Below are 85080 nucleotides of genomic sequence, written 5' to 3' on the forward strand. Positions count from 1 at the left end.
AATCCACTTGAACTCATTGCTCGTATTAAATCACAACTTCGGAGATATATAAAAATGAGCGGGGCAAGTGTAAAAGATGAAAATGTGTTTGAAGTTGGAGATATAAAGATAAATATAGCAACGCGGCAGGTCATTATTTCAAATGAAGAGGTGAAATTGACACCGAGAGAGTTTGAGGTATTAGAATTGCTTGTACGAAATCAAGGAATGGTATTAAATGCAGAGCAAATTTATGAAAGAGTATGGAAAGAGCAAGCTTTCCAATCCGATAATACTGTGATGGTACATATTCGGAAAATACGTGAAAAGATAGAGGCAATTCCAAGGAAGCCTCGTTACATTAAAACAGTATGGGGAGTTGGCTACAAGATTGAGAAAGATATTTGAACCGATAATATGGATGAATCAAGTTTTTAAAAAAATGATAGGTAAAACCGTGAGTTATTTGCAAAAGAGCATACGGGTACAGCTAATTACTACATTTACTTTCTGTACATTACTTGGTGTATTAGTAGGCTGGTCTTCATCTTCCTTTTTCGAGGATGCAAATAAAATGTCTATCATTGATTATGCATCAGGTATGGAAGCCATTGATGGACAGACACAAAGGCTTGTTGAAAGTATGACAGAAGAGGGTAAGGAAATTAATATACAAGAACTGCTTGATCAATTAAATCATCAAAATCAATTAAAGGTTTTAATAATAGATGAGAATGGGAAAGTCGTTTATAAAACAAAGGGAGCGCCGGAAGAACAGATTAATATTCATGAGACGATGCGTAATGTAATGGATTTTAAAATGGATCAAGTACGCTATGTAGAAGCACAAAATTTAATTCAAGATAGAGCTGAACAAACGCGTAAGGAGTTTACAACCTTTTATCCAGTTACTGTTAATACGAAAAATATGTATGTCATTGCAAGTGGTATACCACAAGGAAATGTAAAGTATGTAGTGAACGGTAGTAGTCCATTTCCATCTTTACTAGGTTTTATTACTTTTCTACTTTCGTTCGTTTATATAACGAAAAGAAAGATGAATCAGATTGAAGCAATGGCAGAAGGAGTAAGAGAATTTTCGAAAGGGAACTTACAATATAAAATCAAACAGGCAGGTCAAGATGAAATAGGTGTATTAACTTCAAATATTAATCAAATGGCAGAAAAGCTTTTGGCTAATATAGAAAAAGAAAAACAAATAGAGAAACAAAAAAGTGAATTGATTACAAATGTATCACATGATTTAAGAACACCACTTACTTCTATTATGGGGTATTTACGCTTACTAGGTGATGCGAAATATGAAAATAAAGAACAGCATGATGAGTATATAAAAATTGCTTTTTCAAAATCAGAGCAGTTGAAGATGTTAATAGAGGATTTGTTTGAGTATACAAAACTAACAGATGAAAATATGGTGTTAGATTCGCAAGAAGTGTGTATGAATGAACTACTTGATCAGTTAATAGAAGAGCTAGTACCACAAGCGGAGGAACATAATCTTTCATTTATGAAAAAATTTGAGGAAGATCGTATATATGCGGTTGTGGACTCGGAAAAAATGGTGCGTGTGTTTGAAAATCTCTTAATAAATGCAATCAAATATAGTATAGATAAAGCAGAAATTCAAGTTTCACTTCAAAGAGAAGAACAGCATATCAAAATTTCTATAGCGAATCATAGTGAAGAATTTACAAAAAAAGAGTTGGAGAACTTGTTTGAGCGTTTTTATAAAAAAGATCAATCTAGAAGTAGAGCTGTAGAAGGTTCAGGCTTGGGGCTTGCAATTGCAAAAAGCATTGTTGAATTGCACAAAGGAGAAATTCGAGCGGAATATGAAAATGGGGTTATTCAATTTATTATCTTATTGCCAATTTAATTAGAAGGGCATTAGAAATGTCGGTTACCTTCTAATTAGGGAAGAATGAGTGATAGTGTTGCTATTGATTTAGAGGGAGTCTTATTCCATCATTCAGGGGGACATTGACTAATAAAACAGAGAAGTGGAGAATCGAAAGTTATATGAAAAAATTAAGTGTGTTTATGATATTGATTATAGTTGGAGTTACATTACTTGTAGTGAAAGGTGGACCGATTGTAGATCAACTCAATCCGTTTATTAAAGAAGATATTTATTATACTGTTGTCGACAATGATGGGGAATATGAAGCAAAAAGTAATGGTTTTGGTAGATGGAATTATAAATTTAAAGGATATGATGAATCTGGTAAAGAACAAAAAATTGTGATGACTTCTTCAAAACATTTACGAATAGGGGCATATTTAAAGATTAAATCTAAAGGGACCTATGGTATGAAATGGGAAGAAATACAAGATGACGAAATACCCGCTAAAGCAAAAGAAAAAGTAACAATAAAACATAAGTAGTTATAGAAATTATAACTTGCATTCAATAGATAAAGTAAAGAGCAAGCTTCGAATATAGTGGCAGTATGTGATAATTTCTAAATTTTTTATAAAGAAGATAAAGATTATCTGAACTTTAGCTAAACTGCATTTCTTCTGTATACAACTACTAGTATTCTATATTGTATAGATAAAAAATGGTAAGGAGTAACAGGATAATTATGCAGGCTTCTAAGAGGAAAATATTATTATTTTTTTCAATTATTCTTTTTGTTTTATTGATGGTATATGTATGTACGAATAATAGGCATGTACAAAATATTATTCACAATGTAGAAGACATTTATAAAGTATATAAAGAGAATCAAGTATTGAAAGAAAAAATCGAGCACCAAGAGTCGTTAAAGAGTAAAGTGCAAATGTTAAGTGAGGAGAAAGAAAACCTTACTAAGCTTATCAACAAGACGAGAGAATTAAAGGAACAAGGAAAATATAATTTAATTCAAGCTACAGTAGTAAGGCGTTTAGCAGAAGATTGGTATGGGAAAATCGCTCTTAATAGAGGGGTACAACATGGTGTAAAGGTTGATATGGCTGTTATTACAGTGGATGGCTTTATTGGAAGGATAGAGAGTGTAAATCAATTTACATCTATTGTGAAATTAATTACGAAAGATGAACGAACGAATCGTTTAGCAATCACCTTCCAAAATAATTCATCCATTTTAGGATTTGTTACAGGATATGATAAGGAAAAACAAGCCCTTCGAATTGAAAATATTCCATCAGATAAAGCGAAAGAAATAAAAATAGGTGATAGCATTATTACTTCTGAATTGAGCCAGAAAATACCGCCTGGTCTTGAAGTAGCAGAGGTAATAGAACAAGAGCCAGATAAATATGGTCTTGCACATATTATTTATGCAAAACCAAAGGCGAATTTATATGATTTAGAAGATGTCATTTTAGTAGAACCTAAAGGTTAGTAAAGTATAGATGAATATCATTTCTTTTTTTAGGTAGAGTAAGATTGAGAGGAGAAATAAAGTCTATATTTCTTACTCAAAAATAGAATGTGAAAAAGTCCCAAGCTATTAGCCTTGGGGCTTTTTCATATTCTTAAAGAAATGTTAAGAATATCCGCTGCTATTTATTAAGAAATGCTATCTATACTTAGAAATGGGTTAAGAAATGCTCGGAAAATATGTAAGGAAAATAAAAATAGGAAAAAGAAATATAGGAGGATATAAATGACAGCATCAGTTGTAGAAGTAAAGAATGTACAAAAGGTATACGGTAAAAAAGGTGAGAGCCAATCGAATGCATTAAAGAATATATCGTTCTCGATTCAAGAGGGTGAATTCGTTGGGATTATGGGACCATCTGGTTCGGGAAAAACAACATTATTGAATGTAATTTCTACATTAGATAAAGCGACAGGTGGAATTGTTGAAATTGCTGGAACAGATATTACGAAAATGAAGCAAGGGGAATTATCTGATTTTCGCTCAGAGAAATTAGGGTTTATCTTTCAAGATTTTAACTTACTTGAAAATTTATCAATCTATGAAAACATTGCATTACCGCTTTCTCTACAAGGTACTCAATCGAAAAGAATTGGATCAAAGGTGAAAAAGGTAGCAGAAATGTTAGGGATTTCAGAGATTCTTCAAAAATATCCGTCCGAAGTATCTGGTGGACAAAAACAACGTTCGGCAGCGGCCCGTGCACTTGTACATGAGCCAGCAATAATTTTAGGAGATGAGCCAACAGGGGCGCTTGATTCTAAAAATGCGAAAAGTTTATTAGAGGCGATGACCAACTTAAATGAAGAACAGGATGTTTCAATTATGATGGTTACACATGATCCGTTAAGCGCAAGTTATTGCCGACGAATTTTATTCATCCAAGATGGAGAATTGTATAAAGAAATTCATCGCAGAGGTACTCGTGAAGAGTTTTATAAAGAAATTTTAGATGTGCTTGCAGATTTAGGCACACAAAAAGCATAAGAAAGAAGGTTCAACATGTTATTCAAACTTTCAATGTCAGGACTAAAAAGTAAACGAAAAGACTATATGGTCTTATTAGTTGGGCTTATTATGTCTATTTCAATTTTTTATATGTTTCAAACGTTAGCGTTAAATAAAACATTTATTGAAGGGAATTCTATGGATGGGATTTTTTCCGTCTTCCAAACGGGCTCATTTTTATTAGGGTTTATTACATTGTTTTATATTTTATACGCCAATTCATTTTTATTATCACTTCGGCAAAAAGAATTTGGTATGTATATGGTATTAGGGGCAAAAAAGCATAAAATTACATTGCTCATGTTTATTGAAACAATCGTATTAGGAATAGTATCTCTTATAGTAGGTGTGATAGTCGGTATAATCTTGGCGCAAGGTGTTGGCCATTTGCTAATGAAGGAACTAGAATTTACTGGTGGTGGTTATCATGCATTTTATGTACCATCAATCATTGTTACTTTCATCTTTTTCATCGCATTATTTATGTTGTCCGCAATTATGAATGGTATGAAACTAGCGCGTAATTCGTTATTACAACTCGTTCACTCCAATGGTCACAAAGAGCGTACGCCGACTAAAGGAAAACTAACGAATATAGTAGCACTTTTATCAATTATTTTATTAGCAGTTGGTTATGCTTCGATGATTTATATGAAAGAGTTAAAGGAATCAGGATTTATCATTGCTACAATTACAGTAACATTAGGAACTTACATGCTATTTGCATCATTCCTTCCCATTATTATTAACAAACTAAAAGCGAATAAAAATCGTAGTGAAAAAGGAATCAATGCGTTTACGTTTGCACAGTTAAGTTTTTCTATTAATAGTTTAACGAAAGTATTAGCGACAGTTGCGATGTTAGTGGCTCTCGGTGCGGGTGCAATCTCCAGTGGTATGGCGTTAAAAAATAATGTCACAAATATGGTGGAGAGTGCAGCATACTATGATGTCGAAATTAAAAATCCCACAGCAGAAGAAAAGAAAATATTAGATAGTATTACATTTAAAGAAAAGAATGAATATCGATACAAAGTAGATGAGCAGTTTATTTATCAATTGAAAGAAGATTTAGAAAGAAACCGTCCGCTAACACCTACTGGAAAAGCCGAGAATAGTAGCCGATTCGTTCCTGTTTCGGGGGAGCTAATTGTCGGAGCCGTTTTAAGCCATAGGCAAGAAAGAAATGTGGATAATACCAATGTAATTCCAGAAGAGTGGGGAAATGTTTTAAGGTCTCTTCAAAAGACATATATGAATGCTAGTCAAAAGATAAAAATTGTAGATCAAAAGATGTATGACGGGATACAAGGTAAAGAAGAAATTATAATACTGGGGAAAGCGGACAATTTTATAACGTATAAAGAAGAATGGAAAAAAATTGATGAATTAGAGCTAGCTAAATATAAAGATATGAAGGACGTACATCTTTTGAGTAAATATATGCTATACGAAGGATATTACAGTACTTACAGTGGAACAGTATTTATGGGGTTTTTCTTAGGTATAGCTTTCTTAGCGATGCTGGCAAGTTGTTTAATGTTTAAAATTCTTTCTGGTGCTTCCAAAGATATTATTCGCTATCAAATGCTTCGTAAAATTGGTGTGCGTTATGAGCTATTAACGAAATCAATTTATAAAGAGTTACTTTTAGTTTTCTTGTTCCCAGCAATCGTAGGTATAATGCACGTATTAGTCGGAATGAACATGTTCTCGTTCTTAATAGATAATCCGTATTTCCGTATTTGGCTGCCGATTATTATTTTCTTATTCATTTACGTGGTTTATTATTTCATTACAGTTCAACTGTATAAAAAAATTGTTCTTCCGAAAGAAATGTAGCACGTAGTGAGTAAGGGGGACGATGAATAGAAACAAATTTTTGGGAATATCATATGGAATTTATAGCGATGAAGAAGTTATAAATTCAAAGAAGCAGCTATTCTACGTAATAGCTGCTTCTTTCGTTATTTATAATCAGGAAGCAACTTGTACTGTAGATAAGGAGAAACAAAATCCTCTATTTTTTCAGTATATAAAAGATAAAGAGGGAAAGGTATTATAACTTCTGTAGTAATCGTTCGCCGCTTTTCATGTCACCTTTACACAATGGGCATTGCGGTTTATCTTCTAAAGAAAAATTTTTACGCATCCATCCAAGGCAGTCGTCTGCTTCGCATTCCCACACAGCAATTGCTTCGGGTTCTTCTACAGGTTTATCATTTTTTCTCCAATACATGTGATCGCTCCTTTAAATTGAAAAGTTTTTTAGAACAAATAAAAAAGGTTGTTAACGTTTTTTGTTAACAACCTTTTATTTATTCATCATACTATATTTTTTTGAAAAATGCGAAGTTTAGTAATTATTTAAGTTATATCGAAATAGTTATTATACAAGAGTAGGATTATAAATCATCGTAAAGTGCCCTGGCAACAATTCAATATGACAAGGTGTATGAAGCGAGCTCTCTCCATCTGTATCTACTTCTTTTTCTTCTTCTGTTTCAATATGAATGGATTTCGCCTTTACGTGGAAAATATCATTTTCATTTGAGTCTTCAAATAGTTTCTTTCCGATATAATCTTTAAACGCTTGAATGCCTGTTGATTTGACTACGAAAATATCAAGTGTTCCGTCATCGCACTTTACGTTTGGGATAAAGGACGGGATACCGCCAAGATATTCACCATTTCCAACCATAACAAGGACAGCTTCGTCTTCATATACTTGTCCGTCGTACGTAATTTTTACTGGGAATGTTTCAGCGTTTTTGACAGTTCGAATAGTACTTAAGTAATAACCGATTTTTCCAAGCTTTGCTTTTTCTTCTGCATCAATATTGTTTGATACTTCAGAGACAAGTCCAATGCCCCAGAAGTTTAAGAAATGCTGTCCGTTTGCTTTTGCGACGTCAACTGGTTTTACGTGTTCCTTTGTGATAAGTTTTGCTGCTTCTGCAATGTTTTGCGGAACACCAAGTGTGCGAGAGAAGTCGTTGCAAGTTCCCCCTGGAATGATTGCAAGTGTAGGTCTAGTTTCAAGAGGTGCTAAGCCGTTTGTGCATTCAAATACTGTTCCATCACCACCAAAGACGATAATTAAATCTACTTTACTAGCAAACTCTTGGCAATATTTTGTTGCATCACCTTGCTTTTTCGTATGAAGGATATGTAAGTCAGGAAAAGCTGCCGCAAGAGGTGGTACGATTTTCGTTAAGTTCGTATGTAAATCGCCTTGCCCTGCTTGTGGATTTACGATGAGGAGTACTTTTTCAAATTTTGTCTTTGTCATTTTTTTCTCTCCCTTTGTCTTTTACGAATCGTGATAGAAAATAAACTTCCACCAGTAATTGATGAAAGTTTATTCTATTATATTATTCCGTTACAACTGAAGCGATAAATGGTAAGTTACGATATTTTTCTGCGCAGTCGATACCGTAGCCAACGATAAATTCGTCTGGAATTTGGAAGCCAACGTATTCAGCTTTTAAGTCCACTTTACGACGCTCTGGTTTATCAAGTAACGTACAGAATTTGAGTGCCTTCGGTTTATGCATAAAGAAGTGATCTTTTAGGAAGTGAAGTGTTAAACCAGAATCGATAATGTCTTCTACAACAATTACGTTTTTTCCAGTAATGTTTACATCGATATCTTTTAATAGTTTTACTTTCCCAGTTGTTTCTGTTTGATTGCCGTAGCTAGATGCAGAAATAAAGTCGATTGTTACATCGTTTTTAATGTGACGAATTAAATCAGCAGCGAATACGAAAGATCCTTTTAATACAGCGATTACTACGATTTCTTCTCCTTCAAAGTCACGTTCGATTTGAAGTGCTAGTTCTTTTACTTTTTCTTGTAATTGTTCTTCAGAAATTAAAGTGTCTTTTATTTCAATATTCATTGGAGTCCTCCTACAGTGTAAAACTTGTGAACATTTCGACTGTAAAGGATAGGAAGGAAAAAGTCAAAGAAGATATAAGTTTTTTTACAGAAATCCCCACAAAATCATCTGATGATATGATATACTAATCATATTAAGAAAACGCTTCCATAAAGGGTGATGATAATGAAGAAGAAACAGTACACAAGTGCAACATTTATAAAAGCATTACTTTTAACAATTGTTCTTGGTAGTTTGGCTTACATAATTGATGTACCAGCGATTCGGATTTCACTAATTGGAATGACTTTAGTATTAGGCGCAATTTCCCATGGTATGATGTCGCAGCTGCAAGAAGCAGGAGTGAATCATATGAAAGATCATATAGATGAGAAATAAGAAACCTTCACGTATATTGAGTGAAGGTTTTTTCGTTTCTTACAAAAATGTAAGGTAGCTGTAAGGCAAATCGATAGTTGCATAAAAGTATTTTGGATACACTATGGGTGTAAGGTAAAAGGCAAGCATATTTTAGGTAAATTAAGTTTTAGGCACTCTATATGTGAAAAAGGAGTAGGAGGGCATGGAGAAACGTTGGACAACCTTTTCTTTTTTAGCAACTAGCAACACCGTAATGCTAGCTGGCGAAATGGATTTTTTGCACTTGTTTGATCGAGAAGACGATCATTCTTCTTCTAAATTTACAATGAAATGGAAGAAATGGAGCGAAAGTTGTAGGTTTGAAGAAGAGACCCCTAACGAAGAGCAAAAGATTATTTTGACAAACCCTATTAAAGCGTGGGTTGTTCAACGTCGTAAGTGTAACGTCAAAAATCACTTAAAGAAAACTGAGCCGAGACAATTAGTTATCGCTCCGGCCCGTTCTACTTCTAAATCACGCGAAAGTAACATGTAAATATTGAGACACACACCCGAAAAAACATCGTATATATTGCGATGTTTTTTTATTTTTTTACAATGAAATCTTTAAATGAAATATATTTCATCTGCATCTTATATTTATATCTCTTGTTTATTCTAGTGATACATCCGATGCGAAGTGATGTAAAACGTATAAAAGGAGAGATATAAAATGAAAAAGAAACTATTACCAATCTGTGCAATGGCACTTTTAACAGTAGGATATTCTTCAGTAGCAAGCGCGGATACTGGAACAGTAACAAAGGAAGAATCAGCGCAACTGCAACAAGATAAAGCGAAAAAAGAAGCAGCGATTAAGGAACAGCAAAAAAGTGAAGAAGAGAAAAAGCAAGCGGCGCAAGTACAAGAAAAAAGTGATATGGCTAAAAAAGAAGCAGCGATAAAAGAGCAACAAAAGAATGAAGTAAGGAAAAAAGAAGAAGCACAAGTACAACCAAAAAATGATGCGGCAAAAAAAGAAGTAGCGAAGCCAGTTGTACAAGGGGAAAAATTACCAAATACAGCATCAAATAATGTAGCAATGATGGGATTAAGCGCATGTCTTGTAGCAATAGGTACATTATTTGGTTTGAATCGTCGTAATAAAATTAAGGCGTAAATAAAATATTGTCCTATAAAGAGTGGGATAATTTCATATATTAAAAATGGTAGGTTATTCCTACCATTTTTGTCATGGAGGGATGAAATGTGAAATTACTTAATTATATCGGAATCATATTGATGGCCGTCGGGCTATTCATGGGATCATATTACGCTATGGAATGGTATAAAGGAAAAAGCTCTGCTCAACAATTAACGAAAGAAGAAATAAAGAGCCTTACCAATATACAACATAATCAACTTTCACATGAGACCCCCGTAACTTCTCAAGTGCCTTCTTCTCAAACAGAGCATAAAGAAGGAGAAAAGATAGCAATGTTAAATATACCGAAAATAAAAAAGAAGTTTTCTATATATTGGGGAGCAAATGATGCAACGCTGAAAAAGGGAGTTGGTATGTTCGTTAGTGATTTAACGACAACGCCATCTGGAGGGGGGCATACTGTACTAAGTGGGCACCGGGATACTGTATTTACAGATTTAGGAGAGTTAAATGAAAAAGATACTCTTGTTTTAGAGTATGATAATAAAACTTACACATATGAAATTCAAAAGATATGGATTACCCATGCGGATGATCGGACTGTTATTATAAAAAAAGAAGAACCAATATTAACACTGACGACTTGCTATCCATTTGATTATATAGGGGATGCACCGGATAGATATATTATCGAGGCGAAGTTAACTGCTAGTTATTCAAAATGAAGTGATAGTTTTTGAAAGTAGGAGGGGATATATAAGTTATGGCAATAAATATTTTAATTGTGGAAGATGAAGATATATTACGTGAAATATTAAAAGATTATTTTTTAAGTGAGCAATATATAGTGTTTGAAGCGAGAGACGGGAAAGAAGCTTTAGTTGTATTTGAGGAAGAAGAGGTTGATTTAGTTATTTTAGATATTATGTTGCCGGAACTTGATGGGTGGTCCGTTTGCCGAAGAATCCGTAAAACATCTGAGGTTCCTATTATTATGCTGACGGCACGTGTAGATGAAGATGATACGTTACTTGGATTTGAACTTGGAGCGGATGACTATGTGACAAAGCCATACAGTCCTCCAATTTTATTAGCAAGAGCGAAAAGATTGTTAGAAAGTAGAAAAGTGACAAAGCAACTTTTAGAGAATGAAGATGATACATTATCAATCCACGGTATTCACGTTCATTTTCCGTCGCGTACTGTTACGGTAGATAGAACAGACATTAATTTAACACATACAGAATTTGAAATATTAGCGTATTTTATGAAAAATCAAGGGATTGTTTTAACACGAGAGCAACTCATCTCAAGAATTTGGGGATATGAATTTGCTGGTGACGATCGAACGGTTAATAGTCATATTCGTAATTTAAGAAATAAATTAGGAGAGAAAGCAAAGTACATTACAACTGTAGTACGAACAGGTTATAAATTTGAGGGAAATGTATGAGAAAAGGGATTGTACTAAAACTATTTACCCTCACAACAGCATTATGTATGTTAATTTTAGCGACGATATTTATTGGACAAACGATATTTTTTAAACAATATTATGCGAATCGAAAAGTGGAAGATATTAAAGTGAATTTAAATTCCTTCGAAAAGAATTATTTGAACTATGCGGGAAGTGCAGAAGGAATTCAGAAGCTGGAGCAAGACTTTTTAAGAGAAAATAATACGTGGATTACGACATTGGATCAGAATGGGAATTTAAAGCATGCAGATGATTTTTATTTTGAGGTAACGATAAATCGTTGGCAACAAAAGAGCTTTGGACAACAACTATTCAAAATCCCCCTATACAATCTCGTCAATATAGAGGAGATTGATAATAAACCATCAGAGCAGTTTTTAGGACAAGAAATTTATTTTTCTGGAGTGAGAAAAGAAGATAGTTTTATTCCGTTCTCATTTTCTTTAGCTAAGCAGAATTTAAGCGGATCTAATAAACCGTTAGAAAAAGCATTTAAGGAGAAAATGAAATTAGATGAGGAGAAAAAGAGAGCGGCTGGGGAGCAAGTTGGTAAGGAAAAGAGGCCGGCCGTCCAGGGAGAATCTGCTCAAGAATTAGATGCTTACATAAGTGGGCGTGTTACGAAAGTTCAGTTTCCTGATGTAACAGGTCCTATAAATCCAATTTATAAAAATAGCATCTTCTTAGATAACATAAAAGAATTTCAAACTAATTTATTATTAAAAGAGAGCAAGCACATACAATATGCAATACAAACAATGGACTATGAAAAAAATGATATTAAATATAAATTATTAATCAAGCCAACAAAAGAAAAAGATGGATCAGTAACTTATATATATGCGATGGCTTCTTTACAGCCTGTAGATGAAGCTGTACAAATGGTGCAAGATTACTACATTTACATCATTGCATTTGTAGTCGTTCTTATTTTTTTAGCTTCGTTTTATTATTCAAAACAAATTGCAAAACCGTTATTAAAAATAAACGATACAACGAAGAAAATAGCGCATTTAGATTTTACAGAACAAATACCGATTACTTCAAAAGATGAAATTGGTGATTTATCGAAAAATATTAATGTATTATCCAATAAACTCCATTCGCATATTGGGCAGCTAGAACAAGATATTGAGAAGGAAAGAAAATTAGAAAATACGCGGAAAGAATTCATTTCTGGTGTTTCACATGAATTAAAAACACCGTTAAGTATTATGAAAAGCTGCATTTCTATTTTAAAAGACGGGGTAGCTGAGCATAAAAAAGATTATTATTTTCAAGCGATGGAACGAGAAGTAGATAAAATGGATACGTTAATTTTAGATATGCTTGAGTTAGCTAAATTTGAGTCAGGCACATATAAAATGAAAATGGATGCATTTTATATTGATACAGTAATTGAAGATATATGTGAACACCTTTCTTTGGAAATAGAGAAAAAAGAACTTCGTGTTCATAAAAATATAGGTTCATTTGAAGTGGTCGCAAATCAAGGCCGGATTGAACAAGTCATTGTGAACTTCATTACGAATGCGATACGTTATACACCAAATAAAGAGGATATTATTATTTCTACAATAGATGAAAAAGATCGTATAAAAGTATGTATTGAAAATAAAGGTACTCACATTGAAGAAGAGCAATTAGATAAAATTTGGGATCGTTTTTATCGCGTGGATGCAGCTCGTCATCGTTCACAAGGTGGAACAGGACTTGGACTTGCGATTTCTAAAAATATTTTAGAACTGCACGATGCTGAATATGGGGTAAAGAATACGGAAGATGGTGTGTTATTTTACTTCTATTTACCGAAAAAAGCGTAGATGATATGTGCTGCGCTTTTTTTAAGTTATTTTCATATTATCTTTACCTAATCTTTATTTTTAAGCGATATAATTTGTTTAGAAAATGAGGTTATGTAAGGAGTAGATTAGCCGTGAATAGCAATTTACTAGGTATGATGGTATTTATTTTTCTTTGTGCATTTATTGTATTTATTATTGATATTACTCATTGAGAATTTTGATATAAAAAAAGGGCGCTAGTTAAGCACCCTTTTTTTGTGAATTCATTTGATATGCATTCACGCTTTTGAATAAACGTGGTGAAGTGATAAATAAAAATATAAGTAAAACGGTACATAGAATATAGGAACCAATCATTGTGCTACCGTTAAATATTAAAGAATATAGAACTGCTGATTGACCTTTCGGTGCATATTGTCCCCAGAAAATAATACCGGCGATAAAGTGACAGAAATAGCGAGCAAAGCTACCAATAAATGTAGCAACAATAATGTAACCAATAACTTTTTTTCCTTTGTTTTGCTTTGATGAAGGTTTGTCTTTACGGCTACTTAAACTGGATTGTTCTTCGCTATTTTCATTGGGTGCTAAAAGTGCTTTTTGAATTGGGCGATAGAATAAACCGGCAAATCCAATGAATGCGAAAGCAACGAAGTATTCAATGAGTACTTGAATTGGTGTGACGATAATGGCATCGCCTACGACAATTTGTAGTAATCCCCAAATTAAGCCTCCTAAGAAAGCCATTTTGAAGCCCCAGCGGTATGCGATAATAAAAATAGGAATCATAGCAAATGAAATGGAACCGCCTGTTGAAAGTTTGATTGATAATAATGGAAAAATGTCGATGACCAGGGCGAAGGCTGCAAGAATAGCAGATTCGATCATCGCTTGTAAATTGGTGTTACGCATGTTGTTTCCCCCTAAATCCAAGTTGTACAAAAAAGAACATTATCATAGGAGGATACGAAATACGTAAATAAAAAAGAGGTATGTATTTCGGACGTTTGCACAATCCCTGCGTTAGCATTAACTAACAGGTTCGAAGGGTCGGAACGAAGTGTTCCCTCTCAGCGGCATGGCTCCCCCTGTGATAACGAGATTCTTTATTTGCTATTGTTTATTGTAAGCGAAATGGATGAGAATGGCAAACGAATCTGTTATGACAATTATTGAAATATAATTGTATTGAAATGTTAATAAATATGAAGCAAAAAGATATAGTCCAAGTGAAATAGAGTGTGATATAATTTTTCTGAAAATAATTATCATTCTCTTCTGAGGGGGAAGGTTATGAGTTTAGTAGATATTAAAATAGGTGAGAAAGTGTTAGTGAAAAGTATTCAGTCTTTAGATCATTTACTAAAGAGAAGATTGGCTGCTTTTGGTCTTTCTGAAGGAAGCGAACTTCGTATGAAGCAGAAAGCGATGTTCAAAGGTCCTTGTACATTGGAGTGTCGTGGACAGTTAATTAGTATTCGTCATTGTGACGCGAAAATGATAAAGGTGGAATTAGCGTGAATAAGGTTGCTTTGCTAGGGAATCCAAATACAGGGAAGACATCATTATTTAATGCACTTACTGGTTCTTATGAGTATGTAGGAAACTGGAGCGGTGTAACAGTAGAAAAGAAGGTTGGTAAATTAAAAGATAAGCAAGGAACATTAATTGATTTACCAGGCGTTTATGATTTAAATCCAGTTTCACGTGATGAAGGTGTCGTTACGAATTTTCTACTAACAGACGAATTTCATCATATGTTAAATATAGTGGATTCTTCGCAATTCGAGCGGAATATGCATTTAACATTACAATTGCTTGAATTTGGTAAACCAGTTTCAGTTGGTTTAAATATGGTTGATGTGGCGAAGCAAAGAGGAATTGTAATTGATGTAAAACGGTTATCAGAATTATTAGGTGTAACAGTTGTTCCTGTCGTTGCAAGAAGCGGAAAAGGCTGTGAAGAACTGCTTGCGACTCTTAAAGAAAATGACAAAAAAGAGAAAAAACCATTCATTATTTCATATGGTGTACAAATGGATGAAGGAATTGGAGAGGTTATAGCTCTTTTAGAGACAGCGAATTATAGGCATCCAAGATGGTTAGCCCTTCAATTTTTAAGCAATAACGAAGTAGTAGAAAAAGAAATGAAAGCACTACCAATTTATAAGGAACTCATAGCCATTCGATCTCGCTTAGAAGGAAAACTTGATTGTACGTTAGAGGAGCACATTTACAAAACTCGTGAAGCGTATATTGAAAAGTTAAAAACAAATGTTATGAAGCATGAGAAAGAAGGAAAAATTCCTTTTTCGGAAAAAATTGATAGACTAATTACGCATAAAATTTTAGGACTTCCAATCTTTTTAGCAGTTATGTTTTTTATTTTTCAGGTTACGTTTACGTGGATTGGTACACCTTTATCGGATATGCTAGATGGCTTTTTTGGTGGACAGCTTACGGATTGGGTAACGGCTGGACTTACAAGTGTTGGTGCTTCTGATTTTATTCAAGCACTCGTTACAGAAGGGATTATTGCTGGTGTTGGTGCTGTATTAGTATTCGTGCCACAAATCTTTGCACTATTCTTTTTCATTTCATTACTAGAAGACTCAGGATATATGGCGCGAATTGCAGTTGTTATGGATCGAATTATGGAGTTCTTCGGTTTAAACGGAAAAGCATTCATTCCGATGATTATCGGTTTTGGATGTAATGTTCCAGGTATTATGGCAGCGAGAACGATTGAACAAGAAAAAGAACGTTTACTTACAGTTCTTGTAACACCGTTTATGTCTTGTTCGGCACGTTTACCGGTATATGCACTGTTTGCGGGAGTATTCTTCCCTAATAGTCAGGCAACTGTTGTATTTTCTTTATATGTTGCAGGTATTGTTCTTGCGTTACTTGTTACAAAAATTATGTCTCTTACAATTTTAAAAGCAGAAAAATCTATTTTCGTTATTGAACTACCTCCTTACCGCGTGCCACAAGTGAAAACGTTATGGCTAAGCACGTGGGAGAAAGGGAAAGGGTTTGTTCGTAAAGCAGGTACATTTATCTTCGGTGGTTCTGTTGTCATTTGGCTATTAAATTATGCAGGTCCATCAGGATTTGGTGTTGATATGGGAGACAGCTTCTTAGCGATGATTGGTGGATTTATCGCACCACTATTTGCACCGCTCGGCTTTGGAACGTGGCAAGCTGGGGCATCCCTGTTAACAGGATTTTTAGCGAAAGAAGTTGTCGTTTCTACAATGGCAATTATTTATGCGGTGAAAGAAGATGTGCTAGGAAATGTAATGGGAGCACATTATACGGCGCTATCAGCGTACGCATTTATGTTCTTTGTTTTATTATATGTTCCGTGTTTAGCGACAGTAGCCGTTATTAAACGTGAAACAGGTTCAGCGAAGTGGACGATTTTCTCTGTCGTGTATCCACTTGTTGTTGCTTATGTATTAACGCTCATTATATACCAAGTTGGATCCCTACTCGGATTCTAGAAGGAGATGTATTGTGATGATGGTCAATATTATAATTGGAGCTATCATTTTTGGTTATGCAGCATACACGTTAGTTAATTTTGTAAAGAGAAGTAAAAAGGGAAAATGCGCAGCATGTTCTTTAAATAAGTCATGTCAATCGCAAACTTGTAGTCCTGATATGGAGCAAGTTGCTCATAAATAGAAAAAAGCTTTGCGAATTTCGCAAAGCTTTTTTTGTTTTACTTTTTAATTTTTACAAGTTGAGAAGCTTCTACGCCGTTGTAACCAGGGAATTCTTTACTAGGATCTTTATCAAATTTTAATACCCCAACAGATTTCTCTTCACCTTTTACATTTCCGTAAGTTGCATCATCAACAATCGCGAACATGTCGGCATATGCACGGCCACTTCCGATAATTGTGTTGCCTTCGTATTTTAATTTAGCCCCATCAAGTGTAGCATTTTCTACTTTTTCTTTTGCAAATAATATACCTTGTTCTGTTGTCACAGTTGGTAATTTATCAAGTGGTTTTGTGTCGTCTTTTTTAGAAACTTTGCTCAGTAACTCTTTCTTCACCAGTTCTTCACCAGTTTTCTTATCCATGACAAGAATTTTTTTACCATCTAATGTTGTCATTTTCATTTTATAGAAGTCTTTTTCTTTCACTTCTTTTTTGTTTTTATCTGTAATTTGCTGAACTTGCTCTTCTGAGCCATACAGTACAAAGCCGTTCGCTTTCTCTCCTAATAAAGAACAACCTGATAACGCTCCAAGTGAAATTGCTGCTGCTAATCCGATTCCTACTAATTTTTTCATGATGATTTCTCCTTCTATATGTTTTATAGTAAATACATTTTTTGTATTAGTTTTGAAATGATGAGAAGCTTGTTTGTTGCTTCTGGTATTAGTGTATAAGAAATATGGAAACGTAACTATCGAGTTAACTTACAGTAACATTACAATAATGTAATTTAGTGAAAGTGCATAAAAATAAGTCAATTCTAAAGAGAATGAATGAGAATATATTAGGAATACAATGTTTTATATGGAATGTCATATTATATTGGCTGTATTTTGGAAATAACATGTAAGGATATCTTAGTTTTGTTATAATAAACACATAGGTTGTAAAAATGAATATTCTTTACTGTAAAGGAAGATTTTTCAGTTTTCCAAGTAGTGAATTTGAAATATGAGGTATATCATAGGAGGAATTTGAATGTCTGTATTTAAACGATTAAGAGATTTAACAATGTCGAATGTGTATTCATTAATTGAGAAAGCGGAAGATCCAGTTAAGATGACGGATCAATATTTACGCGATATGCAAGCAGATGTACAAGAAGCTGAGAAAAGTGTAGCAGCTCAAATCGCGCTTGAGAAGAAATTCAAAATATTATTTGAAGAGCAAGAAGCACTTGTGAAAAAACGTGAAGAGCAAGCTCATATGGCTGTTCAAGCAAGCAATCTTGACCTTGCGCGTCGTGCTCTTGAAGAAAAACAAAATGCAGAGCAAAAGATGAATGAGTATAAAGCAAGCTATGAGCAAAACAAAGCTGCTGCTGATAATCTTCGTCTGAAGTTAGAAGAAATGCGTAAGCAATTAACAGAGCTGAAAAATAAACGTGAAACACTTGTAGCACGTGTAAATGCGGCGAAAGCACAAAAGAATATTAATCAGGCGATGTCTGGATTTGATTCAAACTCAGCAAAAGCTGGTTTAAGCCGTATGGAAGAGAAAGCTCTTCAATTAGAGGCTGAAGCAGAAGCAAGCGGCGAAGTGTATAAAAAAGAAAAGTCATTAGATGATGAATTCGCAAGCTTAAACAAAAATTCTGTTGTTGACGATGAATTAGCTCGTATTATGAAGCAGTATGAGAAATAATATAGAATAGACAAAGAAACCGACATGTCTGAAGAGAATTCATGTCGGTTTTCTATTATTTTTTAGAGGAGGTTTTGCAATGACATGGACAAATGTGTTAGCCATGCTTGTATGGACTGGAGCGAGTGCAGTACTTTTATTTGCAATTATGTGGATTGATTCAATTTTTACTAAATACAATGATTTAAAAGAAATAAAGAATGGGAATACAGCTGTAACAACTCGTTTCGTCATGAAATTATTCGCGCAAGGGTACATTTTATCTCAGTCGATTACGAAAGCAAATGATTTATGGCAAGCGCTACTTGCATCAGCAGTTTCTTTCGTTATTTTGTTAGTAGTAGAAATGTTTATCGAATTCGTGTTAAAGAAAATGGCTGGTTTAGATTTAGAAGAAGGTACGAAAGAAGGCAGTGTTGCACACGCGATGTTGGCCGGATCATTACATATCGTTGGTGCACTTATTTTAGGTGCTTGTTTATAAAGAGAGAAGGAGGGGTAAATCATGAGTTTATTTAAACGAATTAAAAATATAATGAAGAGCCCAGAGCCGCCGAAACCAGAGAAAAGTTTGTTAACGTTAGCTCCTGGCGATATGATTGAGGTTTCATTAGTCATGTACGAATTAACTGGGAAAACGAGTATGCATTCTCGTAAAGAAATTGTTTTAACGCTACAGGATGGGAAAGATATTCGTTATTTAAAAATTGAAGACCGTGAAAATACGTATTACAAATTATATACACCGATTGATGGTCGTTTAGATTCAATTGATGAAATTCCGACGACAATTGAAATGGATGATGCAGAGTACCATATGGAAGAGCAATATAACGGACGTGTTGTTGTCATGGGGAAAACACCATTCGCTGCTTCAGAAGAACAGCACGTATGGGAATTCCAATCTGATAACCGAAAATTATTACGTATTGAATGGCAGAATGGTCGCACAATGATGTATGAGGGAGAAACAATTATTCCTGCTGATGTACAAATTATAAGAGCAACATAAGGGGGGCGTAATCATGTCAAACCGATTGTTTACCATGATTAAATCGTTCGTAATCCCTATACTTGCTATCGTTACATTACTTGTTATTGCTGGTTATGCTTTATCAGGCTGTCAAAGTGGTCAAGCGAAGTCAATTCAAGACCGTTATCCGCTTGAGTCTGTCGCAAAAGAAGGTAAACAAGAATCTTACGTGTATAGGGCCGCCAATCGGTCAGTTCCTGAAGTCGCAAAGGAGCTTATAGCCGAAAGGAAACCGAAGCAAGCATCTAAAGAAGACGAAAATCAAATGTTCCTCGTTTATTCTGATAAAATGTATAATCTTCAAAAGGATAAAGAGAAACCATCTGATACGTTAATTGAAATAAGTAATGAAGAATTCGTCCGTCAAAATTACCAACCATCCTTCCTGCAAGGATATATTATGGGGAGTATATTAAACGATATATTCGGTTCACGGAAATCATCATCCGGTGATTATCGCGGATATAATGATAGACAAAATCATAAACCGGTTATCCCGGAAAGACCACCTACGAAAGAAGAAAAGAAAACCCCGCCTCCAATTACGAAGGAAGGGAAAGGATCTATCATTAAGCGAGGAGATAATGTAGATCCGAAATCATCAGTAGGTGATAAGGGAAGTATTACGGAAAAAGGAAGTAATACGACGCCTCCACCTTCTACCGGAAGCAAAGGGAAAATTACGAAAACACCAGGTGGCTCGAGCGGCTCAGATGTGAAGCCGAAATCATCTATTAAAACGCCGCCAAAGAATACATCTCCCCCAAAAACGAGGGTTGGTGGTTCAGGAAAGATTACGAAAAGAAGGTAGTGATAGAGACCGAAAAGTAGAATTTGCTTTTCGGTCTTTTTTTTATTATGGAAATTAATTCCTTGTAGCTGGTACAATTGAGTTATAAGGAGGAGATTATTATGACTATATATAAAAGGTTTAGTTTAATTATGTTCCTCGTCTTATTTCTCAGTTTATTTATTAGCGCAACGATGAAATTTCATTTTGTAGTAGGTATTCTATGGATACTATGTACATGTACTCTCTTTCTATATATTCCGCTTCGTTTTCAACATGAAGTGCCCGCCTTTCAAAAATACGTAGAGTGGATTAAAAGAGGAGGAAGATGGGGGAAGTGAAATTATATCGGCGATTACTGAAATATATCGATTTACCGACAGAAACTGACAACGACCGCAACGTAATAATAAAAAGAGGGTGTGCCAAATTGTTGGCGCACCCTCTTTTTTTATAATGATTAATGAATATCACGTTTCTTAAAGTTACCGCCTTTTACTTCTGCTACATCATAAACTGTAATAAAGGCATTTGGATCGATTTCATTAATAAGTTCTTTCATTTTACTTTCTTCTAAACGATTAATTACACAAGAAATTTCTTTAAATTTCTCTCTTGAATAACCACCGTATACTTCGTTATATGTTGCACTTCGGCCTAAACGATCGCGAATTGTTTCTACCATTAATTCAGGCTCTTTTGTAATGATTTTAAATGCTTTCGAACCACTTAAACCAACTTCAACGATATGAATCACTTTCGAAGCAATAAAGTAAGCAATTGCCGAAAGGATAGCTCCTTGAAGGCCGAATACTGTTGATACGAAAATAAATACGAACATGTTTAAGAATAAAATAAGGTCACTCGTTCCAAATGGTAACTTACGAGAAAGCAATACAGCTAGCATATCGATTCCATCTAATGCCCCACCGTTACGTAATGCTAGTCCCATACCAAACCCGATAATAATACCACCAACAACTGTAACTAATAATGTATCGCCTTCAATAATAGCTGGTATTCCGTGCATGACAACGGTACCTATTGCTAATGAAGCAATCCCGATAATGGAATAAATCGCAAAGCTTTTACCGATTTGCTTATATCCTAACCAAACGAAAGGAATGTTAATAACTGCGATTAGAGCTCCTAATGGCAATCCAAATAATCTTGAACTAACGATACTTAAACCAGTCACACCACCGTCTGATACGTTATTTGGAATTAATACTGCTTCTAATCCGTACGCTGTGATAAATGCCCCAATAATAATCATCAAAGCTTTTGAAGCAATTTTTAGCTTATTGGGCTTGTTTTTGATAATTTTCTCCATGTAATTTCCTCGTTTCAAACTAGTTTCTTATTTGTTACGTAATTCACACCTAACTTCCATTTTAACATTTAATCTGAAAAAATTCTCCTTTAATGGATGTATGCAGGGAATATTATCACCATATTATCTTTAAAATATTTTTGAAATGAGTATAAGAAATCCCATCCTTATGGAAGGATGGGAGAATGTTAAGAAAGAATAAAACTAAGGACTGTTAGGAATACAGCAAAGCCTAAAATAGTTCCACATATTTTCATATGGCGCTTACGTCCCATAACGACAATTGCGACATATTCACGAATCATTGCGTTAGGCCAGTAATAAAATGCTGTTTTTGATCCAATTCCTTGGCTATTAAGACCAGCTTGTCTTGCATATATACCAGCGCGGAAAAGATGGAAGTTGTTCGTTGTAAAGATGCTTCTATACTTACCTTCTGGTTTTAAAGAATTCATAATTTCTTTAGAGAACGACATATTTTGATATGTGTTTACAGAGCGATTTTCTTGCACTGTGTGTTCAAGAGGAATTCCTTTTTCAACCGCATAACTTTGCATCGCTTCTGCTTCAGGAAGGCCCTCATCTGGACCTTGTCCACCAGAGAAAATAATTGTCGGCGGTGTAGTAACAGCTGCTTGTTTCCAATAAAAGTCGATTGCTTTATTAATACGACTTGCAAGTAAAGGCGGTACTTTATCATTAATTAAGCCGCTACCAAGAACGATGATGAAATCTTGGTTACGCCTTGGTCTGTTGAATTGATATAAAAAATAAGCACTTAAGAAGTTAGATAAATGTATAAAGAAATACATAGTTATAAGAGAAATGGCAGCAAAAATAAATTGAAAATGTGTAGAGAATAAACTTGCTGGATTTATGATAAGGATTAGCATACAGAATAAAATTCCTAAAGCAGCAAGTAAAGTTAAAGAGTTTGTAAAGCGTCTTCCTTCACGCCTCATCAAGATTCTCGCATTAAGAAATAGTCCAAACATTAAAGCGACTATAGCAAAAGGTATCATTAAAATTAGTGCTATCATAGGAATAATAACGATAAAATGTAAGGCGTTATTACCAGATGCAAATGAGACGATTGCACAAAATAATAGAAATGAACAGAAAAAGGCATTAAATAAAAAGCCATTTATTATTTTTCGTGGATCTTTTAAGTAAGAGATAAGAAAAATAATAAACAATATAAGAGGAATGATTCCGAAATACATAAATGTTGTACACCTCAATTTTTATAATGTTTTATTGCATCCTTAATATTACATGATTTTGAAGATGTTGATAAAAAAATAACGATTTTGAATTTTCTCAACAACTGATATAGTTAAATATGGTAAAATATATTCAAAGCGATATATTAAAAGTAAAATGGTTGAAGAGGCACTCTATGGAGTGTCTTTTCTTTTTTGTATGTAATTATGCATATTATATTTATTTTCAAGTGGAGAGGATTAAAATATAAGTGGCAGGCAGACTATATAAAGCAGAATTTCTTACAAACATTTCCCTCTACTTTTTGTATCTAACAATCGTATAACAATAAATAATTCTGTTTTATAGCGTCTGTTTATGAGAGGTACCTTCTTTGAAGGCGCCTTTTTGTTGTTTCATGTAGATACTTTTCACTGTTGATATAGTGGAAAGTATCTATACTAAACATTAGCAATCTTCCGTATAAATATTATCAATTTACTATATATTCCAGTGGTGTTAACCTACATATGAAAGGCTTTCTTTTTCAAAATATTACCCCTAATAAATTTTTGAAGAAGTCAACTGTCTCCAAAATTGCCATTCATGCTTAGCAAAAAAGAATCCTGCTGGATTCTTTTTTGTGTTCGACATGATATGACAAATTATATTCTTATAATTTGTTATTATGTTAAATGGTTATTATGAATAGAAAAGGGGACCTTAGAATGAATTTAAAGAAAATATTTTTAACAGGTGCGATTGTCGTAACAACTGCATTTACATCTATTGGAACGGCACAAGCAAGTATTATCTTCAAAGATGTTCCAACAGGGCATTGGTCTTATAAAGCAATTTTAGATTTAACAAGTAAGAATATTGTTAGTGGGTACGGAAACGGAATTTTTGGGTTTGGTGATGATGTGACTCGTGAGCAAGTTGCTAGACTTATGTATCTTCAGCTAAAGCCGGAATCGAAAGAGAATTACAATAATCCGTATAATGATATTAATGATCATTCAACAAATTTTAAAAAGGAAATTTTAGCATTAACAGAAATGGGGATTTTTGCAGGGGATGAAAAAGGAAACTTTAGACCAAAAGCTTCTTTGACTCGTGAAGAAATGGCTCAAGTATTAACAAATGCATATAAATTAGTGGCAAAATCAGAGCATACATTTGTAGATGTAGATAGAAAATCATGGTCGAATAAAGCGATTAGCGCTGTACAATCTAATAAAATTGCTGCTGGAACAGGCAATAATATGTTTTCACCTAAGATGAATGTAACTCGTGAACAATATGTACAGTTCTTATATAATGCGACATTACCATATGAGGAAAGACCAGGCGCAAATCAAGAGCCAAAGCGCTTTGCTAATTGTAAAGAAGCAAACGATGCTGGATTTTATGATATTACAAGAGATAGTCCGTACTACGGAAAGCATTTAGATCGTGATGGCGATGGGATTGCTTGTGAGAGAGAGAAGAGCGGTAAATAAGAAAAAGCACTCAATCTGAGTGCTTTTTCTTATTGAAACATGCTATTTTTTTAGGCGCTTTTCATAAAATGAAAGTAAGGAGATGAAAGTAGGTGACAAAATGCCGTCAGTTGTGGAAGGGGTTATTATTGAAAACTGTAATGGAACGATTAATTTAGGGGATAAATATAACGTGCAGCCGATTGAAAAAACGAAAGCTTATAATGGATCGGGATCATCGAATACAGGATTTAATGTGAGGACGTTTAGTGGTATTAGTACAGCGGATGTAAGGGATAACGATGTGTATGATCAAGTAATCCAATCTACGTTATAATTTTATATGCAAAGTTGCATAAAGTAACGTGTTTGTCTTGTGATACAATTTAACTGTGAGCTGTTAATGATTCTTCTGTATTATAGTTGTTAGATTGGAAATATAACATCTTATCGAAAATCATACGTACAAAAAAGACACTTCAAACGAAGTGTCTTTTTGTATTTTAGTGATATCCTTTAGCAGAGTCTTTATGAATTTTATTTTTAAAGATACTGTAGCTCCAAAGTTGATATCCAATAACAATTGGTACCATAACCATTGCAACGAAGAACATAATTTTTAAGTTTAATTGACTACCAGCTGCGTTGTATAACGTTGTACTATATGCGTCGTTAATACGAGATGGTAACATTCTTGGGAACATACCTGCAAAGCCAGTTGTCATAAACATTGCGATTGTTAAGCAAACGAATGTAAATGCAAGGCCGATTTTGTGTTTATACACCATAATAAGTGCGAGTACACTCATTAACATTGCGAGTACTGGAAGGATGAATAGTACCGGATATTCCGTAAAGTTTTGGAATAAGTTTGTACGATTTGCAGTTGCTACGTAGAAGATAGCTAAAATGATAGCAGCTGCCATTGAAAATGGTCTTGCGATTTTATAAGCTCGATCAGATACTTCACCAGTCGTTTTAATCATAACCCAAAGGGCACCAGATACGACGAATATAGCAGTGAAGAACAGACCTCCCAAAATACCGTAATGGTTTAGTAAGCTAAGTAAATTTCCTTCATAGCCATTTTTTCCGATTTGTAGTCCGTAATAAAGGTTAGCGAACGTAACCCCGAATAAGAAGGCGATTAGGAAACTACCAATTGTAAATGCCCATTTACAAGTTTTTTGCCAAATTGGTGAATCGTCTTTATGCATAAATTCAAGTCCAGCAGCACGAGCAAACAGTGCAAGTAATACTAAAAATAGTGGTGTGTATAGGTAACTAAACATATTTGCATATGTGATTGGGAAGGCAGCAAATGTTGCGCCACCAGCTGTAATTAACCATACTTCATTACCACCCCAGAACGGGCCAATTGCTTCTTGTAATTGATTTCGTTCTTGTCGGTCTTTCGCAACGAAAGGAAAAATCATTCCGTTACCAAGTGCATACCCATCAAGAATGAAGTAAACTGTCCAAATTACGCCCCATAAACCAAACCAGATGATTGCAAGCGTATCATGAGACATGAGCTGCATCCCCCTTAGTAGCAGGCTCTTCTAATGCTGCTGGTCCCTTTTTCGCGAACTTCAGCATTAAGTATACGTCTGCGATTAAAAGTAAAGTGTAGAACAAGATTAAACTAATTAATGAGAACCAAATTTGTGGAACAGATATAGGTGATACAGATTCTGCTGTACGCATTAATTTATAAACTGTCCATGGTTGACGACCTACTTCGGCAACGATCCAACCAGCGTTAATTGCGATATATGGTAGTAAAACAGACCACATTGTAATTTTTAAATAACGTTTTGAGTTTTCTAGTTTTCCTTTTCGGTTTAAATAGAAGCCATACCAAGTTAAAGCCATAAAGAACATACCAAGTGCAACCATTAAGCGGAAGCTATAGTACACGAGGTTAACGTTTGGACGATCTTCTTTCGGAATATCTTTTAAACCAACAATTTCTCCATCAAATGAATTTGTGTAGAAGAAACTTCCTAGTTTCGGAATTGTAAGGAATTCAAAGTTCTTTTCGTTTTTCACATCAGGAATTTGAACAATTGAGAAGCCTTGTCCTTTTCCAGTTTCCCAAACTGCTTCCATCGCAGCACCTTTAGCTGGTTGATATTTAGCTGCTGATACGCCAGATTGATGTCCCATAAACGGCGTAACAGTTGCGGCGAATAAGCCTAACATTAAACCAAACTTAAATGATTTTTTGAAGAATTCCACTTCATTTTTGCGTAATAAATGATAGGCACTAATTGCCATAACGAAGAAAGCACCAACGATATAACAACCAATTACAGTATGGAAGAACATGTTCCAAGCGTATGGATTTGTAACAAGTGCCCAGAAATCATTTAATTCAGCGCGGCCGTTACGTACGACGTAGCCAACTGGGTTTTGCATAAAACCGTTTGCTGTAATAATCCAAAGGGCGGAAATATTTGTTCCAAGTGCAACCATCCACATACAGAAGGCACGGAATTTTGGTGAAATTTTGTCTTTACCGAATAACCATATTCCCATGAAAGTAGATTCTAAGAAGAATGCAACGAGTGCTTCGATTGCGAGAGGTGATCCGAAAATATCTCCCATATATTTGGAGTACTCAGACCAGTTTGTTCCAAATTGGAATTCCATCGTAATCCCGGTTATAATCCCCATTACGAAGTTAATTGTAAATAATTTACCCCAGAAATCTGCCATTTTGCGGTATGTTGGATTCAATGTGCGGGCGTATTGAGTTTCCATACATGCTACCAAAATAACAAGTCCGATTGTCAAAGGTACAAATAAAAAGTGATAAAAAATAGTAATTGCAAATTGAAAACGACTCAGTAACAGAACGTCGGACATAATAAATACTCACTCCTTTTTTACATTATCTACAATTAGTTTATAGTGAAAATAGGAGTGGAGTATGTGATACATGTTACAAAGCTGTGTGTATATTTTGAAAGAATTATGTCGGTTATCTGAAAATATATTGCTTTTATAATAATACAATATACTTTTTGTGTTTTTCATATTTTGGTACACTATATAAGTAATGTAAATGAGAGAAAAGAGGGTCCTTTACTATGAAGTCATTAGAAGAGATTTTACAATACAATGAAAAATTCGTTGAAGAAAAAAAATACGAAGAGTACGAAACGGGAAAATTCCCAAATAAAAAAATGGTAATAATCTCTTGTATGGATACTCGCCTTGTTGAATTATTACCGAAAGCGATGAATATGCGCAACGGTGATGTGAAAATTATTAAAGTAGCAGGCGCTGTTATTTCACATCCGTTTGGAAGTATTATGCGTAGTATTTTAGTTGCTGTATACGAGCTTGGTGCTGATGAAGTTTGTGTAGTTGGTCACCACGATTGTGGTATGGCAAAAATTCAAGCGAGCAGTACGATTGAGAAGATGAAAGAGCGCGGTATCACAGAAGAGAAATTAGATACACTTCGTTATTCTGGAATCGATTTAGAAAGATTCTTACAAGGGTTCTCTAGTGTAGAAGAAAGTGTAGAACATAGCGTATCAATACTTCGCAACCATCCGTTACTTCCTGAAGAAGTACCTGTTCACGGTCTTGTTATAGATCCTGACACAGGAAAATTAGATTTAGTTGTGAATGGTTACGACAATTAAGAATTTACTTTGTCATCCTTTTTATCTGGGACAGGATCAAATCCTCCCGGGTGGAAAGGGTGACATTTTAATATACGCTTACAAGTTAGCCAAAATCCTTTCAAGGCACCATGCTTTTGAAATGCTTCTAATCCATAATGAGAGCAAGTTGGGTAAAAGCGGCACGTTGGTGGTGTCATTGGTGAAATGAATTTTTGATAAAAGCGTATAATCCCAATAAAAATCTGTTTCATAATGGTCTCCTTTTCAGCATAGTCTTAAAGTATTATAGCACGACTGTACATAATACTTTACTAATGTCGATTTCCGTTATATCATATTGGATATAACGGAATTAAATTAAAAGCGGGAGAGATGTTGTATGCCATCAGTAGAAAGCTTTGAATTAGATCATACGATTGTAAAGGCGCCTTATGTAAGACATTGCGGAGTTCACAACGTAGGTAGTGACGGTATTGTAAATAAATTTGATATTCGTTTTTGCCAACCAAATAAACAAGCAATGAAACCAGATGTTATTCATACGTTAGAACATTTATTAGCATTTAATTTACGTAAATATATTGATCGTTATCCGCATTTTGATATTATCGATATTTCACCAATGGGCTGCCAAACAGGATATTATCTTGTAGTAAGCGGAACACCAACAGTTCGAGAAATCATTGATTTATTAGAACTAACATTAAAAGATGCAGTTCAAATTACAGAAATTCCAGCTGCAAATGAAACACAATGTGGCCAAGCGAAGCTTCACGACTTAGAAGGAGCACAACGCTTAATGAACTTCTGGTTAAGCCAAGATAAAGATGAACTTGAGAAAGTGTTTGGATAAAAAGAAAAACTGCCTGTGAAAGGGCAGTTTTTTTATTGTATTAAGAGCAACCATGCTCTTCTTTTTTATGAAAATATACTAGACACCCCAACATATAAAACAAAGACAGAACCGAGAAAATAAACAAATGCTTTTTCCTGTTTCTTTATTTCATCAATTCCAAAAAGGATGAATACGAATGACAAAAGTATAGAGATATTTGCAAAGAGGCAAAATATAGCGAGGATGAGGGCAATCGTTGCGAGTATAACTCGTATGTTTTTAAACATATAATCCTTTTTTAAAAGAACATTATAAATGGAATAACAAAAACAATTATAAAAAAACTTAAACCGATGCTAATGACTCTAATTTGCTTTTGCTGTTTTTGAATCGTCTCACTTCCTACTAAAATGCCATATAAACTAAAGAGGAACAAAATGATAGGTGAAAAGATTTGAAAGTTCATTGTAAATGTGCTGTATAAACATAAAATCAAAGTAATAAAAACGATGATGAGTTGTATTTGTCTAATATGCATTTTAGCCTTACTTAGTAGAAAGAAAATAATTATAAATGCTAAATTGATTGGAATTTCATTCTACATGTAGCGAAAGTAGTTAGATATGAGAAAGAAGAATATAAGACTAGAAACGAAAAAAAACGGAATACTCATTGATTTTCGTCCGGATTGCAATTCGTTAATTCCTAGAAGAATAAAGGAACAACTGAGAGAAAATTGTATGTATGGGGTAAATATGAAATTATCAGTAAGAAGAGAATAAGTGCAAAGCGATATAGTGAGAAGTGTGAGAAGTCCTAAAAAAATCCGTAATCCAATTAACATTGTATGACCTCCTTTAAATAGATGATTTACCGGAGTAGTTCTGACAAACTAAGAAATAAAGCACCAGCTCCAGCCAGAAAAGCAAATGTGCCGCTAGATTTTCGGTCTTTTTTTATTTCTTCTAGTCCTATAGTGAAAGCCATCAATCCTAAGAAAATGAACATGTAAGGCATAAGTTCTCTGTTGTTGCTGATAAAACTATAGGCTGCTATAGATAAAGCAATAAGTGATAAAATAATCCGCAGTCCTTTTAGCATGCATGTCCCCCCTTTTATTTTATATAGCTACTGATGAGAACAATCCAACTGAAAGCTCCAGCAGCAATACAAATAAATCCTGTTCCTGAATCTTTTTTCTTTATTTGTTCAATTGCAATGAGAAACATTAAAGCTCCTAATAGAAATTGTGAAAGTGGTAGAAAGTTATTTTGACCTGTATAGAGCCCAATTGCCGACATAATTATCACAGTGAGTGCGATTGCGATGCGAAGTATACGAAGCATACTATGCGTCCTCCTTATTATTTTTTGTATAAGGGTTATCTTCTGGCTTATCAACAGAATGTTTATAAGCGTATCCTTTATTAATCGTCATGACGGAGAGTACTAGTATGACTAGGACGATGATAATACCGATAATTAATATTTTGAACATGGAATCCCTCCTTTTCTTTATTTTACATAATTTTGTAATTGATGAAAACAATAGAAATTAAAAGGATGAAAGAAGGGTGTTACATGGAGCAGAAAAAAACATATTATATATCAATAGGAAACGGTCAAATTTCACAAGTGAAGACGGCAGATACGTATAATTTTGAGATTTCCGCAAGTGATGAGGAAATTACGGAGTTAAGAGAGTACTTTGATCAAGCATATGTAGAGGATTTAGGTTCATTTGTACGTTCTCACGTTCCATTTGTTGAGTATCATCACGATTCAAATAATGACCGATATGATGAACAACTACAAAAAGCATATAAAATGATTTACGATTTAGGAAATCATGAGACGAAAGAATTAGTCGCGCAAATGGGAATAATCAATGGATTGTAATTGGATAATATTATGCAGAAAAGCGAGAATATGCTACAATTTGTGGTAGGAAAAACTTGTAACCATCAATAGGGGAGTAATGGCATGTACAAATTTAAAGATTATTACCACAACACTGTACAATTATCGTTTGAACGTTATCCATTTTCTCCTGAGCCAAAGCATGTTTGGGTTGTATGCCGGTACGGGGATCAATGGTTATTAACGCATCATTTACGTCGCGGTCTTGAATTTCCAGGTGGTAAGGTGGAACTCGGGGAAACACCGGAAGAAGCGGCGGTTCGAGAAGTTCATGAAGAAACCGGCGGCATTGTTTCTGATTTAACTTACTTAGGACAATATAAAGTATCTGGAAAAGACAAAATAATCATTAAAAACATTTATTTTGCAACGATTAGTGCGGTAGAAGCACATACGCATTACGAAGAAACGAAGGGATCTGTGTTATTAACAGACATTCCTGACAACATTAAAACGGATAGAAAATTTAGCTTTATAATGCGCGACGATGTATTAGCGCGTACGATGAAACATATAGAAGAAATCGGCTGTTTTACGAAGTAAAGTAGCCGGTTTCTTTTTTTTGTGTGTAATAATAATGTAAATATATCTTTAAATTTATTTGGGTATATTATACAATTTTGTAAAGATATATTTACATTTTAGGAGGGGGAAGATGGATAAAAGTAAAGAAACGACTGTTACTGTTTCGATGGTTAAGTTAAATATCTATTCATTACTTATAATATTTGCGTTGGCGTTTGGAATCGGTTATTTGCATATATTTCTTTCAGGCGGGGTTCAATTTGACTTTACATTGCCCGTTATGTTTCTTTTGATTATTGGAATGATTGTTCTCATATGTATTCATGAAGCGATACATTTAATAGGATTTCGTTACATCGGAGGCGTTCCATGGAGTGAGCTGAAATGGGGCGTTAATTGGAAATTAGGTGTTGCATATGCTCATTCTAAACAGGCGATTACAGTAAAACAAATGAAGAAAGTATTAATGTTACCGTTTTTACCAACTGGAATTTTTCCAATTGTATTAGGATTAGCTATGAATCTGGAGCCACTCTCATTTTTAGGAATTCTACTAACAGCAGGTTGTATCGGTGACATTGCCTTATATCGAAAAGTTTCAAAGTTTCCAGATGATGCGATAGTGAAAGATCATCCGAGTAAACCGCAGTTTACGGTATATGAATAAGTAAGAAAGAGGAGGTGTTTTGAACAATGCCTCCTTTTTTTCATTGTCACTTTTTGTCGGTAAGTCGATATATTGTAAAAATCGCTGATATAATTTATTAACTATTATTTTGTTTTCATCTCTACCTCTAAAAACGAAAGCACCTCCAACAAATCGTTCACCGTGCGTGAATGTTCAAAGTCACCCCAAAACGAATCTCTCTTCCAAACACCAAGAATTCCTACTCGTTCAGAACCAAGCACATCGTTTTCTGGATGATCTCCAACGTAAAGACACTCTGCGGCCTTAACGTCTAGCTTTTGCAAAGCTCGTTCGAAAATTTCAGGATGTGGTTTTTTTATTCCTTCCGCTTCGGAAACGAGAATTGTATTTGTATACGTATGTATGTTTAGTGCGCGGAGATTGCTCATTTGAAAGTCAGTAAAGCCATTTGTAATAATACCAATTTTAATATTTTGTTGTGTTAAACGTTGAAGTAATTCATGCGTGTTTTGGAAAGGGATACAATGATGTTGAAAATTTGTAATGTAGTCGTGCAGCAGTTGCTCTGGCGTTAAATTGGTAATATTGTATTCGCAAAGGAGAGTAGCATATACTTTATCTTTCCACGTATAGCCATTATTATCGAGTTCAAGAAACCGAGAACAATACTCTGTTTTTTCTATGCTCATTAAGTGAGAGGAAAAACGATTATATTGATCATGAATAAATTGTTCTAGAGATTGGTGCCGATCTAACAATGTTCCATCTAAGTCGAATAAGACTGCTCGAATCATGTGAAACCTCCTTACAGTTTATATAATTAATTATCGCATATTCGTTAAAAAGAGATTATTATATTTTTGTAGAATGGAATAATGGAGGATTGTATGAAGAGACTGTATGACAAGTTAGTAGGGGGTATCGTTGCAATCGGCTTACTAGCAGGATGCGATAGTTCTATGAAGAGTGTGAAAGAAAAAGAAATTTGTAAAACAGAAGAAGAATGCGTGGAAATAGGAGATAAGAAACTACAAAAAGTATATGAAAAAATAGATGGATTATCTGAGCTTGAAGCAGTAGAAGATTATGATATAGAAGAGCATGAAAGTGCGAATATGAAAGAGGCAGAGCAGAAGAAAGACGATGATGAAAGTTATTTCTTTTTAGCTTCTTATTATATTGATGGTGATGAAATTGTAGATCCTTATTTTGAAAAAATAGAACGGAAACGTTTAAATAGAGTATTTGCTGAAGATAAAGAAGCGAAAGAAGAGGTGCTACAACAGCGTCAAGATAGAGGTTATCATGAAGACTTATGGGATATGTATCGTACGCTCATTCCGGCTAAATATCGCGAGAATATAACAGAATTTGATCTAATAACGGATGGTTATGACGGTGTCGTTGCCCACGTTATGCCTAGTATGGAGAATCCGAAAGATTGGGTTCTTAGCTTAGATACGCTTGATTCTGCGGTAAATATCGATGAAGTGATGAAAACATTAATTCATGAGACGGCTCACGTGTTGACGCTCGGGCATAAGCAAATACCAGTAGATGAAAACTATGTAAAGGATTTTGAAGAAGATAAAGATACTACAACGTACCGAAATAAATGTGAAACGCTTTTCTTACAAGAGGGATGTGCGAGGGGAAAATCTTATATCAATCAATTTTATAACTCTTTCTGGAAGCCTATTGAGCAGGAGTGGACAGAAAAGAAAGTGGAAGAAAGTGAAGAAACTCAAATTGAATTTTTTAAAGAAAGGCATGATGAGTTTGTATCACAGTATGGAACGACAAATGTAGCGGAAGATATTGCAGATACGTTTACAGCGTTTATTTTACAAGATTCCAAAAAGGTGAAAGAAGGATCGGAGTTAAAGTATAAAAAAATTGCGTTCTTCTATCAGTTCCCTGAGCTTGTAAAAATGAGGGCGGAAGTGTTGACGGGATTATATGATGTTTCGAAAACGATAGAACAACAAAGTGGACACTAATGCAAGTTATATATATTAGCCAAGAAAACGTAAAGAATTTTAGTTCTTTGCGTTTTTTTTGTTGATAAAATTGAAAATTCTGTCTTTTTATAAAAAGAAGAAGGAACTGAGGCTTTAAAAGAGAATTAGTATAAAAATGTCACAAATTAGACACAATTATAAAGCGCATATTGTAGGGACTATAAGTTTACTCTCAAGGAGGTAATGAAACGTATGAAAACGATTCTTGCGGTTGCTGGTCTCATTTGGGTAATGTCTCACGGTTTTCCGATTTTTGAAGGAGAGCAAATTCGTAGTGCATTAAATAAAAAGTATGATGATTATCATGTAATAGATCGAAAAGAAAATGTCGTTACAGTACGTGTGAAAGATTGTTTCCATACAGTTACGGTTGCGAATGGTAACGTGACAAATGAAACAAAGCTGTGTGATAAAAAGTAAAGAAAGAAGCTGACTATAGTCTATCGCCCTAAGTCAGCTTCTTTTTCGTTTTCCAATTAGCAGTTTTTCGAATGCCTCAACAAACACATACATAAGTGTTGCGAGGACACAGGTGAGTAGTACGCTCAGTAAGACGAGCGTGAAATTAAATACTTGGAATCCGTAGCTAATTAAGTAACCAAGACCTTGCTTAGAGACGAGAAGTTCACCGAATATAACACCGACCCATGATAAACCAACGTTCACTTTTAACGTTGAAATAATTGCTGGGAAGGATGCAGGGAGAACTACTTGCTTATAGCATTGCCATTTATTTGCGCCAAATGTGTCCATTACTTTTATATAGTTAGAATCGACTTCTTGAAATGCGCTGTAAATAACGAGAATGGTAATGATGATGGAAATGATTACCCCCATTGCAATCGACGAAGAAATATTTGGACCGAAAATTACAATGATAATAGGTCCAAGTGCCACTTTTGGCATGGCGTTTAGGACGACGAGATAGGGGTCGAGCACGCGAGCGAGAAGTGGCATCCACCAAAGAAAAGTAGCGATAATAGCGCCGAGCACTGTTCCAAGAATGAAGCCTACTCCTGTTTCAAGTAATGTCGTCCATATGTGAACCAAAAGCGAACCGTCAATCCATTTACTAAGGAAGAGATCCCAAATGCTTGAAGGAGAGCTAAAGAGTAAAGGATCAATCCACTCTTTTTTGCTAGCTATTTCCCATAGTGAAAAGAAAAGAATGAGCAGTAAAAGCTGCAGTGAGCGTGCTAACCATGCACGCTTGCGTTCTTTTTTCTGAAACTGTTCATGTAGTTGCTTTATATTATCCAAGTCGCTCCAGCTCCTTCCATATATCTTGGAAGAGGGATGGGAAGTCATGGTGGTGGCGTGATTCTAACGGTGATAAGGAACGGATGCTTTCTGGGACGATAAATGTTTTTGCAATTTTTCCAGGATTCGCTTGTAGTAAATAAATACGATCACTCATCGCAATGGCTTCTTCAATATCATGTGTCACGAGTAGTGAAGTTTTCTTATATTTGCGTAGTAAGCTGAAAACGAGATCTTCTAGTTTCAACTTCGTTTGATAATCGAGCGCAGAGAAAGGTTCATCTAGCAACAAAATTTTCGGATCGGTCGCTAACGTTCGAACGAGAGCGGCACGTTGACGCATACCGCCTGACAGTTCACGAGGGTATTGCTCTTCTACATCATGTAGACCGACTTGTTTTAAAAGTTGTAAAGTATGTTCTTTCGTCTGTTCATTGTAAATTTTTCGGGTGTGAAGTCCAAGCATAATATTCTCTTCAATTGTTTTCCAAGGGAACAAGTAATCTTGCTGCAACATGTACCCCATAGATGAAGTTTTCGTTGTAATGGGCTCACCATCTAAAAAGACGATGCCTTCAATTGGATCAAGCAGCCCAGCAATAATGGAGAGGAGTGTTGTTTTGCCGCAACCACTTGGACCGAGTATAGAAATAAATTCGCCTTCTTCCACTTGTAAACTCATGTCTTCGAGAATCAATTTAGCCTTCTCTTTTGCGAAAAAGCAGTGAGAAACGTTACGTATTTGTAAAAAGCTCATACACTTCGCCTCTATTTCTTAATAACGCTTTCGGCAATTTTTGTATTGACGAGCGCTTCATGTGGAACTTCTTTTTGTAATTCGCCAGCTTCTTTCATAATCGTTTGGAGCTGTTTCCATTCTTCAGCATCTAATAGCGGATTTGTCGCATAAGAATGTTGCTTTTTATAACGTTCAATTACTTTTACTGTAATGTCCTTTGAAGTGTCTTTAAATAACGGAGAAACGGCATCAGCAATCTCTTCTGGACTATGTGTATCAACCCATTGTTGTGCTTTATAGAGTGCACGTGTGAATTTTTCAGCAGCATCTTTATCTTTCTTTAAGAAGCTTTCTTTTGCCATGAACGTTGTATACGGAACAGTTCCAGATTCATTTCCGAACGAAGCGACGATAAACCCTTTTCCTTCTTTTTCGAATATACTTGCAGTCGGTTCAAAGAGCTGTACAAATTCCCCAGTACCAGATGCAAAGGCACTTGCAATGTTAGCAAATTCGATGTTTTGAATTAAGTTTGTATCTTTGTGAGGGTCAATGCCATTTTTCTTTAAAACGTATTCTCCAACCATTTGCGGCATGCCGCCTTTACGCTGTCCTAAAAACGTAACACCTTTTACGTCATTCCAATTAAAAGAGTCTAATTTTTTACGTGAAATTAAAAATGTTCCGTCTGTTTGTGTAAGTTGTGCGAAGTTAATGACAGGGTCTTTGGCACCTTGTTGATGAACATAAATAGACGTTTCAGAACCAACGAGAGCAATATCAATTCCGCCAGATAATAGGGCGGTCATCGTTTTATCTCCGCCAGCTGTTGTTTGGAGGTCAATATTTAATCCTTCATCTTTAAAAAATCCTTTTTCAATCCCGACATATAACGGGGCGTAGAAGAGAGAATGGGTAACTTCGCCGATGCGAATGTTTTGCGTTTGTTCTTTCGTACCTTCCTTTTTACTACTGCAAGCAGCAAATGTGAAAACAGCTAGTAACATGATGCAAAAAACAGCTATAAATTTTTTCACTATATGACACCTCCTAGAAGTCACTCTACAAGCATGATATGTAGGTAAGTGCCCATATGTGAGTGTAGATAGCAGGAATTTTTTGGGTGATAAAGAAGTACAAATATAAGGGGTGATAAAATGGATTACGAATATGATGATAGCGTACATTTACATCTTGATTATTTCGGAACAGAATGTGATATGGAATCGATTGCTTATAAGCGGAAGAATGAAGACGTGTGGGATGTGTATTTTAATTTTCGAGCATATGGTCTTCAGAAAGATGAGATCGAGACAGGTAGATTTATGGATGAATATGCTGGTTATTACGTTTTTTCTGTACATGCTCGTGATCTTAGCTGGGAATTTGGAAGTGCTCAATTTGAAGAGTGGGTTTTGAGAAATCAAATAGTAGAAAAATCGCTGCAAAAATAGGGAGGAATTTTGTGGTCGATTTTCTCATTTTCTTGTTCATTTTCGTAGTTGGATTTTTTATTATGCAAGTACTCGTTTATCGATTTGCAAAGAAAAACATTCAAAAATATACAAAAATAAAATGGGTTCATATGTGGTTAGAGATGAATATGAAAAAGGGCCCGAGATTAGATCTTTTTGATTTTGTAGTTATCGTACTTGTATGTATTATATGGAAAGTATGGATGTATTCTCTTATATAATACATATGCTCATGTCTGTTAAAATGAAGGAGAACCTGTCAGTGTTGGTAGGTTCTTTTCTTATGGTAATAATTTTGTGAAGTATAGTTCATTTATGCTGTTAGAATATAGAGCGAAGAAGGTTTATCCCGTTCAATCTTAAATGGCACGGATTCATTAAAGTTTCATTGTATTTTTAAGGGGAAATTAAGGATACATGTGTATATTAAAAGCACATAGGGAGACTAGCTGCATACAAATATGGTATTTTGTATAGGACAATATGTTTGTGGATGCGAGACGAAGGGGTAAAGGAAAGAGGGAATAAATTGCGTTTTGATTTTTTAACACAACAACGAAGAAGAGATGAATTTTATCTTAGTTTTTCTCCTCAGGAGTCGAGGAAGAACCTATTAATTTCTATCATTCTTAGTGGAATGTGGGCGATTTGTTTAGAAACGCTGTTTTTTGTTATGTTAAGATCTTTCGAATTCGAGAGAACTAAAGAGTTTTTTAATGGGAAAATACAGCTAAGTATACTCATTATCGTTTTGTGGAGTGTACTACTATACATCATTCATTTAAATAAAGGCATCAGTCATAAGCTTAGGCCGGCCATTCAAGCTTACGTCTTATTATTTTTAATTGCTCATACAATGAATTGGATGTATATCATGATACAGGAGAATATGAGCCTTGTATTAGTTAATAACTGGGTTTACCAGCGATACGGACAGTATATATTAAGCTTATTATTTATTTATATGATATATGTTTTTGTGTACAGTTTGCTCGGGCGAATTTTTTTGAGTGTCACGATAACAAGTTTGGTGCTAACTATCTTTGGGATTGTGAACCATTTTAAACTTATTTTTAGAGGAGATCCATTCTATCCGTCTGATTTCACACAGATTACTCAAATGCAGTCCGTTATACCAATGGTTATGGACTATTTTAGTTGGTGGACTATATTTTTGGGGATATTCGGGATTACTCTGCTTGTATATTTAGTTATGTATATACGAAAGCATATTCCAGTTATAAAGCCTAATATAATTACGAGAATTATTTTAATATGTGGCTCTACGTTTATGGTGTATGCATATAGTAATTATCCTAATACATTTATGAGTAATGTATTGCAAAAATATGGGGTAACCTTCGTGGCTTGGAATCAAAATGTAAACTATAGTGATAATGGTTTTGTTTTGGGATTTGTCAGTAACTTGGACACAACTGTTATTGAGAAGCCAGAAAAATATTCAAAAGAAACTATGCTACAAATTTCAAATGATATAAAGAAACAATATGGAAACGATGTAGGAAAAAAAGAGAAGAGCGAGAAGCCAAATATTATATTTTTCATGAGTGAAGCTTTTTGGGATCCAACAAAGCTAATGAATCTTTCATTTAGCGAAGATCCGGTGCCGAATTTACATCACTATATTGAGAATTTTCCGGGTGGACAAACAGTATCTCCTGTATTCGGGGGAAACACAGCGAATACAGAATTTGAAGCGTTAACGAGCTATTCAATGAGCTTTTTAAAGCAAGGTTCTATACCATATCAACAAGCGGTGACAGGACAGAGAGAAATTCCGTCTATCGCAAGTGAATTGAAAAAACATGGATATTATACGAATGCAATTCATGCTTATGGAAGATCATTTTATAAGCGGGATGATGTATATAATGTTTTAGGCATTGATAATTTTAACGCAGAAGATACAATGAAAAACATAGAGGTAGATGGAGATTATATTAGCGATGTATCTATTAGTAAAGAGATAATAGAGGAATTGAATAAGAGACAGCAACCTACGTTTATTCATGCAGTTACGATGCAAAATCATTTTCCATTCAATCCAGGACGATTTGAAGAGAAGCAAATAGAAATTAGCGGATTAACAGAAGAGGGATCGAAAGCAGAATTAGAAACATATACTGAGGGTGTACGTCGTTCTGATGAGGCTCTAAAATATTTAGTAGAACAAATTCAAGAGCTAGAAAGGCCTACTATATTGGTTTTCTTTGGAGATCACTTACCAATATTAGGGGTAAATAAAGCTATCTATGAAGAAGCTGGATATATAGAGAATGAAGAAACTCTAAATGAAAGATTAGCTATGTCAGAAACGCCATTGTTAATGTATGCAAATTTCGATTTGCCAAATGACAATTTAGGTTTAGTAAGTCCAATTTATTTTTCTAATCTTGTCTTGGATTATGCAGGGATAAATAAATCACCGTTTTATCAATTTTTATCGGAAATGCATAAAGAAATACCAGTCCTTAAAGATGAGTTAAAGGTTAATAAAGATGGAGAAGAGATAACAGATTTAACAAAGAAACAAAAAGAAATGTTAGAGCAATATAAAATGATCCAATATGATTTACTTGCTGGAAAGCAGTATAGTAAAGATATACTTTTTAAATAGAAAAACAAAAAGAACTTGTATAACGATACAAGTTCTTTTTTTATAGTATTTAACGGGGTAACCAGACAAGCTGGGTTTAGGGAGTATTACCTGTACATGTAGTATAAATGAAAATGTAATCGTTTTATTAATTGATTTGTGAGAAATATGTGAATTTTAATCATTTTAAAATTGCGTTCCTATCGAAATGGTTTGGCATAGATTTTTATGAATGCAAAAACTTTATAAGTTCTGCATTTAATTCATCCGCTTGATCGATTGGAGAGCCGTGACCGCTATTGGTAAGAGGATGTAACTGAGAATTTTTAATCCGCTTTTGCGTGAGTTCAGCACTTTTGTAAGGGATCAGTTGATCGTGAACACCGTGGAATATTTTTGTTGGGACGTTAATTTTACTTAAATCTTTCGTTACATCTTCATTTGCGGCAGCTTGCAATATTTTGATGAGAGCGTAGGAAGCAGACTGCATACCGAGATAAGAAAACCATTCTAACGTAGCAGATCCTAAGTTTCTATTAAAAAATGATAAAGATACATCATTTAAAAATTTTGGCATATTGGCATACATTTGATTAATGAGGGTATCTGCTTGTTCTTTTGGGACACCGTAGGGAGATTCTTGATTTTTGACGAAAGAGGGGGAAACAGCATCGACTAATACAAGTTTAGAAATGCGCTGACCATTGTAGCGAGACATGTAACGAATAGAAAGAGCGCCACCTACTGAAAAACCGACTAATGTAGCATTTTCTACTTGAAGTGCTTCTAGGACAATGGCGATATCGTCTGCTAAACGATCGTATGTGTAACCAGTCCATGGTTTATCAGATTGTCCGTTTCCGCGTATATCCATAGCGATACAGCGGAAACCGTGCTGTGGTAACACATTGAGTTGATATTGGTACATTTGATGATTTAAAGGCCAGCCATGGACGAAGAACACGGTTTTACTACCGGGTCCGGGGTTAACGTCTTGCACAAAAATATGCACATCTTTCTCGACAGTAACAAACATAAATTATCCCCCTAACTTATTCATATGCTCTATCCCAAAAGCGTTGTTTCGTCATAGCTTTAATAAATTCATTCGCCAGGAGCGTAGGGCTCTGTTCTACTAAGACACCAGGTTTTCCTTGAATATTTAAAGATTGAATAACAGTAGATCCATTTTGGAAGGCACCAATTGGCTTAAAGTGATTATATGATTCTACGACAAATGAACTCGCTTTATTAAGAAACTGTTCATCAAGATTTCCTCCAATAAGAAGTAGACCGTCATAAAGAAGTGGAGATCCTGTTAAAAAAGTATCATTCACGTCCCAACGTACATTTTGCGTTCCTTGCACAATACCTAATCGTTCGGAAACAATGACCGGCTGCAGCCCAACTTGTTTGAATTGATTTATTATATATTGCGCGTTTTGTCCGTCATATCCATTTGCAACAATGATACCTACTCGTAATGTATTAGGACTAAATGTCGTATTGGCCATACTGAGTGCTGGCGATGATTCCGTAACGCTGGATTCTTGAATATTTGGGACTTTTGCTCCGACCGCTTCAGCGACTAACGTAGCTAATTCAGTACTAATATGTGCAATCATATTTACGACTTGTTGGCGTACCGATTTACTGTTTACTTTTCCTAATTCAAAGGAGAAGGCTTGCATAATATGAACCTTTTCGACGTTACTCATACTATTCCAAAATAAACGTGCTTGAGAAAAATGGTCTTTGAAACTGGCAGCTGTCTCTCTCGTTTTATGACCTGATACAGTAGAAGGATATGTAACAAACCCACCCTTTGTACCGGGGACAGTGTAAGGAGTGTTATTTGCTAAGGAATTATTATGGTAAGCAATTTTTCCTTTATCGATTATATATTTAGATGCACCATCTCTTTGATTGTTATGAAATGGGCATATCGGACGGTTAATCGGTAATTCTTGATAATTTGTACCGACGCGTGCCAATTGAGTGTCTGTATAAGAAAAGAGCCTACCTTGTAAGAGCGGATCATTTGTAAAATCAATACCACGGACGATACTTCCAGGATGAAGTGCGACTTGTTCCGTTTCCGCGAATACATTATCGACATTGCGATTTAATGTCATTTTTCCGATGATTTTAACGGGAAAATCTTCTTCAGGCCAAATTTTCGTCGCATCTAATATATCGAAATCGTATTTGAATTCATCTTCTTCTTCTAAAATTTGAATGCCAAGTTCGTACTCAGGATAGTTTCCAGCATTAATATTTTCCCATAAATCACGGCGATGGTAATCTGGATCGGCGCCGCCTAATTTTTGAGCTTCATCCCAAATTAATGAGTGAATGCCGAGCTTCGGCTTCCAGTGAAATTTTACGAATCGTGACTTTCCGTTCTTATTCACTAAGCGGAATGTATGAACGCCAAATCCTTGCATCATTCGAAAACTTCTTGGAATGGCACGATCAGACATAATCCACATCATCATCGCTGCTGATTCTTGGTTATTGGCGATGAAGTCCCAAAATGTATCATGTGCTGTTTGTCCCTGCGGAATCTCATTATGCGGCTCAGGTTTAAGGGCGTGAATAAGATCAGGGAATTTAATGCCATCTTGAATGAAAAAAATAGGAATATTGTTTCCTACTAAATCAAAATTTCCTTCTTCTGTATAAAATTTAACGGCGAATCCTCGTACATCTCGATTTGTTTCATTCGCCCCTTTTGATCCAGCTACTTCAGAGAAGCGAACGAAAAGGGGTGTTTTTTTTGAAGGGTCTTGTAAAAAGTGGGCCATTGTTAGCTCTTCTAAAGATTCATATAGCTCGAACGTACCATGTGCACCGTATCCACGTGCGTGAACGACTCTTTCAGGAATTCGTTCACGGTCAAAATGAGCAAGCTTTTCTCGCATCAGGAAATCTTCTAGAAGGGTAGGACCACGATCACCAGCGGTTAAAGTATTTTCATCATTTGAAATTGTAACACCTGTATTTGTCGTCATTCTCTTTCCTTCATTCTCACGGGTGAAGGATTCCAGTTGTTCTGTTTTTTTATTTTTTTTACCGTCCATATAAAACACCTCCCATAATATACGTATTATTGTTTATAGCTTTTATGCTTATATATAGTCTGAAGATGCTTCGCTTTATTGGGATGATTTTCCTCAAATGTTCGATTTATCTTTGTTTGTCTATGAAAATCATTTATTATAATAAATGGTATTCTTCGAGATATTATTTTGAAGGGGTGTTGAAGTGAAAGAAAGTTTTCTATCATATAAAGAAGAAGAAAGGAACGCAAAAATTTTTTTATGGGTGCTGTATGTCATTGTTGTTTCATACCAAATTTTCTATGCAATCGTATTGGAGAATAAATCACTAACGGATAAGGGAAATAGTATACTATGGCAAGTTATTTTCGGAATAGCAATACTAGGTGTGAATGTATATTTAATAAAAAAAGAGAAAGTGCCCCTTGTTAAATATGCATGTGTATTTGCATATATGGGAATAGAAATTATTAATATACTATCGTATATGCTTTATAATGAGGCGGCATTTGATGGGGTAAATATAATAGAAATTATTCTCATCTTCTTTGTACCTATATTTTTAAATAAAAAATATTTTGCGTTTGTACTTTCGACTATTGTAGGAAAATATGTGATTTATTTATTTGTATTACAGGAAGTAAAGGGGTTTATGTTCCTCATTATGTATACACTTGTATTAATAGCGGCATACATCATTTTAAATCGATTTATACAATACCTTTCAGCGGTAAAGGAAAGTATTAAGATTGCTAGTGAATCACAAAAATTAGCAGTAATCGGAAAAATGGCAGCGACAGTAGGACATGAAATTAAAAATCCACTTGCTTCATTAAAAGGGTTTACGCAATTACAACGAGAGAAGCATGGGGAGGACCCTATTTACAAACAGATGATCTTTGAAATAGAAAATATGAATAATATGATAAGTGAGTTGATGGAAGTTGCTACATGTAAACCTTCTATTTATAAAAAACATAATATAGGAGGAATTGCATTACAAGCAATAACAATTCTTCGCGAAAAAATGAATGAATCTAGCGTCCAGCTTATTTCTAATGTGGAAGAAAAGATGATAGAAGTTGAATGTGATGAGCGGAAAATAAGAGGAGTCTTGCTATATGTCATAAAAAATGCTCTGGAGGCAATGGAGCAAGGTGGCACATTAGAGTTACGGTTAGAAAATAAAGGACAAGATTATGTAATACTAAGTGTAATCGATAATGGTTACGGTATTAAGAAAGAAAATTTGGCTCGTGTTACAGAGGCCTTTTATACAACGAAACAAGATAAAATTGGTTTGGGACTTACGGTAGCGAATCGGCTTGTTACCGAGCAGCATCTTGGTGAATTACATATTTCAAGTGAAAGAGATATTGGAACTAGAATAGATATCATGCTCCCGAAGCAGCATGGAAATAATGAAATCCAAGTGGGAGAAAAGCTAGGAGTTACCATATGAATAAAAACGATATATTTAAAAATGAAGAAATGAAGGCGCTGAAAATATTTTTAAGTCTATTTTTTACTATATTTTTTGTATACGATCTGGCCTACGAATTTATTGTACCTTTAATAGGAGGAGAGCAAGAAGGAGTAGGAGAATTTGAAGATGGTTTAGGCTTATGGCTTTATTTTCTGATGGTGATTTTGTTTTGTATTGGAGTATACTTCATGAAATGGAATAATCCATTTGCAGTAAAGTATATTATTCTAATTGGATATAACTTATTAGATTTTATCCATAATTTTATGATTTACTATGGTAGTGATGCTGAGTTTGATGGTGGGAATATAGTAGAAGGATTTTTTATTTTATTTGCCCCACTCTTTGTGAACAAAAGATATTTTTGGTTAGTTACCGGCATACTTGTTGGAAAGTATGCTCTTATAGGAATCATGATTCAATCGTCACTCGTTTTAATCCCAATGGCATTATATAGCGTATTTACTATCATATGTTGGATTATGTTTTTGAGATTTCAGTCTTATGTTCGCACGCTTGAGATGATGGATAAAGAAATAGAACAAACAGAAAAACTAGCAACTGTTGGGAAAATGGCAACAGTTATTGGCTACAAAATTAGAGGGCCTCTAGCGAATTTAGATAAATTTGTGAATAAGCAAGCGAATAAATATCCTGAGGATAAAATATATAGTGATATTATGAAACAAGAAGTAGAACGAATTCATACAATCGCTACAGAACTTAGTGGATTTGAAAAATCTAAATCACTAGAATCAGAAATTCATAATATAGAAGAAATTATCGCCTATGTTATTAGAGTTATGGGGAAGCCTGCTTTAAAGCAAGGAGTGCACATACAAGGTATTTATAGTAAAGATATACCATCGATTACATGCGATGAAAAACGATTAAAACAAGTATTTTTTAATTTAATTAAAAATGCGATTGAAGCAATGTCAGTTGGCGGAACGATTACGATTAAAGTGACTGTAGAAGATGCAATCATTGTTCAAGTTAAGGATGAGGGTTGCGGTATTCCAAAAGACAAAATTCCGAAGCTAAATGAAGCTTTTTACACAACGAAAGAAACGGGAACAGGTTTAGGTTTAGTAGTTACAGAAAAAATTATTAAAGACCACAACGGTAAAATGAGTTTTGAAAGTGAAGTTGGGGTTGGAACAACTGTAAAGATTGTATTGCCGATGTAATGAAAAAATATTGAAAAAAGGAGATCGCTTATTCGAGAGTGATCTCCTTTTTGTGAATAAAAATTCGACAGTGTTTACACTATTGGCACAGTATATATAATCGAAAGTTAAAATATGGATATTTTTACAATGATAGTATATAATGAGCTTGTCTGTTATTTGTTGACCTGAATTACGGGTCTTTTTTTGTAAAATGAATTGTTTTTATTGTGGATTATATGTCAGTTACTAGAAAAATAGAATATACGGCACTTTCAGTAATGTCAGGATTAATATAAAGCGATATCGCATCTCCCCTCGAAACTGGGTTTCCGGTTGTAGTGCTAGTCCAAGTTACAGTAGCGGGGCCTATCGCTGGGGTAGGATTATACACTTGAATTTGTCCAGAGCCAGTATCCGTAGGCTTAATCGAAAATGTTATAGTTCCTGTAATTTTGTCAGTAGTAGTGAAAGTGATAGTAGATAGGGTGTAACTAGAGGTAGGAGCAGTGAGGTTTGTGGGGACATTTCTGCAAATATCAATCGTATAAACAGCAGCAGATAAGTTATTTACATTTATAGATGCAGCAAAGCCAACTATACTACCGGCTCCAGCAGTGACATATGGAATAACATTAGAGTCGATTCCTGGAGAACCCGCTATACGCTGAAACCCACCATTCTTTCCTTGAAACACAATACTTTTCGCTGATGCACTACCTGCAGTTCCAGTAGGTCCAGTGATGCCAGTGGGTCCGGTGATGCCGGTAGGTCCAGTGATGCCAGAAGGTCCAGTGATACCGGTAGGTCCAGTGATGCCAGAAGGTCCAGTGTTTCCAGAAGGTCCAGTGATACCGGTAGGCCCAGTGATGCCAGTGGGTCCGGTGATGCCAGTGTGTCCAGTGATGCCAGTGGGTCCAGTGCTACCAGAAGGTCCAGTGATGCCAGAAGGTCCAGTGCTACCGGTAGGTCCGGTGATACCAGAAGGTCCAGCGTTTCCAGTAGATCCGGTGCTACCAGAAGGTCCAGTGCTACCAGTGGGTCCAGTGATGCCGGAAGGTCCAGTGATGCCGGAAGGTCCGGTGATGCCAGAAGGTCCAGTGTTTCCAGTAGATCCGGTAATACCGGTAGGGCCAGTGCTACCAGAAGGTCCAGTGATGCCAGTGGGTCCAGTGATACCAGAAGGCCCAGTGATGCCAGAAGGTCCAGCGTTTCCAGTAGATCCGGTGCTACCAGAAGGTCCGGTGATGCCAGTGGGTCCGGTGATGCCAGTGGGTCCAGTGCTACCAGAAGGTCCAGTGATGCCGGAAGGTCCGGTGATGCCAGTGTTTCCAGTGATGCCGGAAGGTCCGGTGATGCCAGAAGGTCCAGTGATGCCAGAAGGTCCAGTGTTTCCAGTAGATCCGGTGCTACCAGAAGGTCCAGTGTTTCCAGTAGATCCAGTGATACCGGAAGGTCCAGTGATGCCAGTGGGTCCAGTGCTCCCCGTGGGTCCACTTTCTACTAATACAATATAATCTGGAGATACATTAGGAAATCCTTGAGGTGCATCTTTTTTTACAACATAGCCGCTGCTCGTATAAGTGACAACTTGTCCTGTTTTATAGTTGGGAGCGGCTGCTAGACTAAAGGCGGTAGTACTTTGTAAGCCAGCTCCGGAAGGTCCAGTACTACCGGTAGCCCCAGAAGGTCCAGTGATACCAGAAGGCCCAGTGTTTCCAGTAGGCCCAGTGCTACCAGAAGGCCCAGTGTTTCCAGTAGGCCCAGTACTACCAGTAGGCCCAGTGCTACCAGAAGGCCCAGTGTTTCCAGTAGAACCACTGTTACGTCTGCCGTCGCAACTAAAACAATTACGTGGGTACATGTACGTTCTCCTTTCTATATTTTGAAAATCTAGTTTTAAAAATAGAACTACTATATGTATATTATAAGTTCTATATTTTTGTGTGGTCGATTGTATTGTGTGTCTAGATTTCAAAAATAGCGAGAGGTAAATTGAAGCGTTTTAGAGCCAACGTTTCTCCTGTGGAAGCAAAATAAAATCCATAACAAAATTTACTGTAAAACAATGATATGTTTTTAAAGTGCTTCTTATTTTTTCATAGCAAAATAAGAAGCGGTTAGGAAACAAGTAAAGCCTAAAATCCAACCAATAGAAGGAGAATAAGGAAGTATATGTTGTAATACCATTCCACTAGAAATAAAAAAGCTACCGAGTAGGCCTAAGAAGATGGGGTATCGAAGTAATTTGAACATACGTGATACAACCTCCTTTATTACATATATTGTATATTAGTCGTAATTTTCTGTATATATTTTTCGAGAAAAATGGTGGTACAATATATGAATGATACGAGAGAGGATGAACATTAACATATGTACGTTACTGTAACAGAAGCAGCATATAAAAAGATTATGGATAAGATTCCAAATGAAGCAAAATATATAAAGTTATTTTACGATAATGAAGGTTGCGGTTGTGTAATGAGCGGAATTATCGATTTAGTAGCTGTAGCAGAAAAAGATGAGCGCGATGTTGATATCGAATCCAGCACAATGAATTTTATTGCTGATCGTACAAAGCTTGTATTTATGGATGATAAGTTGACGGTCGATTGGAATGAAGGTGGAGGAACTTTTCAACTGAAGAGCCCGAGTCAATTTTATAATCCGAATATGAAGTTACACGTTCGAGTGTAGTAGAGGAAAGGTGGTTCCAAAGTGTGTTTTGGAACCACCTTTTTTTATTGTATAAGTCGCTATTATTGTCGTTTTTTGTTGATAAGTCGATATATTTAAAAAATCGCTGATATAAGTTCGTGTAACAAAAGCAAAGTTCTCCATACAATAAAAAGATTTTTTCACATAATGAAATGTACATATGATTGAATTTTCTGTATAATTTTATTTGCGGAGGGGATACGCATGAGAAGATGGGGGATTGAGTTATTAATCTTAACAGTCGTTATTATTTGGGGGATTAATTTTACGATTGCGAAATATGGACTTTTAGAATTTACAGCAATTGAGTTTACGGCACTTCGGATGATATCAGCGGCACCGCTTATGTTACTCCTTACATTTTTTATTGAAAAGTCGGTTTATATGGAGCGAAAGGATATACCTAGATTAATCATCGTTAGCGTTGTAGGTATTGTACTGTATCAAACGTTATTTATGGAAACTGTCAAATATACATCCGCTACAAATGCCTCTTTACTCATTTCTATTTCACCTATTTTTACAACTGTATTTGCTATTTTTTTGAAACAAGAAAAATTTTCTTCTCGAAAGCTCATCGGTTCTATAATTGCCTTTGGTGGTGCTGCATTAGTTTTAGTAGCAGGGCGTTCGCTTGCTAGTTCTTTTTATGGTAATGGAATTGGACTTATTACATCAATATGCTGGGGGCTTTATCCAGTTTTAGCAGGTCCATTAATTAAAAAATATTCAGCACTACGTGTTACCGCATGGTCAGCATTAGTTGGCGCGATTCCGCTTTTATTGTTAAGTGGACCACATGTATTTATAATGCCATTTCAGATTACACACGGAATGACACTATTCGCTTTACTATATTCCATTTTCTTTGTAACAGTATTTGGTTTAGTGATGTGGTATGTTGGTATTCAAAAAATTGGCGCGTCACATACGATGGTATATATGTATATAACGCCACTTGTAGCTGTTTTATTTGCAGCTGTATGGGCAAATGAATATGTATCATTTCAACAAATAATCGGTGGCATTATTATTTTCTTCGGTCTATGGTTTGTGAAATCGGAGAAAGTAAAAGTGCATTCTACTGCGGGGGAACCTATATCAAAATAGGAAAACAGATCACTTATGATCTGCTTTCCTATTTTTTTATTTTTGGTAAGAAGACGAGAAATAAGATAGCAGTAACAAGTGGAATTAAGTTTAAAAATGGAATACGGAAGAGTGTGATAAGAATAATACCTGGAAGAAGAACACCGAGGACAGCGTAGAAAATACTATGATTTTTCGTGTACCAATATAACGAAAGTCCGATAAGTGCAGGGACAATGAGGTGAATGAGAGCCATTAAAAAATAAATCATTAGACGCCCCCTTTATTTGTGTAGTTATTACATCATATCCGTATGTTCATAGATTGATATCATTTTTTTCATAAATGGACGAAAAATGTTTGGAAAAACGTCACAAATTATAAGAATATGATGTTCGAAATCTTGTATAATATTATTTCCTGAAAACATTCAAACAACATAAACATTGTGTTTATGTTGTTTTTAATTTGAGTGAAGAGAATTTTAAGTCGTATGAACTCAAAAGAAATGAGTTATACAGCTTTTGTTGGATAGATAAAAATTACTGAAGAGGGGTACAGCATGATTAGTATGTCATTAAGATCGTTTAAAATTCAATCGTATTATTTACTAGGTTTTCTTTTACTAGGGTGGATGTTAACTCCGTTTTCAGCTCATTTCCTAGGCGCTGGAATTGGACTTATCGTAAGTATGTATTGTGTTTGGCTTTTAGGAAGACGAATTGAGAAGCTTGGGGATAGTATCGTAAAGAAAACGAAAGCACCGACGCTCGGTATGTTTAATCGTTTTGCAGCTGCTATTTTGGGTGCTATTATTATGTACGAAATTGAGCACCATATGGTAATGTGGGCATTTGCAGTAGGGATTCTGGGTGGCTATTTCTTAATCGTTGTGAATTTAGGTTACTATAGTATGAAAGATGAGGAAGAATTAACGAAGAGCTAAAAAGATAAAAAAACTCTTTTAGATGGAATAGAGGATCCAGCGACGTATAGAAGCGGTCAGGGCCTATTTAGCCCCATGCGGTGTGAAACCAGAGGGATGTAATGAGTAGGGATATAATTTATATGTTCGAAGCCGTGATTTGTATATATGAAAATTTGGTTATTTAAATTGAAAATTGGCTTACTCTGGAATAAGGGATACGGCGGATAGTACAACAGGAAGCGAAACTTTGCATAAAATACAGGTTTCTGCTTCCACTAAGTTAACATGAAATCACGTATTAGTATGACTTTTTGGTTCTTTAAAAAAGTTAGATACAATACAACAAACTATTCCGGTAATTAGAATAATGTATTTTATCGTTTCACTTGTATGCTCAAAGAAATTAACGTTAAGCATCACAAGTCCCCAAAACATTTGAATGGCTCCATAACTGAATAATATTTTTCCTGTACGAGAAAAATTGTTCATAGCCCTCTTCCTTTCCTATATATGTAAATTTTATCACAAAAAACTTTAAAACGAATGATTATAAAATGAATTTTCTGTGATTTCATGAGCTAAGTCACAGATGAAGAGATTAAAATTGTACTTTATATAAGATATAGAAAGAAGCTTACGTCAAAAACGTAAGCTTCTTTTTTATGTAAGTGTGTGTAACCGTTAAGCCGCATTGGGTTTTGTCGGTGAGTACGCGAAACTTTACGGTTACACGGCACTTATTCATATGAGTAAAAGGGTTATTCCAACAGAAAGTTTGTACTTAAGCGATTGGACCACCTAAGTTAATAATATCTTCCGAAACGCTGTCGAACTTTTTGAAGTTCTCTTTGAATTCGCTCGCAAGCTCGATTGCTTTTGCTTTATAAGCAGCTTTATCAGCCCAAGTTTGTTCAGGCATTAATACTTCATCAGGTACACCTGGTACGTGAAGTGGAACTTCAAGACCGAAGATGTCATGTTTAGCTGTTTCAGTTTTCGCAAGTTCGCCGCTTAATGCTGCTTGAATCATTGCACGAGTGTAACCTAAGTTCATACGTTTACCAATGCCGTATTCGCCACCAGTCCAGCCAGTGTTTACTAAGAATACTTTTGCATCGTGTTTCTCGATTTTTTCACCAAGCATTTCAGCATAGCGAGATGCATCAAGTGGTAAGAATGGTGAACCGAAGCAAGTTGAGAATGTTGCTTGCGGAGATGTAACGCCGCGCTCTGTTCCTGCTAGTTTACTAGTGTAACCACTTAAGAAATGATACATAGCTTGTTCTTTTGATAACTTACTGATTGGAGGCAATACGCCAGATGCATCAGCAGTTAAGAAAATGATTGTATTTGGGTGTCCAGCAACACTTGGCAGTACGATATTGTCGATCGCATGCATAGGGTATGCAGCACGAGTATTTTCTGTTAAAGTAGTATCGTTATAGTCTGCGATACGCGTTTGGTTATTAATGATAACGTTTTCTAAAACAGATCCAAATTTGATTGCATCGAAAATTTGTGGTTCTTTCTCGTGAGAAAGGTTTACACATTTTGCGTAGCAACCGCCTTCAATATTGAATACACCGTTATCAGACCAACCATGCTCATCATCACCGATTAATTTACGGTGTGGATCAGCAGATAATGTCGTTTTACCTGTTCCAGATAAACCGAAGAATAGTGCTACGTCGCCTTCTTCACCTACGTTTGCAGAGCAATGCATAGAAAGAATATCTTGTTCAGGTAGTAAGAAGTTCATAATAGAGAAGATTGATTTTTTCATTTCTCCAGCGTATTCTGTACCACCAATTAGTACGATACGTTTTTCGAATGAAACCATAATGAATGCTTCAGAGTTTGTACCGTCAACAGCTGGATCTGCTTTGAAATTCGGTGCAGAAACAATTGTGAACTCTGATTCATGAGTTGTTAATTCTTCTTCAGTTGGACGAATGAATAATTGATGTACAAATAAATTGTGCCATGCATATTCGTTAATAACTTGAATTGGTAGGCGGTAATTGCGGTCAGCGCCTGCAAATCCATTGAAGACGAATAACTCTTCTTTTTCTTTTAAGTATTCTAAAACTTTAGTATATAATTTATTAAAATGTTCTTCAGAAATCGGTTGATTCACTGCTCCCCAAGCAATTTTGTCAGCAACCGATGCTTCTTTCACAATAAATTTATCTTTAGGAGAACGTCCTGTATATTTTCCTGTTGAAGCAGAAACGGCACCAGTAGAAGTTAATTTCCCTTCATTTCGCATTAATACTTTTTCCACTAATTGCGGAACACTTAGTTGAATCTGTGCATTGCTTCCGTTCAATAATTCGTGTAAACCAATTTGGACATTCACAGTACTCATATTTATATACCATCCTTTTCATTTAATGAAATATTTCTCGTAATCCCCAACAAGAGTATAACACAATTATATAAATAATGTATACTATTTATTTCTTTTTGTTTGTGTGCATGCATTATTTCCTTATTAATATTTCATTCCAGGCGTATTGAGAAAAACTTTCAGGAAAATGTGAATATTAATTGACAAATGAATATCATTTCTTTAGTATAGGTTGGGACGGATACTCTCTTATCCCGAGCTGGCGGAGGGACAGGCCCGATGAAGCCCAGCAACCTCACTTGTAGTGGTAAATACAGGTGAATAGGTGCTAAAACCTGTGCGAGGCTAACGGTCTCGAACGATAAGAGCAAAGGGCAAAAAGCAGTATGCAAGTAGCAAATTAAACCTTTCCTCTATGTAAAGTAGGAAAGGTTTTTCTGTATGCTTGTGTGGGAGAATAAATGTATGTCGCAGTTTGTGGCAAATTAAGGATGAGTTCCGTACAATATATACAATTACTGTAGGGAGGTTTACCACATGACAAAAAAACGTCATCTGTTCACATCTGAGTCTGTAACTGAAGGACATCCAGATAAAATTTGTGACCAAATTTCTGATTCAATTTTAGATGCGATCTTATCAAAGGACGCTAATGCACGTGTAGCTTGTGAAACAACTGTAACAACTGGTTTAGTATTGGTAGCGGGGGAAATTACGACTTCTACTTACGTAGATATTCCAAAAATCGTTCGTGAAACAATTCAAGGCATTGGTTACACACGCGCAAAATACGGATTCGATGCAGAAACTTGTGCAGTTTTAACATCTATCGATGAGCAATCTGCTGACATCGCTATGGGTGTTGACCAAGCGCTAGAAGCACGCGAAGGTCTAATGACTGACGCTGAGATTGAGGCAATTGGTGCAGGAGACCAAGGTTTAATGTTTGGCTTCGCATGTAATGAAACACAAGAATTAATGCCACTTCCAATCTCGCTTGCTCACAAATTAGCTCGCCGTTTAACTGAAGTACGTAAAGATGACACATTATCATACTTACGTCCGGACGGAAAAACGCAAGTTACAGTTGAGTATGATGAAAATGGTAAACCTGTACGTGTAGATACAATCGTAATTTCTACACAGCATCATCCAGATGTTACATGGGAAGAAATCGATCGCGATTTAAAAGAGCATGTAATTAAAGCTGTAGTTCCAGCAGAATTAATGGATGGAGAAACGAAATTCTTCATTAACCCAACTGGCCGCTTCGTAATTGGTGGACCACAAGGTGATGCTGGTTTAACAGGACGTAAAATCATCGTTGATACTTATGGTGGATACGCTCGCCACGGCGGCGGTGCATTCTCTGGTAAAGATGCAACAAAAGTTGACCGCTCTGCAGCATATGCAGCTCGTTATGTTGCGAAAAACATCGTAGCAGCTGGTCTTGCTGATAAAGCAGAAGTACAACTTGCGTACGCAATTGGTGTAGCACAACCAGTATCAATTTCAGTTGATACATTCGGCACTGGTAAAGTATCTGAAGACGTACTAGTAGAACTAGTTCGTAACAACTTCGATCTTCGCCCAGCTGGTATTATTAAAATGCTAGACTTACGTCGCCCAATTTACAAACAAACAGCAGCTTACGGCCACTTCGGACGTACTGATGTAGATCTATCATGGGAACGTACAGACAAAGCTGCAGCTTTAAAAGAGCAAGCTGGTCTATAATATATGAAAAAAAGCTTTGCGCGGTGAGCGCAAAGCTTTTTTTATTTCGTTTTATTTATGATTTGGATGCATGAGTTGCAATACACTTCTCCGTCTAGCTCAATATACTTTTTCATATTCGTCATTCCGCTTGCCGGAAATGGCATATGAATCCATGCTTTTTCATACGTTTGTATTTCCTTTTTACATGATTTACAAATTGTCGGTTTCTTACGGAACATATGCAATCATTCCTTTATTTGACGTGCTTTTCCTGCGCACAATGCACTGCATAGTAAAAAGAGTGTTGCGAATATAATGCTTATTAATGTAGCATATGGAATCGCGCCTTTTAGCGAAAAACCGACAGTAATGGAAGCGACGAATAAGAGGATGAATGTTGTTGTTAATTTTTTATAAAGTTCCATAATATGTATACCTCCGATTTATTTGGTAGTGCAATTTTAAAAGCTGAACTCTACTATGTAGAAAATATAAGAAAAGTTAAAGGTTAGCTAATGATGTGAAGTCTAGGGGGGATAAGAAAGGATGTTTCCATTTTCCTTTTTGTGGATTATTATACTTATATTGTATCATGATGCATCATCAGCTTCATACAAAATTGTGTAAAGATATGTATGATAAAATGAAGAAAAGCCTTGAGGAAAGGAAAGATGAAAAAATGAGCGTAACTGAACATAAGAAACAAGCGCCAAAAGAAGTGCGTTGCAAGATCGTAACAATTTCCGATACACGTACGGAAGAAACAGATAAGAGCGGACAACTATTACATGAATTGTTAAAAGAAGCAGGACATACAGTAACTTCTTATGAAATTGTAAAAGATGATAAAGAAAGTATTCAGCAAGCGGTGTTAGCTGGTTATCATAGAGAAGATGTTGATGTCGTGTTAACAAATGGCGGTACTGGTATTACGAAACGTGATGTGACAATTGAAGCAGTATCAGCGCTATTAGATAAAGAAATCGTTGGATTTGGTGAGTTGTTCCGCATGATTAGTTATTTAGAAGATATCGGAAGTAGCGCAATGTTAAGTAGAGCAATTGGTGGTACAATTGGGCGCAAAGTAGTCTTTTCCATGCCAGGGTCTAGCGGCGCAGTTCGCCTTGCGATGAATAAATTAATTTTACCGGAATTAGGTCATATTACATTTGAGCTGCATCGCCAATGAGTAAGTGGGCTGGAATTGTATTAGCAGGCGGTATGTCGAGTCGATTCGGTGAGCCGAAAGCGTTAGCGAGCTGGCAAGATAGTACTTTTATTGAGCATATTGTGAAAGTGATGACAACTGCGTTACAAGAAGTTGTGGTCATTAGTAACTCCGATATAAAAGAGCGAGTAGAGCAATTCGTACAAGTTCCTGTTATAGAAGATATTCCGCATTATAAAGGAAATGGCCCACTTGCTGGAATTGTATCAGGAATGGAATATATAGAAGCAGATTGGTACGCTATTATGCCTTGCGATGCGCCAAATGTTTCGCAAGAATGGTTTACCATTTTACTAGAGCAAACGAGTAATGAATATGATGCGATTGTACCTATTATTAATGGAAGAAAACAACCGTTACTTGCGGCGTATCATAACCGCGTGAAAGAAAAGATTTACGCTTTACTTCAGGAAGAAAAAAGAAGTATGGGCCAGCTTTTATCACAATGTAATGTGAAATATGTTGCTGGTGAAGATGTACAAGCGAACGCAGAATGGTTTATAAATGTGAATACGAAAGAAGAATATGTGCAGGCTCAAAAAGACCTTTCAAATGAATGAAAGGTCTTTTGATATACAGAAATTGGGGAACAATTACTGTATAAAGATATGTGAGTAAGTTGATTTTAAGGGGAATTTCTTAAAATCACTATACAGTAAAAAATACTGTATAACCATATATTAATTTTTATGGGTTTTTATTACAAGTCTGTTTAGTTATGTTTATTTTTGTTATAATGAATATAGAAATAACGCAATATTTAACCTTATGTATCATTTATTAAACTAAAATTTATGACCATGTAATAAACTCCCTTCGTTCTTTGAAGGGAGTTTTTCTGTTTAAGCGAGTAATTCTGATGTGGTGTTCTGAAGGACTGTTTCATATTGGTCAAGTAAGCCACGAAAGATTTCATCCCAGCTTTTTGTTTTAGCATAAGACGAAGCCGCTATGCCCATTTGCATAAGTTGCTCTTCATTCTGCAATAAAGAATAGATGGATGATAGAAATGAATCCTCATTTTTGGGTGAACAAAGAACTCCCGTTTTTCCATCTGTAATAATATTCTTAACCCCGCCACTATTTGCGCCAATGACAGGTGTACCGCATGCAAGTGATTCAAGTACGACATTTCCGAATGTTTCAGTAGCTGATGGAAATACCATGATGTTAGAACAAGCATAGGCTTCAGCTAAATCCTCGCCTTGTAAATATCCAGTAAAGGTTACATTTGCACTTGGAACAGCTTCACGAAAACTTGTCGCTAGAGGACCGTCTCCTGCGATAAGCCAATGAATGTCGTTTCGAATGTGCGCTGTTTTAACGATAAGGTTTTGCAACGTATTAATATCTTTTTCAGGGGCAATCCGTCCAACATAGGAAAGGACATACTTCGTTGTAATATTATATTTTTTTCGGAATAGGACTGTATTGTAGGATGGGTGAAAGAGTGTACAATCTACACCACGTCCCCATATAGAGAGGGCTTGAAAGCCTTTATTTTTTAATTGATGTAATGTTTCAGGAGAGGGAACGAAATTTTTTTGCATATGACTATGAAACCATCTTAAATAGTTCCAAAGCATATTAGAGAGAAATTCAATTTTATAATAGCGTAAATAAGCATCGAAATCAGTATGATAAGAACCGACAACTGGGATGTTTAACTTTTTTGCATAATACAATCCACAAAGTCCCATGTTGAAAGGTGTGGCAATGTGAATAATATCAGGTTTAAAAGAAAGAAGCTCTCGTTTAATGCGCGGAGTAGGAAAAGAAAAGCGACATTCTGGATATAATATTGATAACGGGATACTTCTCATCTTATTCACATTAGCCACGAAATTATCTTCAGCTGTATGCTGAGGAGCGAAAACAGAATAGGCGATTTTTTCTTTCTGAAAGTAACGTGTTAATCGTTCTAATGTTTTCGCAACCCCATTGACTTGTGGCGTAAAAGTATCGGTAAAAATAGCGACTCTCATCATATCACTCCTTTATGTGAAAAGTGGGATGAATTGATAAAAAGAGATGATGCCAGAGCAAGTGCCGAGGCACATACCGACGAATACATCAGACGGATAGTGAAGCCCTAAATAAATGCGAGAAATACCGACGCATAATGCTAACGGTAATAGAAAAATAAATAAGCTTGGATTATAGCACATAAATGGAATACAGACAGAGAAAATGGCTGTTGTATGACCAGACGGGAAAGAGTGGTCTTTTAATGGATGGACTGGATATTTCGCATCCTGAATTGTTAAATAAGGGCGTTTTCGCGGATACCATCTTTTTAATATTTGCACAGGAATATGGCTAATTGCTAACGAAATAGCAGTTGCAATTGCAGCTTGGTGCAAAGTCCCTTTTGCAAAAATTAAAAAGAACAGTGTGAGTGCGATTGAGAAAGTAGCACCACCGATATGAGTAATATTGCTGAAAAAAATATTTAATGTTTTTTGATCAAAGTATCGATTAATTCCTTTGAAGATGTAACATTCTATTTTATACAGTCCACTGACCTTCATGAAAATTCTCCTCCCTCGTTTACATATATATGGAGATATTAGCTTCTATTTTAATAAGATTTTATTGAGGGAATAATAAGGTTTTGTAAAGAAAAAGTTAGTTTTTTATCTCGCATTAACGGACAGTGAGACTCCCACCTCAAAGTTCGGTTGGAGCAAAAAAAGTTAGGTGGGAGCCCTGCTGCCCGTAAACGCCCGATTGGTGAAGGCTAATAATCAGTGGGGGATGAACAAAGCCCCCACTGATTAAAGTTTCATTTTATAAAAAAAGCTGCCAATCTTATGGCAGCAGTAAAATTATTTTTGTAATGATTTATAGTACTGACCTTTTTCAACATATTGTGTGCGAATTCGTTCCATGTCTTTGCGGTCTTCCTCTGTTAATTCACGAACGACTTTCGCGGGACGACCGAAAGCTAACGTATTTGGTGGGATTTTCTTTCCTTGTGAAACGAGGCTTCCAGCACCGATAAAGGCTCCTTCACCAATTTCAGCACCATCTAATATAATAGAACCCATTCCAATTAAAGCATCTTTTTTAATATGACAGCTATGTAAAATAACTTGATGCCCAACTGTAACGTCGTCTTCTAAAATAAGAGGATACTGCGGGCTTTGGTGGAGTGTACATTGATCTTGTACATTTACTCTGTCACCAATTATTGTCGGTGATACATCACCACGGATGACTGTATTAAACCAAATACTTGATTCCTCGCCAATTTTCACATCACCTGTAATGGTAACATAGTCAGCGATAAAGGCACTACTCGCAATTTTCGGATTTTTTTCTTTGTAAGGATATATCATGTAAAGCCTTCCTTTCCTAGAGACTAGTTTTAGTGTATCAAATTATGAAAAAGAGTGAAATGGAGGAGTTTCGTATGTGGAACTATGAAGCGGAAGAAGCGAAAGCTGTCATTATTATCGTGCATGGTGCTATGGAATATCACGGGCGTTATGAAGCGGTTGCAGAAATGTGGAATCATATCGGTTATCACGTCGTTATGGGCGATCTTCCAGCACACGGAACAACTTCAAGAAATAGAGGACATATCGATTCATTTGATGAATACATAGAGGAAATAAAGTTATGGGTGAAAGAAGCAAGAAAGTATAGATTGCCCATTTTTTTATTTGGTCATAGTATGGGAGGACTTGTCGTTATTCGTATGATGCAAGAAACGAAAAGAGAGGACATAGATGGGATTGTACTAAGTTCGCCTTGTTTAGGAGTATTAGCTGCACCTTCCGCTCCGCTGCGTGCTGCTTCGAAAATATTAAATGTCGTTGCCCCGAAGTTACAATTTGCAACAAATCTCACTGTAGAAATGTCAACTCGCAATCATGAAGTGAGAGATGCGATGGAAAATGATTCATTGTTCTTGCGCAAAGTATCAGTACGTTGGTATAGTGAGTTGATTAAGTCTATCGAGATTGCTCATGAGAAAATAGATAAATTTCCAGATGTTCCGCTCTTGCTAATGCAGGCATGTGAGGATAAACTTGTAGATAAAATACGTGTCCGTACATGGTTTGATAATGTTAAAATGAGTGATAAGGCTTATAAAGAATGGCCGAATTGTTATCACGAGTTATTAAATGAGTATGAGCGTGATGAAATTTTGAATTATATTCAGTCATTTACTGAAATGCATGTCAATAATATAGTAAAAACAAACAAATAAATCATTATTTGTACATTTAATAGAGGAGATGAAGGAAGAAGTGAACGTACCGAGTAATCCCATAACGCTCATGGCGAAAGTATACCGTGATGTGTTTCCGGTTGTACACCATGAGCTAGCGATGTGGAAAGAGCGTGCCTACCATATTCCGAATGACGAGCTTCATAGTCAGGCAATCGCAAGTATTGAGCATAAAACGTTTCATTGCGAGGGCGGTGGTATTTTAGCGCTGCTAGCAAATGAACACCGAGAGGAATGTATTCGTTTTATTGTAGCGTATCAAACGATTAGCGACTACTTAGATAATTTATGTGATCGTAGTACATCACTTGACCCGAAAGACTTTGCGGCTCTTCATGAGTCGATGGTAATGGCATTAAGTCCTGAAGTTGAAGGAGGCGGTAACTATTATCGTTATCGTGATGATCAAGATGATGGTGGTTATTTAGATGAGCTTGTTGAAACATGTCAGGATGTTTTAAAGAAAACGAAGCATTATGACAAAATTGCTCCAATTCTTCATGAACTTGCTTGTTATTATTGTGATTTGCAAATTCATAAACACGTGAAGTTAGAAGAAAGAGAACCACGCTTACAAACATGGTTTGAAGCACATAAAGAAAACTTACCTGAGATGAGTTGGTTTGAATTTTCAGCATGTGCCGGTTCTACACTTGGAATCTTCTGTCTTGTCGCATATGCATTTCATGATGAATTACATGATGAAGATATTGCGAAAATTAAACAAGGGTACTTCCCTTACGTACAAGGACTTCACATTTTACTTGATTATTTCATTGATCAAGAAGAAGACCGCGCCGGTGGGGATTTGAATTTCTGTAGTTATTATGAAAACGAGCAAGCTATATTAGATCGGATGAAACACTTTGTAGAAGAAGCAGAGAAGAGCATTGGTGATTTGCCACATGCGAAGTTTCATCGTCTCATAAGCCGAGGGTTACTTGGTATTTATTTATCAGATCAAAAAGTATCAGCGCAAAAGAATATGCACAAAATGGCACGGCGTATTGTAAAATACGGAGGACTCACTTCACGATTCTTCTACTGGAACGGGAAGATGTACCGAAAGAAAATGGCGCAGTGATGAAGAAAACCACTCTTGTAGAGTGGTTTTCTTTTTATTATGATCGTATTTTTGAAAATACATATATAAGAAGTTCAATCACAAAAATAACTAAAACAGATAGTCCGAATAAAGGCATGGCAGCTCCTAATATAACCATCATGATAAAGAAAATGATGGTACTTTTCTTATCTCTTTGCTTTGGAGGTGCTGCTAATTTTCCTTTTGGCTTTCTTGCTAACCACATTTTTACTCCGTAATAAATGAGAAGTAATAAAGATAAGGTTGTTAGTAAGCACAATATTTTATTTGGCCATCCGAATAAATGTCCTTCGTGAAGCGGGATACCGTAAGTGAACCATTGTGCAAATAATCCATAATCACGATAGTCTGTTTTTGAAATGAGTTCTCCGCTATATTGATCAAAGTAAGCAGTTATTTCTTCATTTGGTGCCACGTGCATACCCGTAATGCCAGAACCGCTCGATTTCGAAACAGTGAATACACCTTTCGGATCAGTCGGTAGTGAGATAACGTATGGCTTTTTTATTTCAATTCCTTTTTGTAATTCATCAACTGAAATAGCTTTTGGCTCATTTGAATTAGATTCAGGAGGAGCTTCCTTTCTTGTTGCCCACGGCAATTCTTTTACCTTTGATTCCGGAGGTGCCATATATAACTTTGGATATCCAATTGATTCATTCGACGCTGCGATTTTATAAATTTGGTTCCCCATAAATCCTGACCACGGCAATCCAGATGCGACTAGCAGAACGAGAGGAATTGTAAATATAATACCGATAATAGAATGACGTCGTTTTGCCTTTTCCCGCTTATTGGATGCTGGTGTGTTTTTGAATTGGCGTATACTCATATACAACCCAGTCACAATTAAAAAGATTGTCCAGCACGCTGCAAGTTCTACAATATAGTTGACGACAGTACCACCAACTAAAAGAGAACTATGTAATTCCCGCATGATATTGGCAAACGTTTCACTTGCGTTTTGATCTCCGACAATTTGATTATTGCTATCTAAATACACATATTTTTGCATTCCAGTATATTCATTTGCGATTGTAAGCCTAGTATTATAATCCCCATTAAACTCACTAATTTTCGCCACACTATAATGTGGATATTTTTTCTCTGTTAAGAAAAGCGAATCAGACATCGAAATAGATTCTGTTTGGGTGCTCTTCCCGAAATATAAATCTTTATAGATAAAATCTTCAACCTCTTCCCGAAATAAATACCCAATTCCGCTCAGTGACAAAGTAATAAGAAGCGGTGTAATAAAAAGTCCAGCATAAAAATGCCAACGCCAAAAAATGTAATGAAGCGAACGCTTTTGTTTCATACTTCAGTTCCCCCTAACCTTCCCTATATGAATAAGCTACTTATTTAATATAGCGAGATTAAGTGTGATTACTTTGAAAGAATTGTGAAGAAAGTTAAAAGTTTTGAGGATTTTCATTGGTGAGACATACAATACGTAATGCAAAGCTTAGTTGAGTGAATCAGCTCTTCATTTCCTTTTTGTAGCCTGATTTGAAGTGCCTTTTGAAAATAAGATAAGGCGGTATGGAAGTCACCTTCATCTAATTTACTTTTTCCGTAATGTTGGTAGAAGAAGTCTTCATAGGCGGGGAAGTCTGGTAGTGTTTGTAGAAGTTCTGTAAAGAGTGCATTTGCAGCAGGGAATTTTCTTTCCCAATGATATGTATGTGCAAGACGAAGTTTGTTAATAAAAATCCCTTTGATGTTGTCTGTTTGTGTGCAATATTCAATTGCCACCTGTAAGTAATATTTACTTTCAGAAAGGTTGCCAGCGATTCGCTCATAAACGCCAATTAATCCACAGCTCTTTCCATATAACGGACCTTCATGTAAATGTTCCTTCAAAAATGCAATCCCTTGCTTCATTTCAGCAAGGGATATAGGTTTTTCTCTAAGGTTTTCGTCAAATGTGTATCTCATTTCAAAAGGTATATTCATTGTGACCTCCTTATATTTTCTACATACATCCTAACAACCGCCTCAGCAAGACATTGAGCAGAATCAACAAAATCCTCACTCACCACCACTTTCAAATCGGTACATGCGATAATTGCAGTATCTACTTCATCTCTCAATTGTAAAACGAGCGCATTCCACAATTCGTGAGCTTTTTCAATTTCTCCGCCTTTAATACAAGAAATAATTTGATTAATCATTTTTTGCCATTTTTCATGATGAATGTATTCTATATTACGTTTTGTAATCCCGTCTTGGTAAATCTCAGCTTGAACAGTTGCTTCTGTTGCGAGAAGAGCAACTCTTTTTGTATTTTCAGGAATTGCTTGTAACGTCTCATCGACGATATTTAAAATTGGAATGGACAGAGAATGCTGTAATTCTTCAAAATAAAGATGCGCCGTATTGCACGGCATAGCGATAAATTCTACGCCAGTACTTTCAAGTTTTTGTGCCCCTTCAATAATTGTTTTTTTCATCGCCGCATGATCAATAGGGCGATCCATGTAAAACGGTGTTGGGCAAGAATAAATCATCATATGAGGAAAGTCCATATCATGCTTTGCTCCGTATATTGTTTGGCATTTTGCTACAACTGTATCGACGAATGGTCCGGTTGATTTTGGTCCCATTCCTGCTAGTATTCCGATCATTGTTTCGTCTCCTTTAATATGTAATTAAAAACGTTTTTTGCGAACGATAAAAAGAAATAAAGTAAGTAATAAAAATGAATATACGATAGCCCAAGCTGTAAGCCATAGCGTGTGAGTAAGTATATTATATTTGTATTGTCCAAGCATTAGAAAGCTTTCCACAGGTGGTAAAAACCATAGTAACTCTTTTTTAAACCTGATAGAGGCGATCGTTATAAGCAATATGAATGTAAGACTAAGCCAAGCAGTGCTTGCTTTTTGAATTATATTTCTTGTAAATAATGTTGCGATTGAAATTCCTAGTATAGAGAAAGATATGTGAGCGAGAAATCCGACTAAAAATAAAGAAACTGTCATTTTTTCATTAAACATTTGCAAAATAATTGGATAGATTACGGATATAAAAGATAACACAGTACAAATGAGAAGAGCTGTAATATATTTACCAACGTATAATGCGGAAATATTATTTGTGTGTGAAATAGTGATTTGTTCTTGTACAGGGTCTTCAGTATGAAAAATGGTGAGTGTAATCCATGCAGATAATAAATAAAGTGCGAGTGCTGTTTCTAAGTATGTCGGTACAATAGGAGTTGGTTTATATGTATATACAAAAAGTAAGCTCACAAAGTACATCGCAATAGGAGGGACGTACTTATACGATTTTGTATAGTCGAGAAAATGGTACCGAATAAGCGCAAACATAATAAACCTTCTTTCGATTTAAAAATTAGGTTGTAGCAGTGTGATAGATGCTTTTTTATGTAATAAAAACTGAAGCATTTCGTTTGTATATTCTTTTTCTATTTGTAATTGAATAAGTTTTTGATTTGAATTGTGTGCAACGTGTATAAATCCTAATTGTTTCCGTAGTTCTATCGTAGAAAATGTTTCGTGAACGATTGCTTCAATATAGACGTGTTCTGCTGATTTTTGTACAGAGATATCTTCCGTGATTGTATGATTTGCTACCGTCACAACTCTATCGGCGAAGTTTTCTAGTAGTTGTTTTTCGTGACATGTGAAGAGTATAGCTATGCCTTGTTGTTTCAATGAAAGTAAAATGTGTTCTAGTTCTTGCTGAGAGTTAGGATCGAGCCCAGAAAGAGGTTCATCTAGAATTAATAAATGGACGTCCGTAAGCAATGCTTGCATAAGGCCTGTTTTTTGTTTCATACCTTTTGAAAAGTTTCGTATAACGGAATGTCTTGCATGATGTAAATGAAAAGATTCAAGAAGCATCGGAATTTTATCTTTTAAATATTTTGTTGATAAACCGTGAATGTGGCCGAGATGATATAGATAATCCTCTAATGTAAAACGAATTCCTTCAGGAAAATGTTCAGGTACATAGCCGATTTGTATATGTTCTTTTCTTTGAAGTGTCCCTGCCGTAGGTGAAATAAATCCTGCAATTATTTTGAGTAGAGTACTTTTTCCAGTCCCGTTCCCGCCAATGATAGCGAGTGCCTCTCCTTCTGGAAAGGATAAATCAATGTTGTCTAGTATAAGTGATTTGCCATACTTCTTTTGAATTCCCCTTAGTTCTACTAGCAAAGTTCTATCCTTCTTTCGTCAAATATTGTATACATCCATTATATAGGAGAATAAGAAAAAGACGTGCAATGAGTGCACGTCTTTTTTTGTTATGTTTTGTCGATAAGTCGATATAGTGTGTCGAATTGTCGATATAATTACCGCTTCTCAATCGCCACAATAAATGGCGGGTTGTTTTGTTGGTTAATGAAGCCGTATCGCAGTACGTGAGCTTGTTTTTGGTCTAGTTCTTCTGCAAATTTGAGCACAGCGTCGCGTTCTACTTGTCCTTCTGGATGTCCGTGATAAATGACAAGGACGATGATACCTTCAGGTGCCATTACTTCTAATAATTGTTCGATTGCTGAGATTGTTGAGTTCGGTTTTGTGACGATATGCTTGTCACCACCAGGAAGATAACCTAAGTTGAAAATTGCACCTGTTACTTTTCCTTTTGCCTCTTCTGGTAATACGGATAGAAGTGTGTCGTGACTATCGTGAACTAAAACAGTACGTCCGAAAAGTTCTTTTTCTTTTAGGCGGATGGTAGAACTTTCGATAGCTTCTTTTTGAATATCAAATCCAAATACTTTTCCGTTATCTCCAACGATTTCAGCTAGGAAGCAAGTATCATGACCATTTCCAAGTGTAGCATCTACAGCGTAATCGCCTTCTTTTACTGCCGTTTGCAGAAGTGAGCGAGCAAACGGTAATACACGTTCTAATTTCATTTTTGTTTCTCCTCATTTGCATATTTTCCTTGCCAGCTTCCGCGGCGTACAAATTCTGCATCGATGGAATTTAATACTTCCCATTTATTTAAGCTCCACATTGGACCGATCATTAAATCAGGTGGACCGTCACCTGTGATGCGGTGCACAATTACATCTGCTGGAATAATCTCAAGTTGGTCAACAACGAGACTTACGTAATCTTCAAGAGAAAGGAATTCTAGTTGTCCTTTTTCATATTGCTTCACCATTGGCGTTCCTTTTAATAAGTGAAGTAAGTGGATTTTAATTCCTTGCACGTCAAGCTTCGCTACTTCACGAGCTGTCTCCATCATCATGTCGTAATCTTCAAGTGGAAGACCGTTAATAATATGAGAACAAACTCGAATGCCATGCTTGCGTAATTTATTTACACCTTCCACATAAGACGGATAATCGTGAGCGCGATTAATAAGGTTTGCAGTTCGTTCATGAACAGTTTGTAATCCAAGTTCAACCCAAAGGTACGTGCGTTTATTTAAGTCCGCTAAATATTCAACAACATCGTCTGGTAAGCAATCTGGACGAGTCGCGATAGAAAGACCGACAACATCTTTTTCTGCTAGAAGCGGTTCGAATTTTTCTTTTAACACTTCAAGTGGTGCGTGTGTATTTGTGTATGCCTGAAAATAAGCGATACATTTTCCGTCTTTCCACTTTGAGCGCATTTTTTCTTTCATTTCATGATACTGCGTTATAACATCGTCGCGGCGATCACCAGCGAAGTCACCAGATCCAGCGGCACTGCAAAATGTACAGCCGCCATAAGCAACTGTGCCGTCGCGGTTCGGACAATCGAAGCCAGCATCTAATGAAACTTTAAAGATTTTTTCACCAAATTCATTTCGTAAATGGTAATTCCATGTGTGATAACGTTTATTGTCGTTTGTATATGGAAAAGGGTTTTGAACCTTCATTACTTTCCCTCCTAAGCCGAGTCAAAATGAAACAAAATCCATTATAACATACTCATAAGGTTCATATGGAAGGGACACACTAAAGGGGAATTGAAGCAAGGAGGGACAATTATGGCAGAGCGTCAATCACTTGAATCGTATATTACACAGGCGGAACAAGCGGTGGAATATGCGAAAGAACAATTAGACCAAGGTATGAGACAAGAGCATTACAATACGATGGAGTATTCAGATGCGCAGTTACAATTAGAACAAGCATATAACGATTTACAAACGATGCAACAACACGCGAATGATGAGCAACGTGAGCAGTTAAATAGAGCACGTATGGCAATTCGCCAATTGCAACATCAAATGATTATTACACCGCACTAATAAGGAGTGAATGTAATGGCGAAACGTTCAGATCAAAATAATCCAGAGCAAAAAACGCAAAATGGACATAACGCTGAGTTTTCGAATGAGCTTGATCCAGTTGTTCAAGTGAAACAGCGTAACAGTAAAAAGGGACAACCTCAAAGAGCGAAGCAATCAGAGTAGACCAGGTCGCAATATGACCTGGTTTTATTTTATTATATTACAATAATGTAAGATTTCTGTAAGGTTTGTCGATAGTTGTGAGCCGCTTTCTCCAGTAGAGTAGGGGAGGATTAAATTTTATACAAGGAGTTGCTTTATGGGGAACAATATTACAAACAAACGAATCGATGAATTAGATTACATTCGTGGCTTTGCATTACTGGGGATTATTTTAGTAAATATTCTTGCACTACTTAACATTAAAATTCCAGATCCTAACACAGTGGATGCTAGTTATCAAAGGTTTTTATACTTATTTGTAGAAGGTCGTTTCTTCTCAATCTTCTCATTCTTATTTGGTGTGGGATTCTATATCTTTATCTCTAGAGCGATTGCAAAAGGGAAAAATGGATATGTTTTATTTTTACGCCGCGTAGTTGCGCTATTTACTTTTGGCTACATTCATCAAATGTTTCAACCTGGAGAAGCGTTAACGCTATATGCAATTTACGGGTTAATCGTTTTACCGTTTTATAAAGCAAAAAAAGAAGTGAATTTAGTAATCGGTCTTATTTTGACAATTACCTTTAGTATACTTGCTGCGAAAGAGTTTTTACCGCTAGGTTTAATTTTATTAGGTCTTGCTGCAGGACAATATCAAGTATTTGAAAACCTTTCACAAAAAATAAAAAAAGTTGCTATATTCACAGGATTTATGTTCGTGTTAAGTTTGATTGGTTTATGGTATCAGTACGAACAAGTTCCAGCATTGCCTTTTGACAACATTATTTTAGATGGAGTAAACGATCCAAACATTGAGCAAAGTAGTAAGTTCTTGCAGATTGGTATTACAGTTGGACCGATTATTTCAGCTTTCTATGTTGGGGCATTAATTTTACTACTTCAATTAAAACCAGTTCAAACATTGTTAGCGCCACTGAAGTACTATGGTCGTATGGCGTTAACGAATTATATTGGACAAACTGCAATGATTTTAATTGCAGGAAGTGTATTTAACTTTGCAGAAAACTTAACTTACATGCAGACGTTATATGTGTGTATTGCAGTTTACGCAATTCAAATTGTGTTTAGCGTAATTTGGATGAAAATCTTTAGAATGGGTCCATTAGAATGGATTTGGCGTGTTATTACGTATTGGACGGTAACACCTTTAAAGAAATAAAGAGAGAAGTGGGCTGTTCCTTTTGTGGAACAGCCCACTTTTTTTGTCATCTTTTTTCGGTAAGTCGATACTACTTGTCGAATCGCCGATATATTTGAAAAATCGTTAATAAAATTTCATTTACCAACGAACCTTACACACTCATCTTTTTTATATTACAAAAGTGTAAGGTAAATGTAATGTTAACAAATAGCAGTTCATCTCCAAAAGGAGCAAAATAGGTAATGGAAAAACAAGCGTAGGAGGATATATATGACGAAACCAGTTGTAGACGTAAAAAACGTTCAAAAAGTGTACGGTAAAAAAGGTGAGAATCAATCACACGCGTTAAAAGGTGTATCATTCTCAATTCAAGAGGGTGAGTTTGTTGGAATTATGGGGCCATCTGGTTCTGGTAAAACGACATTATTAAATGTAATTTCAACGCTTGATAAAGCAACAGGCGGCGTTGTTGAAATTGCAGGAACGGATATTACAAAAATGAAGCAAGGTGAGCTTTCAGATTTCCGTTCACAAAAGTTAGGATTCATCTTCCAAGACTTCAATTTATTAGAGAACTTATCTATTTATGAAAACATTGCACTTCCACTTTCTCTTCAAGGTGTTTCATCACGTAATATTGGACCAAAAGTAGAGAAAGTAGCGGGTATGTTAGGGATTACAGAAATACTTCAAAAATATCCATCTGAAGTCTCTGGTGGACAAAAACAACGTTCAGCAGCAGCGCGCGCTTTAGTACATGAGCCAGCAATTATTTTAGGGGACGAGCCAACAGGAGCGCTTGATTCTAAAAATGCAGCGAGCTTACTTGATGCGATGACAAACTTAAATCAAGATCAAGGTGTATCTATTATGATGGTTACACATGATCCGTACAGTGCAAGCTACTGTCAGCGTATTTTATTCATTCAAGATGGTGAGCTATATAAAGAAATTCATCGCGGTGGTACGCGTGAAGAGTTCTATAAAGAAATTTTAGATGTACTTGCAGATTTAGGTACACAAAAAGCGTAAGGGAGGAGGTCCAGGACATGTTATTCAAACTTTCCATGTCAGGGCTAAAGAGTAAGCTAAAAGATTATATCGTCTTACTTGTCGGCCTTGTCATGTCTATCTCAATTTTTTATATGTTCCAAACGTTAGCGCTGAATAAAGCGTTTATCGAATCTAATTCAGTTATTCAATCAATTGGATTCGTATTCCAAGCAGGTTCATTTTTACTAGCAATCATAACCTTCTTCTATATTTTATATGCGAACTCTTTCTTATTATCGCTTCGTCAAAAAGAGTTTGGTATGTATATGATGTTAGGAGCAAAAAAGCATAAAGTTACATTACTTATGTTTATTGAAACGATTGTATTAGGTGCTGCATCTCTTGCGATTGGTATTACAGTTGGTGTAGGACTTGCAGAAGGTATCGGGCAGTTATTAATGAAACAATTAGAATTTGCTGGTGAAGGTTATAAAGCATTTTACCTTCCATCTATGACTGTTACTTGTATTTTCTTCTTTGCATTATTTGTACTATCAGCAATTATGAATAGTATTAAGTTATCACGTATTTCTGTACTGCAACTTGTACATGCAGATGCACAAACAGAGCGTGTTGCAGTAAAAGGAAAAATGACAGGTTTAGTTGCATTCCTAGCGGTTATTTTATTAGGAATTGGCTATGCATCAATGATTTACATGGAAAAACTAAGAGAAATGGGAATCCTTATTGCATTAATTACAACAACAGCTGGTACTTACATGCTATTTGGATCACTTCTTCCTGTTATTATTAAAAAGTTAAAGAGCAATAAAAAGCTTAGTGAAAAAGGACTTAACGCTTTTACATTTGCACAATTAAACTTCCGTATTAATAGTTTAACAAAGGTTCTTGCGACAGTAGCGATGTTAGTTGCTCTTGGAGCCGGTGCGATTTCAGGTGGTATGGCGTTTAAAAATAACGTTATAAAAATGGTTGATGGTTTCGTAATATATGATTCAGTAGTTCATAATCCAACTGATGAAGACAAGAAAATTTTAGACGGTATTACATTTAAAGAGAAAAGCGAATATCGTTACAAAGTCGATGATAAATATGTTTACTATGTAAAAGAGGATTTAGAGAAAAATCGTCCTTTAGTAAAAGATATGGAAAACATGAAGTCGATGAAGGATTTAGTAAAAACGAAAAAAGTTTCAGAGGAACTACCAGTGGGTGCAGTTTCTAGAGAAATGAATGAAAAAGATGCGAACGCTAAAGAACTTCCACAACAATGGGACGAGGCTTTCAGAACAATCGAGCCATTCTACGTACATGAAGATCACGCAATTAAAATTGTAGATCAAAAAATGTACGATACTGTAAATGGTAAAGAAGGAATCGTATTTACTGGAAAAACAGATGATTTTGAAGCGCACACAAAAGAATGGAAAAAACTTGACGAGTTGCAACTAGATAAATATAAAAATGTAGCAGCTGAAAGATTAGATAGTAAATATCAAGCTTACGACATGTTCTACGGCGTTGCGAGCGGAACAGTGTTTATGGGATTCTTCCTTGGAATTGCTTTCTTAGCAATGATGGCAAGTTGTCTCATGTTTAAAATTCTTTCTGGTGCATCAAAAGATATTACACGTTATCAAATGCTTCGTAAAATCGGAGTGCGCCGTGAATTATTAACGAAATCAATTTATAAAGAGTTATTCTTAGTATTCCTATTCCCAGCAATTGTAGGTATTGCACACGTATTAGTCGGTATGAATATTTTCGGATTTATTTTAATCGATCCGTACTTCCGTATTTGGGTGCCAATCGTAATTTTCGTAGTCATTTATACGATTTATTACTTCATTACCGTTCAATTGTATAAAGGAATTGTTCTTCCGAAAGAAGATTAATAAAAACCGAGCGAAACTGCTCGGTTTTTATTATTTTCAGAAAAAACACTTTAATGTTACTGAAATATATAATATAATACAAATAAGTAACATAATATATGAGTATCAGCAACTGGAAAACGAAAGGAGGAATCCGATCTATAGAAAGAAGCTGAATTTGTATCCCCTATTTTTCTACCCACACCGTATTTGTACAATCATAAATTTCCGAATGAAAAATTGTCAGACCTAAGTCGTATATTGTGAAAATAATGGATAATACATGGAAATCTCATAGCGTGATAAGGTAAAATGAACAGGATAATGAGAAAATTACCGTTCATAAGATGAGGAGATACATGTATGGAAGTTGTAGAGGCATTAAAAGATATAAGCCAAATTGAGGCTATGAAAAAGTATTTAAAAGAGCACTCACAGCGAGATTATCTTTTATTTGTTATTGGAATTAACACAGGATTAAAGATTACTGAGTTACTTAGTATGAAATTTGAAGAGGTATTAAATGAAGATGGAACTGTTAAAGAGTTTTACTCTCTTCCTGTGAAAGATGAAAAATTTAAACAAGATATTTATTTAAATACAAAAGTAAAAGAAGCACTTTTAGAGTACGTACAATCTATTGATGCTCAAAGAGAAAACTACGTATTTCAATCTAATAAAACGACAAATTCAATCTCGCGCCAACAAGCGTATCGTGTTATCCATAGCGCAGCTGAAGCGGTTGGGATTGTCGGCAAGATTGGAACGAACTCAATGCGAAAAACATTTGGATTTCACGCGTATAAAAGAGGAATAGCGATTGCTCTATTGCAAAAGCATTTTCATCACGCAACTCCATCAGAAACACTCAAGTATTTAGGAATCTCAAAAGATGAAAAGTTTAAAACAGAGATTGATGTAGATTTGTAAAAGCCGTAACTAAAAACTTTAGGAGGCGGAAAATATGAATATTAGAGAAAGTGAACTTCCGGGTATTGGTTGTAAGTTTGAAGTAATTACAAAAGGTAATGAAAAAATGGTTATCGTGATTCATGATGATGGCCGAAGAGAAATGTATCATTTTGATGCGGATCATGATGAGAGTATTTCAAGCGTTTCTCTTCGCGATTCTGAAGCGAGACAAATTGCGGCTATTTTAGGTGGAATGGTATATAGACCACAAGCGTTAGATACAATTGAAATGGCTTTTGAAGGGTTATCAATTGAATGGTTTAAAGTAGAAAATAACGCACCAGTAGTACAGCAAACAATTGGTAGCTTACATGTCAGAAAAACATATAACGTAACGATTATTGCTATTTTGAAAAAGAATATGAAGAAGTTTTTCAATCCAGGTCCAGACTCTATTATTGAAGCTGGCGATATGCTCGTATTATCGGGTGAAAGACATGAAGTGAAAAGAATTATTAATGAATTACTTTCAGCAGGAGGTGATTCATAATCGATGGATACTTTAATCTTTGAAGTTGGAACTGCGTTAGTATTAGTAGCTTTTGCAGCTATCCTCGCTGCGAAGTTAAAGTTCTCGATTATCCCGTTTCTCATTATACTCGGTATGTTAGTGGGGCCTCATGCCCCAGATTTAGGACTTATCGATTTAAGGTTTATTGAAAGCGGAGAAGTTATTTCCTTCCTCGGCCGTGTTGGCGTCATATTCCTCTTATTCTACTTAGGCTTAGAATTCTCAATAAAAAAATTAATTAAATCAGGAAAGTCGATTGCTTTTGGGGGTAGTGTTCATATATCGCTTAATTTCATATTAGGTTTACTTTATGGATATATAATGGGCTTTCCCTTATTAGAAACATTAATCATTGCTGGAATCATTACAATTTCATCGAGTGCAATTGTTGCAAAAGTAATTGTTGATTTAAGAAGATCTGGTAATAAAGAGACAGAATTAATATTAGGAATCATTATGTTTGATGATATCTTTTTAGCTGTATATTTATCAGTCGTTTCAGGGTTAGTACTTGGAGGTGCAACTTCATTTGTAGGTGCTCTTACATCGGTGTTAATCGCAGTAGGGTATATGCTCCTATTCTTTGTAATCGCTAGAAAAGCTACGCCGTTCTTAAATAAAATATTTGATATTTCATCAAATGAAATTTTTATTATCGTAATATTCGCTATTTTATTCTTTGTAGCAGGATTTTCAGAAACGATTCATGTTGCTGAGGCAATTGGAGCATTATTATTGGGACTCGTTTTTTCTGAAACAGAACATAGTGATCGGATTGAGCATCTCGTCGTTCCGTTTCGTGATTTCTTTGGAGCCATATTCTTTTTTAGCTTCGGTTTAAGTATAGACCCGTTTTCACTCGGAGGAGCAGTGTGGTTGGCATTAGGAGCAGTTTTTATTACACTCATTGGTAATTTTACAGCTGGAATGATGGCGGGACGTAAAGCCGGGTTATCGCATAAGGCTTCTACGAATATTGGTTTAACACTCGTATCACGCGGGGAATTCTCCATTATTGTAGCCAATATCGGCATTGCGGGTGGTTTAATGGCAACGATTAAACCGTTCTCTGCACTTTATGTTTTAATATTGGCATCGTTAGGACCGTTATTAACGAAAGAGTCTGGGAGAATATATTCTTTGTTAGACAAAATATTTAAATGGAGTGCTAAAGAACGTGCGAAGCGAGAAAAAGAAGTTGGATAGTATAGGGGAGACTATGTGAAATTCATGTAGTCTCCCTTTATTTATATATTGTTACTGATGTCGTTTTTTGTTGGTAAGTCGATATAATTTGAGAATCGCCGATATATTTTCAAGCGGTAATCAATATAATTTCATTTATCGACACATCGTTATCTGAATTTCATCAACTATTAATCAGTTGCCTTCCTATTTAAAAACGACTACAATTTTACTGTTATAGATGAACGAAAAAATAGAATAGGAGGGGAGACTATGCCAAGGAAAGTATGGCTATTAGTAGCTGGGATGATTATTAATGTCACGGGTGCTTCTTTTTTATGGCCTTTTAATACAATTTATTTGCATGATCACTTAGGAAAATCTTTATCTGTGGCCGGAATGGTATTAATGATCAACTCGCTTACTGGTGTAATCGGAAACTTGCTCGGCGGTGTTTTATTTGATAAATGGGGCGGTTATAAATCAACTTTAGTAGGGATTGTTATTACACTCGTATCGATTTTAGGTCTTGTGTTCTTCCACGGTTGGCCGTTATATGTTGTATGGCTAGCGTTAATCGGTTTTGGTTCTGGAATGGTCTTCCCATCGATGTATGCGATGGTTGGTACGGTTTGGCCAGAGGGCGGAAGACGAGCATTTAATGCGATGTATGTTGGACAAAACGTTGGTATTGCGATCGGAACAGCGTGTGGTGGATTAGTTGCATCGTATCGTTTTGATTATATTTTCTTAGCGAACTTTATTTTATACTTTGTTTTCTTCTTAATTGCTTTTATCGGATTCCGTGGTATGGAAGACAAGAAAGAGCCAGGAGTGCAAAAAGAAGTCGAAACGAAAAAAGGCTGGACACTTACACCTGGATTCAAAGCACTTCTTATCGTATGTGTAGCATATGCTTTATGCTGGGTTACATATGTACAGTGGCAAGGGGCAATTGCAACACATATGCAGGAATTAAATATTAGCCTCCGTCACTATAGTTTATTATGGACGATAAACGGAGCGATGATCGTTTGTGCGCAGCCGCTAGTTAGTATGCTAATTCGCTGGATGAAGCGTTCTTTAAAACAGCAAATTATGATTGGAATCATCATTTTTGCGGCGTCATTCGTTGTATTAAGTCAAGCGCAGCAATTTACAATGTTCCTCGTTGCGATGGTGACATTAACAATTGGTGAGTTATTTGTATGGCCAGCGGTGCCGACGATTGCGAATATACTTGCGCCAAAAGATAAACTAGGTTTTTATCAAGGCGTTGTAAATAGTGCGGCGACTGTAGGGAAAATGTTCGGACCGGTCGTTGGTGGAGCGATTGTTGATTTATACAATATGGAAGTATTGTTTATAGCAATCATGGTAATGCTTGTAGTAGCGATTATTGCAACGAGCATGTATGATAAGCGAGTAACAGTAGAAGAAACAGTTGAAGAAAAAATTGCAGTTTAGTTTGACGGAACATGTAACATGTTTTAGAATATATTTAAATAAAACAACCTTTGGAACAAGGGAGATAGCTCGGCTGTCCTAAGACGAATTCGTTAGTTATGAAGAGTAACGATTAACCGAGAAGCCTTAACTTCAAGTAAGCTCTTAAGAGATACGAAGTGGTAGGTAGTTCACATTAACTCATATGTGTAATAACAGTGAGAAGGAGTAGTAGTAATAGAAGCTGGTTTAGAGAGTTGACGGTCGGTGCAAGTCAATCCACGTTTCGTTATGAACTCGCCTTTGAGTTGCAGTTGTGAAACTAATAGTAGCAATTGCCGTTAATCCACGTTACGGATCTAAGCGAATGTATATTTGTACATTAATTTAGGGTGGTACCGCGGGAATCTATAACCTCTCGTCCCTTTCTAGGGATGAGAGGTTTTTTGTATTTTGGGCGGTGAAAATAAATAGAATTTCAAGGAGGGTATCTCATGAGCTTTAATCATCAAAATATTGAGAAGAAGTGGCAAGGGTACTGGGAAGAGAATAAAACATTCCGTACGCCAGATGAGACAGAAAAACCAAAATTTTATGCACTAGATATGTTCCCATATCCATCAGGTGCAGGCTTACACGTAGGTCATCCAGAAGGTTATACAGCGACAGATATTTTATCTCGTATGAAGCGTATGCAAGGGTATAACGTTCTTCATCCAATGGGATGGGATGCATTCGGTCTTCCAGCAGAGCAATATGCGCTTGATACTGGAAACAGCCCGGCTGAATTTACAGAGCTTAATATTAATACGTTCCGTAATCAAATTAAAGCATTAGGCTTCTCTTACGATTGGGATCGTGAAGTAAATACAACGGATCCAAACTACTACAAGTGGACACAATGGATCTTCCTAAAACTATTTGAAAAAGGTTTAGCTTACGTTGATGAAGTACCTGTAAACTGGTGCCCAGCACTTGGTACAGTACTTGCGAATGAAGAGATCATTGACGGTAAGAGTGAGCGCGGTGGTCATCCAGTTGAGCGTCGTCCGATGAGACAGTGGATGTTGAAAATTACAGCTTATGGAGATCGTCTATTAGAAGATCTAGATGAGCTTGATTGGCCAGAAAGCTTAAAAGACATGCAACGTAACTGGATTGGTCGTTCTGAAGGTGCAGAAGTACACTTCAACATCGATGGTACAGATGAGAAGTTCACAGTTTTCACAACGCGTCCCGATACACTATTTGGTGCAACATACTGTGTACTTGCTCCGGAACATGCACTTGTTGCAGAAATTACAACAGCAGATCAAAAGGAAGCTGTAGAAGCTTACATTAACTCTGTTAAAATGAAGAGCGATTTAGAGCGTACAGAACTTGCAAAAGAGAAAACTGGTGTATTCACTGGTGCTTACGCAGTTAACCCAGTAAACGGTGAGAAATTACCAATCTGGATCGCTGATTACGTTCTTGCAACTTACGGAACAGGTGCTGTAATGGCAGTTCCAGCTCACGATGAGCGTGATTATGAATTCGCATCAGTATTCAATCTTCCAATGAAGGAAGTTGTAAAAGGCGGAGACATTACGAAAGAAGTGTACACAGGTGATGGTGCACACGTAAACTCAGCATTCCTTGATGGTTTAAATAAAGAAGAAGCAATCGCAAAAATGATTGAATGGCTTGAAGTAACGAGCGCAGGAAATCAAAAAGTAACGTACCGTCTACGTGACTGGTTATTCAGCCGTCAACGTTACTGGGGTGAGCCAATTCCAGTAATCCACTGGGAAGATGGCACAATGACAGCTGTGAAAGAAGAAGAATTACCATTAGTTCTTCCAAAGACAGAAAACATTCGTCCTTCAGGTACAGGTGAATCACCACTAGCTAACATTGAAGAGTGGGTAAATGTTGTTGATCCAGAAACTGGTAAAAAAGGTCGTCGTGAAACGAATACAATGCCACAATGGGCTGGTAGCTGCTGGTATTACCTACGTTACATCGATCCAAATAATAGCGAAGCACTTGTAGATCCTGAAAAAGTAAAACAATGGCTTCCAGTTGATATTTATATCGGTGGTGCAGAGCACGCTGTACTTCACTTACTATATGCTCGTTTCTGGCATAAAGTATTATATGATATCGGTGTAGTTCCAACGAAAGAACCGTTCCAACAATTATTCAACCAAGGTATGATCTTAGGTGAAAACAACGAGAAAATGAGTAAATCAAAAGGTAACGTTGTAAACCCGGATGATATCGTAGCGAGCCATGGTGCAGATACACTTCGTCTATACGAAATGTTCATGGGACCGTTAGATGCTTCAATTGCTTGGTCTGAAAATGGTCTTGACGGAGCTCGTCGCTTCCTAGACCGCGTATGGCGCCTATTCATTCAAGATAACGGCGAATTAAGTGAGAAAATTACTGATGCACCAAACAAAAATCTTGAAAAAGCTTACCACCAAACAGTGAAGAAAGTAACAGAAGACTATGCAGAGCTTCGCTTCAACACAGCGATTTCTCAAATGATGGTATTCATCAACGATGCATACAAAGCTGAAACACTTCCAAAAGAATATGTAGAAGGTTTCGTAAAAATGATTGCACCAGTTGCACCTCACATCGGGGAAGAGCTATGGAGCAAACTTGGATACAATGAAACAATCACATATGCAAGCTGGCCAACATTTGATGAGTCTAAACTTGTAGAAGATGAAGTTGAAATCGTTGTTCAAATTATGGGCAAAGTTCGCGCGAAACTAACAATGAGTAAAGACGCATCAAAAGAAGAAATGGAACAACTTGCACTTGAAGCAATTCAAGACCAAATCGAAGGAAAAACGGTTCGTAAAGTAATTGTAGTTCCTGGAAAACTTGTTAACGTTGTTGCAAACTAATCCATTCAAAAAAGCTCAGAGTATTTATACTCTGAGCTTTTTTGTGTAGAAAATAATTTCAGGATCCCCTTCATCTAAATTTTCAACTATTCCACTACGTACAAATCCATTCGTATTAAAAACGGCTTGCATACTTTTATTCGATTCGTTCGTCGAAGAAAAGATTTTTTGAGTAGGAGAATGACTTAACATATATGAGATTAACGAGCTTGCATAGCCGTGCCTTCTTTTTACTGACGAAACAATAATTAATGAGAGGAAAGTACAACCAAAGAAATTTATATCGTATGTTAGAAAACCAGAAATAGAATTGTTTTCTTTTACAATGATGCATTTGCCCTCATCGATAGTGTGTTTAATATAATCTCTTCTACTATCATCTCCGATTACATCAATATCTATATGTAAGATTGCATCTAAATCTTTGATAGAAGCCTTTGTTACGTTTTTCAATAGAAATACCTCCTAGAAGAAATATTTAGTTAATTAATTTTATCCCGCATTAACGGGCAGTAAGACCCCACCTCAAAATTTAGCGAAAGCAAAGACGTTAGGTGGGTGATCAACTGCCCGTAAAGGCCCGATTGGTTCAACTAATAATCAGTGGGGGGGATGAAGACCCCCCACTGATTAAAGTTTCACTTTATCATGAATGAAGAAAAAGGAGCGGAATTCCAATACAGACAAACACCTATTTTTCTATAGGAAATATGATAAAAAAGGTAGGCTAAATTGAGTAGAAGAGGTGAAAGGAATGAAAGGGATGGACAATAATGCACCACATGGCTTCTTCGGAGGCGAATCGGACAGTTATGCACAAATGATGTTAATGGGAGGAGCAGGCCACCAACAAGGATACGGTGGAATTCCGAGCTGGATGGGAGGAGCAGGTCACCAACAAGGATACGGTGAAATTCCGAGCTGGATGGGTGGAGCAGCAGGAGGATTTCCAACATCGGTAGCTGGCATGCAAACTGGAATGCCTACATTAATGGGAGGATTTTCGACATCAGGGGCTGGAATGCCTACAGTAACAGGAGGATTTCCGACATCAGTCGCTGGCGTACAGACAGGAATTCCAGTAGGAGTACCAACTACATTTCCTTCTTTCGTTGGAGGAGTGCAGACAGGGTTTCCGGTACCGGGAGTAGGTGTTGTAGCAGGAGGAGTAGGTGGTTATCCGCAAGGTGTTCACGGTCACCACGTACATCACCATCACCAAGGACAACATGGCCACCATGTACATCATCACCACCAAGGCCACCAAGGCCATCATGTACATCATCATCACCAAGGTCACCTAGGCCAACATGGGCACCATGGTCATCACCACCATCAAGGACATCAGGGGCAACAAGTACATCACCACGGACACCATCATATACATCCGCAGGCTGTTCTTTATCAAACGCATCAAGGCCATCATGGTCACCACCACCAAGGCCAGCACGGCCACCAAGGTCACCACCAAGGTCACCACCAAGGTCACCAAGGTCACCAAGGCCATCACCACCACCAAGGCCACCAAGGCCACCAAGGCCACCAAGGCCACCAAGGCCACCAAGGCCACCAAGGCCACCAAGGCCACCAAGGTCACCAAGGCCACCAAGGCCACCAAGGTCACCAAGGCCACCAAGGCCACCAAGGCCACCAAGGTCACCAAGGCCACCAAGGTTATCAAGGTCAGCAGGGGCAACAACACCAACAATATCAACAGTATCAACAACAGCAACAATCTTCTCCTTGGACAGGTGGAATTGGAGCGGGAGCAGCAGGAGCAGCGGCAGGAGCGGCTAGCATTAGTGGAGCAGCAGGACACGCGGGACACGTGGGTCATTAATGAATCAAAGGAAAAAAGACATAATAAAAAACTGCTAGGAAATCCTAGCAGTTTTTTTCAGCATCTTGGCGTTGGCGTTCGATTTCAGCACGAAGTTGTGGCTCTGGTGCTTGCCAGCCTTCTGGTTTTAGAATTTTGCCATCGCCTTCGCGGAAGCGAGGTTTCCCATCAGGGAATAATTTTGCCATGTTTGCATTATTTACAATTTCGAATCCTTTATCTGGACGTACGCCCATTTCGGCAAACGTTCCGAATGCAAAGTAAATAAGGTCAATCAGTGCATCATATTGATCTTCAACAGTCGTTGCTTCTAGAAATTCTTCTAGCTCTTCTTGCATAAAGCTAGCACGAATTTTTGCACGCTCTTCTGTTAGTTTTGTTGGAGTATTTGTCACAGGATGTCCGAACTCTTCATGCATTTTCGCAACAAGTTCGTATCCTTTATCTAAACCTTTTTCGTTTGTCATGTTGTTTCATCCTTTCTCGCTTTGTCCGAATCTCATTGTAACATAGGGTGATTATGAAATGAAAAGGCACTGTCTAAAAGTTTTATCTTTTAGTTAAGATAGTGATAGTAAAGGTTATATCGATTTAACGACAAAACAAAACATAACCTATTAATAAAAGAAAGCCATCCCGGAATACTTTTGGGACGGCCCTGCTCGTTATTCTTCTTTTTTTATTAAAATGGATAAAATAAGATCGATGCCAAATATACCAACGAGTAACATTGGTATAACGACAAGTAAATAACGTGTGAAAGAAACATTTTTTAAGTATGTATGAGCAAATAAAAAGACGCCGAGAAATAAAATACCATTTAAAATAGGCTTTACTAATTTTTTAGACATAAGCTCCCCCGTAAATATCTTCTCTCTCTATTTGGTAATAAAAAACTCCTCTCTCCGTTGTATCATGCTGGAGAGAGGAGTTCAATCATTTCTCATTCAATTACACCAGAATTTGTAATATTTACGGTGTATTTTATATGAATCGGAACATCTTTATACATTTGTCTCCATTCTTCTAATTTGAATGGGCGATAATGTTGTTTATACTTTGCACCTAGCCCGAGAGGATCTACGTTTAAAGATTTAAACTGCTTAATTAATTTGGTAGCCTGTACATCCAATTGTTTTTGGACATTTTTTTCAATGTTTTTTGTGTTCTTGTTATTTTCTAAGTTAATTTGCTTCGATAGTTCTTGAATACGTGCATCAAGATGAACATGAATGAAAAAAGAAGGCTTCCCGTTTTTAATTTTTATATCGTAAGTTGGAACAGAACGAATATTATTAATCATTACGTACGCAGAATCTGTTTTAAATTCGTGTGAATCTAATTTGTGTTTCTCTAATAGTCCTTTAAATATGAACATATCTTTTTCCGCGATTTTACCGATATACTTATCCTTTTTAAAAAGACCAATTCCGTTAATTTTTATTTTATCACCATGTTTCTTTAAAATTGGAATATAGTAGTCTTGCCCTTCTTGGTAATAACGGAATGCTCCTACATGCAGATTATCTGTTGGTAAAGGACCGGTCTCCATATTATGTTCTAACAACTTTTTTATATAAATTGCAACGTTGTATGAAGTCGTATATTTTCCTTTTAAAAGTTCAGTACCATTCCCCTCTAATAAGCCAACATACAAAGCGTTCCCTATATTCACATCTCGAAGTAATGTATCGAATGAAGTAGACATTCCTGTTTTGGCAAGTCTTATCGTATATAGAGCAACACGCATTTGTCCGCTAGCAAAAGGTTGAGAAGATTCTAAAGATGTGTCTGCTTTTACTTGCTTTACCGCATTTGCGCTGCCTTCAAAAACTTGAACTTTATTACCTTTTTTCTGAATGGGACAAACGAATGTCACTTTTACTTTATTATCTTTTGCTACATCAAAAACCGTTCCTTGAATAAGTTGTACATCATCGATAATATTTTTTTGTAAACATCCAGTTAGACTGAAAAATGTTATACAAAAAATAAGTATTAATTTGCTTTTGATTTTTTCCATTTTCTTTTCACCCACACAATAATAAATAGAATTGGGATGTATACATAAATGAGCCAAAAACTAACTTTTGCTGCATTACTAATAAAATTGTTAATATCGTGCCTGTTTGTTAAAAGTTGTGAAATAATAAGCGTGATAAAGATAAAAGCAATTAAAATACCTCTTTGTTTTACGCGAAATATTTCGTGAGTGCCTCTCATTGCGGCCCATAACGGAAGGATAAAACTTGAAATAATAACGAGTGCATAGCCTGAAATCGCGATATATTCTAGCCTTTCTATGAATGGTAATTGAATGACTTGGGTCATAGAAAGTTGTGACCATATCGTTTTTAACAATTGTTTCTCACTAAAAAACGCAAAGGCTAAAAGGGTACTAAATAAATATAGAAGATTTGAAAATAATGCCCCGTATTGAGCGTATTTATGAGATTGCATAGGTTTTTTCACAAATGGATAAACCATGAGGTAAATCTCAAAGCCTGTCATACTGTAGATTGACAGATTGGCGGCTTTTAAAATATCTGAAAAAGAATGTGTGAATATAGGAAGTAAATTATCCCAATGTGAGTATTTCAAAACGAATGAGCTAAGAATTAAATATCCTAGTGTACCACCAACAGAGATGACGCAAATGCCAGTAATGACACGAAATCCAGAAGAAATAATGTAATAACTAACTAAGCATAAAAAGAGTGTTAACATAAAGGTGGAAGCGGTAGGGAACATCCATACTTGAATAATTTCAACGTATGTTCGAATGACGGAAATGCTGACGATTAAAAAATAAGCCATAAAGATGATGCTAATACCATTTCCTAGCCACTTTCCAAATGTTTGCCGATGTAAATCAATTAAGTTTCCATTTGTTTCTTTTAATAAGACGTACATCATCCATATAAGAATATGGATACCAATTCCTGTGATAATAACTCCTATCCATCCATCGTATCCAGCAGCTTTTGCAATAATCCGAGCGAAACCGAGAACGCCAGCACCAAACTGTGCACCGTGAATTAAGAAGAAAACAAAGGCAGGAGATATTTGATATTTTTCTTGAACTTTACTCATCGAATGCACCTCATTTCTTAATCATCAAAGTCCGATCTATGTTTTGTTGAAATTCCTTTCGCAGCTTTTTTTACATGTTGTGGTCTTGCTTGCACATCTCTTGTATCAATCATTGTTAATGGAAAACGGATCCAAGAATCTTTAACAGATTGTTGTCTTGTCGGATAAAACAAAGCATACGGCTTACGTAAGGAAGTAAGTCTGAATAGATGAGTAAATAAAAAGATAAATCCAAGAGAAATTCCAAACAGTCCTCCGATTTCGGCAAATATGAGAAACGGGAAGCGTAGTAATCGAACGGCATTACCCATTTTATAAATAGGTGTAATAAAGGAAGCGAGTGCTGATAAGGCAACGATAATTAATAAAATATTACTCGTTAAACCAGCTTGTACAGATGCTTGCCCGATTACGATACCGCCTACAATACCGAGCGTTTGACCAACTTTCATCGGTAACCTTGCGCCAGCTTCTCTTAATAAGTCGATTGCGAGTTCTAAAAAGAGTGCTTCAATTAAAGGCGGGAATGGTACTTGTGCCCTTGATAAAATCAAAGTTTCAAGTAAGTCACTTGGAATAAGTTCATAATGGTAATTTAAAACTGCGACGTATAACGGTGTAGCACATATTGAGAATAGAACGGCGATAAGGCGTAAAATCCTTGAAAATGTAGCGTATAGCCAAGAGACGTTGTAGTCTTCCGGTGAAATGAAAAAATCAAAATAGGATACAGGTGTTAGTAAAACGCTTGGAGAACCATCAACAAAAATAGCGATTTTTCCATCGATTAGTGCTTTTGTAACTCTATCAGTGCGTTCTGTATTGATATAGAGGGGGAAAATCGACTTTTCACCCATTAGTTCTTGTATATAAGCACTATCATTAATTTGATCATACTCAAGAGCACGTAATGACTCCTCGAGAAAATCTACATTATCTTTTTCTGCGAGGTTGTCTAAATACATCATGACAACTTTTGTTTTGGAAAACTCCCCGACAATCATTTCTTTTGTTTGTAAATCTAAAACAGGAAGACGTTTTCGAACTAAATTAATATTTGTATCAATATCTTCTACGAAACCTTCTTGAGGACCGATAACAGTCGATTCGTTTAAAGGGGGGGTTGGTGCACGATAATTATCAATCGCGATGTTTGCAAGCATACATTTTTGATCTTGCTGGTTCAATTGAATAATCGCATGTCCTTTTAACACCATGTCCTCAATTTTTTGTAAATCGTTCGTAATTGTAATCCCGCTCATTGGAATGTGTTCTTTTAGTTCTTCTAATGAAGCACAAGGTCGTGCTAAAAGAGTAGGCATTAAATACTTTTGCAATTTCTCGCCATCAAGCGAAGGTCGATAGTAAGAAATCCAATAAGGCATCGTTTCATTGTCAGATGTGTGATAATTAACAAAATCGCTAGACTGTTTGAGCTTCTCTATTAAATCGTGTAGAGAATGAATACGGTCTTTTTCTGGTTGCGTAAAATCATAAATACTATTATTTCCAGAGTTTTGCTGCTGATCTTGATCCGAGTTACTTTGTTTAGAGTTTTGCTGCTGATCTTGATCCGAGTTACTTTGTTTAGAGTTTTGCTGCTGATCTTGATCCGAGTTACTTTGTT

100 protein-coding genes, 2 riboswitches and 1 other annotated feature (1 of these 103 cut by a window edge) are annotated in these 85080 nt (G+C 36.0%); of the genes, 56 read left to right on the plus strand and 44 right to left on the minus strand.

All coding sequences use genetic code 11. The annotated features are described in order from the left end of the window. From KVT31_RS22700 to KVT31_RS22730, 7 genes are all read left to right on the plus strand, one after another. Positions 1-387, plus strand: the 3' portion of a protein-coding gene (locus tag KVT31_RS22700) for a response regulator transcription factor (protein WP_088098143.1). Its footprint begins 315 nt before the window's first position; 387 of the gene's 702 nt are visible here — the last part of the coding sequence; the start codon falls outside the window, past its left edge; the stop codon is at positions 385-387. Beyond that, positions 371-1879, plus strand: coding sequence for a sensor histidine kinase (locus KVT31_RS22705; RefSeq protein ID WP_088098142.1), 1509 nt, complete (start codon positions 371-373; stop codon positions 1877-1879). The genes KVT31_RS22700 and KVT31_RS22705 overlap by 17 nt, the downstream gene beginning before the upstream one ends. Before the next feature lie 143 nt (positions 1880-2022). Then, complete coding sequence (locus KVT31_RS22710) at positions 2023-2388, plus strand: YxeA family protein (protein ID WP_088098206.1); 366 nt, start codon at positions 2023-2025, stop codon at positions 2386-2388. 200 nt (positions 2389-2588) lie between these two features. Next, entirely contained in the window at positions 2589-3353 is a 765-nt protein-coding gene (mreC, locus tag KVT31_RS22715) for a rod shape-determining protein MreC (protein WP_170930156.1), read from the plus strand. A gap of 264 nt (positions 3354-3617) precedes the next feature. Continuing rightward, positions 3618-4379 (plus strand): ABC transporter ATP-binding protein, encoded by a 762-nt coding sequence (locus KVT31_RS22720; protein WP_088098141.1) that lies wholly within the window; start codon positions 3618-3620, stop codon positions 4377-4379. Positions 4380-4394: 15 nt separating this feature from the next. Beyond that, positions 4395-6242, plus strand: coding sequence for an FtsX-like permease family protein (locus KVT31_RS22725; protein ID WP_088098140.1), 1848 nt, complete (start codon positions 4395-4397; stop codon positions 6240-6242). A gap of 22 nt (positions 6243-6264) precedes the next feature. After that, the gene (locus KVT31_RS22730; RefSeq protein ID WP_088098139.1) at positions 6265-6465 is read left to right on the plus strand and encodes a hypothetical protein; all 201 of its coding nucleotides are present in this window, start codon (positions 6265-6267) and stop codon (positions 6463-6465) included. Here KVT31_RS22730 and KVT31_RS22735 read toward each other — a convergent pair. The 3 genes from KVT31_RS22735 to hpt form a co-directional block, all read right to left on the minus strand. Beyond that, entirely contained in the window at positions 6460-6639 is a 180-nt protein-coding gene (locus tag KVT31_RS22735) for a cold-inducible protein YdjO-related protein (protein WP_002015777.1), read from the minus strand. The two genes, KVT31_RS22730 and KVT31_RS22735, sit on opposite strands and share 6 nt — an antisense overlap. Before the next feature lie 150 nt (positions 6640-6789). Further along, entirely contained in the window at positions 6790-7692 is a 903-nt protein-coding gene (locus KVT31_RS22740; RefSeq protein ID WP_088098138.1) for a diacylglycerol/lipid kinase family protein, read from the minus strand. Positions 7693-7774: 82 nt separating this feature from the next. Beyond that, positions 7775-8302, minus strand: a complete 528-nt coding sequence (hpt, locus tag KVT31_RS22745) for a hypoxanthine phosphoribosyltransferase (protein WP_001019304.1) — start codon at positions 8300-8302, stop codon at positions 7775-7777. 162 nt (positions 8303-8464) lie between these two features. Between hpt and KVT31_RS22750 the strand changes: the two genes are divergently transcribed. The 6 genes from KVT31_RS22750 (at position 8465) to KVT31_RS22775 (ending at position 13106) form a co-directional block, all read left to right on the plus strand. Beyond that, on the plus strand, positions 8465-8680 hold the full coding sequence (locus KVT31_RS22750) for a hypothetical protein (RefSeq protein WP_098341979.1): 216 nt from the start codon (positions 8465-8467) through the stop codon (positions 8678-8680). A gap of 184 nt (positions 8681-8864) precedes the next feature. Next, a complete protein-coding gene (locus KVT31_RS22755; RefSeq protein ID WP_088098136.1) occupies positions 8865-9197 on the plus strand; it encodes a hypothetical protein in 333 nt (110 codons plus the stop codon). 177 nt (positions 9198-9374) lie between these two features. Further along, positions 9375-9821, plus strand: a complete 447-nt coding sequence (locus KVT31_RS22760) for an LPXTG cell wall anchor domain-containing protein (RefSeq protein WP_088098135.1) — start codon at positions 9375-9377, stop codon at positions 9819-9821. Between the two features lie 89 nt (positions 9822-9910). Next, positions 9911-10531, plus strand: a complete 621-nt coding sequence (locus KVT31_RS22765) for a class D sortase (RefSeq protein WP_088098134.1) — start codon at positions 9911-9913, stop codon at positions 10529-10531. A gap of 38 nt (positions 10532-10569) precedes the next feature. Next, a complete protein-coding gene (locus KVT31_RS22770; protein ID WP_088098133.1) occupies positions 10570-11259 on the plus strand; it encodes a response regulator transcription factor in 690 nt (229 codons plus the stop codon). Then, positions 11256-13106: a sensor histidine kinase gene (locus KVT31_RS22775; protein WP_088098132.1), complete on the plus strand. Its 1851-nt coding sequence runs from the start codon at positions 11256-11258 to the stop codon at positions 13104-13106. Before KVT31_RS22770 ends, KVT31_RS22775 begins: the two co-directional genes overlap by 4 nt. Before the next feature lie 222 nt (positions 13107-13328). Here KVT31_RS22775 and KVT31_RS22780 read toward each other — a convergent pair whose 3' ends face one another. Further along, the gene (locus KVT31_RS22780; protein WP_088098131.1) at positions 13329-14000 is read right to left on the minus strand and encodes an energy-coupled thiamine transporter ThiT; all 672 of its coding nucleotides are present in this window, start codon (positions 13998-14000) and stop codon (positions 13329-13331) included. Between the two features lie 85 nt (positions 14001-14085). Further along, positions 14086-14187, minus strand: a riboswitch (TPP riboswitch). 194 nt (positions 14188-14381) lie between these two features. Here KVT31_RS22780 and KVT31_RS22785 point away from each other — a divergent pair. The 3 genes from KVT31_RS22785 to KVT31_RS22795 are packed head-to-tail and all read left to right on the plus strand — an operon-like array spanning position 14382 to position 16778. Further along, positions 14382-14609, plus strand: a complete 228-nt coding sequence (locus KVT31_RS22785; protein ID WP_088098130.1) for a FeoA family protein — start codon at positions 14382-14384, stop codon at positions 14607-14609. Then, positions 14606-16594, plus strand: a complete 1989-nt coding sequence (feoB, locus tag KVT31_RS22790; RefSeq protein WP_088098129.1) for a ferrous iron transport protein B — start codon at positions 14606-14608, stop codon at positions 16592-16594. Before KVT31_RS22785 ends, feoB begins: the two co-directional genes overlap by 4 nt. 16 nt (positions 16595-16610) lie before the next feature. After that, complete coding sequence (locus KVT31_RS22795; RefSeq protein ID WP_000989599.1) at positions 16611-16778, plus strand: FeoB-associated Cys-rich membrane protein; 168 nt, start codon at positions 16611-16613, stop codon at positions 16776-16778. A gap of 37 nt (positions 16779-16815) precedes the next feature. Here KVT31_RS22795 and KVT31_RS22800 read toward each other — a convergent pair whose 3' ends face one another. Next, positions 16816-17394 carry a lipoprotein BA_5634 family protein gene (locus tag KVT31_RS22800; protein WP_088098128.1) on the minus strand — a complete coding sequence of 193 codons (579 nt, stop codon included), beginning with the start codon at positions 17392-17394 and terminating at the stop codon, positions 16816-16818. A gap of 403 nt (positions 17395-17797) precedes the next feature. Between KVT31_RS22800 and KVT31_RS22805 the strand changes: the two genes are divergently transcribed. The 5 genes from KVT31_RS22805 to KVT31_RS22825 all read left to right on the plus strand — a co-directional run bounded on the left by KVT31_RS22805 (position 17798) and on the right by KVT31_RS22825 (position 20627). After that, a complete protein-coding gene (locus KVT31_RS22805) occupies positions 17798-18463 on the plus strand; it encodes a PspA/IM30 family protein (protein ID WP_088098127.1) in 666 nt (221 codons plus the stop codon). 79 nt (positions 18464-18542) lie between these two features. After that, positions 18543-18947: a DUF350 domain-containing protein gene (locus KVT31_RS22810; RefSeq protein WP_088098126.1), complete on the plus strand. Its 405-nt coding sequence runs from the start codon at positions 18543-18545 to the stop codon at positions 18945-18947. Between the two features lie 21 nt (positions 18948-18968). After that, positions 18969-19475 carry a DUF4178 domain-containing protein gene (locus KVT31_RS22815; protein ID WP_088098125.1) on the plus strand — a complete coding sequence of 169 codons (507 nt, stop codon included), beginning with the start codon at positions 18969-18971 and terminating at the stop codon, positions 19473-19475. A 13-nt stretch (positions 19476-19488) separates the two neighbouring features. Further along, the gene (locus KVT31_RS22820) at positions 19489-20307 is read left to right on the plus strand and encodes a DUF4247 domain-containing protein (protein WP_088098124.1); all 819 of its coding nucleotides are present in this window, start codon (positions 19489-19491) and stop codon (positions 20305-20307) included. A gap of 101 nt (positions 20308-20408) precedes the next feature. Beyond that, positions 20409-20627, plus strand: a complete 219-nt coding sequence (locus KVT31_RS22825; RefSeq protein ID WP_088098123.1) for a hypothetical protein — start codon at positions 20409-20411, stop codon at positions 20625-20627. Positions 20628-20746: 119 nt separating this feature from the next. On the opposite strand, the gene KVT31_RS22830 is transcribed toward KVT31_RS22825, so the two are convergent. Both KVT31_RS22830 and KVT31_RS22835 read right to left on the minus strand, forming a co-directional pair. After that, positions 20747-21619 carry a YitT family protein gene (locus KVT31_RS22830; protein WP_000411241.1) on the minus strand — a complete coding sequence of 291 codons (873 nt, stop codon included), beginning with the start codon at positions 21617-21619 and terminating at the stop codon, positions 20747-20749. 188 nt (positions 21620-21807) lie between these two features. Continuing rightward, the gene (locus KVT31_RS22835; RefSeq protein WP_088098122.1) at positions 21808-22842 is read right to left on the minus strand and encodes a YdcF family protein; all 1035 of its coding nucleotides are present in this window, start codon (positions 22840-22842) and stop codon (positions 21808-21810) included. Positions 22843-23550: 708 nt separating this feature from the next. Here KVT31_RS22835 and KVT31_RS22840 point away from each other — a divergent pair. Further along, positions 23551-24324: an S-layer homology domain-containing protein gene (locus KVT31_RS22840; protein ID WP_088098121.1), complete on the plus strand. Its 774-nt coding sequence runs from the start codon at positions 23551-23553 to the stop codon at positions 24322-24324. A gap of 82 nt (positions 24325-24406) precedes the next feature. Then, the gene (locus tag KVT31_RS22845; RefSeq protein WP_098341958.1) at positions 24407-24640 is read left to right on the plus strand and encodes a spore germination protein; all 234 of its coding nucleotides are present in this window, start codon (positions 24407-24409) and stop codon (positions 24638-24640) included. 166 nt (positions 24641-24806) lie between these two features. Here KVT31_RS22845 and cydB read toward each other — a convergent pair whose 3' ends face one another. Beyond that, positions 24807-25835, minus strand: coding sequence for a cytochrome d ubiquinol oxidase subunit II (gene cydB, locus KVT31_RS22850; RefSeq protein ID WP_088098120.1), 1029 nt, complete (start codon positions 25833-25835; stop codon positions 24807-24809). Further along, the gene (gene cydA / locus KVT31_RS22855; RefSeq protein WP_088098119.1) at positions 25825-27174 is read right to left on the minus strand and encodes a cytochrome ubiquinol oxidase subunit I; all 1350 of its coding nucleotides are present in this window, start codon (positions 27172-27174) and stop codon (positions 25825-25827) included. The genes cydB and cydA overlap by 11 nt, the downstream gene beginning before the upstream one ends. Positions 27175-27398: 224 nt before the next feature. Here cydA and KVT31_RS22860 point away from each other — a divergent pair, with 224 nt between their 5' ends. Further along, complete coding sequence (locus KVT31_RS22860; RefSeq protein ID WP_000838167.1) at positions 27399-27962, plus strand: beta-class carbonic anhydrase; 564 nt, start codon at positions 27399-27401, stop codon at positions 27960-27962. Here the strand turns inward: KVT31_RS22860 and yidD are convergent. Next, positions 27959-28195, minus strand: coding sequence for a membrane protein insertion efficiency factor YidD (yidD, locus tag KVT31_RS22865; RefSeq protein ID WP_000809334.1), 237 nt, complete (start codon positions 28193-28195; stop codon positions 27959-27961). The two genes, KVT31_RS22860 and yidD, sit on opposite strands and share 4 nt — an antisense overlap. Positions 28196-28323: 128 nt before the next feature. Between yidD and luxS the strand changes: the two genes are divergently transcribed. Then, on the plus strand, positions 28324-28797 hold the full coding sequence (luxS, locus tag KVT31_RS22870; protein WP_001141371.1) for an S-ribosylhomocysteine lyase LuxS: 474 nt from the start codon (positions 28324-28326) through the stop codon (positions 28795-28797). A 65-nt stretch (positions 28798-28862) separates the two neighbouring features. Here the strand turns inward: luxS and KVT31_RS22875 are convergent, their stop codons facing one another. From KVT31_RS22875 to ytzI, 5 genes are all read right to left on the minus strand, one after another. Continuing rightward, the gene (locus tag KVT31_RS22875) at positions 28863-29066 is read right to left on the minus strand and encodes a DUF3953 domain-containing protein (protein ID WP_088098118.1); all 204 of its coding nucleotides are present in this window, start codon (positions 29064-29066) and stop codon (positions 28863-28865) included. Between the two features lie 11 nt (positions 29067-29077). Then, a complete protein-coding gene (locus tag KVT31_RS30740; RefSeq protein ID WP_088098117.1) occupies positions 29078-29317 on the minus strand; it encodes a hypothetical protein in 240 nt (79 codons plus the stop codon). 332 nt (positions 29318-29649) lie between these two features. Continuing rightward, the gene (locus tag KVT31_RS22880; RefSeq protein ID WP_088098115.1) at positions 29650-29880 is read right to left on the minus strand and encodes a YczI family protein; all 231 of its coding nucleotides are present in this window, start codon (positions 29878-29880) and stop codon (positions 29650-29652) included. A gap of 14 nt (positions 29881-29894) precedes the next feature. Further along, complete coding sequence (locus KVT31_RS22885; protein WP_088098114.1) at positions 29895-30125, minus strand: DUF3953 domain-containing protein; 231 nt, start codon at positions 30123-30125, stop codon at positions 29895-29897. A gap of 1 nt (position 30126) precedes the next feature. After that, positions 30127-30276 (minus strand): YtzI protein, encoded by a 150-nt coding sequence (gene ytzI / locus KVT31_RS22890; RefSeq protein ID WP_140392574.1) that lies wholly within the window; start codon positions 30274-30276, stop codon positions 30127-30129. An 83-nt stretch (positions 30277-30359) separates the two neighbouring features. Between ytzI and KVT31_RS22895 the strand changes: the two genes are divergently transcribed. The 3 genes from KVT31_RS22895 (at position 30360) to KVT31_RS22905 (ending at position 31890) form a co-directional block, all read left to right on the plus strand. Beyond that, the gene (locus KVT31_RS22895; RefSeq protein WP_000435821.1) at positions 30360-30677 is read left to right on the plus strand and encodes a hypothetical protein; all 318 of its coding nucleotides are present in this window, start codon (positions 30360-30362) and stop codon (positions 30675-30677) included. 84 nt (positions 30678-30761) lie between these two features. Further along, on the plus strand, positions 30762-31241 hold the full coding sequence (gene mutTA, locus KVT31_RS22900) for an antimutator 8-oxo-(dGTP/GTP)ase (protein WP_000276383.1): 480 nt from the start codon (positions 30762-30764) through the stop codon (positions 31239-31241). A 112-nt stretch (positions 31242-31353) separates the two neighbouring features. Next, positions 31354-31890 carry a DUF3267 domain-containing protein gene (locus tag KVT31_RS22905; RefSeq protein WP_088098112.1) on the plus strand — a complete coding sequence of 179 codons (537 nt, stop codon included), beginning with the start codon at positions 31354-31356 and terminating at the stop codon, positions 31888-31890. A gap of 104 nt (positions 31891-31994) precedes the next feature. On the opposite strand, the gene KVT31_RS22910 is transcribed toward KVT31_RS22905, so the two are convergent. After that, the gene (locus KVT31_RS22910; protein ID WP_088098111.1) at positions 31995-32666 is read right to left on the minus strand and encodes an HAD family hydrolase; all 672 of its coding nucleotides are present in this window, start codon (positions 32664-32666) and stop codon (positions 31995-31997) included. Between the two features lie 81 nt (positions 32667-32747). Between KVT31_RS22910 and KVT31_RS22915 the strand changes: the two genes are divergently transcribed. Together KVT31_RS22915 and KVT31_RS22920 are read left to right on the plus strand one after the other, a co-directional pair. Continuing rightward, positions 32748-33872 (plus strand): recombinase family protein, encoded by a 1125-nt coding sequence (locus KVT31_RS22915; protein WP_140392573.1) that lies wholly within the window; start codon positions 32748-32750, stop codon positions 33870-33872. Between the two features lie 213 nt (positions 33873-34085). Then, positions 34086-34313, plus strand: coding sequence for a hypothetical protein (locus tag KVT31_RS22920; protein WP_088098109.1), 228 nt, complete (start codon positions 34086-34088; stop codon positions 34311-34313). 33 nt (positions 34314-34346) lie between these two features. Here the strand turns inward: KVT31_RS22920 and KVT31_RS22925 are convergent, their stop codons facing one another. Genes KVT31_RS22925 through KVT31_RS22935 form a run of 3 tightly spaced genes read right to left on the minus strand, consistent with a single transcriptional unit; the run spans position 34347 to position 36929 of the window. After that, on the minus strand, positions 34347-35153 hold the full coding sequence (locus tag KVT31_RS22925) for an ABC transporter permease (RefSeq protein WP_000368763.1): 807 nt from the start codon (positions 35151-35153) through the stop codon (positions 34347-34349). Then, positions 35146-35910: an ABC transporter ATP-binding protein gene (locus tag KVT31_RS22930; RefSeq protein WP_088098108.1), complete on the minus strand. Its 765-nt coding sequence runs from the start codon at positions 35908-35910 to the stop codon at positions 35146-35148. The genes KVT31_RS22925 and KVT31_RS22930 overlap by 8 nt, the downstream gene beginning before the upstream one ends. An 11-nt stretch (positions 35911-35921) precedes the next feature. Then, positions 35922-36929, minus strand: coding sequence for an ABC transporter substrate-binding protein (locus KVT31_RS22935; protein ID WP_140392572.1), 1008 nt, complete (start codon positions 36927-36929; stop codon positions 35922-35924). Between the two features lie 120 nt (positions 36930-37049). Here KVT31_RS22935 and KVT31_RS22940 point away from each other — a divergent pair, with 120 nt between their 5' ends. The 3 genes from KVT31_RS22940 (at position 37050) to KVT31_RS22950 (ending at position 40005) form a co-directional block, all read left to right on the plus strand. Next, on the plus strand, positions 37050-37346 hold the full coding sequence (locus KVT31_RS22940) for a DUF3986 family protein (protein ID WP_088098107.1): 297 nt from the start codon (positions 37050-37052) through the stop codon (positions 37344-37346). A gap of 11 nt (positions 37347-37357) precedes the next feature. Further along, complete coding sequence (locus tag KVT31_RS22945; RefSeq protein ID WP_088098106.1) at positions 37358-37588, plus strand: hypothetical protein; 231 nt, start codon at positions 37358-37360, stop codon at positions 37586-37588. A gap of 272 nt (positions 37589-37860) precedes the next feature. Beyond that, complete coding sequence (locus KVT31_RS22950; protein WP_140392582.1) at positions 37861-40005, plus strand: LTA synthase family protein; 2145 nt, start codon at positions 37861-37863, stop codon at positions 40003-40005. Positions 40006-40210: 205 nt separating this feature from the next. Here the strand turns inward: KVT31_RS22950 and KVT31_RS22955 are convergent, their stop codons facing one another. Further along, positions 40211-41020 (minus strand): alpha/beta fold hydrolase, encoded by an 810-nt coding sequence (locus KVT31_RS22955; RefSeq protein WP_088098104.1) that lies wholly within the window; start codon positions 41018-41020, stop codon positions 40211-40213. 16 nt (positions 41021-41036) lie between these two features. Then, complete coding sequence (locus KVT31_RS22960; protein ID WP_088098103.1) at positions 41037-43067, minus strand: catalase; 2031 nt, start codon at positions 43065-43067, stop codon at positions 41037-41039. 184 nt (positions 43068-43251) lie between these two features. Between KVT31_RS22960 and KVT31_RS22965 the strand changes: the two genes are divergently transcribed. Both KVT31_RS22965 and KVT31_RS22970 read left to right on the plus strand, forming a co-directional pair. Continuing rightward, a complete protein-coding gene (locus tag KVT31_RS22965) occupies positions 43252-44508 on the plus strand; it encodes an ATP-binding protein (RefSeq protein WP_088098102.1) in 1257 nt (418 codons plus the stop codon). Further along, a complete protein-coding gene (locus tag KVT31_RS22970; protein ID WP_088098101.1) occupies positions 44505-45722 on the plus strand; it encodes an ATP-binding protein in 1218 nt (405 codons plus the stop codon). Before KVT31_RS22965 ends, KVT31_RS22970 begins: the two co-directional genes overlap by 4 nt. Before the next feature lie 214 nt (positions 45723-45936). Here the strand turns inward: KVT31_RS22970 and KVT31_RS31030 are convergent, their stop codons facing one another. After that, positions 45937-46398, minus strand: coding sequence for a hypothetical protein (locus KVT31_RS31030; RefSeq protein WP_472974583.1), 462 nt, complete (start codon positions 46396-46398; stop codon positions 45937-45939). Between the two features lie 46 nt (positions 46399-46444). On the opposite strand from KVT31_RS31030, the gene KVT31_RS31035 reads away from it, so the two are divergent. Next, positions 46445-47218, plus strand: a complete 774-nt coding sequence (locus KVT31_RS31035; protein WP_483297954.1) for a collagen-like domain-containing protein — start codon at positions 46445-46447, stop codon at positions 47216-47218. Between the two features lie 90 nt (positions 47219-47308). Next, positions 47309-47590: a hypothetical protein gene (locus KVT31_RS30745; RefSeq protein ID WP_249276724.1), complete on the plus strand. Its 282-nt coding sequence runs from the start codon at positions 47309-47311 to the stop codon at positions 47588-47590. A 202-nt stretch (positions 47591-47792) separates the two neighbouring features. Here KVT31_RS30745 and KVT31_RS22980 read toward each other — a convergent pair whose 3' ends face one another. Beyond that, entirely contained in the window at positions 47793-47957 is a 165-nt protein-coding gene (locus tag KVT31_RS22980; protein ID WP_088098099.1) for a hypothetical protein, read from the minus strand. Positions 47958-48077: 120 nt separating this feature from the next. Between KVT31_RS22980 and KVT31_RS22985 the strand changes: the two genes are divergently transcribed. Both KVT31_RS22985 and KVT31_RS22990 read left to right on the plus strand, forming a co-directional pair. After that, complete coding sequence (locus tag KVT31_RS22985; RefSeq protein WP_088098098.1) at positions 48078-48401, plus strand: iron-sulfur cluster biosynthesis family protein; 324 nt, start codon at positions 48078-48080, stop codon at positions 48399-48401. 225 nt (positions 48402-48626) lie between these two features. After that, positions 48627-49532 (plus strand): DMT family transporter, encoded by a 906-nt coding sequence (locus KVT31_RS22990; RefSeq protein WP_088098097.1) that lies wholly within the window; start codon positions 48627-48629, stop codon positions 49530-49532. A gap of 28 nt (positions 49533-49560) precedes the next feature. Here KVT31_RS22990 and KVT31_RS22995 read toward each other — a convergent pair whose 3' ends face one another. Beyond that, positions 49561-49782: a hypothetical protein gene (locus KVT31_RS22995; protein ID WP_088098096.1), complete on the minus strand. Its 222-nt coding sequence runs from the start codon at positions 49780-49782 to the stop codon at positions 49561-49563. Between the two features lie 291 nt (positions 49783-50073). Between KVT31_RS22995 and KVT31_RS23000 the strand changes: the two genes are divergently transcribed. Beyond that, positions 50074-50457 (plus strand): ATP synthase subunit I, encoded by a 384-nt coding sequence (locus KVT31_RS23000; protein WP_000624932.1) that lies wholly within the window; start codon positions 50074-50076, stop codon positions 50455-50457. A 273-nt stretch (positions 50458-50730) separates the two neighbouring features. On the opposite strand, the gene KVT31_RS23005 is transcribed toward KVT31_RS23000, so the two are convergent. Both KVT31_RS23005 and pckA read right to left on the minus strand, forming a co-directional pair. Further along, the gene (locus KVT31_RS23005) at positions 50731-50928 is read right to left on the minus strand and encodes a hypothetical protein (protein WP_088098095.1); all 198 of its coding nucleotides are present in this window, start codon (positions 50926-50928) and stop codon (positions 50731-50733) included. Between the two features lie 292 nt (positions 50929-51220). Beyond that, positions 51221-52807 (minus strand): phosphoenolpyruvate carboxykinase (ATP), encoded by a 1587-nt coding sequence (gene pckA, locus KVT31_RS23010; RefSeq protein ID WP_060486667.1) that lies wholly within the window; start codon positions 52805-52807, stop codon positions 51221-51223. A gap of 228 nt (positions 52808-53035) precedes the next feature. Continuing rightward, positions 53036-53157: riboswitch (SAM riboswitch) on the plus strand. Between the two features lie 169 nt (positions 53158-53326). On the opposite strand from pckA, the gene metK reads away from it, so the two are divergent. Then, positions 53327-54526, plus strand: a complete 1200-nt coding sequence (metK, locus tag KVT31_RS23015) for a methionine adenosyltransferase (RefSeq protein WP_000163111.1) — start codon at positions 53327-53329, stop codon at positions 54524-54526. A gap of 41 nt (positions 54527-54567) precedes the next feature. Here metK and KVT31_RS23020 read toward each other — a convergent pair whose 3' ends face one another. Further along, on the minus strand, positions 54568-54747 hold the full coding sequence (locus tag KVT31_RS23020; RefSeq protein WP_088098093.1) for a hypothetical protein: 180 nt from the start codon (positions 54745-54747) through the stop codon (positions 54568-54570). 6 nt (positions 54748-54753) lie between these two features. Next, positions 54754-54933 (minus strand): hypothetical protein, encoded by a 180-nt coding sequence (locus KVT31_RS23025; RefSeq protein WP_088098092.1) that lies wholly within the window; start codon positions 54931-54933, stop codon positions 54754-54756. A gap of 254 nt (positions 54934-55187) precedes the next feature. Between KVT31_RS23025 and KVT31_RS23030 the strand changes: the two genes are divergently transcribed. Further along, entirely contained in the window at positions 55188-55697 is a 510-nt protein-coding gene (locus KVT31_RS23030; protein WP_000117133.1) for a MogA/MoaB family molybdenum cofactor biosynthesis protein, read from the plus strand. After that, positions 55694-56296: a molybdenum cofactor guanylyltransferase gene (locus KVT31_RS23035; protein ID WP_088098091.1), complete on the plus strand. Its 603-nt coding sequence runs from the start codon at positions 55694-55696 to the stop codon at positions 56294-56296. Before KVT31_RS23030 ends, KVT31_RS23035 begins: the two co-directional genes overlap by 4 nt. Before the next feature lie 282 nt (positions 56297-56578). Here the strand turns inward: KVT31_RS23035 and KVT31_RS23040 are convergent, their stop codons facing one another. The 3 genes from KVT31_RS23040 to KVT31_RS23050 all read right to left on the minus strand — a co-directional run bounded on the left by KVT31_RS23040 (position 56579) and on the right by KVT31_RS23050 (position 59077). Beyond that, positions 56579-57721, minus strand: coding sequence for a glycosyltransferase family 4 protein (locus tag KVT31_RS23040; RefSeq protein ID WP_088098090.1), 1143 nt, complete (start codon positions 57719-57721; stop codon positions 56579-56581). A 12-nt stretch (positions 57722-57733) separates the two neighbouring features. Beyond that, complete coding sequence (locus KVT31_RS23045) at positions 57734-58267, minus strand: phosphatase PAP2 family protein (RefSeq protein WP_088098089.1); 534 nt, start codon at positions 58265-58267, stop codon at positions 57734-57736. Between the two features lie 297 nt (positions 58268-58564). Continuing rightward, entirely contained in the window at positions 58565-59077 is a 513-nt protein-coding gene (locus KVT31_RS23050) for a gamma carbonic anhydrase (RefSeq protein WP_088098088.1), read from the minus strand. A 74-nt stretch (positions 59078-59151) separates the two neighbouring features. Here KVT31_RS23050 and KVT31_RS23055 point away from each other — a divergent pair, with 74 nt between their 5' ends. After that, positions 59152-59955, plus strand: a complete 804-nt coding sequence (locus KVT31_RS23055; RefSeq protein ID WP_088098087.1) for an alpha/beta hydrolase — start codon at positions 59152-59154, stop codon at positions 59953-59955. 40 nt (positions 59956-59995) lie between these two features. Further along, on the plus strand, positions 59996-61060 hold the full coding sequence (locus KVT31_RS23060; RefSeq protein ID WP_140392571.1) for a tetraprenyl-beta-curcumene synthase family protein: 1065 nt from the start codon (positions 59996-59998) through the stop codon (positions 61058-61060). Positions 61061-61097: 37 nt separating this feature from the next. On the opposite strand, the gene KVT31_RS23065 is transcribed toward KVT31_RS23060, so the two are convergent. The 7 genes from KVT31_RS23065 to mnmL form a co-directional block, all read right to left on the minus strand. Continuing rightward, a complete protein-coding gene (locus KVT31_RS23065) occupies positions 61098-62399 on the minus strand; it encodes a PepSY-associated TM helix domain-containing protein (protein ID WP_088098085.1) in 1302 nt (433 codons plus the stop codon). A gap of 113 nt (positions 62400-62512) precedes the next feature. Beyond that, positions 62513-63037 carry a tetratricopeptide repeat protein gene (locus KVT31_RS23070; protein WP_088098084.1) on the minus strand — a complete coding sequence of 175 codons (525 nt, stop codon included), beginning with the start codon at positions 63035-63037 and terminating at the stop codon, positions 62513-62515. Beyond that, the gene (locus KVT31_RS23075) at positions 63034-63708 is read right to left on the minus strand and encodes an aspartate/glutamate racemase family protein (RefSeq protein WP_088098083.1); all 675 of its coding nucleotides are present in this window, start codon (positions 63706-63708) and stop codon (positions 63034-63036) included. The genes KVT31_RS23070 and KVT31_RS23075 overlap by 4 nt, the downstream gene beginning before the upstream one ends. 24 nt (positions 63709-63732) lie before the next feature. Then, complete coding sequence (locus tag KVT31_RS23080) at positions 63733-64413, minus strand: ABC transporter permease (RefSeq protein ID WP_088098082.1); 681 nt, start codon at positions 64411-64413, stop codon at positions 63733-63735. A gap of 18 nt (positions 64414-64431) precedes the next feature. Further along, positions 64432-65265 carry an ABC transporter ATP-binding protein gene (locus KVT31_RS23085; protein WP_088098081.1) on the minus strand — a complete coding sequence of 278 codons (834 nt, stop codon included), beginning with the start codon at positions 65263-65265 and terminating at the stop codon, positions 64432-64434. Positions 65266-65402: 137 nt separating this feature from the next. Continuing rightward, positions 65403-65975: a tRNA 5-(aminomethyl)-2-thiouridylate-methyltransferase MnmM gene (gene mnmM, locus KVT31_RS23090; RefSeq protein ID WP_088098080.1), complete on the minus strand. Its 573-nt coding sequence runs from the start codon at positions 65973-65975 to the stop codon at positions 65403-65405. Beyond that, a complete protein-coding gene (gene mnmL, locus KVT31_RS23095) occupies positions 65972-66931 on the minus strand; it encodes a tRNA modification radical SAM protein MnmL/YtqA (protein WP_088098079.1) in 960 nt (319 codons plus the stop codon). The genes mnmM and mnmL overlap by 4 nt, the downstream gene beginning before the upstream one ends. 111 nt (positions 66932-67042) lie before the next feature. Here mnmL and KVT31_RS23100 point away from each other — a divergent pair, with 111 nt between their 5' ends. The 10 genes from KVT31_RS23100 to leuS all read left to right on the plus strand — a co-directional run bounded on the left by KVT31_RS23100 (position 67043) and on the right by leuS (position 78520). Next, positions 67043-67306 (plus strand): YtzC family protein, encoded by a 264-nt coding sequence (locus KVT31_RS23100; protein WP_000840869.1) that lies wholly within the window; start codon positions 67043-67045, stop codon positions 67304-67306. A 15-nt stretch (positions 67307-67321) separates the two neighbouring features. Beyond that, a complete protein-coding gene (locus KVT31_RS23105) occupies positions 67322-67471 on the plus strand; it encodes a glycogen biosynthesis protein GlgD (protein WP_088098078.1) in 150 nt (49 codons plus the stop codon). A 136-nt stretch (positions 67472-67607) separates the two neighbouring features. Next, complete coding sequence (locus KVT31_RS23110) at positions 67608-68633, plus strand: DUF418 domain-containing protein (protein ID WP_088098077.1); 1026 nt, start codon at positions 67608-67610, stop codon at positions 68631-68633. A gap of 252 nt (positions 68634-68885) precedes the next feature. Further along, positions 68886-69647: an ABC transporter ATP-binding protein gene (locus KVT31_RS23115; RefSeq protein ID WP_088098076.1), complete on the plus strand. Its 762-nt coding sequence runs from the start codon at positions 68886-68888 to the stop codon at positions 69645-69647. A 17-nt stretch (positions 69648-69664) separates the two neighbouring features. Continuing rightward, a complete protein-coding gene (locus tag KVT31_RS23120; RefSeq protein WP_088098075.1) occupies positions 69665-71524 on the plus strand; it encodes an FtsX-like permease family protein in 1860 nt (619 codons plus the stop codon). A gap of 342 nt (positions 71525-71866) precedes the next feature. Further along, positions 71867-72433 carry a tyrosine-type recombinase/integrase gene (locus KVT31_RS23125; RefSeq protein WP_088098074.1) on the plus strand — a complete coding sequence of 189 codons (567 nt, stop codon included), beginning with the start codon at positions 71867-71869 and terminating at the stop codon, positions 72431-72433. A gap of 34 nt (positions 72434-72467) precedes the next feature. Beyond that, positions 72468-72965, plus strand: a complete 498-nt coding sequence (locus KVT31_RS23130; RefSeq protein WP_088098073.1) for a cation:proton antiporter regulatory subunit — start codon at positions 72468-72470, stop codon at positions 72963-72965. Positions 72966-72968: 3 nt separating this feature from the next. Then, complete coding sequence (locus KVT31_RS23135) at positions 72969-74192, plus strand: cation:proton antiporter (RefSeq protein WP_088098072.1); 1224 nt, start codon at positions 72969-72971, stop codon at positions 74190-74192. Between the two features lie 252 nt (positions 74193-74444). Beyond that, positions 74445-75638 (plus strand): MDR family MFS transporter, encoded by a 1194-nt coding sequence (locus KVT31_RS23140; protein WP_088098071.1) that lies wholly within the window; start codon positions 74445-74447, stop codon positions 75636-75638. A 188-nt stretch (positions 75639-75826) separates the two neighbouring features. Further along, positions 75827-76046 (plus strand) — a binding site (T-box leader). Positions 76047-76111: 65 nt separating this feature from the next. Further along, positions 76112-78520 (plus strand): leucine--tRNA ligase, encoded by a 2409-nt coding sequence (leuS, locus tag KVT31_RS23145; protein WP_088098070.1) that lies wholly within the window; start codon positions 76112-76114, stop codon positions 78518-78520. A gap of 24 nt (positions 78521-78544) precedes the next feature. Here the strand turns inward: leuS and KVT31_RS23150 are convergent, their stop codons facing one another. Next, the gene (locus KVT31_RS23150; protein ID WP_088098069.1) at positions 78545-78973 is read right to left on the minus strand and encodes a GNAT family N-acetyltransferase; all 429 of its coding nucleotides are present in this window, start codon (positions 78971-78973) and stop codon (positions 78545-78547) included. Positions 78974-79274: 301 nt separating this feature from the next. Here KVT31_RS23150 and KVT31_RS23155 point away from each other — a divergent pair, with 301 nt between their 5' ends. Continuing rightward, complete coding sequence (locus tag KVT31_RS23155) at positions 79275-80360, plus strand: hypothetical protein (protein WP_088098068.1); 1086 nt, start codon at positions 79275-79277, stop codon at positions 80358-80360. Positions 80361-80404: 44 nt separating this feature from the next. On the opposite strand, the gene KVT31_RS23160 is transcribed toward KVT31_RS23155, so the two are convergent. The 5 genes from KVT31_RS23160 to KVT31_RS23180 form a co-directional block, all read right to left on the minus strand. Beyond that, positions 80405-80827 carry a pyrophosphohydrolase domain-containing protein gene (locus KVT31_RS23160; protein ID WP_088098067.1) on the minus strand — a complete coding sequence of 141 codons (423 nt, stop codon included), beginning with the start codon at positions 80825-80827 and terminating at the stop codon, positions 80405-80407. A gap of 198 nt (positions 80828-81025) precedes the next feature. Beyond that, on the minus strand, positions 81026-81211 hold the full coding sequence (locus KVT31_RS23165) for a hypothetical protein (RefSeq protein ID WP_000038779.1): 186 nt from the start codon (positions 81209-81211) through the stop codon (positions 81026-81028). A gap of 92 nt (positions 81212-81303) precedes the next feature. Continuing rightward, positions 81304-82383 (minus strand): Ger(x)C family spore germination protein, encoded by a 1080-nt coding sequence (locus tag KVT31_RS23170; protein ID WP_088098066.1) that lies wholly within the window; start codon positions 82381-82383, stop codon positions 81304-81306. Then, on the minus strand, positions 82359-83453 hold the full coding sequence (locus KVT31_RS23175; protein WP_088098065.1) for a spore germination protein: 1095 nt from the start codon (positions 83451-83453) through the stop codon (positions 82359-82361). Before KVT31_RS23175 ends, KVT31_RS23170 begins: the two co-directional genes overlap by 25 nt. Before the next feature lie 17 nt (positions 83454-83470). Beyond that, positions 83471-85080: spore germination protein (locus tag KVT31_RS23180; protein WP_217613653.1), on the minus strand; the 1610-nt coding region annotated here is incomplete at its 5' end.

Origin of the sequence: Bacillus sp. GbtcB14 (assembly GCF_019091205.1) — a bacterium.
Taxonomy (GTDB): domain Bacteria; phylum Bacillota; class Bacilli; order Bacillales; family Bacillaceae_G; genus Bacillus_A; species Bacillus_A cereus_AG.

Bases quoted from the DNA above. Each gene is read 5' to 3' on its own strand.
- KVT31_RS22955 (WP_088098104.1), bottom strand. From the start codon at position 41,020: ATGTTTGTTACTGTCGAGAAAGATGTGCATATTTTTGTGCAAGACGTT.
- KVT31_RS22795 (WP_000989599.1), top strand. From the start codon at position 16,611: ATGATGGTCAATATTATAATTGGAGCTATCATTTTTGGTTATGCAGCA.
- cydA (WP_088098119.1), bottom strand. From the start codon at position 27,174: ATGTCCGACGTTCTGTTACTGAGTCGTTTTCAATTTGCAATTACTATT.
- KVT31_RS22825 (WP_088098123.1), top strand. From the start codon at position 20,409: ATGACTATATATAAAAGGTTTAGTTTAATTATGTTCCTCGTCTTATTT.
- KVT31_RS22710 (WP_088098206.1), top strand. From the start codon at position 2,023: ATGAAAAAATTAAGTGTGTTTATGATATTGATTATAGTTGGAGTTACA.
- KVT31_RS23140 (WP_088098071.1), top strand. From the start codon at position 74,445: ATGCCAAGGAAAGTATGGCTATTAGTAGCTGGGATGATTATTAATGTC.
- KVT31_RS23050 (WP_088098088.1), bottom strand. From the start codon at position 59,077: ATGATATATCCTTACAAAGAAAAAAATCCGAAAATTGCGAGTAGTGCC.
- KVT31_RS22840 (WP_088098121.1), top strand. From the start codon at position 23,551: ATGAATTTAAAGAAAATATTTTTAACAGGTGCGATTGTCGTAACAACT.
- KVT31_RS23055 (WP_088098087.1), top strand. From the start codon at position 59,152: ATGTGGAACTATGAAGCGGAAGAAGCGAAAGCTGTCATTATTATCGTG.
- KVT31_RS23175 (WP_088098065.1), bottom strand. From the start codon at position 83,453: ATGAGTAAAGTTCAAGAAAAATATCAAATATCTCCTGCCTTTGTTTTC.
- KVT31_RS22835 (WP_088098122.1), bottom strand. From the start codon at position 22,842: ATGTATTTCGGAATCATTCCTCTTATATTGTTTATTATTTTTCTTATC.
- KVT31_RS22930 (WP_088098108.1), bottom strand. From the start codon at position 35,910: ATGAGCTTTTTACAAATACGTAACGTTTCTCACTGCTTTTTCGCAAAA.
- pckA (WP_060486667.1), bottom strand. From the start codon at position 52,807: ATGAGTACTGTGAATGTCCAAATTGGTTTACACGAATTATTGAACGGA.
- KVT31_RS23160 (WP_088098067.1), bottom strand. From the start codon at position 80,827: ATGACAAACGAAAAAGGTTTAGATAAAGGATACGAACTTGTTGCGAAA.
- KVT31_RS30740 (WP_088098117.1), bottom strand. From the start codon at position 29,317: ATGCATATTAGACAAATACAACTCATCATCGTTTTTATTACTTTGATT.
- KVT31_RS22760 (WP_088098135.1), top strand. From the start codon at position 9,375: ATGAAAAAGAAACTATTACCAATCTGTGCAATGGCACTTTTAACAGTA.
- KVT31_RS23030 (WP_000117133.1), top strand. From the start codon at position 55,188: ATGAGCGTAACTGAACATAAGAAACAAGCGCCAAAAGAAGTGCGTTGC.
- KVT31_RS22725 (WP_088098140.1), top strand. From the start codon at position 4,395: ATGTTATTCAAACTTTCAATGTCAGGACTAAAAAGTAAACGAAAAGAC.
- KVT31_RS23125 (WP_088098074.1), top strand. From the start codon at position 71,867: ATGGAAGTTGTAGAGGCATTAAAAGATATAAGCCAAATTGAGGCTATG.
- KVT31_RS22810 (WP_088098126.1), top strand. From the start codon at position 18,543: ATGACATGGACAAATGTGTTAGCCATGCTTGTATGGACTGGAGCGAGT.
- leuS (WP_088098070.1), top strand. From the start codon at position 76,112: ATGAGCTTTAATCATCAAAATATTGAGAAGAAGTGGCAAGGGTACTGG.
- KVT31_RS22950 (WP_140392582.1), top strand. From the start codon at position 37,861: ATGCGAGACGAAGGGGTAAAGGAAAGAGGGAATAAATTGCGTTTTGAT.
- KVT31_RS22895 (WP_000435821.1), top strand. From the start codon at position 30,360: ATGGAGCAGAAAAAAACATATTATATATCAATAGGAAACGGTCAAATT.
- KVT31_RS31035 (WP_483297954.1), top strand. From the start codon at position 46,445: ATGCCAGTGGGTCCGGTGATGCCGGTAGGTCCAGTGATGCCAGAAGGT.
- hpt (WP_001019304.1), bottom strand. From the start codon at position 8,302: ATGAATATTGAAATAAAAGACACTTTAATTTCTGAAGAACAATTACAA.
- KVT31_RS22990 (WP_088098097.1), top strand. From the start codon at position 48,627: ATGAGAAGATGGGGGATTGAGTTATTAATCTTAACAGTCGTTATTATT.
- KVT31_RS22940 (WP_088098107.1), top strand. From the start codon at position 37,050: ATGGATTACGAATATGATGATAGCGTACATTTACATCTTGATTATTTC.
- KVT31_RS23075 (WP_088098083.1), bottom strand. From the start codon at position 63,708: ATGATCGGAATACTAGCAGGAATGGGACCAAAATCAACCGGACCATTC.
- KVT31_RS22845 (WP_098341958.1), top strand. From the start codon at position 24,407: ATGAAAGTAGGTGACAAAATGCCGTCAGTTGTGGAAGGGGTTATTATT.
- KVT31_RS22785 (WP_088098130.1), top strand. From the start codon at position 14,382: ATGAGTTTAGTAGATATTAAAATAGGTGAGAAAGTGTTAGTGAAAAGT.
- cydB (WP_088098120.1), bottom strand. From the start codon at position 25,835: ATGTCTCATGATACGCTTGCAATCATCTGGTTTGGTTTATGGGGCGTA.
- KVT31_RS23025 (WP_088098092.1), bottom strand. From the start codon at position 54,933: ATGGAACTTTATAAAAAATTAACAACAACATTCATCCTCTTATTCGTC.
- KVT31_RS22830 (WP_000411241.1), bottom strand. From the start codon at position 21,619: ATGGAGAAAATTATCAAAAACAAGCCCAATAAGCTAAAAATTGCTTCA.
- KVT31_RS22860 (WP_000838167.1), top strand. From the start codon at position 27,399: ATGAAGTCATTAGAAGAGATTTTACAATACAATGAAAAATTCGTTGAA.
- metK (WP_000163111.1), top strand. From the start codon at position 53,327: ATGACAAAAAAACGTCATCTGTTCACATCTGAGTCTGTAACTGAAGGA.
- KVT31_RS23120 (WP_088098075.1), top strand. From the start codon at position 69,665: ATGTTATTCAAACTTTCCATGTCAGGGCTAAAGAGTAAGCTAAAAGAT.
- KVT31_RS23115 (WP_088098076.1), top strand. From the start codon at position 68,886: ATGACGAAACCAGTTGTAGACGTAAAAAACGTTCAAAAAGTGTACGGT.
- KVT31_RS23020 (WP_088098093.1), bottom strand. From the start codon at position 54,747: ATGTTCCGTAAGAAACCGACAATTTGTAAATCATGTAAAAAGGAAATA.
- KVT31_RS23155 (WP_088098068.1), top strand. From the start codon at position 79,275: ATGAAAGGGATGGACAATAATGCACCACATGGCTTCTTCGGAGGCGAA.
- KVT31_RS22920 (WP_088098109.1), top strand. From the start codon at position 34,086: ATGAAAACGATTCTTGCGGTTGCTGGTCTCATTTGGGTAATGTCTCAC.
- ytzI (WP_140392574.1), bottom strand. From the start codon at position 30,276: ATGTTCAAAATATTAATTATCGGTATTATCATCGTCCTAGTCATACTA.
- KVT31_RS22910 (WP_088098111.1), bottom strand. From the start codon at position 32,666: ATGATTCGAGCAGTCTTATTCGACTTAGATGGAACATTGTTAGATCGG.
- KVT31_RS23000 (WP_000624932.1), top strand. From the start codon at position 50,074: ATGATTAGTATGTCATTAAGATCGTTTAAAATTCAATCGTATTATTTA.
- mnmL (WP_088098079.1), bottom strand. From the start codon at position 66,931: ATGAAGGTTCAAAACCCTTTTCCATATACAAACGACAATAAACGTTAT.
- KVT31_RS23070 (WP_088098084.1), bottom strand. From the start codon at position 63,037: ATGAATATACCTTTTGAAATGAGATACACATTTGACGAAAACCTTAGA.
- KVT31_RS22770 (WP_088098133.1), top strand. From the start codon at position 10,570: ATGGCAATAAATATTTTAATTGTGGAAGATGAAGATATATTACGTGAA.
- KVT31_RS23035 (WP_088098091.1), top strand. From the start codon at position 55,694: ATGAGTAAGTGGGCTGGAATTGTATTAGCAGGCGGTATGTCGAGTCGA.
- KVT31_RS23040 (WP_088098090.1), bottom strand. From the start codon at position 57,721: ATGAGAGTCGCTATTTTTACCGATACTTTTACGCCACAAGTCAATGGG.
- KVT31_RS23005 (WP_088098095.1), bottom strand. From the start codon at position 50,928: ATGAACAATTTTTCTCGTACAGGAAAAATATTATTCAGTTATGGAGCC.
- KVT31_RS22755 (WP_088098136.1), top strand. From the start codon at position 8,865: ATGGAGAAACGTTGGACAACCTTTTCTTTTTTAGCAACTAGCAACACC.
- KVT31_RS23045 (WP_088098089.1), bottom strand. From the start codon at position 58,267: ATGAAGGTCAGTGGACTGTATAAAATAGAATGTTACATCTTCAAAGGA.
- KVT31_RS22820 (WP_088098124.1), top strand. From the start codon at position 19,489: ATGTCAAACCGATTGTTTACCATGATTAAATCGTTCGTAATCCCTATA.
- KVT31_RS22875 (WP_088098118.1), bottom strand. From the start codon at position 29,066: ATGTTTAAAAACATACGAGTTATACTCGCAACGATTGCCCTCATCCTC.
- KVT31_RS22985 (WP_088098098.1), top strand. From the start codon at position 48,078: ATGTACGTTACTGTAACAGAAGCAGCATATAAAAAGATTATGGATAAG.
- KVT31_RS23130 (WP_088098073.1), top strand. From the start codon at position 72,468: ATGAATATTAGAGAAAGTGAACTTCCGGGTATTGGTTGTAAGTTTGAA.
- KVT31_RS22905 (WP_088098112.1), top strand. From the start codon at position 31,354: ATGGATAAAAGTAAAGAAACGACTGTTACTGTTTCGATGGTTAAGTTA.
- KVT31_RS22720 (WP_088098141.1), top strand. From the start codon at position 3,618: ATGACAGCATCAGTTGTAGAAGTAAAGAATGTACAAAAGGTATACGGT.
- KVT31_RS22880 (WP_088098115.1), bottom strand. From the start codon at position 29,880: ATGCTAAAAGGACTGCGGATTATTTTATCACTTATTGCTTTATCTATA.
- KVT31_RS23105 (WP_088098078.1), top strand. From the start codon at position 67,322: ATGGCGAAACGTTCAGATCAAAATAATCCAGAGCAAAAAACGCAAAAT.
- mnmM (WP_088098080.1), bottom strand. From the start codon at position 65,975: ATGAAATTAGAACGTGTATTACCGTTTGCTCGCTCACTTCTGCAAACG.
- KVT31_RS22915 (WP_140392573.1), top strand. From the start codon at position 32,748: ATGGAGGATTGTATGAAGAGACTGTATGACAAGTTAGTAGGGGGTATC.
- KVT31_RS22740 (WP_088098138.1), bottom strand. From the start codon at position 7,692: ATGACAAAGACAAAATTTGAAAAAGTACTCCTCATCGTAAATCCACAA.
- KVT31_RS23080 (WP_088098082.1), bottom strand. From the start codon at position 64,413: ATGTTTGCGCTTATTCGGTACCATTTTCTCGACTATACAAAATCGTAT.
- KVT31_RS22730 (WP_088098139.1), top strand. From the start codon at position 6,265: ATGAATAGAAACAAATTTTTGGGAATATCATATGGAATTTATAGCGAT.
- KVT31_RS23165 (WP_000038779.1), bottom strand. From the start codon at position 81,211: ATGTCTAAAAAATTAGTAAAGCCTATTTTAAATGGTATTTTATTTCTC.
- KVT31_RS23065 (WP_088098085.1), bottom strand. From the start codon at position 62,399: ATGAAACAAAAGCGTTCGCTTCATTACATTTTTTGGCGTTGGCATTTT.
- KVT31_RS22815 (WP_088098125.1), top strand. From the start codon at position 18,969: ATGAGTTTATTTAAACGAATTAAAAATATAATGAAGAGCCCAGAGCCG.
- KVT31_RS23135 (WP_088098072.1), top strand. From the start codon at position 72,969: ATGGATACTTTAATCTTTGAAGTTGGAACTGCGTTAGTATTAGTAGCT.
- KVT31_RS22885 (WP_088098114.1), bottom strand. From the start codon at position 30,125: ATGCTTCGTATACTTCGCATCGCAATCGCACTCACTGTGATAATTATG.
- KVT31_RS22805 (WP_088098127.1), top strand. From the start codon at position 17,798: ATGTCTGTATTTAAACGATTAAGAGATTTAACAATGTCGAATGTGTAT.
- KVT31_RS22970 (WP_088098101.1), top strand. From the start codon at position 44,505: ATGAATAAAAACGATATATTTAAAAATGAAGAAATGAAGGCGCTGAAA.
- yidD (WP_000809334.1), bottom strand. From the start codon at position 28,195: ATGAAACAGATTTTTATTGGGATTATACGCTTTTATCAAAAATTCATT.
- KVT31_RS22780 (WP_088098131.1), bottom strand. From the start codon at position 14,000: ATGCGTAACACCAATTTACAAGCGATGATCGAATCTGCTATTCTTGCA.
- KVT31_RS23100 (WP_000840869.1), top strand. From the start codon at position 67,043: ATGGCAGAGCGTCAATCACTTGAATCGTATATTACACAGGCGGAACAA.
- luxS (WP_001141371.1), top strand. From the start codon at position 28,324: ATGCCATCAGTAGAAAGCTTTGAATTAGATCATACGATTGTAAAGGCG.
- KVT31_RS22995 (WP_088098096.1), bottom strand. From the start codon at position 49,782: ATGATTTATTTTTTAATGGCTCTCATTCACCTCATTGTCCCTGCACTT.
- KVT31_RS22960 (WP_088098103.1), bottom strand. From the start codon at position 43,067: ATGGACGGTAAAAAAAATAAAAAAACAGAACAACTGGAATCCTTCACC.
- KVT31_RS22800 (WP_088098128.1), bottom strand. From the start codon at position 17,394: ATGAAAAAATTAGTAGGAATCGGATTAGCAGCAGCAATTTCACTTGGA.
- mutTA (WP_000276383.1), top strand. From the start codon at position 30,762: ATGTACAAATTTAAAGATTATTACCACAACACTGTACAATTATCGTTT.
- KVT31_RS23110 (WP_088098077.1), top strand. From the start codon at position 67,608: ATGGGGAACAATATTACAAACAAACGAATCGATGAATTAGATTACATT.
- mreC (WP_170930156.1), top strand. From the start codon at position 2,589: ATGCAGGCTTCTAAGAGGAAAATATTATTATTTTTTTCAATTATTCTT.
- KVT31_RS22735 (WP_002015777.1), bottom strand. From the start codon at position 6,639: ATGTATTGGAGAAAAAATGATAAACCTGTAGAAGAACCCGAAGCAATT.
- KVT31_RS22775 (WP_088098132.1), top strand. From the start codon at position 11,256: ATGAGAAAAGGGATTGTACTAAAACTATTTACCCTCACAACAGCATTA.
- KVT31_RS23170 (WP_088098066.1), bottom strand. From the start codon at position 82,383: ATGGAAAAAATCAAAAGCAAATTAATACTTATTTTTTGTATAACATTT.
- KVT31_RS22980 (WP_088098099.1), bottom strand. From the start codon at position 47,957: ATGTTCAAATTACTTCGATACCCCATCTTCTTAGGCCTACTCGGTAGC.